This is a genomic window from Roseovarius aestuarii (assembly GCF_019966515.1).
GTDB lineage: Bacteria > Pseudomonadota > Alphaproteobacteria > Rhodobacterales > Rhodobacteraceae > Roseovarius > Roseovarius aestuarii.
The window spans coordinates 170,156-272,319 of sequence record NZ_JAIMIB010000004.1 but is presented as its reverse complement, the minus strand read 5'-3'; the positions used below and the strand labels follow the sequence as shown (position 1 = coordinate 272,319).

Genomic DNA, 102,164 nt, shown 5'->3' with positions numbered 1-102,164 from the left:
TTTCCTAGCAGTGATACACAACTGCACTATGGCGCATTGCGACGCCGGGGGAGCAGGAGCTATCCACCCCATCGGGTTTAGTGTCCCAAATTTGTGACCGTGAATGGCCAACAATCTAACCATTGGAACTTTGGTCTCAAAGAGGGCAGCACCGTATTTGAGATTGCAACATTGCCACCACTGCAGCGCATCCACCGACGACAAGGCTGAGGCCGACGAAAAAATATAGACCGGATGGCCCGACATAGCTCATCGCAAGCGCTGCTCCGATTGGTCCAACAAATGTCCCCAGATTGTAGCCCGATGACCCCGCTGTGGTAGCCGCAATCAATTCGTGCCCTCCATCCACGAGGCGACCGTGACCCAACGCATAGAGAGGTTGGCCAAGCCCGTTGATCATGACTGCCAGCACTGTAATCGCGAAAAATGAGCTGGGCGCTTGAAACGCAAGAATCAACGCGCAACCCGCCGCAGTCAGGCAAATGAAAGCGCTCGTGCTTGCCCGCCCATAGAGGTCGGCCACCGTGCCGATTGGTAACTGACTAAATGCAGGGGCAATCAGGACGACCGACACGAATAATGCAATCTCAACCGCCGAGAGCCCGAGGCTTTCGGCGTAGATTGCGCCTAGGCCATAAAATGAGCTGCTCAGGAAACCAGCAATGACCGTAAGAGTGAGAGAACAGGGTGAGCATGCAAAGATACCCAATGAGCCTCGCCAGTTTGTGGCTTTGAACTTTGCAGTTGGCGAGTTTGCCATCGTTACTGGAATAATCCCAGCGAGGAAGAAAGCGCCGATCAAGGCAAATGCCGTATGAGTGGAGGCGACGACCAGCAGGATTGGACCTAACGCAACCACCCCAATCCGGATTGCCTCATAAGTTGCCAACATCCGGCCACGGGTAGCCGACGTCGCGAGACCGCTGATCCAACTGTCCATCAACAGGTAATAGGCTCCCAGCCCAATCCCGCCAATGAACCGAAGGTAGAGCCATAGTGTCGGTGAATTTGAAATGGTGAGCGCCCAAACTGAAACCGCAGCCAAGATCGCCGTTGCCGCGAACGCTCGATGATAACCAAGGCGATAAATAACCCGTCCGCCTAACAAAGTTCCAAGGAATGCCCCAAGATACCAAGCTGATGTCATCGCACCAATCAGAGCATTGCTATAACCACCGGAAGACAGCTCCAGAGCGATCAGAGGATAGAGAGCACCTGTACCAATGGCGAAAAGGGGAACGGCACCAAAAAGATGTCTGGCACTCCACGCATGACTAATAAAGGTGTTCGGATTACGGCTAGCCTTCATCATCTTCCTCGCATGCCTCATAGACGGCAAGGCGATTTGTAAGAGCCCTTTGCGACACCCCGAATGCTTGACTATCTAGACTGTAACAGGATCGTGTCCCATCGATTGTTCCGATGAGGAGACCTGCTTCTTTGAGGATCTTCAAATGCTGGGAAACGGTGGATTGTGTGAGTGGTAGAACGTTGACAACCTCACCACAAATGCAATCACCTCTGGCAGCTAGTAGGTCCAGAATTTTGAGCCGTGCAGGGTGTGCCAAGGCTTTGAGCTGAGCAACCAGCCGCTCGTCAGTCACAGAGGATGGCATGGTTCATTCCTTAATCGTCTATCGACGATGTACGATTAAGTGTGAGTGAGGCAGTTTTCAACTTGAGTTAGGAGCTGTCAATCTGGTTGGATTGACCGGCCGCTTTGTCCGCAAAGCTGTCATCTAACTAAAACCCAAATCCCATCCGCATAAATGTACGTAACCCGAATACACCCCGAACATTCACCCTGCTAATAACACCCGTTCGCCGGTCCGGCGCATGGCCCAAAGACATGCGTAAGCCACATAGTGCAGATATCAAATTCCATTATAATTCCGGCGGTTAAAGTAATTTCCAGTGATTACTAACTCAAGCCAGCGAAAGCACCAATTCTCGGCCCAGCTCCGGTGCCGCGTTTTCCAGTGGTGGGCGTAGATTGAGCCAGCGCGCATCGCCTGACTGATGCGCCTTGAGCGATTTGAGTGCGGGGATCAGGCCACCCCTCTGAATGGCCTGCCGGTGCACGTTGATTGCGGGCAGCATGGATTCGGCCGCCTTCCAGTCCTCTTCCGATGCATGGTCGAACATTGCACGGATAGCACCGACATTTGAATTGCAACTGGCCGAGATACACCCGCCACCGCCGACTTTCATTGCGTCGATCAAAAAGCTCTCCGAGCCGGGGAAAACGGATATGCCCGGCGCCGCTTCGATCACGGCCTTCGTGTTCTCCCAATCGCCCGAGCTGTCCTTATAGGCCACGACAACCTCTGGAAACGCCTGGTTGAGACGTGCGGCCAGGGCGGGTGAGATGCCAATGCCCGTATTTTGAGGGATGTGGTAAAGGCAGATTTTCAGCGCATCGGAGGCAACGCCCTCGATCAACTGGCTGAAGTAGCGATAGAGCCCGTCGTCGCTAGCGGTGACATAGAAAAACGGCGGCAGGGTCATGACGGCGGCGCAGCCCAGCTCCACCGCGTGGCGCGACAGGGTCAGAGTTTCTTCCAGCGAATTCAGGCCCGTCCCCGGCATCAATTGGTCCGCCCGTGCCGTGCCTGATGAGATCAGACTTTCTAACATCTCCATCCGTTCGCGCGACGTATTGCTTAGCGCTTCGGAAGTGGTGCCGAACGGTGAGAGATAGTGCGCGCCACCGGCAAGGCAGTCCGCCGCATGCGCCAGATAAAGATCGTCTGCGATGCTCAGATCATCATTGTAGGGTGTCAGGATCGGGGTGATGACCCCTATCATCCGGTTTGTCATTTTGGCGCCTTTCCGGTCAATATCCGCGCGCGGGATCAACTATGTTGGTCAATCTTGCCCCGGCCTGCCAGCGTTTCAGGTTCTCAACGAAGACATCAAAAGATTGCATCGCCCATTCGGCATAAACCGCCGAGCAATGCGGCGAGACGGTCACGTTTTCCAAGCCCCAGATATGGTTGTCAAAGGGCAGCGGTTCGGTCTCGAACACGTCCAGCGCTGCACCCGCAATGATGTTCGCGCGCATCGCGTTGACCAGTGCTGCATCATCCAGCACGCCCCCGCGCGAGACATTCACAAGGATCGCCGTCGGTTTCATCGAGGCGAAGGACCGGGCGTTGATCATGTGGCGCGTTGTGGGCAGAAGTGGCGCCGAGAGCACGATAAAATCTGCCCGATGAAACAGGCTCTGCAGGTCTTGGCTGGCGTGGACTTCATCCACGTTCTCCATCGGTTCAGGCCGCGCGCGCGTGCCGATGACATGCAGGCCGAACGCCTTGGCCCGCGCGGCAACGGCCTGCCCGGTATGGCCCAGACCCACGATCAGCATGGTCTTGCCCGCAAGCGGCGTCATCAGGCGTGCTCCGCGCCATTCACGTTCTTCCTGATCGGTCTGTAAGCCCGGCATATCAAGGGTAAAGTGCAGGATCGACCCGAACACATATTCCGCCATCATGGGGGCTGCCACACCTGCGGAATTGGTCACTGTCACCGCGTCCGGGTCCCATCCGGCCAGGTGATCAACGCCCGAGCCGCCCACCGCTATCCATTTAGGTCCATCCGGCCCTAAAAGAGCGTCGCGGGGAAACCCGGCCCGGCCCCTGAAGCAGATCGAATAGGCGACATCCGGTTTGAACGCGCTTATCATGGTGGGCAGATCTTCATAGCTCTCGCAGGTCGCAACGTCGGCATCCGGCACGCTGTCAGCTAATCGCTTGGCCATTTCCTCGGTTTTGTTGTTGTGGATCAGGATACGGTTCATGGGGCCTCAGGGTGCTGGGGTTACGAGCGCTGCAAGGTCACTGAATTTCGCGCCGGGATCAAGCAATGCGTCACGCATCGCCCAAATCGCTTCAATCCGTTCAGCAGGCAGGGAATACCCGGCCATATGATGCAGCTTTTCCAGAATTTCAGCATCGGACATCGGCGACTCGGGGCCGCCACGGGCATTGACATCGCCCGAGCGCAACACGCGCCCATCATTTAGCGTCACGTCGATATCCGACCATCGACCCTGAGGAAAACGAGCGGAATGGCGCGGCTCTTCGCTGACCGAAATCTTCGGGATCAACGCCGCCACATCCGGGTCCTTCAGACCCTGCCCCGAGATATGTTCCGGGCCGATACGGCCATGCAGCAAAAGCGTTGCCAGCGCAAAAGTCAGTGAATATTGCGCCTGGCTTGTGGTCTCGGGCATACCCGGAAAAAGCCGGGCCGACTCGGCAAAGGTTCGAACAGATAAGGATCGGACATCAGCGGCAACCACACCCTCATTGATCATCAGCGCGCGCAACGCGTCAAGCGCCCCATGCGCCCAGCGACAGACGGGATAGGGTTTGATGTAATTCAGCGCCACGGTCCATGTCTGGCCCAGGTCCTGCCAATGCGGCGCCACCGCCGGCGCTTCGGCGGTGATCGCCGGGGCCCCCTGAAAGCCACGCGTCGCCAGCAACGTGGCCGAGCAGCCAACCAGCGCCCCCATGCCCGAGCCGTCATGCAACATGGTTGGATTGTCAATCTCGCGCATCATCTGGCTGCGGGGTCCGTGATATTCCGAGATGCCTAGGGCATGTCGGAGTGTGTTGTTGTCTGTCCCTGCCAACCGACACCCAAGCGCCGCCACGCCCAAAGCGTTCCACGCCCCCGAGGTGTGATAGTCGTCAACCGTCGCATGCAGGGCAATCCCCGCCCGCGCGGCAACTTCGTATGACATGGCCAGCGCGGTCAGCGCCTCACGGCCAGACAGGTCGGGGTGATGTTCGGCAAAGGCAAAGAGCGCCGGTACCACCGCGACGCCAATATGGCCTTTGGTCGGGTTATACCCGTCATGGCCATCGAGATTGTCGATCTGGGTGGCGACCGCCCAGGCCGCGCCGGGCAGGCTGACCCGACGACCATCAAACAGCATCCTCGCGCCATGCCCCGATGCGCCTGCACCGTGGAAATCAGCAGCAAAATCACGTGCAATCGTCGCAACCTCCAGGTCCACCGCGCCAGCAGCGATGCCAAGCGTGTCGATCAACAGGGTTGAGGCGAAGGTCAAAGCCTCTTCGGGAACAGCAAGTTGCGGGTCCAGAACAAAATCAGCAATCGCGGCGAATTGCCTGTCGTTGGCGCGCGTATTTGTCATGCGGAAAGCCGTTCAAAAAGCTCTCCGAACCCCAACGGCGGATCAGCCGCGCCCAACACTTGCAAGCTCTGGAACATCATCGCCTGATTTGAGGTGACAACCGGTTTGCCAAGGGCACGTTCCAACCGCTCGATGATTTCAGCGCTACGCATATCCGTGCACGAAAGAACAATGGCATCGGCGTCGGGCCTATCCGCGCGCAGGCCAAGATCGTACACGGCGTCGGGCGATAGCGCGCCCTGGCCTTCATTGCCCAGCGGTTCAGCGTGGTCGGCGCGCGAAACGGTTTCAAACCCTTCATCGGCCAGAAAGGCAATCGCGCGGTCATTCAGACTGGGCACGTAAGGCGAGGCAAACCCGATCCGACTGACCCGAAGAACCTTCAGTGCCGCCACCAATGCGCCTGCAGCCGTGACCGTCAGTGCCCCGCTTTGAGATTTGATCTGAGCGGCAAGGTCACGATCAAATGATGGGCCATGCGCCAGCGTCGCGGATGTGCAGCCATAAAGGATTACATCCGGATGCGCGCCCTGAAGCAGGTGCAACGGTTCGTCCAGACTGGATGCGCCAAGCTCTGCCATCTGATTCTCATCGGGGATCTCATCCTCGTCATATCCGCCGATACGGGTGAAATGCAGCGACACGCCAGAGGGCGCCAGCATCATCATGTCAGGTTCGAGGTTGGTGTTGGTGAACGGCACCAATACTCCAATACGGGAGCCTCCGCGGTTCGTCATGACCGGCCCTCCTTGTTGATCCAATCCTTGAGCAGCGAGGCCGCCAGCGCCATGTCATCTGCGACGCCAATGGTCGCCCTTAGGCAATCCGGCAGACCGGCACCGCCTTGCGGCCGCAGAAACACACCCTCAGAGCGTAGATGGCTGTCAGCGCTTTGGGCGGCCTCAGGCGAGGCAAAGCGGATCAGAGCAAAATTGGTAAAACTCTGTAGTGCTGTCAGGCCAAGCCCGGCAATTTGCGCGCAGAAACGATCACGAATGCCTGCCGTCATCGCGCAGGTTTCCCGCATATATGTCTGATCTTCGAGTGCTGCGATGGCCGCAACCTGTGACGCTGCGCTGACGTTGTTGGGATTCAGCAGCTTTCTGACATTGCCAGTGATGGCGGGCGGGAACAGCCCCCATCCAACACGGGCCCCGGCCAAACCATAGGCTTTGGAAAAAGAACGTAAAACGACCGTGTTATCAAGTGCGACCATGTCAAAAACCGGCTCGTTTAGATGATCGGCGAATTCTCCGTAGGCTTCGTCAATCACCAGCATCACATCATCGGCAAGCGCCTGTCTCAATCCGATCAATTCCGAGCGTGGAATGCGTGTGCCGGTAGGATTGCCCGGGTTGGCGACGAAAATGATACGGGTATCAAACATGACTGCACTAATCAGGGCATCCGCATCGGCGGTAAGCTCTCGTTCTGGTGCGGTATCGAACCGCGCACCGGCAGACAGCGTGGCCGTGCGAAAAAACGGGTAGGCGTGAGCAGGGGCAAGTGCGGCATCACCCGGTCCAAGATAGGCCCGCGCGAGACAGCCGATCAAATCGAGCGACCCGTTACCGCAGATGATCTGCGCCGGATCGATGTTGTGAACCTTGCCGATGGCGTTGCGCAGCGCTGTCCAGTCCGGATCGGGATAGAGGTGTTGATCCAACGCAGCGCTCGCAGCGGCCTTGGCAGCGCGCGGGCTTGGTGGGCGGAAGCTTTCATTCTGGCAAAACGAGATCAAAGGTTTTCCCGGCGGGGGCGTCAGATCGGCCAGGGCATAAGCATCCATCGCCGCGACATGGGGCTTCGGGGGGATCATGACGGCTTCTCCTTCTGTGCGCCATAAATCCCGTACGCGCTTTCCGGGCTGATCAACCCATCCGCCAGATCGCGCCGAATGGCTTCCGGATCACGCGCCTCGGGCGGGCCAAACCCACCACCGCCCGGCGTTTCAAGGATAAGCGCTTTGTCTGCGGGAATTCTGAACTCTCCCTTGCTCGGCAGATCCTCCCCGTCCGCGCCAATCCGCATCCTTCCGGCCCTGCCCGCGCCGCCGCCATGACGGCCTGCAGCGGTAAAGCGGATGCGTTCGACGGACAGGAAGGCCAGAAAATCCTCACCCGTAGCCGATGAGATTTCCAGATGCTGGCCAAGGCCACCACGGTACTTCCCCGGACCGCCACTATCGGGCAGAAGCTCGCGGCGGCTGATCAGGATCGGCGCGGTCGCCTCGGTCGGCTCCACCTGACTGCCCCACACACCACTGGGAAATGCCGTAGCCGACAACCCGTCAAGCGTTGGCCGCGCACCAGTGCCGCCATTATAGACAAGCTCCAGCGCGAACCTCGTACCGCCGTCGCGGGCGCCTTCAGGCGTATGGCGCAAGGGCACGTCGTAAAGACATGATGCGCCTTCAGCCGGCACTTTATCCGGCAAGGCTTGCGCAAGGCTGCCATAGACCAGATCGGGTGTCATCTGACCCAGCGAATGCCGCATCGCCACCGGCACCGGATGCTGCGCATTCAGGATGCAGCCGGGCGGGCCGGTTACACGGAACGGTTCCAGCGACCCTGCATTATTCGGAATATCCGGCCCGATGATACAGCGCAGCGCGAAAACTGAATAAGCGGTGGCATAGTTGAGCGGCACGTTGATGCCCTTTTCCGAACAACCTGAGGTTCCGTCAAAATCCAGTAGAACACGATCCTCGGCGACGGTCAGCGTTGCGGCCAATTTGATCGGCTTTTCGTAACCATCCACCATCAACTCACTTCGGTAGACACCACTTGGTACCTCGGCAATCGCCTGCAAAGTGCCGCGATACGACGTGTCGATGATATAATCGGAAAGGGGGTCGAGATCGTCGATCTGAAACTCCTGCATCATCTCTACCAATCGTTTCGCGCCTGTCTCGCAACAAGCGATCAGCGCATAGATATCGCCCTCATTAGCGATAGGTTCGCGCGAATTCACCCGCACGATCTCCATTAGGAGGGTATTGATCTCCCCCCTATCAACAAGCTTGCAGGGCGGGATCATCAGGCCTTCGTCAAAAATATCCGACCCTTCTGGCCCCATGCCCTTGCCGCCCAGATCGGCCAGATGCGAAGTGCACGACGTAAAGCCGACAACGCGACCCTCAAAGAACACCGGTTGCATCAGCAAGAAATCGTTCAGATGGCCCGAAGCCAGCCAGGGATCATTGGTCATGTAAATATCACCGGGCTGCATGTCCTGAACCGGAAAACGCGCGCGCAAATTCTTCACCGCTTCGGCCATGGTATTGATATGGCCGGGTGTGCCGGTCACCGCCTGCGCCAACATACGCCCCCGTATGTCAAAGATCCCAGCCGAGATATCCCCGCTTTCACGCACGATCGGACTGAAGGCCGCACGGATCAGTGCCTGGCCCTGCTCTTCGACCACAGCAAGAAGCCGGTTCCACATCACTTGCAGTCGGGTTTTTGTGAATTCGGTCATGAGAGACCCTCAATGCGTGTGAGAACGATATTCGCATCGCCATCAACCTCGGCGATAAAATCTGCGCTGACATAGGTGGTCGTCTGTGGCTCGGTGATCAGGGCCGGACCAGAAAGATGATCCCCAGGCGTCAAAGCCGCGCGGTCATAGACATCTGCATCCCGGCGAACGCCCGTGACTTCACACAGAATGCTCTGACGGCGTTTCGGCTCGACTGTGCCTGTCCGATTAGGCGCTGCGAGGCTGGTCGGCTCGGAGACATGGCTCGCCAGACGGACTGACCAGTTCAGAATTTCGATCACCATCCCGGGGACCGCGCGGCTGAATTGCCGTGCATATTCTGTCTCGAACGCTGCACGCAGAAATTCTGCGTCTTTTTCTTCAAGATGCCTGTCGGGCAAGGCAATCTCGATTTCATGCCCTTGCCCGTGATAGCGCATATACGCGCTTCGGCTGCAGGTCAGATCACCCATCGGGCTACCAGCGCGGACAACGCTGGTCGCCTCGGATATCATCGCGTCGAAGAACTGGTTCAGACATGCCATATCCAGGGTTTCCAGCCTTTCGTACCGGCTGCGCACGATCTCGAATGAGACAGGTGCATGCAGAAATCCAACTGCCGAGCCGACCCCAGGATCACGCGGCACAACGATGCGGTTAACGCCTGCACGCCGGGCAACCCGCGTGGCATGTAGCGGGCCGTTGCCGCCGAAGGCGATGATGGTGCGGGATCCAAGATCCTTGCCCGACTCGACCGCATGCATGCGAGCCGCACTTGCCATGCTTTCATCAACGATCTCAGAAATACCCAACGCCGCAGCATCGTTGTTCAACTCAAGCGCGGCACCCACGGTTTGCTCTATCGCCCTGTTGGCCGCGCCCATGTCAATGGCAAGCCTGCCTTCCGCAAACCTGGCAGGTTCGATCAAGCCCTGGATGACATCGGCGTCGGTCACGGTCGCATCAGCTCCGCCCTTTCCGAAAGCGGCAGGCCCCGGTTCACTTCCGGCGCTTTGCGGCCCGATCTGCAACCGGCCCAGACGGTCGACATTGGCGATGGATCCACCACCGGCGCCAATCTCGATCATCTCGAGAACCGGGATACGCACCGGCATCCCAGACCCTTTGATGAAACGTTCAGCGCGTGCGATTTCGAACCGGCGGGCGCTTTGAGGTTGGTAGCCGTCAATCAGGCACAGCTTGGCAGTAGTGCCCCCCATGTCAAACGACAGAACCTCGGGCAACGCCAGCGATTGTGCGATCCGCGCGGCCAGCACGGCCCCGCCGGCCGGGCCGGATTCCACCAATCGTATGGGCAATTGCGCGGCGGTCTCTAATGTGGTCATGCCGCCCCCCGCCGTCATCATCAATACCGGGCAATCAAGCCCGCAGGTTTTGAACCGATCTGCGAAATCAGACAGATACCGCGCCATCAGCGGTTGAATATAGGCGTTGGCAATAGTGGTGCAGAGCCGGTCGAACTCGCGCGCTTCCGGGCTGACCTGCGCCGAGATCGAGATCGACACATCCGGCAAGGCGATGGCAAGCTGGTCACGCAGTTGTTCTTCGTGTGCTGCATTGGCGTATGAATGTAACAGACAGATTGCCACAGCCTCGGCATTGCAGGCGCGCAGCGCCTCGGCCAGCTGAGGAATGGCATCATGATCAAGCGGTGCAAGTTCAACACCTTGCGCATCCATACGCCCACGTATAGTAAAGGCTCGCGAGCGCGGCACGATCAGATCGGGTTTCTCGATATTAATATCATATTGGCTGTAGCGCCGCTCATTGGCGATTTCCAGAATATCCCGAAACCCGTCATTGGTGATTGTGGCGACACGTGCACCTTGCTTCTCGATCAGGGCATTGGTTGCAAGTGTGGTGCCATGAATGAAACCGGCGATCTGAGCAAAGGATGCATCCGCGGCGCCCAGGGCATGTTCGACCCCCTCCAGCGCCCCAAGTGTTGGATTGCTTAGCGTGGTCGGTGTTTTGCAGGTTGCGAGCACATCGCACGACGCGCTCATCAGTACGGTGTCGGTAAAGGTGCCACCGATATCGACGGCAATGCGCAATTGAGGCCTGTCTGCCATTCAAAAAATTCCGGGTAAATCAAGTGCGTCTGCGGCACTAGGAGTAGAAAGGGCACGCGTTATCAGCGCATGATCGTCTGTCCGACCCGTTAGACGACCAGGGCAAAACCTTTGGCGCGACGCCCGTCCCGATGATCTTTGACCTTGGCAGTCATGGTTAAGATCTTCCTTTAACTCACTCACGTCACGCTGCGCCGCTGGTGTGATTCTGTCAAGCATCACTTGATCTTCCATCGTCGCCTGGGCCTGAAAGACGCCGAAGCCAGGGCAATTTTGGATGCCCGTATTTACCCGGCATTAACGTTGAATCCCGGCAAGAGATATCGTTAAGCCCGTTGTAACTCCTGACCTGATAACCCTTGGACCGGGTGAGAAAAGGTGGTGGAAATGAGCGCGCAATCAAATGCGGCGCCAGTCATCATCAAGAAGAAAAAGGTCGTCGGTGGCGACGGGCATCATGGGGGTGCCTGGAAAGTTGCATATGCCGACTTCGTTACGGCGATGATGGCCTTTTTCCTATTGATGTGGCTGCTGAACGCGACGACGGAAAAACAACGCAAAGGTGTTGCTGACTATTTCAGCCCCACGATCCCTATTAACAAGGTTTCGGGCGGTGGTGATGGTGAATTCGGCGGAGAAAGTGTTTTCTCCGAAAATACCTTGCAGCAATCCGGTATCGGAGCAAGTCAGCAACACCCGACCGAAGGTCGGCAGGCCAGAGGGGAAATGGGCGTTTCCGATGATGGAAGTGACGCTGCAGACAAAGCGCAAGAAGAGGCCGCCCTGCGAGACATCGAAGACGCGCTGACTGGTCGGTCGGGTGAAAGCACTGTCTCAGAAGCGTTGCGCCGTCACATCGTAACACGCGTTACCGACGAAGGGTTGGTTGTCGAACTTTTCGATCTAGAAAACGCACAACTGTTCGAAACCGGCAGCGATGCTCCTACAGCACTCATGTCAGAGCTTGCGGTCCTTATTGGGTCCGTTGGCCAGCTCATCAAGAACGAAGTCGCGGTTGAAGGTCACACACGATCCGAAGCGATCACCCTGGTTACAAATCCTGTATGGGATCTTTCAAGCGCCCGCGCCAACCAGATGCGCCTGCTGTTACAAGCTTCCGGAATCCCGGCAACGCAAATGCGCCGTGTCACAGGCCATGCAGATCGCGAGCTGGCAGTTACAAATCCGATGGCAATTCGAAACAATCGTATCGAGGTGATTTTCCTCAGGTCTGATAAATGATGGAAATAGCGCGCATTTTATATGTTAGCGCGCTGTTAAGCGAACATAGCTACACCTGCTCCTGAGTATTATTTGGTGCAGCAGAAAGGCGTAGCCATGACAATTTCCTCTTCCTTGAATGCCGGTGTGGCGGGCCTTGGCGCGAATGCAACACGACTTGCGGCCATATCTGACAATATCTCAAACTCGGCCACTTATGGCTACAAACGAGTCGAAGCAGATTTCCAATCGCTGGTCATTTCATCAAATGGCGGCAGTTACTCTGCAGGCGGTGTACGATCGACAACGCATCGGTTGATAGATGAGCGCGGCTCTCTGGTATCTACATCAAACCCGACCGATCTGGCAGTCCGCGGGCGCGGCATGTTACCCGTGGCACGCGCCAGTCAGGTCGACGCCGGAAACACGCAGATGCAGTTGACGACGACCGGCTCTTTCCGCACGGATGCTGCGGGGCGGCTGGTCACGGAATCAGGCTTGATATTGCTGGGTTGGCCAGCACTTCCTGACGGCTCCATCCCGTCATTTCCGCGCGATACAAGCGATGGGCTGGAACCGGTTCAGATCAACGTCAACCAATTGACCGGCGAACCCACAACCCAAATAAGTCTTGGCGTCAATCTTCCGGCGACAGAAACTGACGCGGGTGCCTCGGGTACATCGCAACTTCTTTCAGTCGAATACTTCGATAACCTCGGCAAATCCGAAAGTGTGTCGGTAGACTTCGCACCGACCGTTCCAGCAACCGGCTCTTCAAATGAATGGACGATGACGCTGACAGATTCCGCCCAAGGAGGCGCCGTCATCGGCGAATACACTCTCACATTTGACAATTCGCGTACAGCCGGTGGCACATTGCTGAGCGTCGCAACAGTATCAGGCGGCGCATATGACCCGGTTACGGGATCGGTTATTGTCAACGTCGCCGGCGGACCAATGGAAATCAATATCGGGCAACTTGGCGCAACCAATGGTCTGACGCAACTTTCCGACAGTTTCGCACCGCTCTCTATTTCCAAGGACGGCTCGCCGGTCGGCAACATGACATCAGCGCAGGTCGATGAAAACGGTTTTGTCCGTGCATCATTTGACACTGGCGTAACCAGGGTCATTTACCAGGTTCCGCTGGTGGATCTGCCTAACCCCAATGGCATGGTCGCCCTAGATCAGCAGACCTATCTTCCGTCACCAGACAGCGGTACATTCTTCCTCTGGAATGCCGGCGACGGCCCTACCGGTGATATCGTTGCTTTCGCCCGGGAAGAATCTGCGACGGATGTCGCGGGCGAACTAACGGATATGATCCAGACTCAGCGGGCCTATTCATCCAACGCGAAAGTCATCCAGACCGTTGATGAAATGCTGCAGGAAACCACGAATATCAAACGCTGATATTCAGCCCTTTCGCCGTAGCTCTGCCTATTTGTAAACAAGAGGTTCGATCATGAGTATCTCAGGTGCCCTGTCCAATGCGGTGAGCGGGCTCAACGCCAGCGCCGTCGCCGCTGGAGTAGTCTCATCCAATCTGGCAAATGTGCTTACCCCCGGTTATGGGGTTCGCGCCTTGGAATTAGCGTCGCAAACCGCCGGCGCACGAGGCGGCGTTTCAATCGTCGGGATTACACGCCATGTCGACCAGGCAGTCTTAAGCGACAGGCGACTGGCGGACAGCGAACTGGCCTATGCGGATACCCGCGCGTCTTTTATCGAACAGTTAGAGAGGGTTGTCGGCACACCAGGTGAAGGCGCCTCGCTGTCCGCACGCATTGCAGCCTTCGACGCCAGCCTGATTTCGGCCGCCAACCGGCCCGACGCTGATTCATTCTTACAGGCTGCCGTGCAAAGCGCGGAAGAATTGGCCGCAACGCTGAACGATATCTCGGGTGAAATTCAGACACGGCGAACCAACGCCGATAGCGATATCGACCAGGCAGTTGATGTCGTTAATTCAACGCTGACCCGCATTCGAACACTGAATGTTCAGATCACCGCAAGCAATGAAGGCGGGCACTCGATCGCCGCACTTCAGGATCAGCGACAGTTAGCAATCGATCAGCTCTCCGAATATGTGCCGGTACGGCAAGTTCCTCGTGAGAATGGAAGTGTTGCGCTCTTCACACCCGGCGGCGCTATCCTGCTCGACGGCACCGCGGCGACCCTTGATTTCACGCCGTCCAATGTTGTGGCTCCGCATATGACGCTCACCGCTTCTCTGGTTTCAGGCCTGACCATCAACGGTGTCAGCGTGACACCTTCCGGTAGTAACAGCCCGATTTCAGGCGGCAAGCTGGCAGCTCTGTTCGAAATTCGCGATGATCTGGGCGTCGACGCCAATACCCAGGCCGATGCACTTGCGCGCGATCTTATTGAGCGGTTTCAGGCAGCAGGTCTGGATGCAACACGCGCGCCTGGCGATCCCGGCCTCTTTACCGATGGAGGTCTGGTTTTCGATCCTCTGAATGAGGTGGGAATTGCGGGGCGCATTGCCGTCAACGCTGCAGTTGATCCAAATAGCGGCGGTGCTTATTGGCGATTACGCGACGGCTTGGGCGCTGTAGCACCCGGACCGGCGGGCGATGGCACGCTATTACAACAGTTGCAACAAGTACTCAGCCAGAACAGCACTCTTAACTCAGGTAATCTGGGGGCGGTTTCCCGCTCTCTGTCCGGACATGCTGCGAGCTTTGTCTCACGTACTGGCCAAACCCGTCTGACCCTCGATCAGGACATCAGTTTCGCGGCCTCCCGTCGCAACGAGCTTTCCTCATTAGAACTGCAGGGCGGTGTAGATTCGGATGCCGAGATGCAGCGACTACTCTTGATCGAACAAAGCTACAGCGCAAATGCCCGGATGATCCAGACGATCGACGAGATGATGCAAGCACTTTTAAGGATCTGACCCATGAATCTTCAGTCGCTCGGTGATCTGGCGCAAACCTTCAAACTTCGTCAGCAAAACACACAGCTCAAACTGCAAATAGATCGGTTGACCCAAGAACTTTCCAGCGGGCAAGCGGCCGACTTGACGCGGCAGCTCTCTGGTGATTTTGGTTATATATCAGATATCGAACATGATCTTGTGGTTCTGGAAAGCTACGATAACGCGGCCTCAGAGGCTGCCACGGCCACCGCCGCGATGCAGCAAGCACTTGATGTTGTGCAATCGCTCGCAGGCGATCTGGGCGCAAACGCCATTCTGCTGGGCACGACCACCGGCAGCTTGCCGGTCTCGGCAATCGCGACACAAGGCAGAGGTGCTCTGGAATCGATAATCTCCTCTCTGAACACCGAAATGGCGGGACGTTCATTGTTCAGCGGCACGGATATCGAAGCGGTACCGCTGGTGTCCGCAAATGCGCTTCTCACCGAAGTACGAATCGCCACGGCGGGCGCTCTCACGGCGTCAGATGTGATAACTGCACTCGACACTTTCTTCGACACGCCCGGCGGAGGATTTGAAACGCTGATTTACCAAGGCGGCACGACTTTCTTGTCGCCTTACCAACTGGGCGAGGGCGAATCGGTGAGCTTGGATATTCGCGCCGATGATGCGGCCTTTCGCAATGTCATGAAAAACACGGTTATGGCAGCACTGGCTGATGATGCGTCTCTCACACTTAATCCAGCTGAGCGAATTGAACTCGCTCATCAATCCGGCCAACGCCTTCTCTTTTCACAAGATGAAGTGATCGGTATTCGCTCGAACCTGGGCGCCGCGCAATCACGGATCGAACAATCTAGCACGCGCATATCTTCCGAAATGAGTAGCCTGGAATTCGCCAGAAACGAACTCGTGTCCGTTGATCAGTTCAAAACCGCCACCGAGCTCGAAAATGTGCAATTCCAGCTTGAGACACTCTACACTCTAACGGCGCGCGCCTCGCGCCTCAGCTTGGTGAATTTCTTATCATGAAACATTACTTTCAAAACTTGCTGAGCGCGCTACTGCTGATCGTTCTTACCATACCCGCGCTTGCAGGCCCAATTCGGATCAAGGATCTGGTCGAATTCGACGGTGTAAGAGGTAACGATTTGGTCGGTTATGGTCTGGTCGTCGGATTGAACGGCACTGGCGACGGTATCCGCAACGCGCCTTTCACAGAAGAAATCATGTCAAACATTCTTGAGCGTCTCGGTGTCAATGTGACAGGTGAGCAGTTCCGACCGAAGAATGTGGCCGCGGTTTTCGTGACCGCAAGCCTGCCGCCATTTTCCCGTGCCGGCGGTCAGATCGATGTGACCGTTTCTGCAATCGGCGACGCAAAAAGCCTCCTTGGCGGTACATTGATTATGACACCACTAAACGCTGCCGACGGCCAGATATATGCCGTAGCGCAGGGTACGATCATCGCCGGCGGCGCAACAGTAGAAGGTGAGGCCGCCGCAGTTACCCAAGGCGTACCGACCTCGGGCATCATTCCGGCTGGCGCGCGTGTTGAACGTGAAATTGATTTCGATTTCGCAACACTCGATACGATGCGTCTGGCTCTCCGTGAGCCAGATTTCACGACTGCCGCACGGATTGAGGCGGCAATCAACGCGTCCTACGGCCGTTCAGTAGCGGTAATGCTCGATTCTGGCACTGTGCGGTTGGATGTTGTTAGCACACAGGCACGTTCACCCGCGCACGCTCTTGGGCGAATCGAAAATATACTTGTTGAACCCGAACGGAAGGCACGCGTTGTGGTAGATCAGCGTTCGGGCACTATCGTAATGGGCGAAGATGTACGTATCTCCAGGGTCGCTGTATCTCAAGGCAACCTAACGCTTCGCGTCGAAGAAACACCACTGGTCGTTCAACCAAATCCATTCGCGGAAGGGGAGACCGTTATCGTTCCGCGCACGAACGCAGCACTTGAAGAGGAGCCGGGACTCGGCCTCGCTGAAGTCGCGCCAGGCACTTCATTGTCCGAAGTGATTGCGGGGCTGAACGCCCTCGGTGTCTCACCACGCGACATGATCGATATCTTGAAAAGCATAAAAGCAGCTGGGGCACTTCACGCAGAATTCGTCGTAAGGTGATAAGAAAGTCACCGCGTTTGACGTCAGTGAACCGTTCTAGGACTTCCGGAGGCTCCAAAACCAAAAAGTGACGGCCCTTAGGCTGATAAACGCTTGGCCTGTGGTTGTGCAGCGACGAGAACGAGATAGGACAGGCAACGACGGCGACGATTTCTAGCATGATACAGCGCATCAGATCACGCCATGTGGACATCCGGTTCGGAAGGTTGCCCGACGTCTGGGCATAAGCACGCATTTGCAGCACGAATGGATGAGGATTTTCTCGAGCCGCTTTTTAGATAGGTAACATTGTTCTCCAGGTGGAGAACAGAGTAGCTCGTCTAAAGACTGCAGCCGAGGCCACTGCTCAGGTCGGATATAAACGCCGTCCCGACTGCTGCAGCGGTGTCAAGCATCTGTGCCTAGTCAGTTCTGGACAACAGACATCATCCAGATCAGAGCTCATGGTAGCTGGTGATATCTGCGTCGTGGGCGATCCACACTCCCGCCGTGTTGTTGGCTGGTCTATGCCATCGCACACGACAACCGATTGTTGTAGGCACCATTGATCGCCGTATGGTTGCGGACAGGGCCATGATGCATTCTGGCCAGGGTACCAGTTCACCAACTAAGAACGGTAATCGTTCTCGCACTAGCAAAACCCGAAGCCTGCACGAACTTAGCAAATAGGACGCACCTCGAGACAACCAGCGCTGCACAGCTAAGTTTCATCATTAGTACTTTGATGAGAACAAGGCCGCGGATTGGCCCGCAGGCAGATGACGCCAAACATCGTTTGCTTTTGATATGTTGGCGTAGGCAGCCGATAAGCAAAGACCAGTTACAATCTGGATTAGTAAAATTGACGCAGGCCGCTAACATGTGTCGATCAAGCACGTTGAATTGACAGCAGATGCGGGCCTGCGACCGTTCCTCGTCACGGACGATGACAGTTAAAAAGTGCTTTCCCGAAGGCGGTAATCGGCCACCGCATGTTGACCATAAAATATCGCAGAAACGGACTTGAACAGGCGATCGCAAAACCAGGAAACTTTCAATAATACCCTCTCACGAGGCTGTCCGCGATCAACGTCCAACCGTCCGCAATCACGAAAAACGCAAGTTTGAACGGCAACGATACGATCGCAGGCGGCACCATCATCATCCCCATAGACATAAGCACTGCTGCAACCACAAGATCGATAATCAGGAAAGGCAGAAATACCAAAAATCCGATTTGAAAGGCACGCGAAATCTCGGACAGAAGAAAACTCGGAACCAGAACAGAGAATGGCGCGTCTGGTCCTGGCTGAGCACTTATAGTGTCGGGGCGCAGCGCGGCCATAGCAGAAAATGTATCAGCATCTACACGACTTGCCATGAAAGTTCGAAACGGGCCGAGCGCGCGTTCCACCGCTGTTTCCACAGATATCGTCTCATTGAGAAGGGGTGCTATGCCATCAGCCCAGGCTGCGTTGAACACGGGTTCCATGACAAAATAGGTCAGAAAAAGCGCCAGACTTACGATCAACATGTTGGGTGGCGATTGCTGAAGACCAATACCCTGACGCAAAATGGAAAGAACCGTCACGATAAACGGAAAGCAGGTAATCATGATTGCCAGGCCGGGGGCGAGGCTGAGCACTGTAATCAGGGCAATCAGCTGTAGGGTCCGGGCTGACAAGGATCCATCATCGCCAAGTGAAATCGACACTTCCTGGGCAAGTACGGGTTCAGTTAGCCAGACAACACTTGCGATCAAGAATACCGCAAAGCTAACAACGCGGGTATTCATCCCAATCCGTCTTGCAGATCTGCAACCTCGGTCAATCGCACAGCTAATTGACCTTGTTGATCCCCTTCAAGCTCTTCTAACTCGCCACGGGCGATCAATCGTTCTCCGACATAGAGCTCAACTGCATCATCCACACGTTTGTCCAAGGGTAGCACCGCGTCTTTTCCCAATTTCAACAGATCGCGAATCAACGGGCGCGCCTTGCCAACGGAGATCGTGATTTCAATCGGAACGGCCGAAAACGGATTTGGCTGATCCGCGGAGGGTCTGGATTGCGATGATGCATCATCCATTATGCGATTTCCTTCTGATTTTCCTCAATGAAGCCGTTGATTGAGCGATCTATCTCGGCCAGCACTTCCGACACGTCGATTTCGCGTTCGGTCTCGCCCACGCGAATGTAAACTTGTCCGTCTGCGAGTGACGGTTCGCCTTTGACCGTGACCGCCATCGGCAGGTCTGCAGTCACCATCTGCTCAATCGCAACCACATTCGTTGGTGCGGCAACAATTTCGACGGACGGTGTCGCATGATGACTGACCAGCTCATCCAGCATTTCGACAACTCTCGTGCCAAGCGTTTCATGCGCCATACGCGGCAGGACGGTATCAACCATTTGCCGCAGCAAAGGTGTCATGGACTTCAGGATACCGCTGGATGCTTCCTGATAGGTAAACGATAGCTCGTGCAGGTTCTGGGCGAGGTCTGACGACACGCGTCGTGCGTCATCTATCTGTGCTTTAACAGAATCGTCCCAACCCGCCTGGTAGCCTTTTTCAAAGGCTTCAAGCCGTTCCTCTTCGAGCGAAACATCCGTTAGTGATACAGGTGATGCGGTCGCTAGGGCCGCGTAGTCTTCCAGCAAATGCGAAATGGTCATCAGGCGTTCTCCTCTTCGCCTTCCAGCCAGCTGCGTAATATCTCGACGGTCTCTTCCTGTCGTTCACCGATCAGGCCGCGCAGACGCTCTACCGGATCTTCATGATCCGGAATGCCTAGCGCCGGGAAAGCGCCATCGTCGCCGGGCTCTGTTGCAGAACGATCAGAAATGACCGGCATATCACTGCCGGAAAAACTGTCATCCGCAATCTCTCCCGTAAGGGCCGTCATCTCATTGGCTCCCTCCGCAGAGCTGACGGCACGGTTTGGTGTTTCGGATACGGCAAGCTGCGCCGGATCGGCGGATGGCGGTCCGGAGAGCAGCGGCCTTACCACGAACAGTCCAAGCACTATGGCAACCAGACCCAATACCGCAGCCTGAATGAGCGACATCAAGTCCAAGCCAAGGCTGGTCAAGAAAGACGGCTCAGCAGCGGTGCCCGCCAGCTCGATCGCCTCAAACTGCATTGTCTTTAGGGTAATGACGTCGCCGCGGCTTTCATCAAATCCGACAGCCGAGGATACCAGTTCGCGCAACGCACCCAATTCATCGTCTGAGCGAGGTTGAAAGAGTTCCGCACCAGCGCCGTCAACAGCAGTTGTGCCATTCACCAGAACCGCGACGGTAAGGCGTTTGATTGCACCGGGGATTTGGGTGATTTCGCGTTCGGTCGACGAAACCTCATAATTAACACGTTCGCGCGTCTCGCTGGTCTGGCTCGACGAGGAATCGCCGCCCGCGGCATCCCCGTCTGGCAGATTGGACGCCACCGTCACGTCCCCGCCCCCCTGATCCGAGGCCGAATTTGACCGCTCTTCGGTATCGATGCTGATCGCGACCCTGCTTTCCGGGTCAATCTGGCGTTGGCGAATTGATTCGGTCTTCGTGACAGTATCAACGCTGACTTCGACGACCGCATTACCTGGCCCAACGCGTGCCTCAAGCAACCTCTGAACGCGCTGACGCAACGCCTCTGCACGGTCTTCTGAGGTATTTTCCGGCGCTTCTTCCGCCGCGCCAATCAAGCCGCCGGAGCCGTCGATCACAGATACATCTTCGGGCGTCAGTCCTGAAACCGCAGCAGCAACCAGAAATTTCAACGCCCGCGCATGTTTGACCGAGATGCCGCCGCCCGTCGTCGTGATTGAAACCGAAGCCGAGGGCCGGGTATCACGCTGGAAAGGGTTGGATCCGGTGCTTGCAATATGCACCCGTGCTGCGCTGATCGACGGATGCGACACGATTGTGCGTGCCAATTCGCCTTCCTTTGCACGCCAATAGGCTGCGTCGAACATTTGTGATGTCGTGCCAAATCCCGAAAGACCGTCCAGCAGTTCGTATCCTTTGCTGGCATTGGATGGCAGGCCCTCGCTGGCCAGCGTCATCCGCAATTCATCACGGCGAGCCGATTCGACAAATATCGACCCACCCCGAACATCATATGCGACGCCACGCTGCTCCAGCGCAGTTACAACTTCGCCAGCGGCCCCGTTTTCCAGACCGGAATAAAGCAGCGTAAGCGTGGGTTGAGATGCCATGCGAGACAGGGACAGAACCGCTCCGAACATCGCCAGTGTAGCAACGACAACGATTACACGCCGCCTGGCATCCATAGCCGACCAGATATTCACGATCTGCTGCAATTTCTTTGCCTCCTGATCCACGGCGTTCTGCCGTTCGTTCTCGTCATGTTTCGCCGATCAGGCTTAACAATCGGTTAGTTCCTGCCGGTCTATATTGACCAGAACGAAGCTTGCAGGGTTGTATGATGGCCGAAGCAGAAGAAACCGGGGATGACGCCCCGAAGAAAAAGTCGAAACTGCCTTTGATTATCGGGTTGGTGCTGGCAATCGCAGGTGGCGGTGGCGGATTTTATGCTGTCCAATCAGGCGCTTTGTTTGGCGGCGAATCACCAGATGGTGTAGCGGCGCACGAACCAGCCGACATGATGATGGACACGCCCGACGTCGCATTTGTCCCGATTGATCCGGTGGTCATTTCACTTGGCGAGGGTACCGCTGCCAGACATCTGAGGTTTCGCGCGCAGCTCGAAGTGATGCCTCTCTACAAAGAAGAAGTGGCAAAACTCACTCCACGGGTTGTTGACGTGCTCAACAGCTACCTTCGCGCGTTGAATCCCGGCGATCTTGAAAACAACTCTGCGCTCGTACGTCTGCGCGCACAGATGCTGCGGCGCATCCAAATCGTAACCGGCGCAGATCGGGTCAACGATTTGCTGATCATGGAATTTGTACTGAACTGAGGTCGATGAATGGAAATGATTGCGGATATTCTTTTGGTTGCTGGTGCACTCGGCGCCGGCTTATATTGCTACGTTCTGGCCCGGCGACTGAGCCGTTTCAACGATCTGGAAAACGGCGTTGGCGGGGCGGTCGCAGTATTGTCGGCACAGGTAGATGATCTGACAAAAACCCTGATCGCGGCACAAAATACCGCCAGCGCCTCAACAGCTTCGCTAAGCGAACTGACAGATCGCGCCGATGGCGCCGCCAAACGCCTCGAACTGCTTGTCGCCTCGATGCATGATTTGCCGGATGCGCAGCCCGTACCCTCCCCCTCGACACCACCGGCATCCGAAGAACAAACCAGTTCGGCTGAAGATCCTGCCGCCGCCGTATTCAAGCGGCATACTGATGCAGCATAGGATTTGGTGACATGGTAAAAGCGAAAGCTCAGAGGAAAAAAAGCCGCCGCCGGACTCAGGGGCGTGGCACGTTGGTCGCGATTTCGGCCCTGCTCGTTGGTTCCGCACTCATAAGGCTCGGCGATGACGCAGGTCAGGCTTTTGCAAAGGCACCTGACGCTACCGAGACGCAAGAGAGGAGTGCCGCGCCTGAATATGCCGCCTGTGAAACGCTCGACGATTATCAGCCTATGCTGGATGCGTTTCGCCAGCGTGAAGCACGGATCACCAGTCAGGAAGTAGCGCTGCAAGACAGAATGCAGGCGCTAAAGATCGCCAATCAGGAAATAGAACGAAAATTGTCCGAACTCACGGCGGCGGAAGAGGCATTGCGCGATACGATCGCCTTGGCGGATACGGCAGCCGAAAGCGATCTAGACCGGCTAACAAAAGTCTACGAAAACATGAAGCCCAAGCAGGCGGCCGCGTTGTTCGAGGAGATGGATCCGAGTTTTGCCGCCGGATTTATTGGCCGAATGCGTCCGGAGGCGGCGGCCGCCGTCATGGCTGGCCTTAGCCCCGAAGCGGCGCATGCATACAGCGTGGTCCTGGCCGGCAGAAATACCAACGTTCCCACCGAATAATTTGAAAATACTCAATATATTTTAACTCGGCGATGGCAGGTTGATGTGAACACGCTCGACTGGAGAAGACGATGATTGGTATTATCGGTATCCTCGTGATATTCGCGATGGTATTTGGCGGCTACATTGCAGCGGGTGGCAAACTTGGGATCATCCTGAAAGCATTGCCATTCGAAATGATGATGATCGGCGGCGCAGCTGCCGGCGCCTTCTTGATCAGCAACGACATGGCGGCCATCAAGCACACCCTTAAAGATGTCGGCAAAGTCTTCAAAGGTCCGAAATGGAAGCACGATGACTATCGGGATCTGCTTTGCCTGTTGTTCGAACTGATCCGCTTAGCTCGGCAGAATCCGGTCGCGATTGAGGAACATGTCGAGGAACCGGAAAACTCTTCCATATTCTCGAAATACCCAAAAATTCTGGGCGACAGCGAGGCGATCTCATTGATCAGCGACACGCTGCGTTCGGCATCGATGAATTACGATGATCCGCATCAGGTCGAAGAAATCCTGGAGAAGCGCATGGATGCAACGATGCATCATGCCATGCATTCCAGCCACGCCTTGCAGACAATGGCCGACGGTTTGCCAGCTCTCGGCATCGTGGCCGCGGTATTGGGTGTTATCAAGACCATGGCGGCTATTGATCAGCCACCGGAGATCTTAGGTAAGATGATCGGTGGTGCGCTTGTGGGGACTTTTCTGGGAGTATTCCTGTCCTATGGCCTGGTTGGCCCTTTTGCTGGCAAGGTCAAAGCCGTGGTCGAAGAGGACGGACATTTCTATCAGTTGATCCGCGAAGTTCTTGTTGCCAATCTACATAACCATGCAACGAATATCTGTATCGAGGTAGGTCGGCAAAACACCCCATCACACTGCCGCCCCAGCTTCAATGAACTTGAAGAAGCTTTGAAGAACGTAAAACAGAGTGCCGCCTGATGCGTAGCTTGGCCCTCGCGTGTTGTGTCGCGGCGTTCGCAACCGCTTCTCTCGCGCAGGATGTGGAGGTGCGCTCGGGCCGTCATGACGACTTTATACGTCTGATCGTGGACCTACCAAGGCGCATGGACCTGAAAATTGAACAACGTGAAGACATTGCGACAGTAATATTTCCAGATCAGCAACTGACCTTCGACACCGACCCTGTCTTTCGCCGAATTGCCCGCGACCGAATACTTGATGTAACGGCAGGGCCGGGCAAATCATCTTTGGAAATAAGACTGGGTTGTCGTTGTGAGGTGTCTTCGTTCTGGCACGACAGCTCGTTATTGGTGCTTGATGTGCGAGAACGCAGTGATGAGGTTTTGGCCGCAGATACCGTCACGGAAGTTGAGTTCTCTGAACAAGAAAATGATCGCCCGATTGATAAACCCCGACTAAAATTACCCCGAAACGGCAGTTCATTTGCGGCATCTCTGGCGAACTCCCAATTACAGTCAGCATCACCCGTAGAAACGCCTCCGATCAAACCGGTCGATAAGCCAGCGGAAGATAAAGCTTCTCCGAACACAGAAATCGTATCGGAGGCACGTGAACGCCTGGTGCAGCAGATTGGCAGGGCAGCGTCACAGGGTTTGCTCAGCCCCAGATCCGCTTTGAAGCCGACGATAATGACAAAACCTGAAGCAAAGGAAACGACAAGCGGCGGATTGTCGGTCGAAACGCCAGAGGAACCATCTGCTACCCAACCAAAATCAATTGCGAACCTGCGCGCTCAAAGTAGCATCGATCGTGATTTTCTTGATGTAATGAACCGGCGTATCGGCTCGATGCAGATATCAAGCTGTCCGGGGGATAATCGCATCGACGTCGGCAGTTGGGGAACTGATGCTCCCTTTGCGCAGCAAGTCGGAAGTTTGCGGGTAGTGCTGACAGGCGAATTCGATCTGCTAAATCAAGATGCGGCCTTACGTCTCGTCAAGCTCTATTTATATTACGGCTTTGGTGCGGAAGCAGAAATGGCGTTGGCGCAGATTGAACAGCCCTCAGACGACCTGGCGCTCTTACAATCATTGGCCGAGGTCATGGAAGATGGTTACGCCTCGACCAATTCGGCGCTGACAACCCACCTGAGCTGCGACGGAAATATCTCTTTGTGGGCAATACTTGCCTATCAATCTCTGCCGACAGATGTGCCAATAGAAATCGACAACGCCTTGCGAACCTTCGACGCGTTGCCGCGCCATTTACGTCGCCATCTTGGTCCGACCTTGTCACGCCGGTTTCTGGGCGCAGGATATCAAGAAGCATCGGATAAGACGCTTCGAATTCTGAAACGACACGAAGAAACCCTGACAGCGGATGCGGAACTTCTGATAGCGGAAAGTGATCTTGCCGAGGGAGAAGCCAAGCAGGCCGTAAACAGGATGAATGAAGTAGTGGCGTCCAATTCAGAACATTCTGTCGACGCATTGATTGGTTTAATTGACGCCGCTCTGGAGGCAGGCCAAACCGTTTCGTTTGATCATGCAGTACTTGCAGGTGCCTACGCCCAAGAACATCGCGGCAGCCCCTTGGAAAACAAGTTGATCCGCGCCTATCTCGCAGGCTTGTCGGCCTCCGGCGCATTCGATCAGTCATATGAAGAGTATTCCCGACTGGCCACAGATCTACCGCCAGAAGCGCTCACCGACATACAATCCCAATTGCTGCATCAATTGACCCAGAGGGCGGATGATGTGACGTTTCTGCGCTTCGCTTTACTGAAACATTCTGAGCACCAGCAAAAATTACCCGGCCCGATAACAAACGCCACTGCGAGCAGATTGCTGGATCTTGGATTCCCCGAAGCAGCCCGCCCGTTCCTGGAAACCGATACGCTTGGCGATGCCGGGCGCGCACGACGTATTTTGCGCGCCAGTGCAGCACTCGCAGAAGGCCGGCCACGCCAGGCAGAACTAGACCTTACAGGCGTGGAAGGTCGTGATGCAGATCAGCTGAGGGCACAGGCCCGAAGCGCGTTAGGCGATCATCACGCGGCAACAGTGCTTTATTCGTCTATGGGTGAGCATGACCGGTCGCTGCGCCAAGCCTGGTTTGCCGAAGATTGGAACCGGTTGGTGGAAAGTGAAGATACCGCGATGGCTGATATCGCCGCATTGGTATCGTTGAGCGAAAACGAGCCCGATACCACACCGGAGATCCCGGCAAACCCCAAATCCGAACGCGTGCTTGCACATAACAGAGAGCTTATCCAGCAAAGCCTGGCGGCGCGTGACACGATCGATGCCATTTTGCAGCGAAGTCCGTCTCCCGATACTGAACGACCCTAGGCAAGTTTAGGCTCGTCCTCTCGAAACGGGTTACCAAATCTAAAGACCCAGGAAATAGAATTGCCCCAACGGCAACAGAACGTGCCGGCAGGAGCTCGAATGATCAAGTGCGCCACTCCGACACCAGCAGAAAAAATGCTGGCACGCCCCCGACGCCGCGTATCTAGGTACGCCAGACTCTGCCGCATGTTTGCTGGTAATTTGTCGCTCGTCATACCCGGCACGTTCGCTTATCTGATCGCGACCACCAACCTTGCTTTTCCCGCCACGGCAGGAATATGCGATGCAGCGGCACGGCAGGCAGCGACGGAAACCGGCGTGCCGTTTGCAGTGCTTTGGTCAATTACACGAAGCGAGACAGGACGATCCAGCGGCGGCAAACTCCGACCGTGGCCATGGACAGTCAACATGGAAGGCGCCGGTCACTGGTTCGAAACACGAAACGCCGCAAAAAACTTTGTTTTAAGCCGTTACAATCAGGGTGCGCGTAGCTTTGATATCGGCTGTTTCCAGATAAATCACAGATGGCACGGTGCATCCTTCAGATCGATCGATCATATGTTCGAACCGTTGGAAAATGCCCGCTACGCGGCCAGTTTTCTGCTGCGACTCTATCGGGAATTCGGGAACTGGTCGACCGCAGCGGGCGCTTACCATTCCCGAACCCCCGAACATGCGAACCGCTACAAGGCCCGGTTTAACAGGATACGCCAGCGACACCGTCTTGGTGGCAGCGGTCAACTCGCCGGGTCTGAAGCTCTGCCGACAACCGTTTCGGAACCGCAAGCTCCGCGCCAGAACAATTATCCACTACTGGTAAGCTCGGGATCAACCGGAGCTCGGGGGTCGCTCGTTTCCTTGAACAATGACCAGACCAAGGCCTTCTTGAGACTATCGCCGACGCTGGAGGGATCCTGAGCCATGAAGACATTTTCCATCAGCGATCTTTTTCAGCCCACGGTCTTGCTCGCCCTCGCCCTCATGGCGATCATCGTCATGATGATCTTGCCGGTACCGGCCTGGGTCCTGGATGTTGGCTTGGCGGCGTCCTTCGCGCTGGCAATCCTGATATTCACCGTCACCCTGTTTATCGAAAAACCGCTCGATTTTTCGGCCTTCCCGACAATCCTGCTGGCATCCTTGATGCTGAGGCTTTCACTGAACGTCTCGTCGACCAAACTCATCATCGGCCAGGGACATACCGGCACCGACGCGGCCGGCGACGTGATCCAGGGTTTTGCCAATTTTGTCATGGGGGGCAGCGTATTTCTGGGCCTTGTTGTTTTCGGGGTGCTGATGATCGTCAATTTCATGGTGATCACGAAGGGCGCCGCCCGCATGGCGGAGGTTGGTGCTCGTTTCGCGCTCGACGGCATGCCCGGCAAGCAATTGGCGATCGACAGCGACATGTCGGCGGGCGCAATCAACCATCAGGAAGCCAAGGAACGCCGTGAGCGCGAGCAGCAAGAGACAACCTTTTTCGGCTCACTTGATGGCGCGTCCAAATTCGTCAAGGGTGATGCGATTGCGGGCCTGCTGATCACGCTTCTGAATCTGGTCATGGGGTTGATCATGGGCATTGTGGTGCACGACATGCCGCTCAGCACAGCCTTTGAGACCTACACAATCCTGACGGTCGGGGACGGGCTGGTCACACAAATCCCGGCCGTTGTGATTTCGATCGCCTCGGCACTGCTGTTGGCACGCGGCGGCGCCCAGGGTGCCACGGACAAGACCCTGGTCATGCAATTGACGCGCCACCCTGCTGCAATGGCGACCGTGGCCGTTCTGATGGTATTGTTTGCTCTCGTGCCCGGCTTGCCGTTCGTGCCTTTCATGCTTGGCGGTGTGGCTCTTGGCACATCGGCAATCCTGCTATTCCGCATGAACAAACAGGAGGACATGTCCGAAGGGCAGGACGCGCACCTCACTGAACAATTGGCGGAAAAATCCCTCGGGGACATTCTGGAACTTGACGATATCCACGTCGAGTTCGCACCGGACCTTGTCAACATGGTGCTTGATCCCGGTGTCGGCCTCGATGCGCGCATCTCGAATATGAGAACACATGTCGCCACGTTTTACGGGTTGATCCTGCCGGAAATTCGGCTGACCGACGACCCGACGCTGCCGACAGGTACATATGTCATCCGCATACAGGGGGTCGAACAGGCACGGGCCATCCTGCGGACGGATCAAATACTCGCCCTCGACCCCGACAACAACGCTGCGCTGCCCGCGGGCGAGAACGTCACCGAGCCGGTCTATGGCGCGCCCGCTCGTTGGATTTCCGACGACGCCCGTGACGCGGCCGCCTTAAGCGGCACCACACTTGTCGCACCGACCGAGGTGCTGGCCACGCATTTGCTGGAAGTCATCAAGAGAAACCTCAGCCGGTTGCTGACAATGAAGGCAATGCGCCGGCTGTTGGATGAAATGGTCAACCTATCTGACCAGAAACGAGCCGACGCCAATCGGAAACTACTGGATGAAATGATTCCTGATCGCGTCCCATCTGATCTGCTGCATGCGGTGCTGCGCTTGTTGCTGGCCGAGCAGGTCTCGATACGCAACCTTCCTCTTGTTATCGAAGCCACGGCGGAGGCCCGCCAGTTGCACACCCAGGTGGAAGTCATTTGCGAACATGTTCGCCAAAGGTTGGGATTTCAGCTTGTTGCCAACCTGCAACGTCCGGATGGTAGCCTGCCCCTGATCCAGCTGGCCCCTGAATGGGAAGATACATTCACGACGTATCAGATTGACAATGATCGTGGCCGAATGGATGTGGCACTACCCCCTGAGATATTCAATTCTCTCACGGCTTCGATTTCGGAACAGGTAACCCGCGCCAGCGAACAAGGTATGTATCCGGCGATCGTCACCTCCACCCTCCGGCGCCGCTTCCTGCGAACAGTGCTGTCGGCCCGCGATATTTCAAACCCGGTTCTGTCATTTGAAGAGATCGGGCTCGATACCAAGCCATCTCTTGTTGGCGTTGCCGCGGCATGAATGCAGCGGCAGACCTCCTCCAGATTTCGCGGGACATCCTGTGGCTGCATTTCATTGTCTTCCTACGTGTCGGGCCCATCATGTCGCTGTTTCCGGGATTCGGAGAACGCTCGGTGCCCGCTCGTGTCAAATTGGTCGTCGCAATCATGTTCACCGTCGTCGTCGCGCCAGCTATCGCGCCCCTGATAGCAGAGGCGACCCGCCAACCACCGCCACTCGCCTGGCTGGTCCTGAGCGAAACCGTGATCGGGCTGGTGATCGGTATCGGCATCCGGCTATTCCTTCTGGCATTGCAAACCGCTGGCTCTATCGCGGCACAGGCAACGTCACTTGCGCAGATCCTTGGCAATGCGGGGGTCACGCCTTTACCTGCCATCGGGCATCTGCTGGTTGTCGGCGGGTTGGCCCTGGCGATGATGCTTGGGCTGCATGTACGCGTGGCCGAGATGGTAGTTCTGACCTACAATCTCTTTCCCGTGGCAGAACTGCCCGACGCGGCCGCCGTAACCGCCTGGGGCATCCGGCAAGTCGCCGCCTCTTTTGCGCTCGCCTTCACGCTGGCAGCCCCGTTCGTCATCGTTTCGGTTCTGTATAATTTGACGTTGGGTATCATCAACCGGGCCATGCCACAGATGATGGTGGTATTTGTCGGCGCGCCCGTGATCACCGCTGGTGGTCTAGGTCTTTTGCTTCTGCTTGCACCGACCATGCTGACGATCTGGGTCAAGGCGATTGAGACTTTCATTGTCAACCCCTTCGGAGGCGGCTGATGGCAGAGACAGACAGCGATACCGAAAAGAGTCATGAGCCAACGCAGCACAAGCTGAACGAGGCGCGTAAGAAAGGCGAAATTGCGCGATCGGCCGACCTGACCACCGCTGCGGCCTATGGTGGTTTTCTTCTGGCCGCCCTGGCCATCGGGAGCACTTCGGTCCAACAGGTCAGTACATCACTGATGGTATTGATCGACCAATCCACGTCGCTGGCTGAGCTGTTTTTCGATGGTCATGCACCCAGTGTGGTCGGCAGATTGCTTGGCACAATTTGCCTCGGCCTGCTTGGCTGGTTTCTGATTCCCGCGACCATGTCCATCCTGTCAGTTCTGGCGCAGCGCGGTTTCGTCTTTGCGCCTAACAAGCTTGCGCCCAAGGCATCACGGCTCAATCCGATCCAGAACGCCAAGAACAAATACGGACCTTCGGGGCTGTTCGAATTTGGCAAAAGCTTTGCCAAGCTCCTGTTTTACTCAATCCTTCTTGGCACGTTTCTGTCTTATCGGATTTCCGACATGGCTGGCGCATTGCACAGCAACCCGAAAATCATCGGGGCGCTGATGGCGCAGATCATCATTCAATTCATGCTGGTCGTGCTGATCATCGCCCTGGGCGTCGGGGCCATCGATTACCTGTGGCAGCGTCATGACCACGTGCGCAAGCACCGGATGTCCCATCAGGAAGTTCGGGAAGAATACAAGCAGCAGGAAGGCGATCCACATATGAAGCAGCAACGTCGTCAACGCGGTGCCCAGATCGCCTCGGAACAGATGATGGCGGATGTGCCGACTGCTGATGTGGTGCTGGTTAACCCGACTCATTACGCCGTTGCTCTCAAATGGAGCCGGGCAAAAGGTGCGGCACCCATATGTGTCGCCAAGGGCGTCGATCACGTGGCCCACGCCATCAAGGAGATGGCCATGGAAAACGGCGTGCCCGTGCGCAGCGACCCGCCAACCGCCCGCGCCGTTTACGCCGGCACAGAGATTGGTGAGGAAATCAATCCTGAACATTATCGCGCAGTTGCCGCAGCGATCCGTTTTGCCGAAATGATGCGGCGTAAAGCCAAGAGTTTCGGGTAATGCATGACCCGCTGCAGGATCTGGCTTCATTGACCGATGCGCTTTATCGGGCCGAACTGACAAAAGTGGAGAAGCTTAATGCGCGCGAGGCAAGCCTGCGCCGTGATCTCGCGGAATTGGAGATGCGCAGGCGCAATAGCCGGAATTTGCCACACACAGAGCTTACGCCCGTGCGCCAGATCGGCGCCGATGTCTTCTGGGAGGGATGGCTAAGCCGCACGCACGCCGACCTCAACACGCAGCTAGCTCAGGTCCTTGCTCAAAAGGCGCATATGATGGCCGGGTTGCGCCGGGCATTTGGAAAACAGGCGGCGGCTGCGAATCTGGTCGACCGAGCTGCGCAAGAAAAAACCCAACGTCGTGAGAAACAGTACCGACAATCACAGGATGCCCTACAGCTGCTAAAGTCGCAAAAAACCGAGTGGTAGAACGCGAATCGGAAACGATTTTCGACCAGGACATCGCACGATATCAAAAAGATAGAGCAGCGTCATCGCTTCAGAAATCAGGGATGATGTTCCGAGCCCTGCGTATCTCTCGCTACTCACACATCCTGACGCGCGATATCCGTAATCAAAATGCCGCTAACCGTGTCGCCCACGATTTGCTGTGCCACTTCGGTCAACGCATTCCTGAGAACGTCCAGGTTCTTGGCATTGGTGAATTCACCCCGAAAACCGCCTATGTTCGCGTGATCAAAAAGAACCTGCAGAAACGCATCGCGTAGCTTGGGTTCACGCAGATAGATGATTTCGCTCTGTCCGGCCGAAACTTCGATACTGAGCGACATAACAACCAGAGCTTCAACAAGCTGGTCGGCAACCACCGGCACCAGGAACTGATTGTTCAGTTTCACATATTCCTGAGTGTCCATGTCGCCATGGGCGTCTCCATCCTTATGCATCTCATCCGACATCGCCATGTCATAGCCCGTATCCCCACATGGGTTTTCCATGGCCATATCGATATCCTTTGGTTCAGGCTTGAGCGCCAGACCGGCGCCCACGCCCCCCCCGATACCAATAACTGCCAACAGTACAGGTAATATCTTCCCAATCATCCGAACCTCCTAGAACGGCAGAACCACATCAAGCACCTGCTGACCTATGCGCGGTTGCTGCACATCGGTAATCTGCCCGCGCCCACCGTAAGAAATCCGCGCTGCTGCGATCTTGTCATAGGTGATTTCATTCTGACGCGAGATATCTTCCGGGCGCACATAACCGCTTACCAGCAGCTCGCGCAGTTCGAAATTTACCCGCACCTCCTGCGTACCCTGGATCGAGAGGACGCCATTCGGCAGAACTTCCATGATGGTCGCAGCCACTCGCAGCGTCAGTTCTTCCTTGCGGCTGACCGATCCGTCACCGCCGGAGCGGCTTTTGGAATCAATCGAGACCGCGTTGTCCAGTGACGCACCATCAGGAAGCTTCTCATTGATCCTTTGGGGTATCCCATACAAATGCGGAACGCCGAGCGTTTCCGATCCACTCCGCGACCGCTCGGTTGAATTTGATATCTCGGCCTCTTCGTCGATTTCGATGACCACCGTCAAGATATCGCCACGTTGAACGGCCCGGCGGTCCCCTAGCAACGACTGCCGGCCACCGCTCCAAAGCGAGGCCCGATCAATCTGGCGCCCTGGCTCTGCGCTCAAGGGCAGGCCCGGGTTCAGCATCGCAACATGTTCGTTCGATTGCCGGGTTGGTGTGAAACTTGGCGGCTTACCGATATGATCAAAACGGCTGCACCCCGTAATGCCAAGGATCAGACAAAGCAAAAGACCCGTTTTTCGTTCAAACATGATACATCCTATTGTGAAACAAATATGCGCCCGTCAGGCATGACACGGCCTGACACTGTTGTGCGCGACGAAAGGTTCATCACCCGTACGAAGTCGCCCGCTCCGGCACGTGACATCGATCGCCCCTCGGTTGATATCCGAAGCCCGTTTACCTCGAATACCATCGGCACGATCTGATTGCGCTCGACAAGCGCGGGAGGGCCAACATTTCCAAGCGCAATCGGTCGACCCGCGTAGAGCGACACCCGCGCTTCCTGTCCGATGACCTCGGCCGGATCACTTGCCGCGCCCGCAGTATTCCCGGCCTCAACCACCACGTCGCGCGCCATGATGATACCGCCGGGCCGGATGGTCCGAACCGCTAGCACCGTGTCCGCAACCGCCTGACCGGCGAACAGAAGGCAGGTTATGATAAGACCGGGTTTAATCATCTTATCTGCGTCGTCGCGCCCAGCATCTGATCGGATGCAGTGATGACTTTCGCGTTCAGCTCATAACCTCGTTGCGCTTCAATCAACTCGGTAATCTCGCGCACCGGATCGACCGAACTATCCTCAAGGTAACCCTGTCGCAGAGTCCCCATTCCATCCTCTCCGGGCGCGGCCACGATCGCGGGTCCCGACGCTTCGGTCTCGGTAAACATGTTGCTGCCAATCGCCTCCAGTCCCTTGGGGTTTGTGAAGCTGGTAAGCGTGATCTCTCCGATGGATTGTGCAACAGCCGTATCGACGAAATAGGCAAAGACTTCACCCGCGGGATTGATCGAGATACTGCGCGCATCGTCCGGAATCACGATTTCGGGCGTCAGCGGGAAACCATCGGATGTCACTATCTGCCCCTCGGCGGAGCGTTTGAGAGCGCCATCGCGCGTATAGGCCGACAAACCCGACGGCAACGTCACTTCCAGATAGCCATTACCGTCGATCGCGAGATCTAGATCGCCGCTGGTCGCCGCAAGTGACCCCTGCTGAAGATTGATTGAGACCGCCGCCGGACGCACCCCCAACCCCAGTTGCACCCCGGTCGGTAACACCGTGCCATCGGCCGCGTTCACCGTGCCCGCTCGGGCAAACTGCTGGTAATGCAGGTCCGAAAACTCGGCCCGGCGTGCGTTGTAGCCGGTGGTCGACATGTTGGCGAGGTTGTTGGAAATAGTTTCGACCCGCATCTGCTGGGCGGCCATTCCGGTTGCTGCTATCTTCAGGGCGCGCATCGGCACCTCCTTGGGTTAACTCGTTAACGGGTGAATGTGTCTAGGGCCGAAAGCATGCGCTTGTTCTCGGCATCAAGAAAGCTTGCGCCCATTTCGTAAGCGCGCTGCACCTCGATCATGCGTGCAATCTGGCTGACGGGATCGACATTGGCGCCTTCCAGAAATCCTTGAAGAATGCGGCCACCTTCAACCGGTTCAAGCGCGCCCTCGGTGCGGAACATCACGCCATCCTCGCGGATCAGATCCATCGGGTCGGCTGGCTGCACCAGACCGATTTGCGACAGGGGTCGGCCACCTGCGCTGACGGTGCCATCAGGTGAGATTCCAAGATCGGTCGCGTCAGGCGGTACGAAAACCGGTGCGCCACCGGCATCCAGCACGCGGAAGCCGTCATTGGTTACGAGGTCGCCCGCGGCGGAAAGCGCAAAGTTCCCCGCCCGTGTCAATCGCTGGCCTGCCGGTGTTTCGATCAGGAAATACCCACGCCCTTCGACGGCGAGATCCAGGTTGCCACCGGTCTGGGTCAACGCCCCCTGGAGCGACGAGGTATGCCGTACGTGGGCGGAGGCCATGGATAAAGACGGACCATCGCCGGTACCGCGCACGAATTCGGCAAAGACCAGCCCTTCCTGCCGATAGCCGGTTGTGGCGCTGTTGGCGATGTTGTTGGCGACAACCTGCATTTCACGCATCAGGCCGGATTGCCGGGTCAGGGTTGTGTAACCGGTATTTGCCATGTCAGCCTCCTATTATCAGGGGGATCAGCCTGTCTTGAAAAAAGGCGACCAGCGTCTGGGTCATGAAAGCCATCGACAGCCAGAAGACGAGCACGATTGCTGCCAGTTTCGGTACGAATGTCAGGGTCAGTTCCTGAATGGATGTCAGCGCCTGAAAAAGGCCGACGGTGAGACCCGCCAGCAACGCGACCGACAGGATCGGCAACGAGATCAGCACAGCCACCCACAACCCCTGCCGCAGGGTGTCAAAAAAGATCACCTCATCCAGCATAGGATCAGACCGGCATCCGCAGAATTTCCTGGTAGGCCTCAACCACCTTGTCGCGCACGGTCACCGCTGTTTCGACGGCCAGTTCTGTCTGGGCCAGTGCCTGCACCAGCGCGTGAGGATCTGCTTCACCGGTCATCGCTGCTTTGGCAATGTTTTCGCTTTCTTGCAACGTGGTCGCAAAATCCCTGGCAAGGCTCTGAAAGGCGTCGCCCGCCCCGCCCTGGCTGGCATTCGGCTCAGTCGCGGGACGAGAGGCTGCATATTTCTGAACAGCGCTTAAGGCTTTGATATCCATTCTGGATCTCCTTTATCGACGTAACAGCTCCATCAGGCTGGCCGACATCTGCCGGGCCTGATCGAACATTTTGAGGTTCGCCTCGTAGCTGCGCTGCGCTTCGCGCGCGTCAGCGATTTCAATGACAAGGTTCACATTCGACCCGTCATAGTAGCCGGTTTCATCGGCCATAGGGTGGCTGGGGTCGTAGACCTTGGCCAATTCACTGCGGTCCAGATGGACACGGCTGGTTTCGACGCGACCAACACTGTCGCGGCTACCAAATTCAGTTTCAAAAGAAACGCTTTTGCGCCGATAGCCGGGTGTATCGGTATTGGCGATGTTTTCGGAAACGTGGCGCAACCGCTGGGCCTGAGCTTTCAAACCGCTCGCCGAAACCGAAAGGGCTTTCATGAAATCACTCATCTGGAACGCTCCTACCTGCGACCAAGTGCTGATCGCAGCACGCCGAGAGATGATTTGTAGACAGCCAGGGCGCGATCATGCTCGCGCTTCACGTCAACCGCCTTCATCATCTCGGTTTCAAGCGATACCGAGTTGCCATTAGGATCGGTCTCGACATCCCGCACCTCGGCGATACCCAGATCAAAGGGCAGAGCAGCAGCATGAAGATGTCCTGGCCGCGTCACACGCGGCACAAACCCCGAATCACCGCTTTCGATGATTTCCTTGAACGGCGTCACATCACGCGCCCGATAATCCGGCGTGTCGGCATTGGCCATATTCTGCGCCACAACAGACTGACGCGCGCCCGCATGGGTCGCCAGAGCATGCGCCATGCGAAAGATTTCCAGTTTTTCAAACATCGGGGCTTCTCCCTCGATTGGTTTCAACTAAGGCTTAACCGTGATTCCTTTAGAAATTGTTTTCAGAAACTTATTGGAGAGTTCGATGACCAAATCCGGGTTGGCCTGTCTACAGGCGGAAATATCTACACTAAGAGCAGAGCGGGTGATCGGACGGGTACGGGCTGTTCAGGGTAATACGTTGAAGATCGGCGGCTTGGACCACCAGGCCCGGCTTGGCGACCGAATCAGGGTGGTGCGCCGCGATGGTGGGCGGCTTTCGGGCGAGGTGCAGCAATTAGAAGAAGACGGCGTCCTGATGCTGCCGGACGAGACACCCACTGGGGTGTCGCTGGGTGATCGCGCGGCCCTGCTTGAGGCCAGTACCATCGCACCCGCAGACAGTTGGATCGGGCGTATTATTGACCCTTACGGACAGCCGCTGGACAGTCGACCACTGCTGCGCGGTCCCGAGGCACGTCCTCTGCGGGCTGCCCCGCCAGCAGCCGCGCAACGCAAACCACTGGGTGATCGTCTTGAGACAGGAATGGCGGCGTTCAACACACTTCTTCCCATCGTTCGCGGTCAGCGCCTAGGGCTTTTCGCCGGGTCCGGCGTCGGCAAATCAAACTTGCTGGCGCATCTGGGACAGCAGATGGAAGCAGATATCGTAGTTTTTGCCTTGATCGGCGAGCGGGGTCGCGAATTGCGCGATTTTGTTGAAAACGTCCTGGGGCCCGAGGGAATGCAGCGCTCCATTATCGTCGCGGCCACGTCAGACAAATCGCCGCTTGTCCGTCGACGCTGTGCCTGGACGGCGATGAGCGTCGCCGAACATTTCCGCGATCAGGGGGCTCATGTGTTGTTTCTGGCCGATTCGATCACGCGCTTTGCCGAGGCACATCGCGAAGTCGCGACCGCCGTGGGTGAAATGCCCGCCTTGCGCGGATTTCCCGCCTCTACCGCGCATATGATTACGTCGCTTTGCGAACGCGCGGGCCCGGGTGAAGACGGAAGCGGCGACATCACGTCGCTACTCAGCGTGCTGGTCGCCGGATCAGACATGGACGAACCGGTGGCTGATATCCTGCGCGGTGTCCTGGATGGGCATATCGTTCTCGACCGTCAGATCGCCGAACGCGGGCGCTATCCTGCAATCGATTTGTTACGCTCGGTTTCCCGTAGCCTGCCCGCGGCGGCCACTGACATTGAGAACCAGACGATCCTCAACGTCCGTCGCCTGTTGGGCGCTTATGCGCGATCTGAAACAATGATCAAAGCCGGCCTATATGCCGAGGGCACGGATACCGAACTGGACCAGGCAATTCGGGTCTGGGCCGATCTTGATAGTTTTCTGGCCGAAAAAGAAGCCGTGTCGGTGCAAAACAGCTTTGATCGGCTCTCACTCATTCTGCGCCGCTCCGGGCAAAGCAGGCCAGCCGTCGGATCAAAAGCAGACGGGCAACTTGGCCACTAGATCGATGCTTGTTGGTCATACCGCGCTCCAGCTCGTCGCAAAACTGCCCTGCAACACTGGATAAGCACGTAAACACAGCTACGGCTTGCTCCGCCTCTCTCAGGAGGTCGGAACGCTTTTACGTCGGCGATCTTCAGGTGCCGCGAAAAATGCTCGGCGCAGATTGCAAAAGTGTCAATGCAATGGCACCGCTCGACTGAACCTGAAACGACGCAATCTGATCGCGCAACAGGAAGCGGCGGATGAACTCTTCTCCGCGCTCTTCGGACGCCAGATCTGACAGGGTTTCGATACCCAGCTGACTGCTGGCCGCTGCTTTGAACGTGTCGAGTTGCCTGTCGATATCAAGCTGGCCAAAGCTTACTGGCAGTCCCAGAGCTACCTCGAAAACCTTACGCAGCGGGGGGTTGCCCATGATCCGGAACCACTGTGTATCAGGATCTTCTCCGCTCGTTACGATATCCTGTAACTCTCTCTGGGTGTTCATCGCCAGGCGCAGGCTTTCGTCCTGCTGACCCAAGGCCACTTCAAATTCCAGGCGGCGGAAGCGATCGGTGATTTCCCGGGCAAAACCTTCCAGACGCGTCCGCGGCAGACCAGGTTCGGCAAATCCGAACGCATCGGTCAACTTTGCATAACGCTCATCCGTCAGGCGGTTGGCAAGCGCGTCATCGTCGCGGGTGCCTTCTTCCAAAACGCGCTGGATAAGCGCCTGGCTATTCAGATCGTCGCTCAATCCAAAGGCACCCAGAGCGACACTCAGCAACCGACGATCGGACACCAACTGCTCGGCCATCCGGATATCGCCAATTTTCTGCTCAAAATAATCGGTGTCACGCACAATCGACGGCGATTTGTTGAAGGCTTCAGTCTGACGCTCTAGGGTATTGTTAAGCAACACCCAACCGGTCAGCCCGCCAACGGGCACTATGGGCTGGAAATTCATGACGGACGATGTGCCAATAATCTGTCTTCGCGCGGCAACAAGGCACGTAGCGCTTTGAGGCACTGATAATGCCGATCCTGCAACAAGGCGTCGGTCGCCTGGGTCAGGCTCGCCCGGCTGTCGGCATCTGTCAGGACCTGACTCAGTTCTTCGATACGACGCAAGAGTTGCAATCGGGTCTCTTCGGGGTCTGCATCTCCCGACAATACCAGTTGCGCGGCGTAGCAGACCCGTCGCACCGGTGTGTTGGCTTCTTCCGGGTGGATCGCGTCGCGCAGCCGCAGGATATTCGCATTCGGCGTCATGATCGCAAGACGCGACCGGCGATCACCGTTTTCAATAACAGCCCCGTTGATTAACACACGTTCCTTGGGGCTGAGTTTAAGAACAAGTCCCGTCATTATTTGACCCTCTTGTTACGCAAGCCGCGCATTATGGCTGTGTTGATCTCGACAAGTGCGTCGACCGTGGCCTGCTTGGTCAATACCTTGCTACTGTGTTGTTGTGTAAATTCCGAAAGATACAAGATACGCGCACGCAGCATCTCCGGCAGCGTGTTGGACTTATCGGCGACATCCATCGCCAAAATTGTCCAGAGCCTTCTGTTATCATGTAAAGCCCCTGCCAGATCCCTGAACCCATCTGCGCCACGGCTCGAGGCCGTTTTGAGGCGATGGGTGATTTCGGCAAAGGCATTATATTCCGTATCTCGGTCCGTGCGAATTAGCTGTGCGTCATTACGGTACGCATTCTGCGCCTTGGTAATCGCATTCATTTCATGTCCTTCCGGGAAGAGTATCAGCGATATTGGTTTTCGGGGGCGCGCTTAAGACGCCCCCGAAATTAGCCTTAACCCCGGAACAACTGCAGGATGGCCTGCGGCGCCTGGTTGGCGATCGACAGGGACTGCGTGGCCAGCTGTTGCTGAACCTGCAGCGCCTGAAGCCGCGCTGAGGCTTCTTCCATGTTGGCGTCAACCAATGCACCGATACCTGTGGTCAACGAGTCGGTGAGGTTTGAGATAAACTCAGACTGGATTTCAACCCGGCCTTCAACCGAACCGAAGGCGGCAGCGGCATCAATAGCGGTATCGATCAATGTCTCGATCGTGCCCAGAGATGTGGTTGCCGCAGCGCTTGTCGACACGTCAATGCTGGAAAGTGCAGCCAGACCGCCCGAGCCCGCATTGGTGAACTGAGCGCTGACACTAAGATCAACCGCACCGGCGTTGGTGAAAGCTAGTTCGCCAGTCGCGCTACCGTCATAGTCAACGGTCAAACCTGCGATGCCCAAGGCGTCGATTTTACCTTTCAGACCAACCGCAACGAGGTCCGCCGTGACATTACCGCCGCCTACATCACCAGCAGTGACTGTGTAGGATACTGTCTGACCGCCCACTGTTACGCTCACGCTGTCGCCAGCAACGAATGCAGCGCCAGCCGTATCGTCAATTACGATGGTACTTGTGCCACCAGCTGCATCCAAGGTCTGTGCAAGAGTATCACCCGCAGCGGATGCGCCTGTTGAACTACCAAAAACGTCATTCGCGACATACCCACCAGTGGACATATCCTGACCATTCACCGTGATCGACGATGCTGTCACAGCTCCCGTGTTGTCGCGATCAAGCGACGCCAGGATCGTGGCGGTTGGCGTGGTGCCGTCAACAAGATTCAAACCATTGAACTGAGCCGCGGAAACCACCGAGGCAATTTGATCCCGAAGAGCGGTTACATCATCATTGATCTTGGTGCGATCAACGTTGTCTTCCTGTGCGGCAACGATCTTGCCTTTAATGTCGGTCAACAGGTCTGTGATCGTTTCGGTTGCCTGACGTCCCACTGCAATTGTCGATTGACCCAGCGACAAGCTGTCCGAAATGGCCTTGAAACCTTTGACATCGGATTCCATCACCTTGGAGATCGACCAGATCGCCGAGTTGTCTTTGGCTGATGCGATATCCTTACCGGTGGAAATCATGCCCTGAGTATGGGCCAGGTTCTTGTTGACCATTTTCAGGGTTTGCAGTGCGACCATGGCACTGGAGTTTGTCAGAATACTGGACATAGTATTTCCTTTAGCGTTTGGCGCTTTTGCGCCAGTTTCATGTCCCGCTTCCTTTTGGGAAGCGGATGAGGTGTCTTCTGACATCTGCAGTTGAGCGTGATGGCCCCGCCGCGCCACCCGTATCCGGATGCGCGGCCACCATGGCCTCTCATGTACTAATGGAGTACTAAACCTCACCAGCTATCTAACTGGCATTTGAGACAAATCCGGTCAGGCGCGCTTTTCTACGCGGTGTTCGACTTCACCCTGAATTATGTGTTTGCGGCCGCTTTCATCGTAGGTTTCAAGCGATCTGCGAATCCGACGAAAAGCTGCCATACGCGCCGCCACCTTCCGTATCCCCTGCAGGGCGCTATCCAGAAGCGCCTGATTTCGCTCTACTTTAACCTGGAGATTCTGCAGGTTGTTCTGCTGTTCCGGCGCCTGTGCGTTCAGGGCGTCAATCAGGCTTTCCTTTTCACCCAGTAAGATCGGGATCTCTTCCAGATTTCCCTTAAGCAAGGCTGCGCGCTCAAGCTCCAAAAGCTCGTCCAGACGGTTGATAATGTCTTGCGCCGTTTCAGTTGTCATCGATCTTCTCCATCATGGATTTGTAGAATGCCTCAGCCAGCCCGATACCGCCCCTCTTGACCATCTGCTCTGCCATCGCCGTCCGTTGGAAAGAGGCGAACTGATCTTCACCGGCGCTGCCGCTGAACGAATTTTCCTGTGCGCCAAAACCCGCTGATTTCAACATCTCGGCCAGAAAACTCGCTTCCAGCTTTTCCGCGGCCTGACGCGCGGACATTTCCTTGACCACCGTCGCATTTGGCGACCGAAGCGCGGCAACTGGTAAATAATCTGTCACGGGATTACCTCGAATTGAATGAACTCAGATGCATAGAAACCCAATACGGTAAAGAAGCGGTAACCGAGTTCTGCAATGCTCCGCCCAACGTGGAAGAAATCCCGGAGCTTTGATAGATGCAGTCCCAGATCAGCCAGGTCGCACCCGGCCACCGATCCCCCCCGATATTCGCCGGTACAGGCAAAGAACGTAATGAGCGTGGCCCCGATGCGTCACGCGACACCGAGGATTTCCAGTCGATTCTGGAAGAGCCTTCGGCGCACACATCCGAGTCCGGTACCAGTCCGGACAAGGCCACAGATGACGGCGCGATATCTGCCTCGCCAGACAGGCCAGAGGTGGACGTGGTGGAAAAAGAGAAGACCGAAGGCTATGAGTTGTTATCAGACGCATCCGGCGATGCTGACGAGGTCGCGCCACCGGACACGATTACCCGTGCGAAGGGTGAGGAGAACGTCGCCACTCCCGAAAGTGAGACACGCGACACGCCTGCACCGCAAGACCAGTCCGCAGGTCATGTGCCGCCCTGGTTTGCGGTGCCTCAGAATCCAGACGATGGGCCGCGCCGAATGCAACCCGATCGGAAAGTTGCGGCCGAGGTCATCGGCAGCGCGCCACCGACCCAAAGCACGATCCTGCGAGAGCAGGCGAGTAACGATGCACGCCAGGCCCCATTAACTGCGTCACTCGCGAGCGACGCTAACGTGCCAACCACCCGAACCGACAGGCAGGTACCGAACACACCTGCAGGTACGAATAACACACCGGATCAGCCCCGTGAAACGCCCGGGGTACGGGTTAAGTCGGCTGTGACCGATGCCGCCCATGAGGGCAACGCCAAGCTTGTTGCGCTGGCCAATACGCCCGGGCAAAGCGACAAGACAAACCCCGAGAGGGCGCACCTTACCGAGCGTCAGAGCACCCCGGACCAGATAGCCCGGAACAGTCCGGCCACGCGCCATAGTCAGCCCGCAGCACCTGTGCATGCAACAGCGATGCCGCTGACTGCGCCGCCGGCCCTGAATGCATCTGATCTGCAGGGCAAGATGATTGACACCGGCAAAGTTCATTGGATATCGGAGGCCGGATTTGCAGCTGACACGTCCGCAGCGGAAATGCCTGCCACCTCGCGATTGCAACAGGCAACGTTACTTCAACAACCCGATTTACCGCGCAATATCGCCATCCAACTGGCTCAGGCAATGCGTCAGGCCGGTATGGACCGCCCAATGGAATTAACACTCAATCCGGCTGAACTTGGCCGCGTTCGGATTTCCATGCAGGCCGTTGACGGGGCGATGACCGTGCATGTTCTGGCAGATCGCCCGGACACGCTGGATCTGATGCGTCGCCACATCGACATTCTGGCACAGGAATTCCACGAGATCGGTTATGGCCAGGCCGATTTCGCCTTCGGCCAGAGCGCGCCGGATGGGGACGGCCCAACCGATAGCGATTCGGAACCCGGCACCCAGGCGACGCCGACCGCGGGTGGCACCGTAACCGAAGACGCACCGGCCGACATAGGGCCCCATCTGACCCTGCTCTCCGATCGTGTCGACATCAGACTCTAGAAAGGTACCCTCATGGAAATTTCTCAGACAGCATCCGCTGCCGCCCAGACCAGCCAGAACGCAAATGCCACGCAACCACAGCGCACCGCCCTGAGCTCGGATTTTGAAACCTTCATCAAGATGCTAACCACCCAGATGCAAAATCAGGATCCGCTCAATCCCATCGAATCGGCGGATTTCGCGGTTCAACTGGCGACGTTTTCGACGGTCGAGCAGCAGGTGAAAACCAACGATCTTCTGACCTCCCTGGCAGATCGCATTGCCGGACAGGGCGTGGCGCAGTTATCGGGTTGGGTGGGCATGACCGCCCGCGCTGAGATGCCCGTTGCCTTCAACGGCACGCCGGTCTCGCTGACGGTCAAATCCGCCCCGCTGGCCGACAGCGCTGAACTGGTCGTTCGCGACAGCGCTGGTGACGTAGTCCTGCGGCAACCGGCACCTGCCACCAGCGGAGCGCTTGACTGGGCCGGTGTCGACGATACCGGCGCCCCCCTGCCGCTCGGAACCTATTCGATCACGCTGGAATCTTTCAAGGGCGGCGAACTGCTTGAGGCCAATGCCGTCGAAGTGCACGAGCGCATCGTCGAAGCCCGCACCGAGAACGGACAGACATTCCTGGTGATGGCAGGCGGGCAGGAGATCCCGGCGGACGATGTGTTGGGGCTGCGTGAAACCGGAAGCTAGGGTGACGGCGGGGAATTCGCAGACGGTATTCAGCTTGGAAGCCGCAGAATCAACCCGTTAGAGCGCTGTTCTTGAGTGGCGAATTGGGGCCAGTACTCTGAAGATCTGGCAGGCGCACAGCACCTGCTTGCCTCCCCCACCCCCTTGGCGTAGCGTCCCGCGATCCTGCGCCAAACCAATCGGGGCCGACACGTGCAGACCACCGCACTCCGCACCTATAGCGACACACTTTCCCCCTATCTCAGGGACAGGGGGCTGCTCGGACATGGCGCGGGCTGGACCGCCCTCAGCGGCGGCCGCACCAACTGGCTTTGGCGTATCACGCAGCAGCGCAGCGATATCGTGGTCAAGCTGTTCGCGGGCAACACAAAAAACCCGCTTTTCCCGAATGATCCGGCTAGCGAAATGCTGGCCCTGCAACATCTAGGCGCGCAGAATATCGCGCCCCGGCTTCTGGATCATTTTCCCACTTCTGCCGGGTACTGTATTGTCTATTCGCATCTGCCGGGCAATCCTTGGCATACGGACGTAGCTGAAGCCGCCCATATGCTGTATCGGCTCCATCAAATCACCCCACCTGCCGGTCTCCGGCACGCCGCCGACGGCTCGGCGGAGCTGAGAAAACACAGCCTGAGCATCCTGGACGCCTGCCCGTCGCAACGCGCTGACAGGATACGCGCCCTTGAACCCGCAGGCGATGTGATGGCCAGCGGGCAGGCTTGTTTTTTGCATGGCGATCCCGTTCCGGCCAATATCGTGGTCACCCCGGGCACGATGCGCCTGATCGACTGGCAATGTCCGGCAACCGGGGACCCTTGCGAGGACCTGTCGGTATTTCTGTCACCGGCAATGCAACTTAGCTATCGCGGCGCTGTGCTCGGCGATGATGAGATCTCGGCTTTTCTGGCCGCTTACCCTGACGAGGCTACCATCGCACGCTACGGCCAACTCGCGCGATGGTATCACTGGCGCATGGCCGCATATTGCTTGTGGAAAGAAAGTAGGGGCGAGCCAAACGCCGCCGCCGCGGGTGCGGCGGAATTGGCAGCCTTGGGCGCGGCTGTCGCTGCATAACACCGGGTATCAGCTCAACAACAATGCCGCCGCCATTGCCCCGGCACCGGCGGTCATGCCCATAACAGCCCAGAACAGATAGGCCGGCCACCGCCGTTTCACTGGAGGTGCGGGCGGGCTGGATTGCCGAATTAGGGCGTTCTCGACCATTACCGGTAGCCGCGATCCATAGCGCGACAGCACCGCCAGCGTGCGGCCCAGATCGCGCAGCGCCGATGCCGGGCCGAGGTTTTGCTTGATGTAGCTTTCGACGACCGGTTTGGCGACCTTCCAGATGTTGATATCCGAATTGAGGCTACGCGCGACCCCTTCAACCACCACCATCGTGCGCTGCAACAGGATCAACTCGGTCCGGGTTTCCATACCGAACCGCTCGGTCACCTCAAAAAGGTAGCTCAGCAGGCTGCCCATCGAAATCCGGCTCGCGTCCATACCGAAAATCGGCTCACCCACAGCCCTGAGCGCCCTTGCAAATTCATCCACATCACGGTCCGCAGGCACGTAACCGGCCTCGAAATGCACCTCGGCCACGCGGCGATAGTCCCGCTTGATGAACCCATAGAGGATTTCAGCATAGACCCGGCGCGTGTATTCGTCGATATGCCCCATGATCCCGAAATCATAGGCGATGATGTTGCCACTGGCGGCGACCTTCAGGTTGCCCTGATGCATATCAGCATGGAAATACCCGTCGCGCAGCGCGTGGCTGAGGAAAAGCTGCAGTACCCGTTCACTCAGCGCCACCCGATCATGTCCTGCCGCATCCAGAGCCGCATTGTCGCCCAGCGGCACGCCATCGGCCCAGCCCATCGTCATCACGCGGCGGCTGGACAGGTGCCACTGAACGGTGGGCAGTTCGAACCCGGCATCACCGTCGGTATTGGCGGCAAATTCTGAGGCTGAAGAGGATTCCAGCCGCAGATCTAATTCGCCCATCACCACGCCTTCGAAATGCGCGATCACTTCCGTGGGCCTTAGCCGCCGAGATGCGGGCGACAGAAGTTCGACCATCTTTGCGGCAAAATAGAACGCATCTATATCCTTGCGAAATGCCCGCTCGATCCCCGGTCGCAGCACCTTCACCGCAACCTCATCGCCGCCGCCGCGCAGCGTCGCCCGGTGCACCTGCGCAATCGACGCCGCTGCAACCGGTTCACTGAAATCCGCAAAGAGTTCCTCAACCGGTTGCCCCAGTTCGGATTCGACACTTTTCTTAGCCAGATCGATGGCAAAAGGCGGCAGTTTATCCTGCAACACCCGCAATTGCGTCGCCAGTTCCTCGCCCACCAGATCGGGCCGGGTGCTCAGGATCTGGCCGAACTTGATATAGGCGGGCCCCAAGGCCGTTAGTGCCCGTGTCGCAGGCGGCATGGATTTGTCACCACGATACCCCAGCCACTGAAACGGCCAGGCCAGAAACCGCATCGTGCCGCGCACCAGCGGGGGCGCATCCATCGCATCCATCACCACGGCCATCGCACCCGTGCGCTCCAGCGTGGCGCCGGTACGCACCAGCCGCAGAATATTGTGCGGACCTCTCATTCAGATTTTCCAGCCCGAATGCAGGCAGGCGATGCCCATGCTCAGGTTGCGGTATTTGGCATTCTCAAAACCCGCATCGCGGATCATCCTCAGGAAAACCTCCTGATTGGGGAATTGCCGAATGGATTCAACCAGATACTGATAGCTATCGCGGTCCCCGGCAATCGCCTGCCCCATACGCGGGATGATGTTGAACGAATAAAGGTCATAGGCTTTCTGCATCAGATCATTGGGGATCTGACTGAATTCCAGCACCATCAGCCGCCCGCCGGGGCGCAGAATCCGAAACGCCTCGGCCAGCGCATCGGCGGGCCGGGTCACGTTGCGGATGCCAAAACTGATCGTATAGACATCAAAGCTGTTATCCTCGAACGGCAGCGCCATCGCATCGCCTACCACCCAGTCAAGGCTTGCGCCCAACTGTTCTGCCTCAGCGCGTTTGCGCCCCTCGACCAGCATCGGTTCGGTCAAATCCAACACCGTGGCGTGGCCGCTGCCCGCGCGTTTCAAAAATCGAAAGGAAATGTCACCCGTCCCCCCCGCAACATCCAGCAGGCGTTGACCAGGACGCGGCGCCAGCCAATCCATCATCGCATCTTTCCAGATCCGGTGGATGCCAAGGCTCATCGCGTCGTTCATCACGTCATATTTCGACGCGACCGAGCCGAAAACGCCCTGCACCCGACCCGCCTTTTCGGCCTCGGGCACGGTTTCAAATCCGAAATGCGTGGTTTTCTCGCTCATGGGTCTTGCTGTTCCTTCTTCCCGCCCTTCTTATAAGGCGTGGACGCGCGGGACAATGCGCCGTTTTCACACAAAGGAAAGGCCTAAATGCCTGAATTACCAGAGGTTGAGACGGTTCGCCGCGGATTGGCCCCAGCGATGGAGGGCGCAAAGATTGCCCGCGCCGATGTCAACCGCCCCGATCTGCGCTGGCCATTTCCACCGCGTATGGCCGAGCGGCTGGCAGGCCAGCCGGTTTTGCGACTGCGTCGGCGATCGAAATACATCCTCGCTGACCTGGGCAGCGATGAAACCCTGTTGATCCATCTGGGCATGTCGGGACGGATGCTGATTTCGGGCGATCCTTTAGGGCAGTTCCTGCACGATCACCCAATGCCGGAAAAACACGATCACGTGGTGTTCCACATGGACAACGGCGCCCGCATCACGTTCAACGACCCGCGCCGCTTTGGCGCGATGGACCTGATGGCAACCGGCGCGGCAGACCAGCATCCGCTGCTCACCAAACTTGGCCCTGAGCCCTTGGGTAATCAATTCAACGAGGACTATCTGAAATCCGCGCTGAAAGGCAAAAACACCCCCATAAAATCCGCCCTGCTGGATCAGCGAATCGTTGCGGGCCTGGGCAATATTTATGTCTGCGAGGCGCTTTACCGCGCGCGTATCTCGCCCAAACGCCGCGCCGGGCAAATCTCCGCTGGCCGCGTGGCCTCTCTTGTCCCGATCATTCGCGCCGTGGTTGCAGAGGCGATCAAAGCGGGTGGATCATCCTTACGCGATTTCCGCCAAACCGATGGCGAATTGGGTTATTTTCAACATCGTTTCGATGTCTACGACCGCGAGGAACAACCCTGCCGCACCCCTGGCTGCACCCGCCAAATTGCCCGCGTCGCCCAATCTGGCCGGTCGTCCTTCTATTGCCCTTCATGTCAAAGATAGGTTGAACCCAGCGGTGACAGTGATAAGAAAACGATCCTGACTGAAACAAGCGAAAGCAGATTTCATGGCCTTTGAGACGATCATCGTCGAACTGGAAGACCACGTTTCCCTCATCAAACTCAACCGCCCGGATGCTTTGAATGCATTGAACGACCAATTGCTGGGCGAGCTGGTCGTGGCGCTGAACGAGGCGCAGGAAAACGAAAAGGTGCGCTGCATCGTCATCACCGGCTCAGAAAAGGCATTTGCCGCCGGGGCCGACATCAAGATGATGAGCGACAAGAGCTTTGTCGAAATGTTCGGCAGTGATTTCTTTGGTGCTGAGAGCGACGCGATCATGCGTATCCGCAAGCCGATCATCGCTGCTGTCTCCGGCTACGCCCTGGGTGGCGGCTGCGAACTGGCGATGATGTGCGATTTCATCATCTGTTCCGACACCGCCAAATTCGGCCAGCCCGAGATTAATCTGGGCGTCATGGCCGGTCTTGGCGGCTCGCAGCGTCTGACGCGGTTCGTGGGCAAATCCAAGGCGATGGACATGAACCTGACGGGCCGTTTCATGGACGCCGAAGAGGCCGAGCGTTCGGGCCTCGTCAGCCGCGTGGTTCCGGCCAAGAAACTGCTGGAAGAGGCGATGTCGGCCGCGCAGAAGATTGCCGAGAAGTCGATGATCGCGACCATGGCGGTCAAGGAAGCGGTGAACCGGTCATATGAAATGACCCTGCGTGAGGGGCTTTTGTTTGAACGCCGCGTGTTCCATTCACTCTTCGCGACCGAAGATCAGAAAGAAGGCATGGCTGCCTTTGCCGAAAAACGCGAGGCCCAGTTCCGCGACCGCTAGGGCTCCCGCTCGACAGGACATGCTGTCGTCTTGCTCTTCAGGCGCGTGGGATGTAGGCAGGATGCGTCAAAAACGGGGGCATCCATGGCACAAGATGATCCGAAAACTCTGGTCTCAACCGACTGGTTGGGCGCACATCTGAAAGACCCTGATCTGCGGCTTTTGGATGCCACGTGGTTTCTGCCAACAGATGGCCGTGATGCAAAGGCAGGGTATGACGCGGCGCATATCCCCGGTGCGCGGTTCTTTGACATCGACGAAATCAGCGATCACCGCTCATCGCTGCCGCATATGGTGCCGCCGGTCGAAAAATTCATGTCGAGGCTGCGGGCGATGGGCGTGGGCGACGGGCATCAGGTTGTGGTCTACGATCAGCACGGCCTGTTTTCGGCGGCTCGGGTCTGGTGGTTGTTCCGGCTGATGGGGCAGGAGAACATCGCCGTGCTCGACGGCGGCTTGCCCAAATGGATGACCGAGGAACGCCCGATTGAGGATCTGCCTCCCGTGATTAAGGATCGGCACATGACGGTGCGGCGGCAGAACCAGATGGTCAAGGACGTCACACAGGTTTCCGCCGCCTCGAAACTCGGAGATTACGAGATCCTCGATGCACGCGCCGCCGATCGATTCCGGGGCGAGGCGCCGGAACCGCGTGAAGGCCTGCGCTCGGGCCACATCCCCGGCTCGAAATCCGTGCCCTATAGCGAGCTGCTGAACGCAGACAATACGATGAAATCACCGGACGATCTGCGCGCGGTCTTTGCCGCCGCGAAGGTCGAGATGTCGAAGCCGGTGATCACCTCCTGCGGATCAGGCATCACCGCCGCCATCATCAACCTGGCGCTGGAACGTGTCGGCAAGACCGATCATGCGCTTTACGACGGGTCCTGGGCCGAATGGGGTGCCTACCCGACAGTCCCTGTCGCGACCGGAGACACCTGACATGCTGAACGCGCTCCGCAAACAGCCCGAGGATAAAATTCTTGCGCTGATGCAAGCCTATAAAAGCGACCCGCGGACCGATAAGATCGACCTTGGCGTCGGTGTCTACAAGGATGCCAGCGGCAAGACACCGATCATGCGCGCGATCAAGGCGGCCGAGCAAAAGCTGTGGCAGGAAGAGATCACAAAAAGCTATGTCGCTCTTGCTGGCGATCAGGAATTCACAACGGTGATGAGCAATCTGGTGCTGGGCAATGCCGTCGCCCCGCAGAATGTTGCAGCCGCCGGTACGCCGGGCGGCACTGGTGCGGTACGGCTGGCCTTCGAGCTGGCCCGCATGGCCAATCCCGATCTCAAGGTCTTCGTCTCGGACCCAACCTGGCCTAATCACATCAGCATTCTGCGCTACCTGGATATCGAGACCCAGCCCTATCGCTATTTCGATGATGCGACCTGTGGTGTCGACTTCGACGGCATGATGGCGGATCTGGAAGCTGCCCGCGCGGGTGATCTGGTGCTTTTGCACGGCTGCTGCCACAACCCGACCGGTGCTAATCTGAACCTGACGCAGTGGCAGGCGGTTATCGACCTGTTGAACCGCACCGGCGCGGTGCCAATGATCGACATCGCCTATCAGGGCTTTGGTGACGGGCTGGACGAGGACGCCGCCGCGACCCGGCTTGTTGCCGCGAACTGTCCCGAAGTGCTGATCGCTGCAAGCTGCTCGAAAAACTTCGGCATCTACCGCGAACGCACCGGCATCTTGATGGCGGTGGCGCAGGATGCCGGGCTGCGCGCGGTAGCGCAGGACAACCTGAATTCGCTCAACCGGTTGACCTATTCCTTCCCGCCAGATCATGGGGCCCGGCTGGTCAGCATGGTGCTGAAAGATGATGCATTGCGCGCCGATTGGCAGGCCGAGCTGGAAGAGGTCCGCACCGGTATGCTCGCGCTGCGCCAACAGCTGGCCGACGAACTGCGTCGCCTGTCCGGCTCGGATCGTTTCGGGTTTCTGGCGCAGCATCGCGGCATGTTCTCGCGCCTCGGCGTCGGGCCTGATCTGGTTGAAAGGCTGCGCGCCGATCACGGTATCTACATGATCGGTGACAGCCGGATGAACATCGCCGGGCTGAACGCGCAAACCGTGCCTGTTCTGGCGCAGGCAATCATCGAGGCCGGCGCGTAATCTGCACCGGCCGATGCCTTCACGCTGCGCCTTATGGCTCGCCGATCATCCCAAGGGTCACTGCACAATGCTCTCCTGCGTAAAACGCATCCAGCACGTCCTGAAAAACCCGTGCACCGTCTGCGGCCCGGAACAGCGTCATGCACGACCGCAGCTTCAATACATCGACCGGCCCCAATATCGCCCGCGCCGGGATATCCCGCCGTGTCAGCATTGCTGCGCTGATCTCCTCCAGCCGCGCACCCAGAACTTCATGCGCCAGATACGCCCGCGCCTCTGTCAGCCCCTTGATGCCGTAATGTTGTGCGGTCGGGGATCTGCCTAATCCACATAATTGCGGGAACACGTACCACATCCAATGAGAGCGTTTGCGGCCCGCCCTGATCTCATCCAGCGGCTCAGGCCAGATTAGCGCCTGCGCATCAGTGAACCGATCAAGGCTCACCGCAGAATGCCGGGCAGGTTCAGCCCATGTTCCTTCGCGCAGTTGATGGCAATCTCGTAGCCCGCATCCGCATGGCGCATTACGCCTGTCGCCGGATCGTTCCACAGCACGTTGGCGATGCGGCGGTCCGCATCCTCGGTCCCATCGCAACAAATTACCATGCCCGAATGCTGGCTGAAGCCCATGCCGACGCCGCCACCGTGATGCAGGCTGACCCATGTCGCCCCGCTGGCGGTGTTCAAAAGCGCATTCAACAGCGGCCAATCGGATACCGCGTCACTGCCATCCTTCATCGCCTCGGTTTCACGGTTTGGGCTTGCAACAGAGCCTGAATCGAGATGATCCCGCCCGATCACCACCGGCGCGCTAAGCTCACCGTTCCGGACCATTTCGTTGAAGGCGAGGCCCAGCTTGTGTCGCACCCCAAGGCCCACCCAGCAAATCCGCGCAGGCAGCCCCTGAAAACTGATCCGGTCCCGCGCCATGTCCAGCCAGTTATGCAGATGCGCGTCGTCGACCAACTCCTTTACCTTGGCGTCGGTCTTGTAGATGTCTTCCGGGTCACCACTAAGCGCACACCAGCGGAACGGCCCAATACCGCGGCAAAATAGAGGTCGGATATAGGCAGGCACGAAACCGGGGAAAGCAAAGGCATTTTCCAGACCCTCTTCCAGCGCCACTTGTCGGATGTTGTTGCCGTAATCCAATGTCGGCACACCCGCATTCCAGAAATCGACCATCGCCGCCACATGCACTTTCATGCTGGCACGCGCGGCCTTTTCCACCGCTTTCGGGTCGCTCTCCTGCCTGGCGCGCCACTCGGCAACATTCCAGCCCTGCGGCAGATACCCGTGCATCGGATCGTGGGCGCTTGTCTGGTCGGTCACGATATCCGGTTTCACTCCGCCGTTCTTCATGATTTCAACCAGCCGCGGAAAGATATCCGCCGCATTGCCAATTAAAGCCACGGATTTCGCCTCGCCCGCCGTGGTCCAGCGGTCGATCATCTCCAACGCATCTTCAAGGCTATGCGTCTTTTCATCCACGTAACGCGTGCGCCGGCGGAAATCAGCACGGGTCTCATCGCACTCAACGGCCAGACAGCAAGCTCCAGCCATCACTGCCGCCAAGGGCTGCGCGCCACCCATACCGCCGAGGCCCCCGGTCAGAATCCATTTGCCAGTCAGGTCGCCGTCATAATGTTGCCGCCCGGCCTCGACAAAGGTCTCATAGGTACCCTGAACGATGCCCTGAGAGCCGATATAGATCCACGATCCGGCCGTCATCTGGCCGTACATCGCGAGGCCCTTCTTATCGAGTTCACTGAAATGATCCCAGTTCGCCCAGTGCGGTACTAGATTCGAATTGGCGATCAGAACCCGGGGCGCATCCTTATGCGTCCGGAACACACCAACCGGCTTGCCAGACTGCACCAGAAGGGTCTGATCTTCCTCCAGATCCTTGAGTTGGGCTACGATAGTATCGAAATCGGCCCAGGTACGCGCCGCGCGCCCGATACCGCCATAGACCACCAGCTCGTGCGGGTTTTCGGCTACATCCGGGTGCAGGTTGTTCATCAGCATCCGCATCGGCGCCTCGGTCAGCCAGCTTTTTGCAGTGATCTCGGGTCCGGTATCGGGATAAACGTCCCGAACGTTGTGGCGAGGGTTGGTCATCTTATTGCTCTCCCATTTCAAGGGTCATGTTCAACCCGGCGGCCTCTGCCAGCGCGCCAGAGCTGATCAGGTCCGCCGCTGATTGCAGATCCGGGGCCAGGTAACGATCCGCCTCCAACACCGGGATGTCGCGCCGTAGCCGTTCCAGCGCGGCCTGCAGGGGCGGGCTGGTCTTCAACGGCGCGCGAAAGCCAATGCCCTGCGCGCCGCAAATCGCCTCGACCCCCAGGATCGTTGCCAGATTGGCATTCATCCGTTTTAACCTCCTCGCCGCATGGGCGGCCATGCTGACATGGTCCTCCTGATTGGCAGATGTAGGCGTGCTGTCGGTCGTGCACGGATTGGCCAGATGCTTGTTTTCGCTCATCAGCGCCGCGGTGGTCACCTCGGCGATCATCAAGCCCGAGTTCAGACCCGGCTCCGGCGTCAGAAACGGCGGCAAATCGAAACTCAGCGTCGGGTCCACCATCAGGGCCACCCGGCGTTGGGCAATCGCGCCAATCTCGGCTATCGCCAGCGCAATCTGATCGGCGGCAAAGCCCACCGGTTCTGCGTGGAAATTACCGCCGCTGACGATACGTCCCTCATTGACCAGAACCAGCGGATTATCCGTCACCGCGTTGGCCTCAATTTCCAACACCTCGCCAGCGCGACGCAGCAGATCAATCGCAGCACCACTGACCTGCGCCTGACAGCGAATGCAGTAGGGATCCTGCACGCGGGTATCGCCCTCGCGATGGCTTTCGCGGATCTCGCTGCCTTCCATCAAGGCACGTTGCAGTCGCGCGGCAGCGATCTGCCCCTGGTGCCCGCGCAGGGTGTGGATTTCGTCCACCAGCGGCGCGGTCGACCCCATGATGGCATCGGTCGACAAGGACGCCGTGACGATACAGGCCTGCGCATTGCGCCAGGCCCCCCAAAGACCGGTAAGCGCGCAGGCGGTCGAAAACTGCGTGCCGTTGATCAGCGCCAACCCTTCCTTAGGGCCTAATAAGATAGGCTCTAATCCAGCCAAATTTTGCGCTTTTAGGCCCGGTAGCCGTGCGCCGTCATACCAGGCCTCACCCTCGCCGATCATCGCGGCGGCCATATGCGCAAGCGGTGCCAGATCGCCCGACGCCCCGACCGATCCCTGATCAGGCACCACCGGCGTGACACCCTTTTCCAGCATGGCTTCGATCAACGCCACGGTGCGCCACATTACACCCGAGGCGCCACGCCCCAGCGACAAAAGCTTGAGCACCATCATCAGTCGGGTCGTGGCGATATCCAGGGCCTCTCCGACACCACAGCAATGGCTCAGGATCAGGTTACGCTGCAACGCTTCGACGTCGTTTGCGGGGATCTTGACACTGGCCAGCTTGCCAAAACCGGTGTTAACGCCATAAACCGCCTCGTCGCCCGCTGCGGCGCGGGCAACCAGTTTAGCTGCCGCCTCGACCTGCGGCTTGACCGAGGCATCGAGCCTTGCGAACAGACCATCGCGCCATATCGTCTCAAGCTGTGACAGCTTCGTGCTGCCCGGATGTAAAATCTGGCTCATTATGTGCCCCCAAAGATGCGCCGTTCCAGCGGGTTGAAGCCGATGCGATAGGCAAGTTCTGCCGGATTAGAGACGTTCCATACTGCTAAGTCAGCCCGCTTGCCGGGTGCAATCACACCGCAATCGGACAATCCCAATGCCCGCGCCGCATGCACTGTTACACCTGCCAACGCCTCTTCAGGCGTCAGGCGAAACAGGGTGCAACCCATGTTCATCACCAACAGCAACGAAGACAGAGGCGACGACCCGGGGTTGCAATCCGTCGCCAGCGCCATCGGTACGCCGTGCGCTCGGAATGCCTCAATCGGTGGAAGCTGCGTCTCGTGCAGCGTGTAGAACGCGCCCGGAAGCAGTACAGCAACGCTGCCCGAAGCTGCCAGCGCCTTGGCGTCATCCTCATCGGCATATTCCACATGATCCGCCGACAATGCGCCATACGCTGCCGCCAGTCTGGTGCCGCCAATATTGCTGAGTTGCTCGGCATGCAGCTTGATCGGCAGGCCCAGTTCGCGCGCCTTATCAAACACCCGCCTGATCTGCGCGATGTCGAAGGCAATCCCCTCGCAGAACCCGTCCACCGCATCGACCAGCCCCTCTGCATGAGCCGCTTCTAATGTCGGAATGGCGATTGAATCGATGTATTCATCTGCGCGACCCTTAAGCTCTGATGGAACCGCGTGCGCGCCCAGGAACGAGGTCATAACCCGCACCGATCGCGCCCTGCCAATCGCCCGCGCCACGCGGAGCATCTTGAGTTCGGTGTCGCGATCCAGCCCATAGCCCGACTTTACCTCGATCACGCTGACCCCCTCAGCCAGCATCGCATCGACACGGGTCAGCGCATCGACCAGCAAGTCATCTTCGGAGATGTCGCGCGTCGCTGTCACGGTTGAGACGATCCCACCACCAGCGCGCGCCACTTCTTCGTAACTGGCACCGTTCAGGCGCATCTCGAATTCTGTCGCACGGTTGCCGCCAAAAACGATATGGGTGTGGCAATCAATCAGCCCGGGCGTCACCAGCCGTCCGCCCAGGTCTTCGCCCACCCCGTTATGTTCAGAGGGCAGGTCGGCCTCGGGCCCAGCCCATGATATCTGACCCTGTTCCACCACAATAGCTGCGTTCTGGATCAACCCGTAAGGTTGCCCACCCGCCATCGCGGCCAGCACCGCATTCCGCAAAAGCATCCCACATTACTTTCTTGATTACCCGAGTCGTGCTTGATATTATGTATAGACATAATAATCTGTCAAGCGGAGAGATGCCATGCCAACGATCTGGGCCCGTCAGGCTTTGTTGCCCACCGGCTGGGCGCGCGATGTCGCGGTCGAGGTGGACGAGACCGGACATATCACCTGCGTCACACCCGATACCGCCGCAAGTGGCCACCGTACCGGCATCCTCTTGCCCGCGCCCGCCAATGCCCATTCCCACGCTTTCCAGCGCGCCATGGCAGGCCTGACCGAAGGCCGCGGCCCCGATCCGCGGGATAGTTTCTGGACTTGGCGACGGCTGATGTATCGCTTCCTTGACCTGCTCTCGCCCGAACAGGTTCAGGCCATCACGGCCCTTGTGCAGATGGAAATGCTTGAGGCAGGCTATGCCACCAATGTCGAGTTTCACTATCTGCATCACCAGCCCGGCGGTGTGCCCTATGACGACCTGTCGGAGATGTCCCAACGCATCACTGCCGCCGCGTTGCAAACGGGTATCGGCCTGACGCTGCTGCCTGTGCAATACCAGTATGGCGGTTGTGACCAGCGCGACCTGACCGAAGGCCAGATCCGTTTCGGCAATGATCCGGCCCAATTTGCCAAGCTGATGCAGGGCGCCGGTAGCGCACTCGCCTCACTGCCCGCTGACGCCCGGCTGGGCATGGCACCCCACAGCCTGCGTGCCGTCGCGCCCGGGGATATCGCTAACGCGCCCAACCTGGCCGCCGATGGCCCCATCCACATGCATCTGGCCGAACAGGTGGCCGAGGTTGACGAAATCAAGGCCGCCTATGGCCAGCGCCCGGTCGAATGGCTGCTGGATAACGCCGATGTGACCAACCAATGGTGCCTGATCCATTGTACCCAGATGGAGGCGCATGAAACCATCGCACTGGCGGCCACTGGCGCCGTTGCCGGCCTCTGCCCGATCACCGAATCGAGCCTTGGCGACGGTATTTTTGACGGCGTGCGCTGGCTTGACGCGCAGGGCAAACTCGCCGTCGGATCAGACTCTAACATTAGGATTTCACTCTCTGAAGAGCTTCGCACGCTGGATTATTCCCAACGCCTGCGTGACCGTTCCCGCGCCGCGCTTGCGACTGCCGAGCACACGACCGGCCGCCGCCTGTTCAACGCCGCCTGTGCCGGTGGAGCGCAGGCCGCCGGGCGCAAGTCGGGCCATATCGCCGAGGGCTATCTGGCCGATCTGATGGCGCTTGACGACAGCCATTTCGACCTGACCGGACAATCCCGCGACAAGCTTCTGGATTGCTGGATCTTCGCTGGAGACGACCGCATGGTTCGCGATGTCTGGTCCGCCGGGCGGCATCTCGTCAAAGAGGGCCGCCACCACGCCCGCGATACGATTACCGCCGCCTACACAAAGGCAATGCAACCGCTCAGGGATGCGTTGTGAGCGATCCGCAATTCAAAAGCTGGCAGGCGATTCAGGCCGAGGTTCTGCGTCGCATCCATGCCCGCGATTGGCCCCCGGGCCACACCATCCCGAATGAGGTCGACCTGGCGCGGGAATTCGGCTGCGCCCGCGCCACCGTCAACCGCGCGCTGCAGTCTCTGGCCGATTCCGGCCTTCTGGAACGGCGCCGCAAGGCCGGCACTCGTGTCGCGCTGCATCCGGTCGGCAAAGCGACACTCGATATCCCGGTTCTGCGACAGGAAATCGAAACCCGCAGCATGACCTATGGCTATCGTCTGGTCGAGCGGGCTTTGGCGTGCGCGCCGGCAGCACTCGGCACCGACAAGACCGCCCTGCATCTCATCGCGCTGCACTACGCCGATGACGTGCCCTATGTGGTCGAGGATCGCTGGATCAACCTTACTTCTGTACCTGCTGCTGCTGAACAACCCTTCGACCGGATCAGCGCTAATGAATGGCTGGTCATCACCGCGCCATATACCAACGGCGATATCAGCTTTACCGCCGAGGTGGCCGGTGCCGAGCAGGCCCGGTTGCTGAATACAGATACCGGCGCGGCCGTCTTTGTCATCGACCGAACCACCTGGGACCATGATCAGACCATCACCACCGTTCGGCTGACCTATGCACCGGGCTATCGCATCCACACCGCTATTGGCACGGGCATGACCGCAAAATGACGCGCGAACGAACGGCAAATTCGTCCCTTCCTTAATCTGCGCCAGAGGCAGCGGAGCCCTGTATGCAAAGCCCTCACAGAGTCCATCACGGTTTTGAGCAGTTTCCCGTTAACCATTTTTCAGCCCCTCTGTGAGAGATTTCTCTATCGGAACAAAAATGCAGACCTCTTGATGGATCGCTACAAAAACTACATTCGTACCCTGTCTGTGATTGCCATTCTGGCACTGCCAGCGCTGACCATACGTTTGCTAAGCGCCCAGAACGAGGATCTGTACCTACTGCCTCTCGCCCCGACCAACGAAGCTCGCCTTACCGACCACGAAGGCAAAGAAAGGAAGGGATTTGCCAGGATTGATGTACGTGTGGATTGGCCGCAGGAGGGGTCGGAAACCGTAACGCAGGCCAAGCTTGAGAGCCAGATTTCGAAGGTACTGAAACACCAGACTGAATTCTACAAAATCGAATTTACCGAACAGCCGGGCACGAGAATTGATGTTACCTTCACGGTCGGCCAGAATATCTATGGACCATTTCCGCCGGAGGGAATGATCGAAGGTATCCGCGTGGCGCTTGTGGCACTAAGAATGACCAACGGGCCCGAGGCGTTCTGAAGACGGGCCCGCAAACAAAGCTTTGCAGGCAAATTCAACCATCTGGCCTCGGTATGGTCTCGGCGATATGCTGCCCCTCGGGCCATGAACGCGAGAGGCAGGAATGATTACCTATGATTTTTCAAACCGCGTAGCGATTGTGACCGGCGCGGGCGGTGGTATGGGACTTGCAATTGCCAATATCATCCTCAATTCCGGCGGATCGGTGATCCTGTTTGATCTCAAACCGGAACCAGACAATCTGGCGGGCAGCGCAGATCAACGTCTTTATGCCCAGGGGGATCTGACCGATGCGGCATTTGTGAGTACTACCATTGATGCCGGTGCCGAACGGTTCGGTCACATCGACTATCTGGCCAATGTCGCGGGTGTGCTTCGGTTTGGCGACGACGTCTCGCTGCTCGATATGGATCTGGCCGTTTGGGATCAGGTCTTCGACAGCAATCTCAAATCCATGCTCCACACCGCCCGCGCGGCTGTCCCGCATATGCGCGATGCCGGGGGCGGTGCGATGGTACATTTTTCTTCCACCCAGTGCCTGCGGGGTGATCCGCTGCCGCAGGATGCCTATTCTACCGCCAAGGCCGGGGTCGGCGCACTGTCGCGCTCGCTTGCCATGCAACTGGCCAGCGATGGCATCCGCTCGAACGCGATTTATCCGGGGCTTACGCAGACCCCGCTTCAAGCCCGGTGGGATACGGATAAAAAGCTGGCTGAAGCTGGGTCATGTGTACCAATGGGCCGAATTGGCACAGCAGAAGAACTTGCCGCGGCGGCCGTGTTCCTGCTTTCAGACGGGGCATCCTATATCACCGGTACCGATCTGGTCGTCGATGGCGGGTTGCTGCTGAAATGAGCAGCGCAGCGCCTCAGCCGCCCTGCGCCAGCAGCTTGGCCAACCCATCGCGATAGTTTGGATAACGCAGCGAAACGCCCAGCTCGGACTTGATCCTGGCGTTGCTGATGCGTTTTGATTCCGAGTAGAAACTTCGCGCCATCGGGCTCATCTCGGCCTCTTCAAAGGGGATTGCGGGTGGCATCGGCGCGCCCAGCAATTCAGCCGCATATCCAATCACGTCCTCAGGCGGGGCCGGCTCGTCGTCGCAGACATTATAAGCCCGACCAGGGTTCGGCTGCGCGATCGAGGCTGCCAAAACCTGAGCAATATCGTCGACGTGAATGCGGCTGAAGATCTGGTTCTTCTTGATGATGCGCCGCGCCGTACCCTTCCGAATTTTCTCGAACGGGCCGCGGCCGGGACCATAGATTCCAGCCAGACGAAATACATGTACCGGCAATGAAGGAACACTCTGCCAACGCTCTTCCGCTTCCTTGCGCCACCTGCCGCGCTCGGTCGAGGGCCTCAGTTCCGCGTCTTCACCGGTCCATTCCCCGTTGTGATTGCCGTATACCCCGGTGGTCGACAGATAGCCAAACCAGTCGAGCTTCCCAGCCACTTCTTTGATCTTATCGCCGTATATGTTGAAAATTGGGTCCCCAGCCTCTCGCGGTCCGGCCGAGACAAGCATATGCGTCGCTTTGTCAAAGGCTTCGGTCAGGTCGCCATCGGGCCAGAGCACGGGGATCACGCCTTTATCTCTTAGCTCACCAGCCTTCAGTTCGCTTCTGGTGGTGCCATAGATCGTCCAGCCCTGCGGCAGCAACAGCCGCGCCAGTGCCTGTGCAGAATATCCGTGGCCGAATGAAATCAGTGTTTTGCTCATGGCGCTTTAATGCGGGGACCGCGCGGCAATGGCAAGTGGTCCCGGACGATACCCGCGCCGCTCAGGCGTGCATCTTCTTTTTGCGCGCGCGCGTGGTGGTTGTCGCCTCATCGCTACCGTCGTGAAAAGTGCCGAACCAGCGATCCCAGGGCATTTCCTGATTGCCGTAGTTGCACTCGTAATAGCGGTGATGCAATTGGTGATAAAACGTCCCCAACGCCAGGCTGCGCTTGTCCTTGATCAGCAGATCCTCATAGCCGGTATGGGTCATTGCAGCCCCGGGGCCCTGATAAATCACATGGAAAATCAGATGCACAGGGTGCGAGGCGACGATCCAGTGAATGCAGAGCGAGGTCAGGTAGATGAAATGCTCGATCGGATGCATCGACAGCCCAGACCACGGCCCGATATTGACATTGCGGTGATGCAGGGAATGTACCTTCTTGTAGATGAACGGCACGTGCAGCAGCCGGTGCGCCCAATAGAAGTGAAACGCTGACCAAATTGGTAGCAGCAGCAATGCCAGCAGGAACCAGATTGGGTTTGAGGCGAAAGTGAGGGTCGGCACATAGTCGTTTGCCATCAGCCACATGGCCACCACCTGAAACGCGGTCAGCTGCGCCACGCCCGAGCCCAGCGACCAGAACATGTTGTCATGGACCTGGTTCGAGAAACTCCACAAACGGTTGCCCTTGGCCTGATCCCGCCGGTCGAATTTCAGTGTCTGCCCCTGGCCCTTGCGCATGTAGAAATACCAGTGCAATCCGCCCGCGACGATGATCATCAGGCCCATATTCACGGCCCATGTCTGGAATATCCAGCCAAAGGCAAAGCTTTGTGCCGTTTCCAGCGACGGATAAAGCGTCAGCCACGCGATTGTGGCGACGATCACCATCATCACCCGCTCGCTCAGCGTCAGCCAGTTACGCGCAAACCAACGGGCAAGGAAGCTGGGGCTGGGCGGCCATTTGAAGATCGACGGATCCTGCAGGGGCAGATCGGGGTGATAATTCCACTCGCGGGATTGATTGCCTGAGGTGTCAGACATTGGGTCTCTCCACATTTATCGTGTCAGCATGGCCTAAGACGCGTAGGTCGAGCCTTCTTCGTCCAAAATCGCTTTCAGCTCAGCTAGATGCTGCACCGCCTGTCCAGGGTAGTCTTCCAGCTCTTTCGCGGTCTTTTCGGCCATCTCGTCGGATAACAAGCGGAGCGGCTGCGCGGTCCAGAGCGCTTTGATATAGGTCTCGCAGGCACGCTCGAAGTAGTACATCCTGTTGAAGGTTTCGGCGACGGTCTGACCGATCACCATGATACCGTGATTGCCCATAACCAGCACGGTTTTTGACGGATCGCTGAGGTTCGAACAGCACCGTTCCGCCTCTTCCTCAAACGCCAGCCCGCCGAAGTGATCATCCACCGCGACGCGATTGTAGAACGTCGCTGTGTTCTGGTCGATCGGCGGCAGGGTGCTATCGGCCAAAGAGGCCAGAACCGTGGCATAGATTGAATGCACATGCAGCGCGCAGCGCGCATGCGGGCACATCCGGTGCAGCGCACCATGCAGGCCCCATGCGGTTGGGTCCGGCGCGTTCGGACTTTCCAATGTTTCGGGGTCATTGGCATCTAGAAGCAGCAGGTCCGACGCCTTGATCCGACTGAAATGTACCTGATTGGGGTTCATGAGGAACTGTGTGCCGTCGTCATTCACCGCCAGTGAAAAATGGTTGGCAACGGCCTCGTGCATGTTCAGTCGCTCGGTCCAGCGGAACGCGGCGGCCAGATCAACGCGTTCGGGCCAATGGTCGATATTCGGGCGAAGTTCGGTGACGGACATGATGCGATGCTCCTTCGATCTCGTGCCTTTAATGGTGGCGTCTACCTCTGCTCTTTACCAACGAAAAAAATATGGGCATTCTACAAGTCTAGCTAATGGATAGATTATGCGATGCGCAAATCCCTGCCTCCGCTGAACTGGTTACGTGCTTTCGAGGCTTCGGCGCGGCACCTTTCTTTTACCGCTGCGGCGGGTGAGTTGAACATGACCCAAAGCGCGGTCAGCCAGCAGATCAAGTCACTGGAAGGCTATATGGGTCGGGCGCTGTTTCATCGCCGACCACGGGCATTGGAGCTGACCAAAACCGGCTCCTCCTATCTGCCGATCGTGCGCGACGCTTTTCGCACGCTTTCGCGCGGTACGCTGGCTGTCACCGGCGGCAGTGATGTCGTGGTTCAGGTCCATACCAATATGAGCTTCGGTACCTTCTGGTTGGCCCCCCGGCTGGGTCGGTTTTACGCGCGGCACCCGGACGTGCGGCTGAACATCATCGCCGAGCTGTGGGAGCAGGCAGAAGGAATCGCCCCCGGTGCGGATGTGGAAATCCGGTATTCGGTACACCCGTCCGAGGGGGTCGCTGCACGGAAACTGGTCCAGGATTACTCCTACCCGGTGGCGGCGCCGGGCTGGTCGGGCACGCTGGACGATGTACCCGGAGAGACCCTTTTTGATTGTGCCAACCTGATGGCAACCTGGGCAGCATGGGGCGAAGAGCAAGGCCTGGGCTGGTCCGATCTGAACGTGACTTACGCAACCACCTACGCAATCGCCCTTTCAGCCGCGGTCGCGGGCGCGGGGCTTTGCATGGCGCATGACACGATAGCGGGCCATCTGATCCAGTCGGGACGCTTGCAGCGTCTGTTCGATCACCGCGCCAAGATGAGCGAGGCCTATTACCTGGTCACGGCCCCGCACATCGCTGACATTCCCGGCGCAAAAGTCTTCGAAAACTGGCTACTCGAGGAAATGGCGCAGGATCAGAGCGGGCGTGACGCGACCCAGGCATAACCATTCTCGCACAGGATATAGGTCTCGCGCAGACCGTGGGGTTTGTCGGTGGGCGGTTGGAGGATATGCGCGCCGAATTTTTCGGCTCGTTTGGCAGCCTCATCCGGATCAGTCTGGTAAAGCCTGATTTCAGCCCCGGCGCCGCGTGCCCCGGCCTCGGGCAGCAGGCCAAGCAACGGGTTGGAGTGGTAGGTGCCGTCACTATGTAACTGCATCACCTGATCATGATAGCGTATGATCGCGAAATCCGCCGTGGGCTGGTAGGCGGTCATCTCAAAGACCTCAGTCAAAAAGGCGACCTCGGCCAGAACATCACGTACCAGCAGATTTAACCCGATACCGGTCAGGGATGCACCGAATGCCTCGGCGCTGATCGTATCATAATCCATGTTGCCCCCATCGCTTGCAGCAACTTGATCCCCGGTCGCAGCCGTGTCAACGTGTGGTTGACAGGCAGGTTTGCAGAATGGCGGAACCTTGGGAAAAAGAGATGAACGTGCACAGCCAAAGCAGCAACCTGACCACTCCCAAGTCACCCGCACCGCAGGAATTTACCGATGCGACGGCAGCCGTTGACCGACTGATCGAGCTTTACGCGATTGCGTCGGAATTTCTGTGTCAGGAATTCAGCAAGGCCCTGCATGGTGATGTGCCCGCCCGCCGAATACGCGCCTATTACCCCGAGATCCGGATCACGACGACATCGTTCTGCCAGGTCGATAGCAGGCTGAGCTTCGGGCATGTGTCCGAGCCGGGTACCCATGTGGCGACAATCACGCGGCCAAAACTGTTCCGGAACTACCTTGAGCAACAAATCGGGCTTTTGCTGGAAAACCACGACGTGCCAGTGCGCATTGCTGTGTCCGCTACGCCGATGCCGGTGCATTTTGCCGTGGCCAACGATCCCGACATTACCGTCCCGCAGGAAGGTGCCGCGGATTTCACGCTGCGCGACAAGTTTGACGTGCCGGATTTGAGCACCACAAATGATGACATCGTGAATGGCACCTACACGGTGGAGCACGGCGACGCCGGGCCGTTGGCACCATTCTCGGCGCAACGGGTTGATTACTCGCTCGCCAGGCTGACCCATTATACCGCCACCGACCCTGGTCATTTTCAGAACCATGTCCTGTTCACGAACTATCAGTTCTATGTCTCAGAGTTCGAGAATTACGCGCGCCGGATGCTGTCCGATCCCGAAAGTGGCTACACCTCGTTCGTGAGCACCGGCAATGCCGAGATAACTACGGCGGATGGCGATCTGCCGGTACCTGCGCAATTGCCGCAAATGCCATCTTACCATCTGAAACGTGCGGACGGAAAAGGCATTACCCTTGTCAATATCGGCGTGGGACCATCAAACGCGAAAACCGCAACGGATCATGTTGCGGTCTTGCGGCCACATGCCTGGATCATGGTCGGCCATTGCGCGGGATTGAGAAATTCCCAGAGCCTCGGCGATTTCGTTCTGGCCCATGCCTATTTGCGCGAGGACGGTGTTCTTGACGCGGATATTCCCGCCTGGGTGCCGATCCCGGCGCTGGCGGAAATCCAGATCGCACTGGAACAGGCCGTTGCCGCGGAAACGAAGCTGGAAGGGTATGACCTCAAGCGGGTCATGCGCACCGGGACGGTGGCCAGCTTTGACAATCGGAACTGGGAACTGCGCGATCAGTCCGGCCCGGTGCAGCGGCTCAGCCAGTCGCGGGCCATTGCGCTGGACATGGAGAGTGCCACGATCGCCGCCAACGGGTTCCGGTTTCGGGTCCCCTATGGCACGCTGCTTTGCATCAGCGACAAGCCGCTGCATGGCGAATTGAAGCTTCCCGGCATGGCCAGTGACTTTTACAAAACGCAGGTCTCGCGTCACCTTATGATCGGGATTCGCGCGATGGAATCCCTGGCTGAAATGCCGCTCGAACGGTTGCATAGCCGCAAATTACGGTCGTTTGACGAGACTGCCTTCCTCTAACCGAGCGTAAATCTGCACAAAATGCACTAAAAACACTTGTTTTCTTCCACTATTCGTTGTGTTCATACACAAGATAGCGTTAGTCTATGCGCATGAGGCCCAATAGCCGGGCAGTTGAAGGAGACCATAAAATGGCAAAACCCATGACCAAAACCCAGCTTGTATCTGCTCTGGCCGAAGAGATGGGCAGTGACAAGAAATCCGCAAGCGGCGCACTGGATGCTGTGATATCAATCATCACGCGCGAAGTGTCGGGCGGCGGTGCTGTAACCCTTCCGGGTGTCGGCAAGATCTATTGCCGCGAACGCCCCGAGCGCATGGTGCGTAACCCTGCCACCGGCGAGCAGATCAAGAAAGAAGCCGACAAGGTGGTGAAGATGACCATCGCCAAGGCGCTCAAGGACAGCGTGAACGGCTAAACTTGAATCTCATCAGAGTTTCGGAAAGGGTCGCCCCGAGGCGGCCCTTTTCATTTCGGAGCAGATCACATGGACATTCGGGCGATACTGGCGGGGCTGGCATTTGCCTTCATGTGGTCGAGCGCCTTCACCTCGGCCCGGATCATTGTTGCCGCCGCACCACCTCTGACGGCACTGTCGCTGCGGTTTCTGATCTCGGGTCTGCTGGGCGTTCTGATTGCGTGGCTGCTGGGGCAACGCTGGCGGCTGACGCGGGCGCAGTGGCGGGCCACGATTGTCTTTGGCATCTGCCAGAACGCGCTTTACCTTGGCCTCAACTTTGTCGCCATGCAGACAATCGAGGCCTCGCTTGCGGCGATCATTGCATCGACGATGCCGTTACTGGTGGCGCTGGCCGGCTGGGCATTTTTCGGTGAGCGCGTGGGTGCCTTGGGGTTCGCGGGTCTTATTGCGGGCGTCATAGGTGTTTTCATCATCATGAGCGCGCGATTACAGGGCGGCATCGACATGCTGGGCCTGGGTTTGTGTGTCATTGGGGTGATCGCGCTGACCTTTGCCACTCTGATGGTCAGGGGCGCCACTTCGGGTGGTAATTTCCTGATGATTGTCGGGTTGCAGATGCTGGTCGGCAGCGCCGTACTAAGCGTTGCTGCGGTGGCGACCGAGACGATCGCCGTCGACTGGAGCTGGCAATTGATCGCGGCTTTCGTTTATACGACGCTGATCCCCGGCCTCGCGGCCACGTTGGTGTGGTTTTGGCTGGTCAATCGCATCGGCGCCGTAAAGGCGGCGACATTCCATTTCCTCAACCCGTTTCTGGGTGTCGCGATTGCGGCGATCATACTGGGCGAAAACCTGGGAGTGCGCGAAATTCTGGGCGTGGCGGTGATTGCCGCGGGCATTCTGGCAGTGCAGCTGTCCAAGCAGAAATCAAAGCCTGGCTGATCTATGGGAATGAATTCGAATTAATGATGAATGCGGGGCATCGCTTCTGGCCTATTCGTGCCTGAACTGATTGACCGGGGCGGGCTGAAGCAAACCAGAACCTGGGCCGACATTCCGCGTTAAGAAAGCACCGATGCTAAAGACTGCCCGGTCTAGAATTTTCTCTTCTTGGCCGGGCATTGAGTGCCTGAAATCCTGATCCGTTGTGGCTCAGCCGATCTTGCCGCGTGGGCCATCGCCGACCTGTCCGCGGTGCAATAGCAGGTGGTCGAGCAGGACACAGGCCATCATCGCCTCGCCCACGGGGACAGCACGGATGCCGACGCAGGGATCATGGCGGCCCTTGGTGACCACTTCGGTCGGGGTGCCATCCATGCGGATGGATTTGCGCGGGCTGAGAATGGACGAGGTGGGCTTGACGGCAAAGCGTATGACAATGTCCTGCCCGGTCGAGATACCGCCAAGGATGCCGCCCGCATGGTTGGAAGAATAGACAGGCTCGCCATCATTGCCCATGAAGATTTCATCGGCGTTCTGCGTCCCGAGCAGCATTGCCGCTGACATACCCTCACCGATCTCGACCCCTTTGACGGCGTTGATCGACATCATCGCCGCAGCAAGATCGGTATCAAGTTTGCCATAGACCGGCGCCCCAAGGCCAGCCGGTGCACCTTGTGCAACAACCTCGATAATCGCTCCGACAGAGTTGTGATCTTTGCGCAGTTTTTGCAGATAGGCCTCCCATTCAAGCGCCGCATCAGCATCGGGAATCCAGAAATCATTACCGTCGATTGCGTCCCAGTCGAACCGAGCGCGATCAATCTCCATCTCGCCCATACGCGTCATGTAGCCCTTGATCCGGATGCCGGGCACAAGCGCGTCGAGCGCTGCGCGGGCAATACCGCCCGCCGCCACGCGCGCAGCGGTTTCGCGGGCCGAGCTGCGCCCGCCGCCCCGATAATCACGTAGCCCATATTTCTGGTGATAGGTGATATCGGCATGGCCGGGTCGGAAGGTCTGGGCGATGTCACCATAATCCTTCGATCGCTGATCGGTGTTTTCGATCATCAGCTGAATCGGCGTGCCCGTGGTCTGCCCCTCAAACACCCCCGACAGGATCTGCACGGCGTCGGGTTCGTTGCGCTGGGTCATGTTCTTGTTCTGACCGGGACGGCGCTTGTCGAGCCAGTGTTGCAGCATGGCCTCGTCAATGGCGATACCGGGTGGGCAGCCATCGACGGTTGCGCCCAGAGCGGGCCCGTGGCTTTCGCCCCAGGTGGTGACACGAAAGAGATGTCCGAATGTGTTGAGGCTCATCTGCTGGCTCCTTCCGCGCCGGTCTAGCCGGGCATCGCCGCTGGCTCAACCCCAAAGGCATCGGGAACCGGAGCCGAGTCGCTGGCCGGACGCGCAGGATCACAATTTCGCGTCGGTCACAAAAACCCGGAAACCACCGAGATTTTACATGCGGAGGGTTCGGTCAGGTCAATGAGGGAATTCAACCACCCGGGTAAAGCAGTCGATCATGTCTAGTGCCTTGACGAAGCTGTCGCCCAGATTGTCCTTTACGATATATCCGGCGATATTGTTGTCATAGGCGTTAGCCACGTCTGCCGGCGCGTCCGAGGTGGACAAGACAAAGATGACAAGCCGGTGAAGGGCTGGGTCGTTACGAACCTCTTCCAGAAATTCGAACCCATTCATGCGCGGCATGTTCAGATCAAGGGTTACCAGGTAAGGCGGCAAACGGTGCCCGTCACCGAATTCACCCCGTAACATTTCCAGTGCCTCACGACCGTCGCGCGCAACCTGCACCGGATTGATGATCTTCAGTTTTTTCAATGCGCGCTTGATCGCCAATACGCTGACGTGATCATCGTCGATAATCAGGAACCTGACTGGCTGGGTCGGCACGTTGACGACCGAGTTTAGTTCGATAGCTGTCATGTTCTGTCCTTTTGTTGGCGATTCAGGCGGCCATGTCATGACTCTCGGCGGCACTCGGAATAGCTGGTAAATCGAACTCGAACCTCGAGCCCCGCGTCGCTTTCGGATCGGATGAGAGCCTGATGGTGCCGCCATAGTGCCCCACCAGCTTGCGAATGATTGCCAAGCCCAGGCCGCTGCCCTCTACCTCGTCCCGGGGCCGGAGCGTCTGGAACAGCCCAAAAACGCGGTCATGGTATTGCAGGTCGATGCCAGGGCCGTCATCCTCGACCCTGACGCGCAGCCGCCCCTTACAAACCTCGGCGCTGACCCTGATGGTGCCACGTGCCTTGTCATGATGCTTGATACTGTTGCTGATCAGGTTCAGAAGAATCTGACGGAGCGGCGTGGCATAAGTCGTGACCTCGACGCGTGTGCCATCGTAGGAAAGCTGGAATTTTTCCTTTGAATCAAGCATCTCTTGGATGTCACCGACCATCTGCGACAAGGAAATCACGGCAAGGTCTTGGCTTTCCTTGCCAACGCGGGAGTATGCCAGCAGGTCGGATAGAAGCCGGTTGAGACGATCGACACGGCTTTGCAACAAAATCATGTTTGCGCGCCCGTCATCAGAAAACTGGTTTTCGGCATCCTTCATGGTCCATTCCGCCAGATCCTGGATCGCCCGAAGCGGTGAGCGAAGATCATGGGCGGCGACATAGGCGAAATTTTCAAGCTCGACGTTGGATCGCCGAAGTTCCTCGGCTGTGTGTCTGAACGTAGCCAGCGCAAGGGCCATCTCGCCACCTTTGTCATCTGCCTCCATATCCACATCGCAATGCGATTCGTTTGCCGCAATGGCTGAGACCGCTGTGGTGAGGCGCGACATGCGTTTGTTGATATATCTTTTGACGATCAGGATGTTGGCGACGCCAGCCGCCAATAACGAGCCGAGGCTTGCCATCATCAGCAAGATGATCACCTGATTTGCATTTGTACCCGACAGCTTTATACCGTCGCCGACCTGCGCACGGGCGACAGTTGTCAGCGCACCCAAATCGTTTGAGATTGCCGCGATCAGAATGCTTTGTTGTGACATCTTCTGATCAAGCTCGCTACGCAGAGCCTTGATGCGGAGAGCATCGCGCAAAATACCCGTATCACCAAAAATAAGCCTGTCGATGACACCGAGTTTGTCAGTCAGTATCGTGCGCTGCGATCCCGGTTGAATTTGCCCGATCAGGCCCGAGATCATCTGGGTCCTGCTGCGTAATTCACGCTCAATCCGGTCCGTTGCGTCCAACGTCGGGTTGCGGCCCAGATCTGTAACCGCGCCGACAAGCGCATCTGTCCTGAGCATGAGTTCCGTGATGACATTTCCCTGTGGCAGATTGCTTGCATACCCCCCGGTGAATTGCTCCGGATTTGCAACATTGGCCGATACTCCCACACCGGACCGGGATGAATGCATATTAGGCGGTTTCGCTAGCAAAGAACGAATTGCATTCTGATTCTCCCGCAAGCGAAGTGAAGACCTGCTGATCGAACGTTCGAACCCGAACAGATCGCGCCTCAACTCGAGAATATGATTAAGATTTGTGTCGATTGCGTCCAGTGACTCAGCCATGTTTATGGCTATATCTGGCGCCGATTGGCGCTGCGTCAGATGGTCGATATCACGCGTAAGCATGCGCAGGTGACCCCTGAGCGTATCGTCAAGCGTGGACATCTCGGTCAGGCTGCACACATTGTCGATGGCCTGCAGTGACAGCGCCAACCCGGTCAGGTTGCGTTCCACATTCTGTGCCGCGATGAACAGCGGAACGGACGCATCCATAAGGTCATCTGTTGTCTTATTCAGCTTGCCAAGCTGCAGGTAGCCCATGAACATTACCGTGATCAGCAGCAGCGATACCGACAGAAATACAAGCCGGAGCCTGGCAACGACACCCGATACCAACTGAAAGTCGCCCCATGCCAAAATGTTCCACCCCACGCTCGTCGCTTCAGGAATTCATTAAATTAAGGGGGATCCGTTAATTGCCAGTTAACGAAGTTAAACGCATCTTTTTCGCGCAGTTCCGACATGAATTTTGTCGACATCACTCTTGCTGCAAAGACGTTTCCACATCCGTCTCTGCTGCACCGATCCGAGAACCTAAGATACGTTTCGTCGGTTAACTAACAATTATCAATTCTCCAATAGACCGAAATTGCTAACACGAAGTGAGGGTAAAGATGGGAATTCAACAGGTTGAGGGTCACGCTGGAAAAACATCCGCACCAGGGCAAAATCACGCTGGCTCGAAAGAGTTTGAGGACTTCATATATCTGTTGAGCCACGACATACGAAACTCTGTCCGCGCACTGCTGGAAGTACCGCAATGGATTCAGGACGACCTGATCGAAGCCGGGTATCGCATCAACGAACCGCTGCAGGAAAATCTAGCCCTGATGAACACTCATACAAGGCGCCTTGACCGGATGCTGATTGATCTTCTGGTCTATTCGCGTGCCGGGCGGATGCAGGTGGTGAAGATGGTCGATATCTCGGAATCCATCGCGATCGTGCTTGACCAACTAACGATTCCGGCCGGTTTTGAAATTGATCTGAACCTGAAATGTGAGGAAATCCGTATGGGCGACCGGGACGTGCTGACCCTCTTTTCGGCGCTTGTTTCCAATGCCGTCAAGCATCACGATCTGCGTGAGGGTAAACTGGAAATTACGACACTTAAAAAATCAGGTGATTGCGTGATCGTCGTTTCCGATGATGGCCCGGGCATTCCTGAAAAATATCGGGAACGCGTTTTCGAAGTGATGACCACACTGAAACCGCGTGATGAGGTTGAGGGCAGCGGTATGGGGCTGGCCTGTGTTCGAAAAATTGTCGAAATCTATGGCGGGCAGGTTGCCTGGCTATCAGACCCGGCCCAACGCGGCACCTCAATTGAGCTAAGATTTCCAATATAGCGAAATACGCCAGCACTCTTTAGGTCCGACGGTCTGATGTGATCGCCTCGACCTGCATGAACGAAATCATAAGAGGGGCGCCCGTATTATCCGGCGCCCCGTCTGTTTTTCATTTCAGCGAACAACAAGCACCGAACAATCCGAATGGCGGACCACACGCGACGCATTGGGACCCAGCAGATAATCCTTGAAATCAGGCTTTTGAGCGCCGATCACGATCAATCCGGAATTCGCCAGATTCGCAGCTTTCAGGATTTCCTCATACGCCGTACCGGTTGCTACGATATGGCGTACATTTGCGTTCGCATCGGGGCCGATCACGCTTTCAACCGCTTCGCTCAGCAATCGCTGCGCCTCGGCCACAGCCTTTTCGTGATGATGGGGTTCGAAAAACCCACCGACAACACTCATGCCGAAATCGGGTACGACCGTGATGACATCCAACTGCGCGTCATCCAGCGCAGCCATGCGATGCGCCAGGGCCAGGACCTCCTTGTCCTTATCCTTGTTGCTGATGTCGACGGCGCAAAGTACAGGGCGCGAAGTCATGCCGGTTCTCCTTGCTTGTTCATGCGACCGCGCTGCAGGAAGGCGATCAGCCCCAACAGTACGAGCGCCGGGATAAAGACGAGTTCCTTTGGCATTTGATTTGCCGGAACCTTGACCGTGCTGATTGTCACCGGCTGATCGCCGTAGAAATCATAGCCCTGCATCGTGTCGGCATAGGGAGAACCGAATATCGGTTCTTCCATTTTCACCACGCCATCTTCTTCGAGCAGCATGATCCCAAGCGCCTCAAGACGTTCAGCGCCAGTGCCTTCGGCTTCGGGCGACATCACCAACGACGTGTCCTTGGAGTTTCCTGTATCGAAGTCAGGGCCGGTAACGATCACGCGAAGCTCATCACCAACAGCGGCATCGCCAAGCGCCTGCTCAAGTCCCGCGGGTTCGACAAACTCGTACGGTGGTTGCAGCCTGTCCATGATATAATCCGGCCGGAACAGCGCGAACGCCACGACGACCAGCAACACGCTTTCATAGATGCGGCTTTTGGTCAGGAAGTAGCCCATTGTCCCCGCCGTGAAGACCAGAATGGCAATCGTAGCAGATATCGCGACCAATATGCCCTGCGTCCAGGTAACATCTATCAACAATAAGTCGGTATTAAAGATGAAGACGAAAGGCAGCGCAACGGTACGAAGGCTATAGAAGAAGGCCACAAAGCCGGTTTTGATCGCATCGCCACCGGACACAGCCGCGGCGGCAAAACTCGCCAGACCCACGGGTGGGGTCACGTCCGCCATGATCCCGAAATAGAATACGAAAAGATGCACAGCGATCAGCGGCACGATCAACCCTGATTGCGCGCCGAGCTCCACCACAACGCCCGCCATCAGTGAGCTGACAACGATGTAATTCGCGGTTGTCGGCAGGCCCATGCCCAGGATCAGGCTGAGAAGACCCACCATGACCAGCATCAGGATCAGATTACCGCCTGACAGGAACTCAACCAGATCAGCCATCACCTGGCCGACGCCGGTCAGCGTGACCGTGCCGACGATAACCCCGGCTGTCGCAGTCGCAAGGCCGATACCGATCATGTTACGCGCGCCGTCGATCAAGCCCTGTACAAGATCCATCAAACCTTCACCGAACGCGTTTGCCATGTCACTTTCACCGCGGAAAATGGCTTTCAACGGCCGTTGGGTCAGCAAGATCACGAATAGCAGCGCGGAGGCCCAGAACGCCGAGAGACCGGGGGATTTCTGCTCGATCATCAGGAAGTAAACCAACACGATGATTGGCAGCAGGTAGTAGAGACCAGATTTGTAGATCTCGCCCACGACCGGCAGCTTTACCTCTTCGGCATTGGGATCATCCGGCAGCAGGTCAGGCACCTGCGCTGCCAACCAGAGCAGCAGCGCATAGACCACGAAGATGAGGATCGACAGGATCAACCCTGATGACGGCAGCGCCGATGTGATCCAGCCAACGGGATATTGCACGCCGTAACACAGCGCGGCAAAGCCCACGAAGAAGACCGCCATGCCTCCAATGGTGCGGCCCATCGAAACAACGCGGTCACCCAGGGTAGGCATGTTGTTTTTTACCGCCTCAAGATGGACGATATAGACCAGCGCGATGTAGGAAATCGCGGCAGGAAGGAAGGCGTGTGTGATGACCTCGACGTAGGAAATGCCGACATATTCTACCATCAGGAAGGCCGCGGCCCCCATCACCGGCGGCATGATCTGACCGTTGACCGAGCTTGCCACCTCGACCGCGCCCGCTTTTTCCGATGAAAAGCCCACGCGTTTCATCAGCGGAATGGTGAAGGTACCAGTGGTGACCACGTTGGCAATGGACGACCCCGAGATCAGGCCGGTCGCCGCAGAGCCGACAACGGCGGCTTTGGCAGGACCGCCACGAAGGTGCCCAAGCGCTCCGAACGCCATTTTGATAAAATAGTTACCCGCTCCGGCTTTTTCGAGCAGCGCGCCGAAGAGCACAAAGAGGAACACGAATTTGGTTGAAACCCCAAGCGCGATGCCAAACACCCCTTCGGAGGTGATCCACATATGGCTCATCGCTTTTTGCAGGCTGGCGCCTTTCCAGCGGATAACATCGGGTACCCAAGACGAGGATCCGAAGAAGACATAGCACAAGAAAATCGTAGCAATGATCGCCATCGCAGGCCCGAGTGCGCGGCGTGCACCTTCGAACAGAAGGATCAGGCCGATCAGCGCCACCCATTTATCGGTGTCATCGGCCAGGCCACCATTATCGACGATCTTTTCGTAGAAGAAAAATCCGTAAAGCGCGATACCCGCCCCCAACAGGCCCATGACCCAATCCTGGATCGGCACGTAATGCCGGGGCGATGACTTCAGCGCGGGGTAGGCCATAAAGGCTAGGAAAATGGCAAACGCAAGGTGGATCTGGCGCGAGTTGTTGATGATATCGCCTGGAAGCACATAATTGGCGATAGGTGACGCCAACAGCACCTGATAGAGCGACCATACCAGCGCGACAGTCGCCAGCAGCGTCCCGATCGCACCCGCAGGGTTACGCGACCCGGCATCGCTGGACGATACCAGTTCCTGCAGTTCCTCTTCGCTTAGAGGGCCTTTGCCCGACGTGTTCTCGGCCATAATTCACTCTCCCTGATACCGTGTTTTACGGTTTATTTATTTTGTCTTAGTCAGAAAGAAGGGGCGGCGAACCGCCCCTCCGAAACAGTGCCGGATTATTCGATCCAGCCTTTTTCTTTGTAATACTTGGCCGCACCCGGATGCAGCGGCGCCGACAGACCGGCCGTGGCCATCTCTTCCGGCTTCAGGTTGGCGAAGGCGGGGTGCAGTTTCTTGAAGTCTTCGAAATTGTCGAAGACCGACGATACGACTGCATAGACCGCCTCTTCGCTGACCGCGTCAGAGGTTACGAACGTGGCACCCACACCGAAGGTGTTCGTTTCATTGTCGCTGCCGCGATACATGCCGCCCGGAATGGTGGCTGTGCGATAGAAGGAATTGTCGTCGATCAGCTTGTTGATCGCGTCGCCGGTCACGTTGACCAACACCGAATCGCAAGCGGTTGATGCTTCCTGAATCGATCCCGACGGGTGACCAACGGTATAGATCATCGCGTCGATCTGGTTGTCGCACAGTGCCGCCGATTGCTCGGCTGCTTTCAGCTCGGACGCAAGGGCGAAATCGCCGACGCTCCATCCCATCGCCTCCAGTACGACATCCATTGTGCCGCGCTGACCGGAACCCGGGTTGCCGATATTGACGCGTTTGCCCTTCAGGTCCTCAAAACTCGAGATACCGGCATCGGCACGCGCCACGACCGTAAACGGCTCGGGGTGTACCGAGAACACAGCGCGCAGACCTTCAAAGGCGCCGTCATCCTCGAATTTCGAGGTGCCGTTATAGGCGTGATACTGCCAATCGGACTGGGCGACGCCAAATTCCAGCTCGCCCTGACGAATAGTCTTGATGTTGTAAACAGACCCGCCGGTTGATTCGACCGAGCAGCGGATGCCGTGCTCCTTGCGGCCCTTGTTGACCAGACGGCAGATCGCACCGCCCGTCGGATAATAAACGCCGGTCACGCCACCTGTGCCAATCGTAATGAACTCTTCGGCAAAGGCTGCCGGAGCCATCACAGCCGCCATGGCGACACCTGCTACGCTAAATTTGAACTTGGAAAACATCATTTACTCCCTTTTTTTGATGCTTGTTTTTAGTTAGCCGTCGCGGACCTCCTCCAATCGACGGTTTCGGTTTTCGACCTCAGCGATGCGCGTTGTGGCTTCTGGCCCAACCCGGCTTGCAAGCATGCCGATGATGGTTTCCACCAGAAATATCGTGGCAACGTAGGACGAATAGAAATGCGGGCTTTCGGTTTTGACCAGAAAGCCCGAATCGGCATGGCGAAGCGCAGGACAGCTGTGATTGTCGGTGATCACGACCACATAGGCGCCGTTGTTTTTTGCGACTTCCGCAGCAAGCAAAACCTTTCGCGCAAATGGCGGTTTGGTCACGATGATCAATGTGTCATTCTCATCCAGCCCGGTCAGACCGCTGCCCAGCGAAGCGCCCATCCGCCCGGCCATGTGCCAGTTATCTGTCAGAAAATTGGCCATATACGACATGTACTCGGCAATCCCGGTCGACCCCAGAGCCCCCAACACTAGCACTTTGCGGGAACGGTGCAACCGGTCGACAGTTGCATCAAGCTGATCCGCGTCAATGCCACCCGACAGCGCTTCGAGGTTGGTCAAGCATGCTCTTTGATGGGCCTGAAAGAAATCGAGCGCGCCGGTTTCGTGATCATGTCGCAGACGATCAGCCCTGTCAGCGAAGCTGTTGACGCGACGGTCGATCTTGCGGCGCATCACTTCACGCAGCTGCTCAAAACTGTCGTAGTCCAAGGTACGGGCAAGGCGGGAAAAGGTGGCTGGCGCAAGTCCGGCTTCGCTGGCAACCGATCTCAGGCTGCGCGTCGCAGTATCGACGGGATTCTCGGCGACATAATTGCCAGCCTCCCGCAAACGCCTGCTCAGCCCATCGTATTTCTGGGCCAGTCTCTGTTCGAACGATCCGTCCAAACCCGCAGTCTCCCCCCTGCCGTAATGTTTTGTGAATGTTTCAAACGTTTCATGTATTGTCAATAAATGATTCATGTGTTTCATGGTTGACGTAGGGGGATATTGCCATGAACCACGTATTTCCACGCCACACCAAAGCCTTGCCACCGCGCGCCGTCCGGGGCGAAGGGGCTTATCTTTATGACGCAGACGGCAAGCAATATCTGGATGGGTCCGGCGGCGCCGCCGTGTCCTGCCTGGGTCATTCAGACCCGGACGTCATCGCCGCGATTAAGGCACAGATTGATAACATGGCCTTCGCGCATACCGGGTTTTTCACCTCGGATGCGGCCGAATCGCTCGCGGATCGTCTGATCGCTCATGCGCCAGGGGATATTGATAGGGTCTATTTCGTCTCGGGCGGGTCCGAGGCGGTCGAGGCTGCATTGAAACTGGCGCGACAGTATTTCCTGGAAATCGGCCAGCCACAGCGGTCACGTTTCATCGCACGACGGCAAAGCTATCACGGCAACACGCTGGCCGCGCTGGCCACCGGCGGTAATGCCTGGCGAAAAGAACCCTTCGCGCCGCTGATGATCGACACATCGCATATTGCGCCCTGCTATGAATATCGCGACCGTGCAGCGGACGAGACACCCGAAGCCTACGGGTTGCGTGCGGCCAATGAACTGGAGAAGGAACTGCTGCGGGTCGGTCCGGAAAATGTCATCGGCTTTCTTGCCGAACCGGTAGTGGGCGCTACAGCCGGAGCGGTGCCACCGGTGCCGGGATATTTCAAACGCATCCGCGAGATATGCGACCAATACGGCGTGCTGCTGATATTGGACGAGGTGATGTGCGGGATGGGCCGCACCGGAACGCTTTTTGCCTGCGAACAGGACGGCATCAGCCCCGATATTGTAACCATCGCAAAGGGTCTTGGCGCGGGCTATCAGCCCATCGGCGCCACGCTCTGCACCCGCGCGATCTACGAGGCGATTGAAAACGGCTCGGGCTTTTTTCAGCACGGCCACACCTATGTGGGCCACCCAACCGCCTGCGCCGCGTCGGATGTGGTGGTGACCAAGCTGACCGAGGGCGGGCTGACCGAGCGTGCCCGGGTGATGGGCGACAAGCTTGATCAAGCGTTGAAAACCGCCTTTTCGCAGCATCCGCATATCGGAGATATTCGTGGACGCGGCATGTTTCGCGGGCTTGAATTTGTCGAAGATCGCGACAGCAAGAAGCCGTTTGATCCGTCGCTGGGGATCAACAAGAAACTGAAGAAGGCGTGTTTCGAGGCCGGGCTGATCTGCTATCCGATGGGGGGCACGATCGATGGCAAGCAGGGCGACCATATCCTGCTGGCACCGCCATTCATCCTTTCCGACGCGCAGATTGACGAGTTAGTGTCGAAACTCGACATCGCCTGCCAGAACGTATTGTCATGACACCGCTTCCCCGGCTGATGGTCGCGCCAAACGGCGCACGGCTTGGCAAGGATGACCATCCGGCAATACCTGTAACCCTGCCAGAGGTCGTATCGACGGCGCGCGATTGTCATGCCGCTGGCGCCGACGGGCTGCATCTTCATTTGCGTGACAACGATGGTGCGCATATTCTGGATGCCGGTTTCTACCGCGAAGCGATTACGGAACTGACGCAAGCCGTACCCGGTCTAGCCATACAGGTCACCACCGAAGCCGTGGGCAAATACAGCGCCGATCATCAACGCGAAATCGCCCTGAATTCCGGTGCGCATCTGGTCTCGACCTCGATCCGGGAAATCATGACCGATACCGGCACGGACACGGCACGCCATTTCTTCCGCGAATGCCAAGAGGCCAGTATCGCGTTGCAATTCATCCTTTATGATCTGAGCGATCTTGAGCTTCTGAAGTCAGTACTGCCCACCGATCATTTCACATCGAAAGATCTGCAGGTCCTCTTTGTTCTGGGGCGCTATTCAACCAACCGCGATAGCAGCCCGGCCGATCTGCGGCCATTTCTGGATGAAATGCAAACAACCGGCTGGCAGCCCGACTGGGGCGTCTGCGCCTTTGGCAAGGGTGAAACATCCTGTCTGGATCTGGCCTGGTCCGAGGGCGGCAAGCTTCGCGTCGGGTTCGAAAACTCATTCTGGTCTGCCAACGACGCGCTTGCCCGCGACAACGCGCAACGAGTGCGGGAAATCGCCGAGTTGATGCAAAATCAACCTGCCACCTTATATACCTGACAGTGTGCAACATAGACGGCAAATTTCACCCGCACCCTTGCCAAGCCGCATGGAGGCTTTACAGGGTAGCACAAAGCAGTGACCGGCACGGAAAGGATCGTAGATGACTGTCCACTTGTATCAGAACGATCTGCCGGACGGGCTTGATCTGGGTCCGGTTGTCGCCATTGATTGCGAAACCATGGGGCTGAACCCGCATCGCGATCGTCTCTGCGTCGTGCAGATGTCCGGCGGTGATGGCAACGCGCACCTGGTGCAGATCAGCATCGATCAGTCAGAAGCGCCGAACCTGTCGACCATGCTGGAAGACCCTGACGTGCTGAAACTGTTTCACTTCGGTCGCTTCGACATTGCCGCGTTGCTGAATGCTTTCGGCGCCCTGGCCGCACCGGTCTATTGCACCAAAATCGCCAGCAAGCTGGTGCGCACCTACACCGATCGGCACGGGCTGAAGAATCTGCTGCAGGAGCTGCTCAATGTCGATGTTTCAAAACAACAGCAATCCTCCGATTGGGGGGCTGCCGAATTATCCGAAGCACAGCTTGACTATGCGGCATCAGACGTCCTGCATTTGCACCAACTGCGTGATGAACTGAACAAACGGCTCGAACGTGAAGGCCGCAACGACTTGGCGCAGGCTTGTTTCAACTTCCTGCCGGCCCGCGCCCGGCTTGATCTGGCCGGCTGGCCCGAGATGGATATTTTCGCACACTGATGGCCCTGTCCGACAACCTCTATTCCCAAGTGATCGCCTGGGTGAAGATCATCCTTCCCCTCGCCGCGCTTGGAATCCTGTCGACCCTTTTCCTGATTTCGCGCACGATTGATCCGACCGATTCCATTCCGATAGCACAGATTGATCTGCGGCAGCGGGCACAGGAGCTTGGGGCGACCAACCCCCAGTTCGCCGGGGTCACCGACAATGGTGACAGGATTGCGTTCCAGTCCGTCAAGGCACGTCCGGACCCTAAGGATCCCGAGCATCTGCTTGCGACGGATGTGACATCGCGGATCAACCTGAATTCAGGGTCGGTGATTGATGTCATCTCTGATCACGCCGATATGCATCAAAGCAGGCTGACTGCCACGCTGGAGGGCAATGTGCATATTTCGACCACCACCGGTTATGTCATGACGACCGACACGCTGTGGACGCGGCTTGATGAAACCTATGCCGAAACACCCGGCCAGGTCGACGGCAACGGCCCGCCGGGCGATCTGACTGCGGGTAAAATGTTACTCACCACAAATCCCGAGACCGGACAGGCAGAATTGCTTTTCACCCGCGGCGTCAAGCTGATATATACGCCGCGTCAGACCGAGGAATAATTAATCGTGTGCCGTTTGCAGTTTCTGTCTCTGCTAGTTTGCATGTTACTCGCCCCGGCGTTTACTATGGCGCAAGGTGCGCAGGTCGCGTTCGGAAGCGAAGAACATGACAGCAGTCTTCCCGTCGAAGTGACATCAGATAATCTGAACGTGGACCAAAATGATGGGACCGCGATTTTTACCGGTAACGTTCTGATCGGACAGGGAGAGATGCGCCTGTGGGCACCGCGTGTTCTGGTTGTATATCGCGAGGATCAAAGTGGCATCGAAAGCCTGAACGCGACGGGCGGCGTCACCATGATCAGTGGCGAGGATGCGGCAGAAGGCCGTCAGGCCGATTACAACGTCCAGTCCGGATTGATTGAGATGGAAGGTGACGTTTTGCTGATTCAGGGAGTTCAGGCGCTGACTGGTGATAAGTTGTTTATTGATACAAAGGCAGGAACCGCCCGCGTCACAGGCCGGGTGAAAACCGTCCTGCGGTCGACACCTGAGAACGAGTGAATGTCAAAACCCGACCTGAAGCTTGCGCATGAAAACACCGGCCTGCAGATAGAAAACCTGCGTAAGAGCTATGCCAAGCGGATCGTGATCCGCGATGTGTCGCTTAGCCTTAACCAGGGCGAGGTCGTGGCCCTGCTGGGGCCGAACGGATCGGGCAAAACAACCACGTTTTATGCCGTTGCGGGGTTGGTTTATCCTGAAGGCGGCCACGTGATGATTGATGGCCGCGAAGTGACGAACCTGCCGATGTATCGCCGCGCCAAGCTGGGCATTGGCTATCTGCCACAAGAGATGTCGATTTTCCGTGGCATGTCGGTCGAAGACAACATCACGGCGATCCTCGACATCTCGGTCGGCGAACGGCACAAGCGCCGCGAACGGCTGGAAGAGTTGTTGTCGGAGTTTTCCATCGAACATCTGCGCCGCGCGCCCGCGCTAGCCCTGTCGGGTGGTGAGCGGCGCCGGGTCGAAATTGCCCGTTGCCTGGCCGCGCATCCGAAATATCTGCTTCTTGACGAGCCTTTCGCCGGGGTGGACCCGATTTCGGTCGGTGATATCCGTCATCTGGTGGCTGATCTGAAAAAGCGCGGAATCGGCGTTCTGATTACCGATCACAATGTGCGTGAAACGCTCGAAATCGTTGATCGCGCTTATATTTTGCATGATGGGCAGGTGCTGATGTCCGGCTCTCCCGACGAGGTGGTCGAAAATGAAAATGTGCGCCGGGTCTATCTTGGCGATAATTTCCGAATTTCCTGAACACCACCTCTGGCAGCAAAAAAAAGCGCCGGTTGTTAACCCTAATCGCATTGACATCCGGGCCAAAAAGCGCGTCAATTGGGGCATGACATTTGTGTATCGCGAATTGTCCCACGGATGCTTCCCGCTTTACGGGCCGGGCTTCGGGCAAGCTGATCAAATGTCAATCTACCGCATTCGGACCTGACGTCTGGCAAGGTGCCCTCGCACCCTGCCCGCAACCGCTATGTCATATGAAGGAGACAAGATGCGCTATCAAATCAGTGGAAAACAGATCGATATTGGCGAAGCGCTGCAGGTACATGTGAAGGACGAGCTTGGCTCGGCCGTCGCAAAATACGCTGAGCGGCCAACCGACGCCCATGTTATCTTTTCCAAAAGCGCCAACGAGTTTGTCTGCGAATCCATCGTACACCTGTCAACCGGCCTGACCGCACAGGCCAAAGCACACGCGCATGAGATCTATTCCGCCTTCGATTCCTGCTGTGACAAGTTGGAAAAACAGTTACGTCGATACAAGCGTAGGTTGAAAGATCATCACAATCATAGGTCAGAACCGGTTGAAATCTCCGGAGCGTCCTCTTATATCCTCGCTTCGGAAGGCGAAGAAGCAGAATCAGAACCCGACAGCCTGCAGCCGATCATCGTCGCGGAGATGGAGACAAACATTCCCTCTCTCTCCGTTGGTGAGGCCGTAATGCAAATGGAACTGGCCGGGGCCCCTGTTCTGGTTTTTCGAAAAGAAGGCAAGGATGGATTGAACGTGGTGTACCGTCGCGACGACGGCAACATCGGCTGGATTGATCCGTAATATTGGGGTCCGGACAAATATGTTCCGGGTTCTTCGGAGCGACAAGTTAGTATGGCAATGTCAATAATCCTCAAACCCGAAGCGGTTCGAGTTCTTTCGTCTGCGACCAGCAAGAAGCGTCTGCTGCATGAAATCGGCGGCATCGCTGAACAGGCTTACGGGATGGAGCAATCCACCGTGGTCGAAGCGCTGCACGAGCGTGAAAGCTTGGGGCCAACTGGTGTTGGCAAGGGCGTGGCACTACCACATGCCCATGTTGATGGGTTGGATAAAGTCGTCGGCGCGCTGGTTTTGCTGGATACGCCTATCGACTTTGACGCGGTCGACCGTCAGCCAGTTGACCTTGCCTTTGCGCTTTTTGCCCCGCGCGAGGCCGGCGTTGAGCATCTCAAGGCACTGGCGCTTGTGTCCCGCACACTGCGAGATCCCGCTGTTTGCGCCAAATTGCGGGCCAATCAGGATCCGGCGACGCTCTATACGATTGTAACCGAATCTCAGGCTGTTCAGGCGGCCTGAGCCCGGTCGGACACGATGGTCTAGGCCCACGCCCCGAAACCGAACATCATGTAATCGCGCTGATAGACGCTTTTGACAAGGCGTTCGATTTCGTCGTCATAGATATCACCCAATGAAATGGGCTTATCCGGGGCGGGCTGAACCGGCTCGGACGGATCGGCATATCCAACCCGTTGCGCCAAGCTGCGGAGATGCTCATGCATCTCACTCTCCCGGATTATCATATCCGGCAGCGCAAACCGCGCCATTCCCTGAATGACCGCCGCCTGCGACGCCCAGTTCGCGTCTGTGCGCAAATTGGTCTGCCCCGCCAGATTAGCGCGTAGAAACTCAAGAAATGCGACGAAAGCCTGACGGTGCGCGCGTCTGTCATAGCTGTCGTCAGGCGCACCGGCGGGGATCGGAAGTTTGTGGAAATTCCGCAAAGTTTTTCGGATCTCTTCAAACGCTCCGTCTTCCGTACTTAGAATTTTTCGACAAAAGGCGCTATGTGCCCGGGCAACCGGATGCCGGATCACGGTAAAGCTTCGATGCAGGCCGCTGCGCCTTTTCCATTGACGCAGTGCTTTCTGATTCAGTTGAACGGGTAGCGCATCCTCGGTCACGCCATCCAGCGCGGCAAGCCAGGCGCACACCTCACCCTGCGGGCCGGAGCGGATCGGCATGAACAACAGCGGCGCCTTGACCCCGGCAACGTAGCCCGGCACAGCCGCACCCCGTCGCGGTTCGAAATTCGGCGTGCGCGAGATGTTGAAAAAGTCGAGCTCAGCAAGCGCCTGTTCCATCTCGTCGAAATTCGAAACCTTGCTTTGCAGCGGCATCGGGTTTTGCTTTTTGAGCGATCGGTCAAGCGTCTCAAGCGTCTCGTCGACACCAAGAAAGCGGGCCAACCCGTTGACGACATCAACGTCCTGCACATCCTCATACGCCAGGTAGAACGCCGTCTGCCCGCTGGTTTGCAACCGGCTCAGAAGCAGCAGCTGAAACGCTTGCAACTGGCTTAGGTGCTGTCCGAATTCCTCTTCGTCAAAACTGATCTTGCTGTCTTTGCGCCGTTTGACATTGGTCAGTTTCCACTGCCCTGTCGCCTGTGCGATCTTCCACGACACATAGCTATCCAGCGGGTTTCGGGTGAGGATGATCTTGGCGCAGCGTGGATCATCCAGACAGATATCCAACGCCCTCGGATCGTGATCGTGAAAAAACCGAAAGCCGCCCAGCGCATCGGGCGTCGCCTTGATCCTGTCGATCAAACGCATGGGGTCCGCATCGCGCATCGCCTGCGTTACCTCAAGGATTTCGCTTTTGTTCGGATAACCGATGAAATGCGGATTGAACGCCTCGCCACTACATTCAAGACCCGAGAACCGGTTTAGATTCGACTCGAGCAGGTTCGATCCTGTCCGCATCTCGGCAAAAACGACGAAGTAATCGAATTTGTCGCGCATCGGACCCTATCGCACCAAATAGGGTTTGCGTTTGTTCTTGTGTGGTTCATGCAGATCATGCGCCACGGGAAAATCGCCCATCAGGTAAGGGTGCATCCCCTGATTTTTCAGATTTTGCAGGAACTGGCCAAACCCTGTCAGATCGACCATCTTTGGCACTTCCGACAAACCACGTACATTCTGTTGACCGATTTCATCGATAATGGTCTGCAGCGGCTCCATCGGAGCTTCGATAAATTCCGCCATTGTCCAGATACGGATACGCGCCTTGGTCCAGGACGAGCGCAGCGCGTCCAGATGCTTGCTTTCAATCTGCTGCAGCAAAGCCGCTTCGCGCCGCAGGTCAGAGAAATTGCGGTTGGACTGGAACAGCGGTACCGCCCAGGCCCCGGTGATCACCGAAACCTGTGCGTTGGGATCTTTTATGATATCCCATTCGATCGCCTGATTGTCGCGCGGACCGAACTGGAAACATTGTCTCTCGCCGCGTGTGTTCCAGATCAGGTTGGCCAAAAAAGCGCGCGGGTTATAGTCGCGCAATGTGGCGTTATCACTGAGCGCACCGTTCATCACCGTGTGACCATCGGAAAACTCGGCACGCTCCGGTGCGAAAAGATGCCCGTGCACCCTTGTACCCGTGACCTTGGCCAGCCAGGGTTCAAAATTCTCGAAGAGATCACTGAACCCTTCAAAGACAGAATACTGCCCGCAGGTCAGTCCGTTTTCGCGTGTTTCAACCGGAAAGCGGCTTTGCATATAAAGCCCTGCGCGACCGCGCGTGCGCCGTTCGACCGCTTTGGCAAAGATACGGTCGATCTTACCGGGGTTTGGTTCCGTCCGCTTCATAGCACCGGAGGGATCGGTCAGAAAAGCCTCGTAAAGCCGGTTGGCAAAGGGCCAGATTTTGCGCGCCACGAAACAATCCGAGCGACGGAGCAGCTGCAGGTGGTCGTCGTAAAAAATATGCGGCTTGCCCTGATAATCGAACTTCGAGAGGGTGAGTGAACGACTTTCGATCTGCCGCGAATATTGCCTTGCCAGCGTCTGGAAGTAGCTTTCGTCAGGAATCCAGACCTTGCTGAAATAACGATCATATGTCTCGCGTTCGGGGTCCTGCAGAATGGCCGACAATGTCTGTCTTGTCAGGCACCACCACTGGCTGCCCATATGCGGCACAATGCCGTTGGGGATCTTTCGTTTGAAACCTATAAGACGCTGCAGTGCCACGTATTTATCGAACAGGTACTTCTGATTGCGCCAGGAAAACGGGAACCGCATCGTGAACCGTTCCTGATCCAGCCCTCCGATTGTCCAGGGGACATCAGACGTCGTCGCCGATTCAATGAAGTCGGTGCGCGGGCGTTCCTCGAGATAATCCAGTAATTCCTGTACCGGCCTGAGCGGCAGGCAGGACCCGGATGCCAGATAGACATGGCGCACATCAGGAAACTCATCCAGCATCATCTGCGACGCGCTTTGGGTTGCCGCCACCAGCCCCCAGGTGCCCCATTCGCAGCGGTGCCGCGCGCTGAACCTGACATCGGGAACATCTGCCAGCGCCCGGACGAAGTTGTTATAGTCCTTGCGAGGGACGAACTTATCGACATGGATCACCAGCGGACAGCCCACCGCCGACCAGTGCCGCACCAATTGCTCGGCGCGGTTAAAGGCCGTGTGGACCAGCATGACGATCCCGACACTCACGCTCGCTGCCCTTTCCTCATGCCCAATTCCCCTTTGACATCAGTCCGAGGATTTCCAATTGACGCCAGTTTATATACTTTTCCGACCATTTGCACCAAAGCTCTGGGTCCCCGCTGACCCGTTCGGCATAGGCCTCGTATTCCACGCTCGAGGCGTAATGCTGTCTGCGGGTCAGTTCCTCGTCCGCCTTTGCCGTAAAAGTGTCGATAAACTTGGCATGTAGCAGCACGCCGCTTGCCTGTTCACCCCCCCATTCGTCGTAAACCAGATTCAGACCGCGCGGCAGCAACATATGGGTCGAGCTTACATAGGCATAGCGCCGATTCCATTTGACCAGCGGTATCTTGTTCAGCGCCGGCGCCTTCTTGGGTTGCTCGTGAAAGAATGCCCGCGCCCGTGGACCACCCTGTATCCAGAGATTGCCGTAGAACTTGTTTTTTTCGATCATGTAATTGCCCGGATCGAACCAGCTGGCAACCTCGATCGGGTTCTGGCCCTGCCGATAAGGCACGGCATCGATCCGGCCCCTGGGATACATGTCCAGCAGCATCGCCCCAAAGGATCGCACCTGAGAGACATCAAGCCAATCGGTCAGCGCGCGAATGGGTCGGGTATCGCAAAACGGGTAAACAAACAGCTCATCGGCATCCACCACCAGGCTCCAATGGTCATGCGCATACCTCTGCTGCAGCCAGTTAAGCCAGTCGACACCGAAACGCGACCCCTTGTAGCTGGCGCGTGTGGTCCACAGCGACACATCATCCTGACCTGCAAGATATTCGCGCCCGCCATCGTCGCTGCCATTATCCACCATCAGAAAATGCGAAACGCCCAGATCGCGATAATATTGCATGAAATAGGGCAGGCGGATCATCTCGTCCCGGAACGTGCAGAACAAAAGGATGTCGCCCGGCCGTATGACACCGGTCCGGTCAGCAACCGGCCGGAGCGAAAAGTGCTTGCGATAGGCGCGGATCTTGATCCGTTTGCGCCGCAGCCGCATGCGGTATGATTGCCAAAGGCTCAATCGCTACCCTTTCGTCCCATAGCGTGCAATCGGTTCAACTTTTAAACAAAGACAATTAACCAAACCTTTTGTGGCCACGGAAACCGCGAACCTCAGGGTGCGTGTGCCATGCTGGCCTGAACGGCGTTTACCCACGATGATCCCCCAGCCTGTCGCACCGCCAGTTCATAGCCAGTTCCCCTTTGACATCAATCCCATCGCCTCCAACTGGCGCCAAGAGATCAGTTTTGTTGATCTTTCGCACCACAAATCCGGGTCGGATGTCAGCTGGTCGTAATAGCCATCGTAAAGCGCACTATTGGCAAAGTGCTCGCGCCGCTCTTTCTCCTCGGCTGATCTGGCCAGAGCCGTAGGAAGGAATTTCGAATGCAGCAGGATGCCCGATGTGATCTCGCCACCCTGGTCGTCGTAGACATGGTTCAGCACTCGCGGCAGCAGCGAGTGGGTCGAGCTGACATAGACATAACGCCGGTGCCACTTGACCAGGGGCATCTTGCTCATGGTCGGAGCCCGCCGGGGCGCTTCGGCAAAAAAACAACGTGCGCGCGCGCCGCCCTGAATCCAGAGGTTGTGCAAATCAGGCTTGCGGGTAATCGTGTAGTTACCGCCATCGAACCAACATAAGCTGCGAAACGGGTCGCCACCGGACGGACAGTCCTGCGCACTCAGCGGGCCCTTGGGATACATGTCCAGCATCAGCGCGCCAAAGGATTTGCGGTCGTTCCGCTCCAGGTAGTCGACAAGCGCCGGTAACGGCCTTGTATCGTGGTGCGGATAGATAAAGATCTCATCCGCATCCAGCGTCAGGCACCAGTGACCGTGGGCGTGACGCAGTTGCAGCCAGGTCAGCCAGTCAACGCCAAAGCGTGACAGGCGATAGCTGTGATCTGTGGACCAGAGCGATACGTCAGGTTGCCCGGCCAGATAATCACGCGTGCCGTCCTCGCTGCCATTGTCGACAATCAGGAAATGGTTGATCCCCAGCTTGCGGTGATGGTCCAGAAAATGGGGCAGGCGTAGCATTTCATTGCGCATGGTCGATGCCGCAAGAATGTCATTTCGGTTGATCTGCGCGGTTCGGTCGATAACGGGTGTCAACTGACGGCGCTTGCGGAAGGCCCGGAACAGCAATCGCCGGCGTTTCCACCGCAGCCGGTAGGCGAATGCCAGCTCCTTTACCCGTTCCATATGGTTCAACGCCCGTATCTCTGCCTCATGGGCAGAATCGGCGTTATTTGCCGTAATGTCCAGTTTGATGCCATCGCCAGGCGTCGGCGATCATCTGGTTCATCGTCGATCTTTTGGGGCGCCAGCCCAGCTCGGCCTCGGCCCGGGTCGAGCCGGATACCAGTTTGGTGCAATCGCCTGGTCGACGCGGCCCTTCGACAATTGGCACCGCGCGGTTGGTCACAGCACCCGACTGGTCAATAACCTCGCGCACGGAAAAACCGCTGCCCGTGCCAAGGTTGAAGACCCGGCTGCCCTTGCGATTTTCCAGCCATTTCAAACCCAACACATGGGCGTCCACCAGATCCAACACATGTACATAGTCGCGGATACAGGTCCCATCTGGTGTATCGTAATCCGTGCCGAAAATCGTCAGCGCATCGCGCCGCCCATCGACCGCATCCAGCATCAGCGGAATAAGATGCGTTTCCGGCTGGTGAAACTCGCCAACCTCGGCATCGGGGTCGGCGCCGGCCACGTTGAAGTAGCGAAAGATAACATGACGCATGTCATGGGCGATCTCAAAGTCGCGCAGGATATCTTCGATTGCCCGTTTGCTGGCCGCATAGGCATTGACCGGATGCTGAGCAGAATTCTCATCCAGCACCACATTGTCCTGATCGCCATAGGTCGCGCAGGTCGATGAGAACACGACATCCAGGCATCCCGCCTGCGCCGCCGCCTCTAAGAGAGTCAGTGAACCCACGACATTGTTACGCCAGTAAATCGCCGGCTCTCGGATACTTTCACCCACCTGAGTGAGTGCGGCGAAATGCATAACAGCGGCGGGTTGATACTTGGCGAAAACCTGATCCAGCCGGGCACGATCTGTCAGGTCGCCCTGCTCAAAGGGGCCGAATTTCACGGCCTCCTCCCAACCAGTGCTCAGGTTGTCAAAGGTAACGGGGGTATATCCGGCGGTTTTCAGAACCTTGCAGGCATGTGAGCCGATATACCCGGCCCCGCCGGTAACAAGAATATTGCTCAACCCATGCCCCCAGGATCTTATTGCGCTGCTTTTTCCGAGTGCACCACATCGTTCAAATAAGCCCACAAATCATCACGCAATTCATTGCGAGCAAGCGCGAAGGCAACCGTCGCCTGCAGGAACCCCGATTTAGACCCGCAGTCGAAACGTTGCCCTTTGAAACGAAAGCCGTATACCTCTTCACCTGCTTCGCGGGCGTCGGAAATGGCGTCGGTCAGCTGAATTTCGCCTCCCGCACCGGTACGTTTCTTGTTCAGCTTCTGCAACACTGTCGGCGTCAGAATATAGCGACCGATCACCGCCAGGTTGGACGGCTCTTCGCCCGGGGCGGGTTTTTCGACCATACCCTTGGTTGACACGATCGCGCCCATATCTTCCTTGATGTCGAGAATACCATATGACGATGCCTTGTCTTCGGGCACTTCCATCGCCGCAACGATATTGCTTTGGGTTTCCTCAAACGCCTCGACCATCTGCGCCAGGCAGGGTTTGTCGGCAGCAATCACGTCATCCGGCAAAATAACCGCGAAGGGTTCGTTGGCGATCAGGCGACGCGCGCACCATACCGCATGGCCCAGGCCAAGCGGCTTGTGCTGGCGCATATACGCAATCTCGCCACTGTCCATATTCGTGGCTTTGAGAATTTCCAGCAACTCGTCCTTGCCCTTGCGACGCAATTCCTGCTCAAGCTGTGGCGCCGTGTCGAAATAGTCTTCAAGTGCGCCCTTGCCGCGCGATGTCACAAAAATGAATTCCTTAATGCCTGCCGCGCGCGCTTCATCAATCGCATATTGCACAAGCGGCCGGTCAACTAATGTCATAATCTCTTTTGGGACTGATTTGGTGGCCGGCAAAAACCGCGTTCCCAACCCAGCCACGGGAAAAATCGCTTTTGTTACTTTATTACGCATTGGCTGCTCCTCAATGCTCTAACTATTTCATTACCATACATCACAAACTGCATGTTTGTGTGAAGATTAGGGGCAAAGTTGGACATTTTTGGTCTCTGCTTGCCGCTATTTGCCTCTGACCTGTCTTTCAGCGAACTATTGCGCATATTAGCTTAATATTTTGACTTAGGGCATCCCCATTTCTTTCATCATCGCCTGAATACGTGGGACGTCTTCGGGATTGTTCAACTCCCAAAACTGTCTGCCTCGTGCCTCGACCTCAACACAAAGCACCGATTGGCCGTTTTCCAGAAACCGTAATTGCTCAAGCCCTTCGAGCGTTTCAATCGGGCCGGGTCGCCATCCACGGTAATCTCTGAGCGCTGCCGGCCGATACGCATAGACACCCACATGATGAAAGACGGGTGTTTCGTCTTCATCCGCGTATTTGTGCCCGGTATAGGGGACCACTTCTTTCGAGAAATAGAGTGCATGACGATCATGTCCGAAAACAGCCGTCGTGCCACCGACCCGTCCGTTTGCGCGATCTTCCAGAAATCCGTTCAGCGCCCGGCCATCACAGCGCAACACCGGCGTGGCAACCTGTGCCGCAGCGTCGTTCTTCAGACCGTTCACAAGATCTTCGACAAACCAATGAGGTGTCAGCGGTGCATCGCCCTGAAGGTTGACAACGATCTCGTAGCCGCCACCCAGATTTTCCAGCGCCTCGGCGCAGCGTTCGGTGCCGTTTTGGCAGGTCTCCGACGTCATCACCACCTCCGCACCGAATTCCTCTGACGCCGTGCAAATGCGATCATCGTCGGTGGCAACGACAACCCGTTCGACGCCCTTGACCTGACAAGCGGCTTCCCACGAGCGCTGGATGAGCGACTTGGCCTCACCGGTGGCCCCGGTCAGCGCCACCAGCGGCTTTCCCGGATACCGTGTCGAAGCATAGCGCGCAGGAATTGCAATCAGAACAGACATCACGCCTCCTTGAGAGAAACATCGGGCGAATAGGCAATAAAGAACGGGTTGGCATAGCCTTCCTTGCCATAAACGAGCGGGCTGTGGTCGTCGAACCGAACCACCTTGCCGCCCGCACCCTGAAGAACGGCGTGACCTGCTGCCGTATCCCATTCCATTGTCCGCCCTACGCGGGGATAGATGTCCGCCTCACCGGTAGCAATCAGACAGAATTTCAGGGATGAGCCGGCGCTTTTCATATCTTTGACGGCATATTTGTTAATGTAATCGTCCGTCGCCTGGTCACGATGCGACTTGCTGGCCACTACCATCAGGGCACTATTGTTGGGGTCGGAAACCTTGATCTCGTTAATTTGGCCCAACTTTCCAACAACATGCTTATCCTGTCCAAGATAGAGTACTTCTTCTACTGCTGCGCCTTGAGGCAACGTATAGAATAGTCGGTTCTTTGCTGGTGCATAAACCACACCGCGAGTTGGCACACCGTTTTCGACATAGGCGATATTAACGGTAAAATCGCCGCGGCGGTGAATGAACTCCTTGGTGCCGTCCAGCGGGTCGACAATCAGAAACGTATCCGCGTTTTTCCCGTGTGAGGCGGCCTGCTCTTCGGTGATCAGCAGCACATCCGGAAACGCCGCGCGCAGACCCGCCGAGATCAGCGCATCCGCCGCCTCATCTGCCTCGGTTACCGGGCTGTCATCGGATTTCACCTTCACGTCGAAATCATCGGCATTGTAGATTTCCATGATCCGATCACCGGCTTCCAGCGCCAGGTCACGCATCACCTGCACAAGCTTGTCGTAATCCAAATCGCAACTCCTGAATTCGCGGTTCGTTCCCGCTTGTTGATAACTCGTTCGGCGCCCCTTATGGTACGCCGCTAACGGGACAGCAAGAAATCCGTGCAAGAAATCAGCATGCAGCCGCAGGCAAGGGGCCATGTTTCAGTACGTTAGACCAAGATCAAAGCTACATTCAGCGGTCTCGATCGTTGAATTGATCTATCATTCCGCCGTCCGTGATGTCCGCAAAGGGCACGGAAACGCGTTCTTGTCGCTCGCCAACAGCATTTTGGTAACAGTCCTTTTCGTGATGGCGTTCTACCTGATGTTCACGTTTCTGGGGTTGAAAGGGGCGAAGCTACGCGGCGACTTCCTGCTTTATATGCTCTCAGGCATTTTTCTTTACCTCACGCACATCAAGGCATTAGGCGCGGTGCTCGGGGCTGAAGGGCCTTCGTCTCCGATGCAACAGCATGCACCTATGAACACCATAATCTCGATCTCCGGCGCAGCACTCAGCTCGCTGTATATTCAGGTTCTGGCGCTGTTCGTGATTCTGTTTGTCTATCACGTGGCCGTAACACCGTTTGAGATCGCGCATCCCGTCCCGGCTTTTGCTATGGTATTGCTGGCGTGGTTTACCGGCATTGCCGTGGGCCTTGTGCTGATGGCAATTAGGCCCTGGGCGCCCGGTTTCGTTTCAATTTTCAAAACCGTTTACCAACGGGCGAATATGATCGCATCAGGCAAGCTTTTCGTGGTCAACACACTCCCGGCCTTCATGCTGAACATGTTTGACTGGAACCCGTTGTTTCATATTATAGATCAGTGCCGAGGGTTCGTTTTTGGCAACTATTTCCCGCGAAACACAAACTATGAGTACGCGCTTATCGTGGGCGTTGTGCTCATCATGATTGGTATGATGGGCGAGTTCTACACAAGGCAATATGCGTCGAGAAGTTGGGAAGCCCGGCGATAACGCAAGCCTTCGGCCCTGAATTGGCATAATCCGGGCACCGCGTCCTGCGCTGAAAAGCGCCAATCAAAAAACTGCCGACTTTTTTTTGCCACCCAGCAAATCCGCGCTTCTTTTTCGGCGCGATCCCGCCCGGCATTGCTGGGTCAGGACCCTCTGCATAGCGTCCGTCCTGCATCCGGGCGTTCCCGCACTCACGGTATCCGGCTCTGCATGACGTAACTCTTTCCGATGCACCGCCCTGACCCTGTCAGCGCGGTCAGCCCGACTGCCTGACGGCGGCCGGGGTCGGGAACTCTTTGTCTGTGCACCGGTCAATTTGGCCGGTGCATACAAACAGGTGGCGGTCGTGCCACCAGAAAGGACTTGAAAATGTCACTTCCAAGCACTTTGGAGCAGCAGATGCTGGATCTGATCAATCAGGAACGGACCGGCGCCGGCCTTGCGCCGCTGACGTTCAACGGTGATCTCAATGAGGCAAGCGAAGATCACAGTACCTGGATGCTGGGCACGGATACGTTTTCTCATACCGGCCAAAGCGGGTCGTCCGCCGGCGATCGGATTGTCGCGGCCGGATACGAACTGGAAGGCAACTGGACTTGGGGCGAAAACATCGGCTGGCAAAGCGAGCGCGGTGCACCGGGCCTTGCCGATGATGTGGAAGATATTCACCAAAGCCTGATGAATAGCCCCGGCCATCGCGCCAATATCCTCAACCCCTCGTTTGAAGAGATTGGCATCGGGATTGAGCGCGGCGACTTCGAAAACTTCGACAGCGTGATGGTCACGCAGAATTTCGGGGCAACCGATGCTGTCATGGACGACACTGACCCGCAACAGCCACCCATGCCCGACGACCCGACAACCGGCGCACCAGATGATGATGAACCACCCATTGCCGAGGGACCGGATGATGAAGCCCCAACGGACGACGAGCCTCCCGTCGCTGAAGGGCCCGATGGCGAGACGCCGGATGACGAACCGCCTGTTGCAGAAGGGCCTGATAGTGAGACGCCTGACGACGAACCCCCCGTTGCAGAAGGGCCTGACGATGAAGCTCCAGACGATGAAGAGCCTCCGGTTGCTGAGGGACCTGATGATGATACTCCGGATAGCGAACCGCCCATCGCAGACGGGCCCGACGGCGAGACACCCGATGACGAACCACCCGTCGCAGAGGGGCCTGACGATGAGACACCGGATGGCGAACCGCCTGTCGCAGAAGGGCCAGACGACGAAACACCAGATGACCAAGAGCCGCCGGTTGCGGAAGGGCCGGACGGTGAGACACCTGACGCGGAGCCACCGGTCGCCGAAGGCCCTGATCACGACGGTTTCGATGTCGATCAGTTTCTCGCCGATCTTAGCGACATGCTCGAGGGTCTCTTTGACGGGTTCGACTTCGTCGCATCGGGTGATTGCGACACCATCGACATGGAGGATGATCCGGTAACAGATACCGATTCCCTGCCGCAATCAGACGACATGGGGCAGGACGATATGGCGTTCATGTGCGATGACTGGCCAGCCGACGAGTTTGACTTTCAGGTATCGGTCAGCGTTACGATTGAATTCGATCTGGTCTGACCACGAAAAATCAACGGGAGGGGCGCGATCGCGCCCCTCTTCTTTTCCCAACTAGTCCACAACCCGGCAGGTCAGATTGATCCGCCCGCCTTTCGGCATCAGCGCCGAGCTACCCAGTTTGATGCGGTCGACTCCATGATACAGCAGACGCGCTTCACCGCCCATCACCACGACATCGCCTGACTGCAGCCAGATCGACTCGGTTTTGCCGCCACGGGTTGCGTTGCCGACCCGGAACAGCCCTTCATCACCCAGCGATACCGACAGGACCGGCCAGTTGAAATCCGCCTCGTCGCGATCCTGATGCATCCCCATCTTGGCGCCCTCACCATAAAAATTGATCAGGCAGCAATCGGGATCGCGCGCATCACTCACAAGCTCCCGCCAAATCGCAAGCACCCGGTCAGGGATTGCAGGCCACGCCGAGCCATTGGGATGGGATGGTGCATAGCGATAACCGGACTTGTCCGAAAACCACCCGTATTTCCCGGCCGAGGTCATTCGAACCGACATCGGTTTTCCGTAAGGTGTCATCGGCGAAAAGAGCGGCGCCGCCGCCACGACATCGCGCAAATCGGCCAGAAGCACAGCCTGCGCATCAGCGCTCAAAAAACCTTTGAAAACATGGAATCCCCGGATGGAGATGGTTGCTGCGCACATACTGCCCTCGTTTGACCCGCCTTAACTGCACATTTTAACGCAAAATAGCAAAATCTGCGCCCTTCAGGCGGTTGCAGGGCCAGTTTCCGCTGCCTATATACGCCGGGAAGCACGGCAACCCCTTAGGGGGGCGCCGTCAAATCATCGGGGTCTGGTGCCGAAACGGGTCAGACCCTGCCACATCGCCTAAGTTAGAAGGGATCGTATAAAATGGCCAAAGTCATCGGTATTGACCTCGGAACCACCAACTCCTGCGTCGCCATCATGGATGGTAGCCAGGCCCGCGTCATCGAGAACTCGGAAGGTGCCCGCACCACCCCCTCGATCGTCGCTTTCACAGACAATGAACGCCTTGTCGGCCAGCCTGCCAAACGTCAGGCCGTCACCAACCCGGAAAACACCGTCTTTGGCGTCAAGCGCCTGATCGGTCGCCGGGAAAATGACCCGGATCTGGCCAAGGACAAGAAGAACATGCCCTTCAACGTCATCGATGGCGGCAATGGCGATGCCTGGGTGGAAGCCAAGGGCGAGAAATACAGCCCCAGCCAGATCTCGGCCTTCATCCTCGGCAAGATGAAAGAAACCGCTGAATCCTATCTGGGTGAAGAAGTAACGCAGGCGGTCATCACCGTTCCCGCCTATTTCAACGACGCCCAGCGTCAGGCCACCAAGGATGCCGGCAAGATCGCCGGCCTCGAAGTGCTGCGCATCATCAACGAACCAACCGCCGCGGCGCTGGCCTATGGTCTCGACAAAGAAAACACCCACACGATCGCGGTCTATGACCTTGGCGGCGGTACCTTCGACGTGACCATCCTTGAGATTGACGATGGCCTTTTCGAGGTGAAGTCGACCAATGGTGACACCTTCCTGGGTGGTGAAGACTTTGACATGCGCATCGTCAACTACCTGGCGGATGAGTTCAAAAAGGAACACGGCGTCGATCTGACCAAAGACAAGATGGCACTGCAACGCCTGAAAGAGGCCGCTGAGAAAGCCAAGATCGAACTTTCCAGCAGCTCGCAGACCGAAATCAACCAACCCTTCATCTCGATGGGTTCGGACGGCTCGCCACTGCACATGGTCATGAAACTGACCCGCGCCAAGCTTGAAAGCCTGGTGGGTGACCTTATCAAAGCATCGATGAAACCCTGTGCCGCCGCGTTGAAAGACGCTGGCATGTCGGCCAACGAGATTGACGAGGTTGTTCTGGTCGGCGGCATGACCCGCATGCCCAAAGTGATCGAGGAAGTCACCAAGTTCTTCGGCAAGGAGCCGCATAAGGGTGTGAACCCCGATGAAGTTGTCGCCATGGGTGCGGCCATTCAGGCCGGTGTTCTGCAGGGCGACGTGAAAGACGTTGTGCTGCTCGACGTGACCCCGCTGTCGCTTGGTATCGAAACACTGGGCGGTGTCTTTACTCGTCTGATCGACCGCAACACCACGATCCCGACAAACAAGTCTCAGATCTTCTCGACCGCCGAGGATAACCAGAACGCCGTTACCATCCGTGTCTTCCAGGGCGAGCGTGAAATGGCGGCGGACAACAAGATCCTCGGTCAGTTCAACCTCGAAGATATCCCACCCGCCCCGCGCGGCATGCCGCAGATCGAGGTCGCCTTCGACATCGACGCCAACGGTATCGTCTCGGTCCACGCCAAGGACAAGGGCACCGGCAAAGAACAGAAGATCACGATCCAGGCCTCTGGTGGCCTAAGCGATGAGGACATCGAAAAGATGGTCCAGGACGCCGAGGAAAACGCCGAGGCCGACAAGGAACGTCGCGAACTGGTCGAAGCCAAGAACCAGGCGGAAAGCCTGATCAACTCGACCGAGAAGTCGATGGAAGAACATGCCGACAAGGTCGACCCGACCACCATCGAAGCGATCGAGCTGGCCATCGCCGCGCTCAAGGACGAACTGGAAACCGACAATGCCGACAAGATCAAGTCAGGCATCCAGAATGTCACCGAAGCCGCCATGAAACTGGGCGAAGCGATCTACAAGGCGGCTCAGGAAGACGGCGAAGACGAGCCGATGGCCGCGGATGAAGCCGGGGCCGGCGACGACGATATCGTCGATGCCGATTTCGAGGATCTCGACGGCGACAAGCGCGCTTGAACCCGCGCGTGACGGAACTTCAGGGGCCGGGCCAGCAACGACCGGCCCGGCCCCAACCGTTCCGGCGAAAGGAGACCTCAGATGGCCAAACGTGACTATTACGAAGTGCTTGGATTATCCAAAGGCGCGTCGGCCGAGGAAATCAAGAAAGCCTATCGCAAGAAGGCGAAAGAGCTTCATCCAGACCGCAACAAGGACAATCCGGGCGCTGAAACACAGTTCAAGGAAGCTGGCGAAGCCTATGACGTCCTGAAAGACGCCGACAAGAAAGCGGCCTATGACCGCTTTGGCCATGCGGCGTTCGAAGGCGGTATGGGCGGTGGTGGTGGCCGTCCCGGCGGCGGCGGGCAGGGCGATTTCGCCAGCGCGTTTTCTGATGTGTTCGACGATCTCTTTGGCGACTTCATGGGTGGTCGCGGTGGTGCGGGCGGCGGACGCAGCCGCGCAGCCAGAGGCTCAGACTTGCGGTACAACCTTCGCGTCACACTGGAAGAAGCCTATTCCGGCTTGCAGAAAACCATCAACGTCCCCACGGCCGTGCCCTGTGATTCCTGCGAAGGATCCGGTGCCGAAGGCGGCGCCGAACCATCAACCTGTCCGACCTGCTCGGGCATGGGCAAGGTACGCGCCCAGCAGGGATTCTTCACCGTTGAACGCACCTGCCCTACCTGTTCGGGCCTGGGTCAGATCATCAACAACCCCTGCAAATCCTGCCGCGGTCAGGGCCGCATCGAAAAAGATCGTGCGCTGTCGGTGAACATTCCCACCGGCGTCGAAACCGGTACCCGCATCCGTCTGGCTGGCAATGGCGAGGCGGGGATGCGCGGCGGCCCACCAGGCGATCTTTATATCTTTATCGAGGTAGCACCGCACGAGCTGTTCGAGCGGCAGGAAAATCACCTTTTCTGCCGGGTACCTGTCTCAATGATCAGGGCGACCCTCGGCGGTGACATCGAAGTGCCGACCATCGACGGTGGCCGTAGCCGGGTGAAAATTCCCGCCGGCAGCCAGTCAGGCCGTCAGATGCGTCTGCGCGGCAAAGGCATGCCAGCGCTTCGTGGCGGGGCAGATGGCGATATGATGATCGAACTGGCAGTCGAAACACCAGTCAACCTCACCTCGAAGCAAAAAGAGCTACTGCGCGAATTCGAAGCGCTTTCCGAGGATAACAACCCGGAAAGTAAAAGCTTTTTCTCTTCTGTCAAATCCTTCTGGGATTCGATGAAGAGCTGAGGCGACCACCCCGCTCGTCATCGTGGCGTAGTCGGCCAGTGTCAGACAAACACCGTCCCCAAACAGGGGGCGGTGTTTTTTTGCCAAGTGGCTTTGGTTGACACCCCTCAGGCCACGTCGAACTCCAGATGGCGGATCATCTGGAACTTGCCGGTCGCATGCAGTTTGCCGATCACCTCATCGGGCACGTTGTCATCAACATAAAGCAGAGCGATCGCTTCGCCTCCCGCTGCGGCCCGGCCAAGGGTGAAATTGGCGATATTGACGCCGTTTTCGCCCATGGTCTGGCCCAACGTGCCGATGATACCGGGCACATCCTCGTTGGTCGTATACAGCATGTGCCGCCCGATCTCGGCGTCGATATTGATGCCCTTGATCTGGATGAAGCGCGGCTTACCATCGCTGAAAACCGTGCCCCCGATCGAGCGTTCGCGCTGATCGGTCACCACGGTCAGCTTGATATAACCCTCAAACGCGCCGGATTTGTCCTGCTTGGTGGTCGAAATCTTGACCCCGCGTTCCTTGGCGATGACCGGGGCCGAGACCATGTTCACCTCAGGATTGGCGGATTTCATGATCCCCGCCACGGCGGCCGAGGTCAGGGCGCCGAGGTTCATCTCGCTAACCACCCCGTCATAAAGGATGTTGATCGCCTTGATCGGTTCGTCCGTCATCTGGCCAATGAAACTGCCCAGATGGTCCGCCAGCTTGATCCACGGGCCCATCACCTTGGCCTCTTCTGCGGTAACCGAGGGCATGTTGAGCGCGTTGGTGACGGCGCCGGTCAGCAGGTAATCCGACATCTGCTCGGCCACCTGCAGGGCGACGTTTTCCTGCGCCTCGGTGGTGGCGGCACCCAGATGAGGCGTGCAGACCACGTTGGGCAAATTGAAAAGCGGGTTCTCGGTGGCGGGCTCGACGCTGAACACGTCAAAAGCCGCTCCGGCGACATGCCCGGATTTTAGCAGCTCTGCCAACGCCTCTTCGTCCACCAGACCGCCACGGGCACAGTTGATGATGCGCACACCCTTCTTGGTTTTCTCAAGGTTCTCTCGGCTCAGGATATTACGGGTCTGGTCGGTCAGCGGCACGTGCAGGGTGATGAAATCGGCGCGCGCCAGCAACTCGTCCAGCTCGACCTTCTCAACGCCCATCTTGTCGGCCTTTTCCTCGCTCAGGAACGGATCATAGGCGACCGCCTTCATCTTCAGGCCAAGCGCACGGCTACAAACGATACCGCCAATGTTACCGGCACCGATGACACCCAGGGTTTTTGAGGTCAGCTCGACCCCCATGAACTTGGATTTCTCCCATTTGCCTGCATGAGTGCTCGCGCTGGCCTCGGGAAGCTGCCGCGCCACGGCGAACATCATCGCGATGGCATGTTCGGCGGTGGTGATCATGTTGCCGAAAGGCGTGTTCATCACGATCACACCTTTCTTTGAGGCGGCATCTTTGTCGATATTGTCGGTGCCGATACCCGCGCGCGCAATAACCTTGAGGTTATCGGCGGCCTTCAGGATCTTCTCGGTCACCTTGGTGGCCGACCGAATGGCGAGACCGTCATATTTGCCGATCACGGCCGCCAGTTTTTCCTTGTCCTTGCCCAGATCGGGCTGGAAATCCACGTCGATACCGCGATCACGGAAGATCTGCACGGCGGTTTCAGAGAGTTTGTCGGAAACGAGTACTTTGGGAGCCATTTTTAGCGTCCTTTGAATAACAGGTGAGAGTGCGTGAGTTTCATCCACCCTGCGGATCAACCGACAGGGTGGGTGAAATCCGCTTTAGGCGGTGGCGAGCTGCGCCTCGATTTCGGTTTGATAGGCCCATTCGATCCAGGGCAGCAGCGCCTCGACGTCAGAAGTTTCTACTGTGCCGCCACACCAGATGCGCAGGCCCGGAGGGGCGTCGCGATAGGCGCCGATATCAAATGCCACCTCTTCGGCCTCCAGCCGTTTCGCGATGGCTTTGGCGAAACCCGCACCGTCCTTGATCCGATCGTCGGTGAATTTCAGGCACACGGATGTGTTCGATAGCGTCGCCGGGTCATGGGCCAGGAAATCGATCCAGTCGTGCAGTTCGACAAAATCCGCCACCGCCTTGGTGTTGGCATTTGCGCGACCCATCAGCCCCTGCAACCCGCCGACCGAACGCGCCCAGTCAAGCGCCTTCAGGTAATCCTCGACCGCCAGCATCGATGGCGTATTGATCGTGGCGCCCTCGAATATGCCGTCGATCAGTTTGCCAGCCTTGGTCAGGCGGAAGATCTTGGGCAGGGGCCAGTCGGGGGTGTAGCTTTCCAGCCGTTCAACGGCGCGAGGGCTGAGGATCAGCATGCCATGCGCCGCCTCGCCGCCCAGCACTTTCTGCCAGCTGAAGGTGGTGACATCCAGTTTGTCCCAGGGCAGGTCCTGAGCGAAGGCCGCAGATGTGGCGTCGCAGATGGTCAGGCCCGCACGCTCCGCCTTGATCCAGTCGCCATTCGGTACGCGCACGCCCGAGGTGGTGCCGTTCCAGGTAAAGACCACGTCATTGTCGGTATCGGCGCTAGCCAGATCGACAATCTCGCCATAGTCGGCGGTCTTGACGTCAGCGTCGAGCTTCAGCTGTTTGACCACATCGGTGACCCAACCCGCGCCAAAGCTTTCCCAGGCCAGCATTTCGACCTTGCGGGCACCCAGCAGGTTCCACATCGCCATTTCAACCGCGCCGGTATCCGAGGCAGGAACGATGCCAATGCGGTAGTCGGCAGGGATACCCAGCACGTCGCGCGTACCGTCGATCGCCGCCTTCAGGCGGGATTTGCCGACAGCGGCGCGGTGGCTGCGGCCCAAAGGCGCATCGCTGAGCTGCGTGACATCGAATGTGGGGGGTTTGGCACAGGGGCCAGAAGAAAAACGCGCGTTATCCGGCCGCGCTGCCGGTTCTTTAATAGCCATTGCTGCTATCCTTCCAGATAAGCGCCCCTCGTTGGGGAGGGGTGTCCCACTGATCTCGATATTCCTGCGCGGGCCCTTTCGCAAGTGCAGAAATGGGGCTATAGCGCCGCTTGAATGATTAAATGCGACCATCGCGACTATGATCGGAAACTTCGTTAAATGTTTGTAACCTCAATGATAGCGCCCGCGGGCATGCTGGATCCATCGCTGGTCGAAAACCTGCGCAATGCCTGGGGTGGGGACGATGTGGTCTGGCTCAGCCCGGATGAGGCGGCAGAGTTTGCGGTCGAACAGATGCCCGAAAACCGCTGGGAGGTGTGGCAGACCCTGCAGGCGATGCAGGCCGATCTGGTGGTGCAGCCCGCCGAGGGGCGGCGCAAGAAGATGCTCTTGGCGGATATGGACAGCACGATGATCCAGCAGGAATGCATCGACGAGCTGGCCGAAGAGGCGGGCGTGGGCGCGCATGTCAGGGACATCACCGCGCGGGCGATGAATGGTGAGCTTGATTTCGAAGGCGCTTTGATCGAACGGGTGAAGTTGCTGCAAGGGCTGGATGAGGCCGTGATCGGACAGGTGATCGACGAGCGCATTACCTATATGCCCGGCGGCGACATTCTGGTGGCGACGATGCAGGCGCAGGGCGCCTATGCGGCGTTGGTGTCGGGCGGCTTCACGGCGTTTACCGCCAGCGTGGCCGCACATCTGGGCTTTGACGAAAACCGCGCCAATACCCTGCTGGCCAAGGCTGGAAAGCTGACAGGCGATGTCGGGCGGCCGATCCTGGGCCGACAAGCCAAGATCGAGGCGCTGGAAGAGATCACCGCGCGCCTGGGACTAGCCGAGACCGAAGTGATGGCCGTGGGTGACGGTGC

At 57.5% G+C, this 102,164-nt stretch carries 101 protein-coding genes (1 of these 101 cut by a window edge); 45 read left to right on the top strand and 56 right to left on the bottom strand.

Annotated elements, in window-relative coordinates; all coding sequences use genetic code 11:
* Nucleotides 1-136: 136 nt before the first annotated feature.
* From LC334_RS08300 to LC334_RS08260, 9 genes are all read right to left on the bottom strand, one after another.
* A complete protein-coding gene (locus tag LC334_RS08300; protein ID WP_223412918.1) occupies nt 137-1,309 on the bottom strand; it encodes an MFS transporter in 1,173 nt (390 codons plus the stop codon).
* Nucleotides 1,299-1,616, bottom strand: a complete 318-nt coding sequence (locus LC334_RS23260) for an ArsR/SmtB family transcription factor (RefSeq protein ID WP_085799809.1) — start codon at nt 1,614-1,616, stop codon at nt 1,299-1,301. The genes LC334_RS08300 and LC334_RS23260 overlap by 11 nt, the downstream gene beginning before the upstream one ends.
* A 310-nt stretch (nt 1,617-1,926) precedes the next feature.
* Nucleotides 1,927-2,808 carry a dihydrodipicolinate synthase family protein gene (locus tag LC334_RS08290; protein ID WP_223412917.1) on the bottom strand — a complete coding sequence of 294 codons (882 nt, stop codon included), beginning with the start codon at nt 2,806-2,808 and terminating at the stop codon, nt 1,927-1,929.
* Nucleotides 2,809-2,836: 28 nt separating this feature from the next.
* The gene (locus LC334_RS08285; RefSeq protein ID WP_085799810.1) at nt 2,837-3,799 is read right to left on the bottom strand and encodes a D-2-hydroxyacid dehydrogenase; all 963 of its coding nucleotides are present in this window, start codon (nt 3,797-3,799) and stop codon (nt 2,837-2,839) included.
* Nucleotides 3,800-3,805: 6 nt separating this feature from the next.
* Nucleotides 3,806-5,167 (bottom strand): MmgE/PrpD family protein, encoded by a 1,362-nt coding sequence (locus tag LC334_RS08280; protein ID WP_085799811.1) that lies wholly within the window; start codon nt 5,165-5,167, stop codon nt 3,806-3,808.
* Nucleotides 5,164-5,904 carry a maleate cis-trans isomerase family protein gene (locus tag LC334_RS08275; RefSeq protein WP_085799812.1) on the bottom strand — a complete coding sequence of 247 codons (741 nt, stop codon included), beginning with the start codon at nt 5,902-5,904 and terminating at the stop codon, nt 5,164-5,166. The genes LC334_RS08280 and LC334_RS08275 overlap by 4 nt, the downstream gene beginning before the upstream one ends.
* The gene (locus LC334_RS08270; protein ID WP_085799813.1) at nt 5,901-6,986 is read right to left on the bottom strand and encodes a pyridoxal phosphate-dependent aminotransferase; all 1,086 of its coding nucleotides are present in this window, start codon (nt 6,984-6,986) and stop codon (nt 5,901-5,903) included. Before LC334_RS08270 ends, LC334_RS08275 begins: the two co-directional genes overlap by 4 nt.
* Entirely contained in the window at nt 6,983-8,647 is a 1,665-nt protein-coding gene (locus LC334_RS08265; protein ID WP_085799814.1) for a hydantoinase B/oxoprolinase family protein, read from the bottom strand. The genes LC334_RS08270 and LC334_RS08265 overlap by 4 nt, the downstream gene beginning before the upstream one ends.
* Nucleotides 8,644-10,740, bottom strand: coding sequence for a hydantoinase/oxoprolinase family protein (locus tag LC334_RS08260; RefSeq protein ID WP_085799815.1), 2,097 nt, complete (start codon nt 10,738-10,740; stop codon nt 8,644-8,646). The genes LC334_RS08265 and LC334_RS08260 overlap by 4 nt, the downstream gene beginning before the upstream one ends.
* 387 nt (nt 10,741-11,127) lie before the next feature.
* Here LC334_RS08260 and LC334_RS08255 point away from each other — a divergent pair, with 387 nt between their 5' ends.
* From LC334_RS08255 to LC334_RS08235, 5 genes are all read left to right on the top strand, one after another.
* A complete protein-coding gene (locus tag LC334_RS08255; RefSeq protein ID WP_085799816.1) occupies nt 11,128-11,982 on the top strand; it encodes a flagellar motor protein MotB in 855 nt (284 codons plus the stop codon).
* A gap of 96 nt (nt 11,983-12,078) precedes the next feature.
* Nucleotides 12,079-13,374 carry a flagellar hook protein FlgE gene (locus LC334_RS08250; protein ID WP_176237660.1) on the top strand — a complete coding sequence of 432 codons (1,296 nt, stop codon included), beginning with the start codon at nt 12,079-12,081 and terminating at the stop codon, nt 13,372-13,374.
* Between the two features lie 52 nt (nt 13,375-13,426).
* Nucleotides 13,427-14,881, top strand: coding sequence for a flagellar hook-associated protein FlgK (gene flgK / locus LC334_RS08245; protein WP_085799818.1), 1,455 nt, complete (start codon nt 13,427-13,429; stop codon nt 14,879-14,881).
* A 3-nt stretch (nt 14,882-14,884) separates the two neighbouring features.
* Nucleotides 14,885-15,895: a flagellin gene (locus LC334_RS08240; RefSeq protein WP_085799819.1), complete on the top strand. Its 1,011-nt coding sequence runs from the start codon at nt 14,885-14,887 to the stop codon at nt 15,893-15,895.
* Nucleotides 15,892-17,004, top strand: coding sequence for a flagellar basal body P-ring protein FlgI (locus LC334_RS08235; RefSeq protein ID WP_085799820.1), 1,113 nt, complete (start codon nt 15,892-15,894; stop codon nt 17,002-17,004). Before LC334_RS08240 ends, LC334_RS08235 begins: the two co-directional genes overlap by 4 nt.
* Before the next feature lie 1,033 nt (nt 17,005-18,037).
* Here the strand turns inward: LC334_RS08235 and fliP are convergent.
* Genes fliP through fliF form a run of 4 tightly spaced genes read right to left on the bottom strand, consistent with a single transcriptional unit; the run spans nt 18,038 to nt 21,301 of the window.
* Nucleotides 18,038-18,778: a flagellar type III secretion system pore protein FliP gene (gene fliP, locus LC334_RS08230; protein ID WP_085799821.1), complete on the bottom strand. Its 741-nt coding sequence runs from the start codon at nt 18,776-18,778 to the stop codon at nt 18,038-18,040.
* Nucleotides 18,775-19,071: a FliM/FliN family flagellar motor switch protein gene (locus tag LC334_RS08225; protein ID WP_085799822.1), complete on the bottom strand. Its 297-nt coding sequence runs from the start codon at nt 19,069-19,071 to the stop codon at nt 18,775-18,777. The genes fliP and LC334_RS08225 overlap by 4 nt, the downstream gene beginning before the upstream one ends.
* Nucleotides 19,071-19,658 (bottom strand): FliH/SctL family protein, encoded by a 588-nt coding sequence (locus LC334_RS08220; protein WP_085799823.1) that lies wholly within the window; start codon nt 19,656-19,658, stop codon nt 19,071-19,073. The genes LC334_RS08225 and LC334_RS08220 overlap by 1 nt, the downstream gene beginning before the upstream one ends.
* Nucleotides 19,658-21,301: a flagellar basal-body MS-ring/collar protein FliF gene (gene fliF, locus LC334_RS08215; protein WP_139836351.1), complete on the bottom strand. Its 1,644-nt coding sequence runs from the start codon at nt 21,299-21,301 to the stop codon at nt 19,658-19,660. Before fliF ends, LC334_RS08220 begins: the two co-directional genes overlap by 1 nt.
* Nucleotides 21,302-21,426: 125 nt before the next feature.
* On the opposite strand from fliF, the gene LC334_RS08210 reads away from it, so the two are divergent.
* The 10 genes from LC334_RS08210 to LC334_RS08165 all read left to right on the top strand — a co-directional run bounded on the left by LC334_RS08210 (nt 21,427) and on the right by LC334_RS08165 (nt 31,512).
* A complete protein-coding gene (locus LC334_RS08210) occupies nt 21,427-21,921 on the top strand; it encodes a flagellar basal body-associated FliL family protein (protein WP_370737940.1) in 495 nt (164 codons plus the stop codon).
* A 9-nt stretch (nt 21,922-21,930) separates the two neighbouring features.
* Complete coding sequence (locus LC334_RS08205) at nt 21,931-22,323, top strand: hypothetical protein (protein WP_085799825.1); 393 nt, start codon at nt 21,931-21,933, stop codon at nt 22,321-22,323.
* 11 nt (nt 22,324-22,334) lie between these two features.
* Nucleotides 22,335-22,946 carry a MotE family protein gene (locus LC334_RS08200; RefSeq protein ID WP_085799826.1) on the top strand — a complete coding sequence of 204 codons (612 nt, stop codon included), beginning with the start codon at nt 22,335-22,337 and terminating at the stop codon, nt 22,944-22,946.
* A 71-nt stretch (nt 22,947-23,017) separates the two neighbouring features.
* Nucleotides 23,018-23,887 (top strand): flagellar motor stator protein MotA, encoded by an 870-nt coding sequence (gene motA / locus LC334_RS08195; protein WP_085799827.1) that lies wholly within the window; start codon nt 23,018-23,020, stop codon nt 23,885-23,887.
* Between the two features lie 125 nt (nt 23,888-24,012).
* A complete protein-coding gene (locus tag LC334_RS08190) occupies nt 24,013-26,220 on the top strand; it encodes a hypothetical protein (protein ID WP_139836346.1) in 2,208 nt (735 codons plus the stop codon).
* Between the two features lie 186 nt (nt 26,221-26,406).
* Complete coding sequence (locus LC334_RS08185; protein ID WP_085799829.1) at nt 26,407-27,138, top strand: transglycosylase SLT domain-containing protein; 732 nt, start codon at nt 26,407-26,409, stop codon at nt 27,136-27,138.
* A 3-nt stretch (nt 27,139-27,141) separates the two neighbouring features.
* Nucleotides 27,142-29,229 (top strand): flagellar biosynthesis protein FlhA, encoded by a 2,088-nt coding sequence (gene flhA / locus LC334_RS08180; RefSeq protein ID WP_085799830.1) that lies wholly within the window; start codon nt 27,142-27,144, stop codon nt 29,227-29,229.
* Complete coding sequence (locus LC334_RS08175; RefSeq protein ID WP_085799831.1) at nt 29,226-29,999, top strand: flagellar biosynthetic protein FliR; 774 nt, start codon at nt 29,226-29,228, stop codon at nt 29,997-29,999. Before flhA ends, LC334_RS08175 begins: the two co-directional genes overlap by 4 nt.
* On the top strand, nt 29,999-31,084 hold the full coding sequence (locus LC334_RS08170; RefSeq protein ID WP_085799832.1) for an EscU/YscU/HrcU family type III secretion system export apparatus switch protein: 1,086 nt from the start codon (nt 29,999-30,001) through the stop codon (nt 31,082-31,084). The genes LC334_RS08175 and LC334_RS08170 overlap by 1 nt, the downstream gene beginning before the upstream one ends.
* Nucleotides 31,084-31,512, top strand: coding sequence for a hypothetical protein (locus tag LC334_RS08165; protein WP_085799833.1), 429 nt, complete (start codon nt 31,084-31,086; stop codon nt 31,510-31,512). Before LC334_RS08170 ends, LC334_RS08165 begins: the two co-directional genes overlap by 1 nt.
* A 116-nt stretch (nt 31,513-31,628) precedes the next feature.
* Here the strand turns inward: LC334_RS08165 and LC334_RS08160 are convergent, their stop codons facing one another.
* Genes LC334_RS08160 through LC334_RS08120 form a run of 9 tightly spaced genes read right to left on the bottom strand, consistent with a single transcriptional unit; the run spans nt 31,629 to nt 36,210 of the window.
* Entirely contained in the window at nt 31,629-32,144 is a 516-nt protein-coding gene (locus LC334_RS08160) for a flagellar basal body-associated FliL family protein (RefSeq protein WP_085799834.1), read from the bottom strand.
* A gap of 9 nt (nt 32,145-32,153) precedes the next feature.
* Nucleotides 32,154-32,888, bottom strand: coding sequence for a flagellar basal body L-ring protein FlgH (flgH, locus tag LC334_RS08155; protein ID WP_085799835.1), 735 nt, complete (start codon nt 32,886-32,888; stop codon nt 32,154-32,156).
* Nucleotides 32,889-32,896: 8 nt separating this feature from the next.
* Nucleotides 32,897-33,319 carry a flagellar basal body P-ring formation chaperone FlgA gene (flgA, locus tag LC334_RS08150; protein ID WP_139836347.1) on the bottom strand — a complete coding sequence of 141 codons (423 nt, stop codon included), beginning with the start codon at nt 33,317-33,319 and terminating at the stop codon, nt 32,897-32,899.
* The gene (gene flgG, locus LC334_RS08145; protein ID WP_085799836.1) at nt 33,316-34,101 is read right to left on the bottom strand and encodes a flagellar basal-body rod protein FlgG; all 786 of its coding nucleotides are present in this window, start codon (nt 34,099-34,101) and stop codon (nt 33,316-33,318) included. The genes flgA and flgG overlap by 4 nt, the downstream gene beginning before the upstream one ends.
* A gap of 23 nt (nt 34,102-34,124) precedes the next feature.
* On the bottom strand, nt 34,125-34,838 hold the full coding sequence (locus tag LC334_RS08140; RefSeq protein WP_085799837.1) for a flagellar hook-basal body complex protein: 714 nt from the start codon (nt 34,836-34,838) through the stop codon (nt 34,125-34,127).
* 1 nt (nt 34,839) lies between these two features.
* Nucleotides 34,840-35,109 (bottom strand): flagellar biosynthetic protein FliQ, encoded by a 270-nt coding sequence (locus tag LC334_RS08135; RefSeq protein WP_085799838.1) that lies wholly within the window; start codon nt 35,107-35,109, stop codon nt 34,840-34,842.
* A 4-nt stretch (nt 35,110-35,113) separates the two neighbouring features.
* Nucleotides 35,114-35,404 (bottom strand): flagellar hook-basal body complex protein FliE, encoded by a 291-nt coding sequence (fliE, locus tag LC334_RS08130; protein ID WP_085799839.1) that lies wholly within the window; start codon nt 35,402-35,404, stop codon nt 35,114-35,116.
* Nucleotides 35,405-35,416: 12 nt separating this feature from the next.
* Nucleotides 35,417-35,809, bottom strand: coding sequence for a flagellar basal body rod protein FlgC (gene flgC / locus LC334_RS08125; protein WP_085799840.1), 393 nt, complete (start codon nt 35,807-35,809; stop codon nt 35,417-35,419).
* 11 nt (nt 35,810-35,820) lie between these two features.
* Nucleotides 35,821-36,210 (bottom strand): FlgB family protein, encoded by a 390-nt coding sequence (locus LC334_RS08120; RefSeq protein ID WP_085799841.1) that lies wholly within the window; start codon nt 36,208-36,210, stop codon nt 35,821-35,823.
* A gap of 85 nt (nt 36,211-36,295) precedes the next feature.
* Between LC334_RS08120 and LC334_RS08115 the strand changes: the two genes are divergently transcribed.
* Nucleotides 36,296-37,666: a FliI/YscN family ATPase gene (locus tag LC334_RS08115; protein WP_085799842.1), complete on the top strand. Its 1,371-nt coding sequence runs from the start codon at nt 36,296-36,298 to the stop codon at nt 37,664-37,666.
* Between the two features lie 133 nt (nt 37,667-37,799).
* On the opposite strand, the gene LC334_RS08110 is transcribed toward LC334_RS08115, so the two are convergent.
* The 6 genes from LC334_RS08110 to LC334_RS08085 form a co-directional block, all read right to left on the bottom strand.
* Nucleotides 37,800-38,612, bottom strand: a complete 813-nt coding sequence (locus tag LC334_RS08110) for a DUF1217 domain-containing protein (protein ID WP_085799843.1) — start codon at nt 38,610-38,612, stop codon at nt 37,800-37,802.
* Nucleotides 38,609-39,013: a flagellar biosynthesis repressor FlbT gene (flbT, locus tag LC334_RS08105; protein WP_085799844.1), complete on the bottom strand. Its 405-nt coding sequence runs from the start codon at nt 39,011-39,013 to the stop codon at nt 38,609-38,611. Before flbT ends, LC334_RS08110 begins: the two co-directional genes overlap by 4 nt.
* Nucleotides 39,013-39,387 carry a flagellar biosynthesis regulator FlaF gene (gene flaF, locus LC334_RS08100; protein WP_085799845.1) on the bottom strand — a complete coding sequence of 125 codons (375 nt, stop codon included), beginning with the start codon at nt 39,385-39,387 and terminating at the stop codon, nt 39,013-39,015. Before flaF ends, flbT begins: the two co-directional genes overlap by 1 nt.
* Nucleotides 39,388-39,461: 74 nt before the next feature.
* Entirely contained in the window at nt 39,462-40,679 is a 1,218-nt protein-coding gene (locus tag LC334_RS08095; RefSeq protein ID WP_085799846.1) for a flagellin, read from the bottom strand.
* A gap of 210 nt (nt 40,680-40,889) precedes the next feature.
* On the bottom strand, nt 40,890-41,249 hold the full coding sequence (locus tag LC334_RS08090; RefSeq protein ID WP_085799847.1) for a hypothetical protein: 360 nt from the start codon (nt 41,247-41,249) through the stop codon (nt 40,890-40,892).
* Entirely contained in the window at nt 41,239-41,526 is a 288-nt protein-coding gene (locus tag LC334_RS08085) for a rod-binding protein (protein ID WP_223412916.1), read from the bottom strand. The genes LC334_RS08090 and LC334_RS08085 overlap by 11 nt, the downstream gene beginning before the upstream one ends.
* Before the next feature lie 116 nt (nt 41,527-41,642).
* Between LC334_RS08085 and LC334_RS08080 the strand changes: the two genes are divergently transcribed.
* The 3 genes from LC334_RS08080 (at nt 41,643) to LC334_RS08070 (ending at nt 44,858) form a co-directional block, all read left to right on the top strand.
* Entirely contained in the window at nt 41,643-43,100 is a 1,458-nt protein-coding gene (locus LC334_RS08080) for a flagellar hook-length control protein FliK (RefSeq protein ID WP_085799848.1), read from the top strand.
* 12 nt (nt 43,101-43,112) lie between these two features.
* Complete coding sequence (locus LC334_RS08075; RefSeq protein ID WP_085799849.1) at nt 43,113-43,784, top strand: flagellar hook capping FlgD N-terminal domain-containing protein; 672 nt, start codon at nt 43,113-43,115, stop codon at nt 43,782-43,784.
* A 192-nt stretch (nt 43,785-43,976) separates the two neighbouring features.
* The gene (locus LC334_RS08070) at nt 43,977-44,858 is read left to right on the top strand and encodes a phosphotransferase family protein (protein ID WP_176237661.1); all 882 of its coding nucleotides are present in this window, start codon (nt 43,977-43,979) and stop codon (nt 44,856-44,858) included.
* Nucleotides 44,859-44,867: 9 nt separating this feature from the next.
* Here the strand turns inward: LC334_RS08070 and ubiB are convergent, their stop codons facing one another.
* Both ubiB and ubiE read right to left on the bottom strand, forming a co-directional pair.
* Nucleotides 44,868-46,400 carry a 2-polyprenylphenol 6-hydroxylase gene (ubiB, locus tag LC334_RS08065; protein ID WP_085799851.1) on the bottom strand — a complete coding sequence of 511 codons (1,533 nt, stop codon included), beginning with the start codon at nt 46,398-46,400 and terminating at the stop codon, nt 44,868-44,870.
* On the bottom strand, nt 46,401-47,144 hold the full coding sequence (gene ubiE / locus LC334_RS08060) for a bifunctional demethylmenaquinone methyltransferase/2-methoxy-6-polyprenyl-1,4-benzoquinol methylase UbiE (protein WP_085799852.1): 744 nt from the start codon (nt 47,142-47,144) through the stop codon (nt 46,401-46,403).
* An 87-nt stretch (nt 47,145-47,231) separates the two neighbouring features.
* Here ubiE and mutM point away from each other — a divergent pair, with 87 nt between their 5' ends.
* From mutM to LC334_RS08040, 4 genes are all read left to right on the top strand, one after another.
* Nucleotides 47,232-48,083, top strand: coding sequence for a bifunctional DNA-formamidopyrimidine glycosylase/DNA-(apurinic or apyrimidinic site) lyase (mutM, locus tag LC334_RS08055; RefSeq protein WP_085799853.1), 852 nt, complete (start codon nt 47,232-47,234; stop codon nt 48,081-48,083).
* 64 nt (nt 48,084-48,147) lie between these two features.
* Entirely contained in the window at nt 48,148-48,924 is a 777-nt protein-coding gene (locus LC334_RS08050; protein ID WP_085799854.1) for an enoyl-CoA hydratase, read from the top strand.
* Nucleotides 48,925-49,008: 84 nt separating this feature from the next.
* On the top strand, nt 49,009-49,866 hold the full coding sequence (gene sseA / locus LC334_RS08045; RefSeq protein WP_085799855.1) for a 3-mercaptopyruvate sulfurtransferase: 858 nt from the start codon (nt 49,009-49,011) through the stop codon (nt 49,864-49,866).
* Nucleotide 49,867: 1 nt separating this feature from the next.
* The gene (locus tag LC334_RS08040; protein WP_085799856.1) at nt 49,868-51,052 is read left to right on the top strand and encodes an amino acid aminotransferase; all 1,185 of its coding nucleotides are present in this window, start codon (nt 49,868-49,870) and stop codon (nt 51,050-51,052) included.
* A gap of 31 nt (nt 51,053-51,083) precedes the next feature.
* Here the strand turns inward: LC334_RS08040 and LC334_RS08035 are convergent, their stop codons facing one another.
* From LC334_RS08035 to hutI, 4 genes are read right to left on the bottom strand one after another with little or no spacing between them, the layout of a single operon-like run.
* A complete protein-coding gene (locus LC334_RS08035) occupies nt 51,084-51,497 on the bottom strand; it encodes a DUF1810 domain-containing protein (protein ID WP_085799857.1) in 414 nt (137 codons plus the stop codon).
* Nucleotides 51,494-53,173 carry a urocanate hydratase gene (hutU, locus tag LC334_RS08030; RefSeq protein ID WP_085799858.1) on the bottom strand — a complete coding sequence of 560 codons (1,680 nt, stop codon included), beginning with the start codon at nt 53,171-53,173 and terminating at the stop codon, nt 51,494-51,496. The genes LC334_RS08035 and hutU overlap by 4 nt, the downstream gene beginning before the upstream one ends.
* Before the next feature lies 1 nt (nt 53,174).
* A complete protein-coding gene (hutH, locus tag LC334_RS08025; protein ID WP_085799859.1) occupies nt 53,175-54,716 on the bottom strand; it encodes a histidine ammonia-lyase in 1,542 nt (513 codons plus the stop codon).
* A complete protein-coding gene (gene hutI, locus LC334_RS08020; RefSeq protein WP_085799860.1) occupies nt 54,716-55,903 on the bottom strand; it encodes an imidazolonepropionase in 1,188 nt (395 codons plus the stop codon). Before hutI ends, hutH begins: the two co-directional genes overlap by 1 nt.
* A 79-nt stretch (nt 55,904-55,982) precedes the next feature.
* Here hutI and LC334_RS08015 point away from each other — a divergent pair, with 79 nt between their 5' ends.
* From LC334_RS08015 to LC334_RS08000, 4 genes are all read left to right on the top strand, one after another.
* The gene (locus LC334_RS08015; protein ID WP_085799861.1) at nt 55,983-57,347 is read left to right on the top strand and encodes a formimidoylglutamate deiminase; all 1,365 of its coding nucleotides are present in this window, start codon (nt 55,983-55,985) and stop codon (nt 57,345-57,347) included.
* The gene (locus tag LC334_RS08010) at nt 57,344-58,048 is read left to right on the top strand and encodes a UTRA domain-containing protein (protein ID WP_085799862.1); all 705 of its coding nucleotides are present in this window, start codon (nt 57,344-57,346) and stop codon (nt 58,046-58,048) included. Before LC334_RS08015 ends, LC334_RS08010 begins: the two co-directional genes overlap by 4 nt.
* Nucleotides 58,049-58,219: 171 nt before the next feature.
* Nucleotides 58,220-58,660 (top strand): hypothetical protein, encoded by a 441-nt coding sequence (locus tag LC334_RS08005; RefSeq protein ID WP_085799863.1) that lies wholly within the window; start codon nt 58,220-58,222, stop codon nt 58,658-58,660.
* A 103-nt stretch (nt 58,661-58,763) separates the two neighbouring features.
* Nucleotides 58,764-59,516 (top strand): SDR family NAD(P)-dependent oxidoreductase, encoded by a 753-nt coding sequence (locus tag LC334_RS08000; protein WP_085799864.1) that lies wholly within the window; start codon nt 58,764-58,766, stop codon nt 59,514-59,516.
* Between the two features lie 13 nt (nt 59,517-59,529).
* On the opposite strand, the gene LC334_RS07995 is transcribed toward LC334_RS08000, so the two are convergent.
* The 3 genes from LC334_RS07995 to LC334_RS07985 all read right to left on the bottom strand — a co-directional run bounded on the left by LC334_RS07995 (nt 59,530) and on the right by LC334_RS07985 (nt 62,221).
* Nucleotides 59,530-60,384: an SDR family oxidoreductase gene (locus tag LC334_RS07995; protein ID WP_085799865.1), complete on the bottom strand. Its 855-nt coding sequence runs from the start codon at nt 60,382-60,384 to the stop codon at nt 59,530-59,532.
* Between the two features lie 61 nt (nt 60,385-60,445).
* Nucleotides 60,446-61,432: a sterol desaturase family protein gene (locus LC334_RS07990; protein ID WP_085799866.1), complete on the bottom strand. Its 987-nt coding sequence runs from the start codon at nt 61,430-61,432 to the stop codon at nt 60,446-60,448.
* A gap of 33 nt (nt 61,433-61,465) precedes the next feature.
* Nucleotides 61,466-62,221 carry a class II aldolase and adducin N-terminal domain-containing protein gene (locus LC334_RS07985; RefSeq protein WP_085799867.1) on the bottom strand — a complete coding sequence of 252 codons (756 nt, stop codon included), beginning with the start codon at nt 62,219-62,221 and terminating at the stop codon, nt 61,466-61,468.
* A 111-nt stretch (nt 62,222-62,332) separates the two neighbouring features.
* Here LC334_RS07985 and LC334_RS07980 point away from each other — a divergent pair, with 111 nt between their 5' ends.
* Entirely contained in the window at nt 62,333-63,229 is an 897-nt protein-coding gene (locus tag LC334_RS07980; RefSeq protein ID WP_085799868.1) for a LysR family transcriptional regulator, read from the top strand.
* Here the strand turns inward: LC334_RS07980 and LC334_RS07975 are convergent.
* The gene (locus LC334_RS07975; RefSeq protein ID WP_085799869.1) at nt 63,199-63,618 is read right to left on the bottom strand and encodes a VOC family protein; all 420 of its coding nucleotides are present in this window, start codon (nt 63,616-63,618) and stop codon (nt 63,199-63,201) included. The genes LC334_RS07980 and LC334_RS07975 overlap by 31 nt on opposite strands.
* A 101-nt stretch (nt 63,619-63,719) precedes the next feature.
* Here LC334_RS07975 and LC334_RS07970 point away from each other — a divergent pair, with 101 nt between their 5' ends.
* From LC334_RS07970 to LC334_RS07960, 3 genes are all read left to right on the top strand, one after another.
* Entirely contained in the window at nt 63,720-65,204 is a 1,485-nt protein-coding gene (locus LC334_RS07970) for an AMP nucleosidase (RefSeq protein WP_085800050.1), read from the top strand.
* A gap of 131 nt (nt 65,205-65,335) precedes the next feature.
* Nucleotides 65,336-65,623, top strand: a complete 288-nt coding sequence (locus LC334_RS07965) for an HU family DNA-binding protein (protein WP_085799870.1) — start codon at nt 65,336-65,338, stop codon at nt 65,621-65,623.
* A 69-nt stretch (nt 65,624-65,692) separates the two neighbouring features.
* Entirely contained in the window at nt 65,693-66,568 is an 876-nt protein-coding gene (locus tag LC334_RS07960; RefSeq protein ID WP_085799871.1) for a DMT family transporter, read from the top strand.
* A 210-nt stretch (nt 66,569-66,778) separates the two neighbouring features.
* Here the strand turns inward: LC334_RS07960 and aroC are convergent, their stop codons facing one another.
* The 3 genes from aroC to LC334_RS23190 all read right to left on the bottom strand — a co-directional run bounded on the left by aroC (nt 66,779) and on the right by LC334_RS23190 (nt 70,490).
* The gene (gene aroC / locus LC334_RS07955; protein WP_085799872.1) at nt 66,779-67,885 is read right to left on the bottom strand and encodes a chorismate synthase; all 1,107 of its coding nucleotides are present in this window, start codon (nt 67,883-67,885) and stop codon (nt 66,779-66,781) included.
* Nucleotides 67,886-68,053: 168 nt separating this feature from the next.
* Nucleotides 68,054-68,515, bottom strand: coding sequence for a response regulator (locus LC334_RS07950; RefSeq protein WP_085800051.1), 462 nt, complete (start codon nt 68,513-68,515; stop codon nt 68,054-68,056).
* A 22-nt stretch (nt 68,516-68,537) separates the two neighbouring features.
* Entirely contained in the window at nt 68,538-70,490 is a 1,953-nt protein-coding gene (locus LC334_RS23190) for a sensor histidine kinase (RefSeq protein WP_085799873.1), read from the bottom strand.
* 338 nt (nt 70,491-70,828) lie between these two features.
* On the opposite strand from LC334_RS23190, the gene LC334_RS07940 reads away from it, so the two are divergent.
* Nucleotides 70,829-71,467: a sensor histidine kinase gene (locus tag LC334_RS07940; protein WP_223412915.1), complete on the top strand. Its 639-nt coding sequence runs from the start codon at nt 70,829-70,831 to the stop codon at nt 71,465-71,467.
* Between the two features lie 114 nt (nt 71,468-71,581).
* On the opposite strand, the gene LC334_RS07935 is transcribed toward LC334_RS07940, so the two are convergent.
* The 4 genes from LC334_RS07935 to LC334_RS07920 form a co-directional block, all read right to left on the bottom strand.
* Nucleotides 71,582-72,016, bottom strand: a complete 435-nt coding sequence (locus tag LC334_RS07935) for a universal stress protein (RefSeq protein ID WP_085799875.1) — start codon at nt 72,014-72,016, stop codon at nt 71,582-71,584.
* Nucleotides 72,013-74,619, bottom strand: a complete 2,607-nt coding sequence (locus LC334_RS07930) for a TRAP transporter permease (RefSeq protein ID WP_085799876.1) — start codon at nt 74,617-74,619, stop codon at nt 72,013-72,015. The genes LC334_RS07935 and LC334_RS07930 overlap by 4 nt, the downstream gene beginning before the upstream one ends.
* Nucleotides 74,620-74,714: 95 nt before the next feature.
* On the bottom strand, nt 74,715-75,683 hold the full coding sequence (locus LC334_RS07925) for a TAXI family TRAP transporter solute-binding subunit (protein ID WP_085800052.1): 969 nt from the start codon (nt 75,681-75,683) through the stop codon (nt 74,715-74,717).
* A 33-nt stretch (nt 75,684-75,716) separates the two neighbouring features.
* Complete coding sequence (locus LC334_RS07920) at nt 75,717-76,580, bottom strand: MurR/RpiR family transcriptional regulator (RefSeq protein ID WP_223412914.1); 864 nt, start codon at nt 76,578-76,580, stop codon at nt 75,717-75,719.
* A 107-nt stretch (nt 76,581-76,687) separates the two neighbouring features.
* Between LC334_RS07920 and LC334_RS07915 the strand changes: the two genes are divergently transcribed.
* The 8 genes from LC334_RS07915 to LC334_RS07880 all read left to right on the top strand — a co-directional run bounded on the left by LC334_RS07915 (nt 76,688) and on the right by LC334_RS07880 (nt 82,714).
* On the top strand, nt 76,688-78,010 hold the full coding sequence (locus LC334_RS07915) for an aspartate aminotransferase family protein (RefSeq protein WP_085799877.1): 1,323 nt from the start codon (nt 76,688-76,690) through the stop codon (nt 78,008-78,010).
* Nucleotides 78,007-78,795, top strand: a complete 789-nt coding sequence (locus LC334_RS07910) for a BKACE family enzyme (protein WP_085799878.1) — start codon at nt 78,007-78,009, stop codon at nt 78,793-78,795. The genes LC334_RS07915 and LC334_RS07910 overlap by 4 nt, the downstream gene beginning before the upstream one ends.
* Before the next feature lie 103 nt (nt 78,796-78,898).
* Nucleotides 78,899-79,510, top strand: coding sequence for a ribonuclease D (locus tag LC334_RS07905; protein WP_085799879.1), 612 nt, complete (start codon nt 78,899-78,901; stop codon nt 79,508-79,510).
* Nucleotides 79,510-80,124 (top strand): LPS export ABC transporter periplasmic protein LptC, encoded by a 615-nt coding sequence (lptC, locus tag LC334_RS07900; RefSeq protein WP_085799880.1) that lies wholly within the window; start codon nt 79,510-79,512, stop codon nt 80,122-80,124. The genes LC334_RS07905 and lptC overlap by 1 nt, the downstream gene beginning before the upstream one ends.
* Nucleotides 80,125-80,166: 42 nt before the next feature.
* A complete protein-coding gene (gene lptA, locus LC334_RS07895; RefSeq protein ID WP_085799881.1) occupies nt 80,167-80,628 on the top strand; it encodes a lipopolysaccharide transport periplasmic protein LptA in 462 nt (153 codons plus the stop codon).
* The gene (lptB, locus tag LC334_RS07890) at nt 80,629-81,387 is read left to right on the top strand and encodes an LPS export ABC transporter ATP-binding protein (RefSeq protein WP_085799882.1); all 759 of its coding nucleotides are present in this window, start codon (nt 80,629-80,631) and stop codon (nt 81,385-81,387) included.
* 247 nt (nt 81,388-81,634) lie between these two features.
* Nucleotides 81,635-82,198, top strand: coding sequence for a ribosome hibernation-promoting factor, HPF/YfiA family (gene hpf, locus LC334_RS07885; RefSeq protein WP_085800054.1), 564 nt, complete (start codon nt 81,635-81,637; stop codon nt 82,196-82,198).
* 51 nt (nt 82,199-82,249) lie between these two features.
* Complete coding sequence (locus LC334_RS07880; protein ID WP_085799883.1) at nt 82,250-82,714, top strand: PTS sugar transporter subunit IIA; 465 nt, start codon at nt 82,250-82,252, stop codon at nt 82,712-82,714.
* 20 nt (nt 82,715-82,734) lie between these two features.
* On the opposite strand, the gene LC334_RS07875 is transcribed toward LC334_RS07880, so the two are convergent.
* The 8 genes from LC334_RS07875 to cysQ all read right to left on the bottom strand — a co-directional run bounded on the left by LC334_RS07875 (nt 82,735) and on the right by cysQ (nt 91,797).
* Entirely contained in the window at nt 82,735-84,162 is a 1,428-nt protein-coding gene (locus tag LC334_RS07875) for a sulfotransferase family 2 domain-containing protein (protein WP_085799884.1), read from the bottom strand.
* A gap of 6 nt (nt 84,163-84,168) precedes the next feature.
* Nucleotides 84,169-85,866: a DUF5927 domain-containing protein gene (locus LC334_RS07870; RefSeq protein WP_085799885.1), complete on the bottom strand. Its 1,698-nt coding sequence runs from the start codon at nt 85,864-85,866 to the stop codon at nt 84,169-84,171.
* Nucleotides 85,867-85,882: 16 nt separating this feature from the next.
* Nucleotides 85,883-86,869, bottom strand: a complete 987-nt coding sequence (locus LC334_RS07865; RefSeq protein ID WP_085799886.1) for a glycosyltransferase family 2 protein — start codon at nt 86,867-86,869, stop codon at nt 85,883-85,885.
* A gap of 189 nt (nt 86,870-87,058) precedes the next feature.
* The gene (locus LC334_RS07860; protein WP_085799887.1) at nt 87,059-88,081 is read right to left on the bottom strand and encodes a glycosyltransferase family 2 protein; all 1,023 of its coding nucleotides are present in this window, start codon (nt 88,079-88,081) and stop codon (nt 87,059-87,061) included.
* Between the two features lie 43 nt (nt 88,082-88,124).
* On the bottom strand, nt 88,125-89,108 hold the full coding sequence (gene galE, locus LC334_RS07855) for a UDP-glucose 4-epimerase GalE (RefSeq protein ID WP_085799888.1): 984 nt from the start codon (nt 89,106-89,108) through the stop codon (nt 88,125-88,127).
* A 17-nt stretch (nt 89,109-89,125) separates the two neighbouring features.
* A complete protein-coding gene (locus LC334_RS07850; protein WP_085799889.1) occupies nt 89,126-90,019 on the bottom strand; it encodes a UTP--glucose-1-phosphate uridylyltransferase in 894 nt (297 codons plus the stop codon).
* A 165-nt stretch (nt 90,020-90,184) separates the two neighbouring features.
* Nucleotides 90,185-90,985 carry a 3-deoxy-manno-octulosonate cytidylyltransferase gene (kdsB, locus tag LC334_RS07845; protein WP_085799890.1) on the bottom strand — a complete coding sequence of 267 codons (801 nt, stop codon included), beginning with the start codon at nt 90,983-90,985 and terminating at the stop codon, nt 90,185-90,187.
* Nucleotides 90,985-91,797, bottom strand: a complete 813-nt coding sequence (gene cysQ / locus LC334_RS07840) for a 3'(2'),5'-bisphosphate nucleotidase CysQ (protein WP_085799891.1) — start codon at nt 91,795-91,797, stop codon at nt 90,985-90,987. The genes kdsB and cysQ overlap by 1 nt, the downstream gene beginning before the upstream one ends.
* A gap of 130 nt (nt 91,798-91,927) precedes the next feature.
* Here cysQ and LC334_RS07835 point away from each other — a divergent pair, with 130 nt between their 5' ends.
* Both LC334_RS07835 and LC334_RS07830 read left to right on the top strand, forming a co-directional pair.
* Nucleotides 91,928-92,749, top strand: coding sequence for an ABC transporter permease (locus LC334_RS07835; RefSeq protein WP_085799892.1), 822 nt, complete (start codon nt 91,928-91,930; stop codon nt 92,747-92,749).
* Between the two features lie 369 nt (nt 92,750-93,118).
* Nucleotides 93,119-94,333 (top strand): CAP domain-containing protein, encoded by a 1,215-nt coding sequence (locus LC334_RS07830; protein WP_085799893.1) that lies wholly within the window; start codon nt 93,119-93,121, stop codon nt 94,331-94,333.
* Nucleotides 94,334-94,384: 51 nt separating this feature from the next.
* On the opposite strand, the gene LC334_RS07825 is transcribed toward LC334_RS07830, so the two are convergent.
* On the bottom strand, nt 94,385-94,993 hold the full coding sequence (locus LC334_RS07825) for an alpha-ketoglutarate-dependent dioxygenase AlkB family protein (RefSeq protein WP_085799894.1): 609 nt from the start codon (nt 94,991-94,993) through the stop codon (nt 94,385-94,387).
* 210 nt (nt 94,994-95,203) lie between these two features.
* Here LC334_RS07825 and dnaK point away from each other — a divergent pair, with 210 nt between their 5' ends.
* Both dnaK and dnaJ read left to right on the top strand, forming a co-directional pair.
* Nucleotides 95,204-97,114, top strand: a complete 1,911-nt coding sequence (dnaK, locus tag LC334_RS07820) for a molecular chaperone DnaK (RefSeq protein ID WP_085799895.1) — start codon at nt 95,204-95,206, stop codon at nt 97,112-97,114.
* Between the two features lie 81 nt (nt 97,115-97,195).
* The gene (dnaJ, locus tag LC334_RS07815) at nt 97,196-98,347 is read left to right on the top strand and encodes a molecular chaperone DnaJ (protein WP_085799896.1); all 1,152 of its coding nucleotides are present in this window, start codon (nt 97,196-97,198) and stop codon (nt 98,345-98,347) included.
* A gap of 107 nt (nt 98,348-98,454) precedes the next feature.
* Here dnaJ and serA read toward each other — a convergent pair whose 3' ends face one another.
* On the bottom strand, nt 98,455-100,050 hold the full coding sequence (gene serA / locus LC334_RS07810; protein ID WP_085799897.1) for a phosphoglycerate dehydrogenase: 1,596 nt from the start codon (nt 100,048-100,050) through the stop codon (nt 98,455-98,457).
* 84 nt (nt 100,051-100,134) lie between these two features.
* Nucleotides 100,135-101,289: a phosphoserine transaminase gene (locus tag LC334_RS07805; protein WP_085799898.1), complete on the bottom strand. Its 1,155-nt coding sequence runs from the start codon at nt 101,287-101,289 to the stop codon at nt 100,135-100,137.
* A 159-nt stretch (nt 101,290-101,448) separates the two neighbouring features.
* On the opposite strand from LC334_RS07805, the gene serB reads away from it, so the two are divergent.
* Nucleotides 101,449-102,164: the 5' portion of a phosphoserine phosphatase SerB gene (serB, locus tag LC334_RS07800; protein WP_085799899.1), read on the top strand. It continues 154 nt past the right edge of the window; the window shows 716 of its 870 coding nt (coding positions 1-716); the start codon lies at nt 101,449-101,451; its stop codon lies off the right edge, out of view.

Coding starts and splice junctions, on each gene's coding strand:
- LC334_RS07965 (WP_085799870.1), top strand. CDS start 65,336: ATGGCAAAACCCATGACCAAAACCCAGCTTGTATCTGCTCTGGCCGAA.
- LC334_RS08235 (WP_085799820.1), top strand. CDS start 15,892: ATGAAACATTACTTTCAAAACTTGCTGAGCGCGCTACTGCTGATCGTT.
- flgK (WP_085799818.1), top strand. CDS start 13,427: ATGAGTATCTCAGGTGCCCTGTCCAATGCGGTGAGCGGGCTCAACGCC.
- LC334_RS08120 (WP_085799841.1), bottom strand. CDS start 36,210: ATGTTTGAAAAACTGGAAATCTTTCGCATGGCGCATGCTCTGGCGACC.
- LC334_RS08015 (WP_085799861.1), top strand. CDS start 55,983: ATGCCAACGATCTGGGCCCGTCAGGCTTTGTTGCCCACCGGCTGGGCG.
- LC334_RS07875 (WP_085799884.1), bottom strand. CDS start 84,162: ATGCGCGACAAATTCGATTACTTCGTCGTTTTTGCCGAGATGCGGACA.
- LC334_RS08210 (WP_370737940.1), top strand. CDS start 21,427: ATGGCCGAAGCAGAAGAAACCGGGGATGACGCCCCGAAGAAAAAGTCG.
- dnaJ (WP_085799896.1), top strand. CDS start 97,196: ATGGCCAAACGTGACTATTACGAAGTGCTTGGATTATCCAAAGGCGCG.
- LC334_RS08135 (WP_085799838.1), bottom strand. CDS start 35,109: ATGCTGGATGAGGTGATCTTTTTTGACACCCTGCGGCAGGGGTTGTGG.
- LC334_RS08110 (WP_085799843.1), bottom strand. CDS start 38,612: ATGAATTTCCAGCCCATAGTGCCCGTTGGCGGGCTGACCGGTTGGGTG.
- LC334_RS07905 (WP_085799879.1), top strand. CDS start 78,899: ATGACTGTCCACTTGTATCAGAACGATCTGCCGGACGGGCTTGATCTG.
- LC334_RS07830 (WP_085799893.1), top strand. CDS start 93,119: ATGTCACTTCCAAGCACTTTGGAGCAGCAGATGCTGGATCTGATCAAT.
- LC334_RS07860 (WP_085799887.1), bottom strand. CDS start 88,081: ATGGAACGGGTAAAGGAGCTGGCATTCGCCTACCGGCTGCGGTGGAAA.
- LC334_RS07805 (WP_085799898.1), bottom strand. CDS start 101,289: ATGGCTATTAAAGAACCGGCAGCGCGGCCGGATAACGCGCGTTTTTCT.
- hutU (WP_085799858.1), bottom strand. CDS start 53,173: ATGACCAACCCTCGCCACAACGTTCGGGACGTTTATCCCGATACCGGA.
- LC334_RS07825 (WP_085799894.1), bottom strand. CDS start 94,993: ATGTGCGCAGCAACCATCTCCATCCGGGGATTCCATGTTTTCAAAGGT.
- flgH (WP_085799835.1), bottom strand. CDS start 32,888: ATGTTTGAACGAAAAACGGGTCTTTTGCTTTGTCTGATCCTTGGCATT.
- LC334_RS07880 (WP_085799883.1), top strand. CDS start 82,250: ATGGCAATGTCAATAATCCTCAAACCCGAAGCGGTTCGAGTTCTTTCG.
- sseA (WP_085799855.1), top strand. CDS start 49,009: ATGGCACAAGATGATCCGAAAACTCTGGTCTCAACCGACTGGTTGGGC.
- LC334_RS08265 (WP_085799814.1), bottom strand. CDS start 8,647: ATGACCGAATTCACAAAAACCCGACTGCAAGTGATGTGGAACCGGCTT.
- kdsB (WP_085799890.1), bottom strand. CDS start 90,985: ATGTCTGTTCTGATTGCAATTCCTGCGCGCTATGCTTCGACACGGTAT.
- LC334_RS08205 (WP_085799825.1), top strand. CDS start 21,931: ATGGAAATGATTGCGGATATTCTTTTGGTTGCTGGTGCACTCGGCGCC.
- LC334_RS08160 (WP_085799834.1), bottom strand. CDS start 32,144: ATGATTGGGAAGATATTACCTGTACTGTTGGCAGTTATTGGTATCGGG.
- LC334_RS08185 (WP_085799829.1), top strand. CDS start 26,407: ATGTTTGCTGGTAATTTGTCGCTCGTCATACCCGGCACGTTCGCTTAT.
- LC334_RS07985 (WP_085799867.1), bottom strand. CDS start 62,221: ATGTCCGTCACCGAACTTCGCCCGAATATCGACCATTGGCCCGAACGC.
- hutH (WP_085799859.1), bottom strand. CDS start 54,716: ATGAGCCAGATTTTACATCCGGGCAGCACGAAGCTGTCACAGCTTGAG.
- LC334_RS08280 (WP_085799811.1), bottom strand. CDS start 5,167: ATGACAAATACGCGCGCCAACGACAGGCAATTCGCCGCGATTGCTGAT.
- mutM (WP_085799853.1), top strand. CDS start 47,232: ATGCCTGAATTACCAGAGGTTGAGACGGTTCGCCGCGGATTGGCCCCA.
- dnaK (WP_085799895.1), top strand. CDS start 95,204: ATGGCCAAAGTCATCGGTATTGACCTCGGAACCACCAACTCCTGCGTC.
- LC334_RS08255 (WP_085799816.1), top strand. CDS start 11,128: ATGAGCGCGCAATCAAATGCGGCGCCAGTCATCATCAAGAAGAAAAAG.
- LC334_RS08115 (WP_085799842.1), top strand. CDS start 36,296: ATGACCAAATCCGGGTTGGCCTGTCTACAGGCGGAAATATCTACACTA.
- flgA (WP_139836347.1), bottom strand. CDS start 33,319: ATGATTAAACCCGGTCTTATCATAACCTGCCTTCTGTTCGCCGGTCAG.
- LC334_RS08270 (WP_085799813.1), bottom strand. CDS start 6,986: ATGATCCCCCCGAAGCCCCATGTCGCGGCGATGGATGCTTATGCCCTG.
- lptA (WP_085799881.1), top strand. CDS start 80,167: ATGTTACTCGCCCCGGCGTTTACTATGGCGCAAGGTGCGCAGGTCGCG.
- LC334_RS07835 (WP_085799892.1), top strand. CDS start 91,928: ATGTTTCAGTACGTTAGACCAAGATCAAAGCTACATTCAGCGGTCTCG.
- aroC (WP_085799872.1), bottom strand. CDS start 67,885: ATGAGCCTCAACACATTCGGACATCTCTTTCGTGTCACCACCTGGGGC.
- LC334_RS08220 (WP_085799823.1), bottom strand. CDS start 19,658: ATGACCATTTCGCATTTGCTGGAAGACTACGCGGCCCTAGCGACCGCA.
- LC334_RS08000 (WP_085799864.1), top strand. CDS start 58,764: ATGATTACCTATGATTTTTCAAACCGCGTAGCGATTGTGACCGGCGCG.
- LC334_RS08225 (WP_085799822.1), bottom strand. CDS start 19,071: ATGGATGATGCATCATCGCAATCCAGACCCTCCGCGGATCAGCCAAAT.
- flhA (WP_085799830.1), top strand. CDS start 27,142: ATGAAGACATTTTCCATCAGCGATCTTTTTCAGCCCACGGTCTTGCTC.
- LC334_RS08200 (WP_085799826.1), top strand. CDS start 22,335: ATGGTAAAAGCGAAAGCTCAGAGGAAAAAAAGCCGCCGCCGGACTCAG.
- lptB (WP_085799882.1), top strand. CDS start 80,629: ATGTCAAAACCCGACCTGAAGCTTGCGCATGAAAACACCGGCCTGCAG.
- LC334_RS08290 (WP_223412917.1), bottom strand. CDS start 2,808: ATGATAGGGGTCATCACCCCGATCCTGACACCCTACAATGATGATCTG.
- LC334_RS08080 (WP_085799848.1), top strand. CDS start 41,643: ATGCAGTCCCAGATCAGCCAGGTCGCACCCGGCCACCGATCCCCCCCG.
- flbT (WP_085799844.1), bottom strand. CDS start 39,013: ATGACGGGACTTGTTCTTAAACTCAGCCCCAAGGAACGTGTGTTAATC.
- fliP (WP_085799821.1), bottom strand. CDS start 18,778: ATGAATACCCGCGTTGTTAGCTTTGCGGTATTCTTGATCGCAAGTGTT.
- hpf (WP_085800054.1), top strand. CDS start 81,635: ATGCGCTATCAAATCAGTGGAAAACAGATCGATATTGGCGAAGCGCTG.
- LC334_RS08005 (WP_085799863.1), top strand. CDS start 58,220: ATGGATCGCTACAAAAACTACATTCGTACCCTGTCTGTGATTGCCATT.
- LC334_RS08170 (WP_085799832.1), top strand. CDS start 29,999: ATGGCAGAGACAGACAGCGATACCGAAAAGAGTCATGAGCCAACGCAG.
- LC334_RS07910 (WP_085799878.1), top strand. CDS start 78,007: ATGACACCGCTTCCCCGGCTGATGGTCGCGCCAAACGGCGCACGGCTT.
- LC334_RS07995 (WP_085799865.1), bottom strand. CDS start 60,384: ATGAGCAAAACACTGATTTCATTCGGCCACGGATATTCTGCACAGGCA.
- LC334_RS23260 (WP_085799809.1), bottom strand. CDS start 1,616: ATGCCATCCTCTGTGACTGACGAGCGGCTGGTTGCTCAGCTCAAAGCC.
- LC334_RS07980 (WP_085799868.1), top strand. CDS start 62,333: ATGCGCAAATCCCTGCCTCCGCTGAACTGGTTACGTGCTTTCGAGGCT.
- LC334_RS08275 (WP_085799812.1), bottom strand. CDS start 5,904: ATGACGAACCGCGGAGGCTCCCGTATTGGAGTATTGGTGCCGTTCACC.
- LC334_RS07935 (WP_085799875.1), bottom strand. CDS start 72,016: ATGACTTCGCGCCCTGTACTTTGCGCCGTCGACATCAGCAACAAGGAT.
- LC334_RS07975 (WP_085799869.1), bottom strand. CDS start 63,618: ATGGATTATGATACGATCAGCGCCGAGGCATTCGGTGCATCCCTGACC.
- motA (WP_085799827.1), top strand. CDS start 23,018: ATGATTGGTATTATCGGTATCCTCGTGATATTCGCGATGGTATTTGGC.
- LC334_RS08050 (WP_085799854.1), top strand. CDS start 48,148: ATGGCCTTTGAGACGATCATCGTCGAACTGGAAGACCACGTTTCCCTC.
- LC334_RS08095 (WP_085799846.1), bottom strand. CDS start 40,679: ATGTCCAGTATTCTGACAAACTCCAGTGCCATGGTCGCACTGCAAACC.
- flgG (WP_085799836.1), bottom strand. CDS start 34,101: ATGCGCGCCCTGAAGATAGCAGCAACCGGAATGGCCGCCCAGCAGATG.
- LC334_RS07960 (WP_085799871.1), top strand. CDS start 65,693: ATGGACATTCGGGCGATACTGGCGGGGCTGGCATTTGCCTTCATGTGG.
- LC334_RS08140 (WP_085799837.1), bottom strand. CDS start 34,838: ATGGCAAATACCGGTTACACAACCCTGACCCGGCAATCCGGCCTGATG.
- LC334_RS08260 (WP_085799815.1), bottom strand. CDS start 10,740: ATGGCAGACAGGCCTCAATTGCGCATTGCCGTCGATATCGGTGGCACC.
- LC334_RS08040 (WP_085799856.1), top strand. CDS start 49,868: ATGCTGAACGCGCTCCGCAAACAGCCCGAGGATAAAATTCTTGCGCTG.
- LC334_RS08190 (WP_139836346.1), top strand. CDS start 24,013: ATGGACCTGAAAATTGAACAACGTGAAGACATTGCGACAGTAATATTT.
- LC334_RS07930 (WP_085799876.1), bottom strand. CDS start 74,619: ATGGCCGAGAACACGTCGGGCAAAGGCCCTCTAAGCGAAGAGGAACTG.
- LC334_RS07850 (WP_085799889.1), bottom strand. CDS start 90,019: ATGCGTAATAAAGTAACAAAAGCGATTTTTCCCGTGGCTGGGTTGGGA.
- LC334_RS07950 (WP_085800051.1), bottom strand. CDS start 68,515: ATGACAGCTATCGAACTAAACTCGGTCGTCAACGTGCCGACCCAGCCA.
- fliE (WP_085799839.1), bottom strand. CDS start 35,404: ATGGATATCAAAGCCTTAAGCGCTGTTCAGAAATATGCAGCCTCTCGT.
- LC334_RS08165 (WP_085799833.1), top strand. CDS start 31,084: ATGCATGACCCGCTGCAGGATCTGGCTTCATTGACCGATGCGCTTTAT.
- ubiE (WP_085799852.1), bottom strand. CDS start 47,144: ATGAGCGAGAAAACCACGCATTTCGGATTTGAAACCGTGCCCGAGGCC.
- serA (WP_085799897.1), bottom strand. CDS start 100,050: ATGGCTCCCAAAGTACTCGTTTCCGACAAACTCTCTGAAACCGCCGTG.
- hutI (WP_085799860.1), bottom strand. CDS start 55,903: ATGCTTTTGCGGAATGCGGTGCTGGCCGCGATGGCGGGTGGGCAACCT.
- LC334_RS07915 (WP_085799877.1), top strand. CDS start 76,688: ATGAACCACGTATTTCCACGCCACACCAAAGCCTTGCCACCGCGCGCC.
- ubiB (WP_085799851.1), bottom strand. CDS start 46,400: ATGAGAGGTCCGCACAATATTCTGCGGCTGGTGCGTACCGGCGCCACG.
- LC334_RS08300 (WP_223412918.1), bottom strand. CDS start 1,309: ATGAAGGCTAGCCGTAATCCGAACACCTTTATTAGTCATGCGTGGAGT.
- LC334_RS07970 (WP_085800050.1), top strand. CDS start 63,720: ATGAACGTGCACAGCCAAAGCAGCAACCTGACCACTCCCAAGTCACCC.
- flgC (WP_085799840.1), bottom strand. CDS start 35,809: ATGAGTGATTTCATGAAAGCCCTTTCGGTTTCGGCGAGCGGTTTGAAA.
- LC334_RS08090 (WP_085799847.1), bottom strand. CDS start 41,249: ATGACAACTGAAACGGCGCAAGACATTATCAACCGTCTGGACGAGCTT.
- lptC (WP_085799880.1), top strand. CDS start 79,510: ATGGCCCTGTCCGACAACCTCTATTCCCAAGTGATCGCCTGGGTGAAG.
- LC334_RS07925 (WP_085800052.1), bottom strand. CDS start 75,683: ATGTTTTCCAAGTTCAAATTTAGCGTAGCAGGTGTCGCCATGGCGGCT.
- LC334_RS07990 (WP_085799866.1), bottom strand. CDS start 61,432: ATGTCTGACACCTCAGGCAATCAATCCCGCGAGTGGAATTATCACCCC.
- LC334_RS07865 (WP_085799886.1), bottom strand. CDS start 86,869: ATGCGGCTGCGGCGCAAACGGATCAAGATCCGCGCCTATCGCAAGCAC.
- LC334_RS08250 (WP_176237660.1), top strand. CDS start 12,079: ATGACAATTTCCTCTTCCTTGAATGCCGGTGTGGCGGGCCTTGGCGCG.
- flaF (WP_085799845.1), bottom strand. CDS start 39,387: ATGAATGCGATTACCAAGGCGCAGAATGCGTACCGTAATGACGCACAG.
- LC334_RS08240 (WP_085799819.1), top strand. CDS start 14,885: ATGAATCTTCAGTCGCTCGGTGATCTGGCGCAAACCTTCAAACTTCGT.
- LC334_RS08285 (WP_085799810.1), bottom strand. CDS start 3,799: ATGAACCGTATCCTGATCCACAACAACAAAACCGAGGAAATGGCCAAG.
- LC334_RS08175 (WP_085799831.1), top strand. CDS start 29,226: ATGAATGCAGCGGCAGACCTCCTCCAGATTTCGCGGGACATCCTGTGG.
- LC334_RS08075 (WP_085799849.1), top strand. CDS start 43,113: ATGGAAATTTCTCAGACAGCATCCGCTGCCGCCCAGACCAGCCAGAAC.